This window comes from Pseudomonas costantinii (assembly GCF_001870435.1).
Classification (GTDB): domain Bacteria; phylum Pseudomonadota; class Gammaproteobacteria; order Pseudomonadales; family Pseudomonadaceae; genus Aquipseudomonas; species Aquipseudomonas costantinii.
Genome location: NZ_MDDR01000020.1, coordinates 1 through 115,343 on the forward strand (window position 1 = coordinate 1; position 115,343 = coordinate 115,343).

Annotated in this window: 94 protein-coding genes (1 of these 94 running past the window's edge); 49 read left to right on the forward strand and 45 right to left on the reverse strand. The window is 59.9% G+C overall.

Annotated features, from left to right (window positions below; all coding sequences use genetic code 11):
- Nucleotides 1-196 precede the first annotated feature (196 nt).
- Both BFL40_RS10485 and BFL40_RS10490 read left to right on the forward strand, forming a co-directional pair.
- On the forward strand, nucleotides 197-2,242 hold the full coding sequence (locus tag BFL40_RS10485; protein WP_071483899.1) for a DNA cytosine methyltransferase: 2,046 nt from the start codon (nucleotides 197-199) through the stop codon (nucleotides 2,240-2,242).
- Nucleotides 2,243-2,520: 278 nt separating this feature from the next.
- Entirely contained in the window at nucleotides 2,521-3,096 is a 576-nt protein-coding gene (locus BFL40_RS10490; protein ID WP_071483898.1) for a phiTE_072 family protein, read from the forward strand.
- A gap of 318 nt (nucleotides 3,097-3,414) precedes the next feature.
- Here the strand turns inward: BFL40_RS10490 and BFL40_RS10495 are convergent, their stop codons facing one another.
- Complete coding sequence (locus BFL40_RS10495; protein ID WP_071483896.1) at nucleotides 3,415-3,621, reverse strand: hypothetical protein; 207 nt, start codon at nucleotides 3,619-3,621, stop codon at nucleotides 3,415-3,417.
- Between the two features lie 192 nt (nucleotides 3,622-3,813).
- Between BFL40_RS10495 and BFL40_RS10500 the strand changes: the two genes are divergently transcribed.
- From BFL40_RS10500 to BFL40_RS10510, 3 genes are all read left to right on the forward strand, one after another.
- Nucleotides 3,814-4,035, forward strand: coding sequence for a hypothetical protein (locus tag BFL40_RS10500; RefSeq protein ID WP_071483914.1), 222 nt, complete (start codon nucleotides 3,814-3,816; stop codon nucleotides 4,033-4,035).
- A 187-nt stretch (nucleotides 4,036-4,222) separates the two neighbouring features.
- On the forward strand, nucleotides 4,223-5,416 hold the full coding sequence (locus BFL40_RS10505; protein ID WP_071483915.1) for a tyrosine-type recombinase/integrase: 1,194 nt from the start codon (nucleotides 4,223-4,225) through the stop codon (nucleotides 5,414-5,416).
- Nucleotides 5,417-5,436: 20 nt separating this feature from the next.
- Complete coding sequence (locus BFL40_RS10510) at nucleotides 5,437-7,023, forward strand: ABC-F family ATPase (RefSeq protein WP_074851754.1); 1,587 nt, start codon at nucleotides 5,437-5,439, stop codon at nucleotides 7,021-7,023.
- Between the two features lie 54 nt (nucleotides 7,024-7,077).
- Here the strand turns inward: BFL40_RS10510 and BFL40_RS34200 are convergent, their stop codons facing one another.
- Nucleotides 7,078-7,881, reverse strand: coding sequence for a carbohydrate binding domain-containing protein (locus BFL40_RS34200; RefSeq protein ID WP_218027744.1), 804 nt, complete (start codon nucleotides 7,879-7,881; stop codon nucleotides 7,078-7,080).
- An 80-nt stretch (nucleotides 7,882-7,961) separates the two neighbouring features.
- Nucleotides 7,962-8,414 (reverse strand): hypothetical protein, encoded by a 453-nt coding sequence (locus tag BFL40_RS34205; protein WP_218027743.1) that lies wholly within the window; start codon nucleotides 8,412-8,414, stop codon nucleotides 7,962-7,964.
- A gap of 183 nt (nucleotides 8,415-8,597) precedes the next feature.
- Here BFL40_RS34205 and BFL40_RS10520 point away from each other — a divergent pair, with 183 nt between their 5' ends.
- Nucleotides 8,598-10,271 (forward strand): DUF2599 domain-containing protein, encoded by a 1,674-nt coding sequence (locus tag BFL40_RS10520; RefSeq protein ID WP_071483916.1) that lies wholly within the window; start codon nucleotides 8,598-8,600, stop codon nucleotides 10,269-10,271.
- A 216-nt stretch (nucleotides 10,272-10,487) separates the two neighbouring features.
- Entirely contained in the window at nucleotides 10,488-11,663 is a 1,176-nt protein-coding gene (locus BFL40_RS10525) for an MFS transporter (protein WP_071483917.1), read from the forward strand.
- On the opposite strand, the gene BFL40_RS10530 is transcribed toward BFL40_RS10525, so the two are convergent.
- A complete protein-coding gene (locus BFL40_RS10530) occupies nucleotides 11,657-12,694 on the reverse strand; it encodes an alpha/beta hydrolase family protein (RefSeq protein ID WP_071483918.1) in 1,038 nt (345 codons plus the stop codon). The two genes, BFL40_RS10525 and BFL40_RS10530, sit on opposite strands and share 7 nt — an antisense overlap.
- 242 nt (nucleotides 12,695-12,936) lie before the next feature.
- Nucleotides 12,937-13,548 (reverse strand): FMN-dependent NADH-azoreductase, encoded by a 612-nt coding sequence (locus tag BFL40_RS10535; protein WP_071483919.1) that lies wholly within the window; start codon nucleotides 13,546-13,548, stop codon nucleotides 12,937-12,939.
- Between the two features lie 232 nt (nucleotides 13,549-13,780).
- Here BFL40_RS10535 and BFL40_RS10540 point away from each other — a divergent pair, with 232 nt between their 5' ends.
- On the forward strand, nucleotides 13,781-14,971 hold the full coding sequence (locus BFL40_RS10540) for an MFS transporter (protein WP_071483920.1): 1,191 nt from the start codon (nucleotides 13,781-13,783) through the stop codon (nucleotides 14,969-14,971).
- Here the strand turns inward: BFL40_RS10540 and BFL40_RS10545 are convergent.
- Nucleotides 14,937-15,833, reverse strand: coding sequence for an AraC family transcriptional regulator (locus BFL40_RS10545; protein ID WP_071483921.1), 897 nt, complete (start codon nucleotides 15,831-15,833; stop codon nucleotides 14,937-14,939). The two genes, BFL40_RS10540 and BFL40_RS10545, sit on opposite strands and share 35 nt — an antisense overlap.
- A 189-nt stretch (nucleotides 15,834-16,022) precedes the next feature.
- Between BFL40_RS10545 and BFL40_RS10550 the strand changes: the two genes are divergently transcribed.
- The 3 genes from BFL40_RS10550 to BFL40_RS10560 all read left to right on the forward strand — a co-directional run bounded on the left by BFL40_RS10550 (nucleotide 16,023) and on the right by BFL40_RS10560 (nucleotide 18,775).
- Nucleotides 16,023-17,402 carry an NAD-dependent succinate-semialdehyde dehydrogenase gene (locus tag BFL40_RS10550; protein ID WP_071483922.1) on the forward strand — a complete coding sequence of 460 codons (1,380 nt, stop codon included), beginning with the start codon at nucleotides 16,023-16,025 and terminating at the stop codon, nucleotides 17,400-17,402.
- Nucleotides 17,403-17,513: 111 nt separating this feature from the next.
- Nucleotides 17,514-18,422 carry a LysR substrate-binding domain-containing protein gene (locus tag BFL40_RS10555; protein ID WP_071483923.1) on the forward strand — a complete coding sequence of 303 codons (909 nt, stop codon included), beginning with the start codon at nucleotides 17,514-17,516 and terminating at the stop codon, nucleotides 18,420-18,422.
- Nucleotides 18,419-18,775, forward strand: coding sequence for an MmcQ/YjbR family DNA-binding protein (locus tag BFL40_RS10560; RefSeq protein WP_071483924.1), 357 nt, complete (start codon nucleotides 18,419-18,421; stop codon nucleotides 18,773-18,775). Before BFL40_RS10555 ends, BFL40_RS10560 begins: the two co-directional genes overlap by 4 nt.
- On the opposite strand, the gene BFL40_RS10565 is transcribed toward BFL40_RS10560, so the two are convergent.
- Nucleotides 18,764-19,147 carry a DUF1294 domain-containing protein gene (locus tag BFL40_RS10565; protein WP_071483925.1) on the reverse strand — a complete coding sequence of 128 codons (384 nt, stop codon included), beginning with the start codon at nucleotides 19,145-19,147 and terminating at the stop codon, nucleotides 18,764-18,766. The genes BFL40_RS10560 and BFL40_RS10565 overlap by 12 nt on opposite strands.
- Nucleotides 19,144-19,974 (reverse strand): undecaprenyl-diphosphate phosphatase, encoded by an 831-nt coding sequence (locus BFL40_RS10570; RefSeq protein ID WP_071483926.1) that lies wholly within the window; start codon nucleotides 19,972-19,974, stop codon nucleotides 19,144-19,146. The genes BFL40_RS10565 and BFL40_RS10570 overlap by 4 nt, the downstream gene beginning before the upstream one ends.
- A 230-nt stretch (nucleotides 19,975-20,204) precedes the next feature.
- On the opposite strand from BFL40_RS10570, the gene BFL40_RS10575 reads away from it, so the two are divergent.
- The 3 genes from BFL40_RS10575 (at nucleotide 20,205) to BFL40_RS10585 (ending at nucleotide 23,162) form a co-directional block, all read left to right on the forward strand.
- Nucleotides 20,205-21,839, forward strand: coding sequence for a methyl-accepting chemotaxis protein (locus tag BFL40_RS10575; RefSeq protein ID WP_071483927.1), 1,635 nt, complete (start codon nucleotides 20,205-20,207; stop codon nucleotides 21,837-21,839).
- A gap of 238 nt (nucleotides 21,840-22,077) precedes the next feature.
- Nucleotides 22,078-22,641: a nicotinamide riboside transporter PnuC gene (gene pnuC / locus BFL40_RS10580; RefSeq protein WP_071483928.1), complete on the forward strand. Its 564-nt coding sequence runs from the start codon at nucleotides 22,078-22,080 to the stop codon at nucleotides 22,639-22,641.
- Nucleotides 22,638-23,162 carry an AAA family ATPase gene (locus tag BFL40_RS10585; RefSeq protein ID WP_071483929.1) on the forward strand — a complete coding sequence of 175 codons (525 nt, stop codon included), beginning with the start codon at nucleotides 22,638-22,640 and terminating at the stop codon, nucleotides 23,160-23,162. Before pnuC ends, BFL40_RS10585 begins: the two co-directional genes overlap by 4 nt.
- A 30-nt stretch (nucleotides 23,163-23,192) precedes the next feature.
- Here BFL40_RS10585 and ggt read toward each other — a convergent pair whose 3' ends face one another.
- Nucleotides 23,193-24,917 (reverse strand): gamma-glutamyltransferase, encoded by a 1,725-nt coding sequence (gene ggt, locus BFL40_RS10590; protein WP_071483930.1) that lies wholly within the window; start codon nucleotides 24,915-24,917, stop codon nucleotides 23,193-23,195.
- Between the two features lie 159 nt (nucleotides 24,918-25,076).
- Between ggt and BFL40_RS10595 the strand changes: the two genes are divergently transcribed.
- The gene (locus tag BFL40_RS10595; protein WP_071483931.1) at nucleotides 25,077-25,721 is read left to right on the forward strand and encodes a TetR/AcrR family transcriptional regulator; all 645 of its coding nucleotides are present in this window, start codon (nucleotides 25,077-25,079) and stop codon (nucleotides 25,719-25,721) included.
- A 40-nt stretch (nucleotides 25,722-25,761) separates the two neighbouring features.
- Here the strand turns inward: BFL40_RS10595 and BFL40_RS10600 are convergent, their stop codons facing one another.
- The 4 genes from BFL40_RS10600 to BFL40_RS10615 all read right to left on the reverse strand — a co-directional run bounded on the left by BFL40_RS10600 (nucleotide 25,762) and on the right by BFL40_RS10615 (nucleotide 32,267).
- The gene (locus tag BFL40_RS10600; RefSeq protein WP_071483932.1) at nucleotides 25,762-29,289 is read right to left on the reverse strand and encodes a molybdopterin cofactor-binding domain-containing protein; all 3,528 of its coding nucleotides are present in this window, start codon (nucleotides 29,287-29,289) and stop codon (nucleotides 25,762-25,764) included.
- 2 nt (nucleotides 29,290-29,291) lie between these two features.
- A complete protein-coding gene (locus BFL40_RS10605) occupies nucleotides 29,292-29,777 on the reverse strand; it encodes a (2Fe-2S)-binding protein (protein ID WP_071483933.1) in 486 nt (161 codons plus the stop codon).
- 254 nt (nucleotides 29,778-30,031) lie between these two features.
- Nucleotides 30,032-30,469 carry a MarR family winged helix-turn-helix transcriptional regulator gene (locus BFL40_RS10610; protein WP_071483934.1) on the reverse strand — a complete coding sequence of 146 codons (438 nt, stop codon included), beginning with the start codon at nucleotides 30,467-30,469 and terminating at the stop codon, nucleotides 30,032-30,034.
- 745 nt (nucleotides 30,470-31,214) lie between these two features.
- Entirely contained in the window at nucleotides 31,215-32,267 is a 1,053-nt protein-coding gene (locus BFL40_RS10615; protein WP_071483935.1) for a 2,5-dihydroxypyridine 5,6-dioxygenase, read from the reverse strand.
- A gap of 305 nt (nucleotides 32,268-32,572) precedes the next feature.
- On the opposite strand from BFL40_RS10615, the gene BFL40_RS10620 reads away from it, so the two are divergent.
- The 6 genes from BFL40_RS10620 (at nucleotide 32,573) to BFL40_RS10645 (ending at nucleotide 38,517) form a co-directional block, all read left to right on the forward strand.
- Nucleotides 32,573-33,706: an FAD-dependent monooxygenase gene (locus BFL40_RS10620; protein WP_071483936.1), complete on the forward strand. Its 1,134-nt coding sequence runs from the start codon at nucleotides 32,573-32,575 to the stop codon at nucleotides 33,704-33,706.
- Nucleotides 33,703-34,506 carry an alpha/beta fold hydrolase gene (locus tag BFL40_RS10625; protein WP_071483937.1) on the forward strand — a complete coding sequence of 268 codons (804 nt, stop codon included), beginning with the start codon at nucleotides 33,703-33,705 and terminating at the stop codon, nucleotides 34,504-34,506. The genes BFL40_RS10620 and BFL40_RS10625 overlap by 4 nt, the downstream gene beginning before the upstream one ends.
- Before the next feature lie 11 nt (nucleotides 34,507-34,517).
- Entirely contained in the window at nucleotides 34,518-35,270 is a 753-nt protein-coding gene (locus BFL40_RS10630; RefSeq protein WP_071483938.1) for a maleate cis-trans isomerase family protein, read from the forward strand.
- An 11-nt stretch (nucleotides 35,271-35,281) separates the two neighbouring features.
- Nucleotides 35,282-35,914, forward strand: coding sequence for an N-carbamoylsarcosine amidohydrolase (locus tag BFL40_RS10635; protein ID WP_071483939.1), 633 nt, complete (start codon nucleotides 35,282-35,284; stop codon nucleotides 35,912-35,914).
- A gap of 188 nt (nucleotides 35,915-36,102) precedes the next feature.
- Nucleotides 36,103-37,413 (forward strand): MFS transporter, encoded by a 1,311-nt coding sequence (locus BFL40_RS10640; protein WP_071483940.1) that lies wholly within the window; start codon nucleotides 36,103-36,105, stop codon nucleotides 37,411-37,413.
- A 27-nt stretch (nucleotides 37,414-37,440) separates the two neighbouring features.
- The gene (locus tag BFL40_RS10645) at nucleotides 37,441-38,517 is read left to right on the forward strand and encodes a nucleoside hydrolase (RefSeq protein ID WP_071483941.1); all 1,077 of its coding nucleotides are present in this window, start codon (nucleotides 37,441-37,443) and stop codon (nucleotides 38,515-38,517) included.
- A gap of 40 nt (nucleotides 38,518-38,557) precedes the next feature.
- On the opposite strand, the gene metC is transcribed toward BFL40_RS10645, so the two are convergent.
- The 9 genes from metC to BFL40_RS10690 form a co-directional block, all read right to left on the reverse strand.
- Nucleotides 38,558-41,257: a cystathionine beta-lyase gene (gene metC / locus BFL40_RS10650; RefSeq protein ID WP_071483942.1), complete on the reverse strand. Its 2,700-nt coding sequence runs from the start codon at nucleotides 41,255-41,257 to the stop codon at nucleotides 38,558-38,560.
- Between the two features lie 69 nt (nucleotides 41,258-41,326).
- Nucleotides 41,327-41,923, reverse strand: a complete 597-nt coding sequence (locus BFL40_RS10655; protein WP_071483943.1) for a cysteine dioxygenase family protein — start codon at nucleotides 41,921-41,923, stop codon at nucleotides 41,327-41,329.
- Nucleotides 41,924-41,939: 16 nt separating this feature from the next.
- On the reverse strand, nucleotides 41,940-42,764 hold the full coding sequence (locus tag BFL40_RS10660) for an amino acid ABC transporter ATP-binding protein (protein ID WP_071483944.1): 825 nt from the start codon (nucleotides 42,762-42,764) through the stop codon (nucleotides 41,940-41,942).
- Nucleotides 42,751-43,434, reverse strand: a complete 684-nt coding sequence (locus tag BFL40_RS10665) for an amino acid ABC transporter permease (protein ID WP_071483945.1) — start codon at nucleotides 43,432-43,434, stop codon at nucleotides 42,751-42,753. Before BFL40_RS10665 ends, BFL40_RS10660 begins: the two co-directional genes overlap by 14 nt.
- Nucleotides 43,424-44,149 carry an amino acid ABC transporter permease gene (locus tag BFL40_RS10670; protein ID WP_071483946.1) on the reverse strand — a complete coding sequence of 242 codons (726 nt, stop codon included), beginning with the start codon at nucleotides 44,147-44,149 and terminating at the stop codon, nucleotides 43,424-43,426. The genes BFL40_RS10665 and BFL40_RS10670 overlap by 11 nt, the downstream gene beginning before the upstream one ends.
- Nucleotides 44,146-45,348, reverse strand: a complete 1,203-nt coding sequence (locus BFL40_RS10675; protein WP_071483947.1) for an aminotransferase class I/II-fold pyridoxal phosphate-dependent enzyme — start codon at nucleotides 45,346-45,348, stop codon at nucleotides 44,146-44,148. Before BFL40_RS10675 ends, BFL40_RS10670 begins: the two co-directional genes overlap by 4 nt.
- Nucleotides 45,345-46,766: an FAD-binding oxidoreductase gene (locus BFL40_RS10680; protein WP_071483948.1), complete on the reverse strand. Its 1,422-nt coding sequence runs from the start codon at nucleotides 46,764-46,766 to the stop codon at nucleotides 45,345-45,347. Before BFL40_RS10680 ends, BFL40_RS10675 begins: the two co-directional genes overlap by 4 nt.
- Nucleotides 46,759-47,565 carry a transporter substrate-binding domain-containing protein gene (locus BFL40_RS10685; protein WP_071483949.1) on the reverse strand — a complete coding sequence of 269 codons (807 nt, stop codon included), beginning with the start codon at nucleotides 47,563-47,565 and terminating at the stop codon, nucleotides 46,759-46,761. Before BFL40_RS10685 ends, BFL40_RS10680 begins: the two co-directional genes overlap by 8 nt.
- Nucleotides 47,566-47,567: 2 nt before the next feature.
- Entirely contained in the window at nucleotides 47,568-48,404 is an 837-nt protein-coding gene (locus tag BFL40_RS10690; RefSeq protein WP_071483950.1) for a transporter substrate-binding domain-containing protein, read from the reverse strand.
- Between the two features lie 241 nt (nucleotides 48,405-48,645).
- On the opposite strand from BFL40_RS10690, the gene BFL40_RS10695 reads away from it, so the two are divergent.
- Nucleotides 48,646-49,497 carry a LysR substrate-binding domain-containing protein gene (locus tag BFL40_RS10695; protein ID WP_408003966.1) on the forward strand — a complete coding sequence of 284 codons (852 nt, stop codon included), beginning with the start codon at nucleotides 48,646-48,648 and terminating at the stop codon, nucleotides 49,495-49,497.
- A gap of 56 nt (nucleotides 49,498-49,553) precedes the next feature.
- Here the strand turns inward: BFL40_RS10695 and BFL40_RS10700 are convergent, their stop codons facing one another.
- Nucleotides 49,554-50,024, reverse strand: coding sequence for a DUF1289 domain-containing protein (locus BFL40_RS10700; RefSeq protein WP_071483952.1), 471 nt, complete (start codon nucleotides 50,022-50,024; stop codon nucleotides 49,554-49,556).
- Between the two features lie 394 nt (nucleotides 50,025-50,418).
- On the opposite strand from BFL40_RS10700, the gene acnB reads away from it, so the two are divergent.
- Entirely contained in the window at nucleotides 50,419-53,028 is a 2,610-nt protein-coding gene (acnB, locus tag BFL40_RS10705; protein WP_071483953.1) for a bifunctional aconitate hydratase 2/2-methylisocitrate dehydratase, read from the forward strand.
- Nucleotides 53,029-53,128: 100 nt separating this feature from the next.
- On the opposite strand, the gene BFL40_RS10710 is transcribed toward acnB, so the two are convergent.
- From BFL40_RS10710 to BFL40_RS10720, 3 genes are all read right to left on the reverse strand, one after another.
- Nucleotides 53,129-54,775, reverse strand: coding sequence for a SulP family inorganic anion transporter (locus tag BFL40_RS10710; protein ID WP_071483954.1), 1,647 nt, complete (start codon nucleotides 54,773-54,775; stop codon nucleotides 53,129-53,131).
- On the reverse strand, nucleotides 54,765-55,382 hold the full coding sequence (locus tag BFL40_RS10715) for a ParB-like protein (RefSeq protein WP_083374602.1): 618 nt from the start codon (nucleotides 55,380-55,382) through the stop codon (nucleotides 54,765-54,767). Before BFL40_RS10715 ends, BFL40_RS10710 begins: the two co-directional genes overlap by 11 nt.
- Before the next feature lie 143 nt (nucleotides 55,383-55,525).
- Nucleotides 55,526-56,803 carry a serine/threonine transporter gene (locus BFL40_RS10720; RefSeq protein ID WP_071483956.1) on the reverse strand — a complete coding sequence of 426 codons (1,278 nt, stop codon included), beginning with the start codon at nucleotides 56,801-56,803 and terminating at the stop codon, nucleotides 55,526-55,528.
- Nucleotides 56,804-57,243: 440 nt separating this feature from the next.
- Between BFL40_RS10720 and BFL40_RS10725 the strand changes: the two genes are divergently transcribed.
- The 5 genes from BFL40_RS10725 to BFL40_RS10745 all read left to right on the forward strand — a co-directional run bounded on the left by BFL40_RS10725 (nucleotide 57,244) and on the right by BFL40_RS10745 (nucleotide 62,790).
- Nucleotides 57,244-57,768: a cysteine hydrolase family protein gene (locus tag BFL40_RS10725; protein WP_071483957.1), complete on the forward strand. Its 525-nt coding sequence runs from the start codon at nucleotides 57,244-57,246 to the stop codon at nucleotides 57,766-57,768.
- 96 nt (nucleotides 57,769-57,864) lie between these two features.
- Nucleotides 57,865-58,815 carry a 2-hydroxyacid dehydrogenase gene (locus BFL40_RS10730; RefSeq protein WP_071483958.1) on the forward strand — a complete coding sequence of 317 codons (951 nt, stop codon included), beginning with the start codon at nucleotides 57,865-57,867 and terminating at the stop codon, nucleotides 58,813-58,815.
- Between the two features lie 94 nt (nucleotides 58,816-58,909).
- Nucleotides 58,910-60,802: a pilus assembly protein TadG-related protein gene (locus BFL40_RS10735; protein WP_071483959.1), complete on the forward strand. Its 1,893-nt coding sequence runs from the start codon at nucleotides 58,910-58,912 to the stop codon at nucleotides 60,800-60,802.
- Between the two features lie 130 nt (nucleotides 60,803-60,932).
- Nucleotides 60,933-62,000: a phosphotransferase family protein gene (locus tag BFL40_RS10740; protein ID WP_071483960.1), complete on the forward strand. Its 1,068-nt coding sequence runs from the start codon at nucleotides 60,933-60,935 to the stop codon at nucleotides 61,998-62,000.
- Between the two features lie 22 nt (nucleotides 62,001-62,022).
- The gene (locus BFL40_RS10745; protein ID WP_071483961.1) at nucleotides 62,023-62,790 is read left to right on the forward strand and encodes an SDR family oxidoreductase; all 768 of its coding nucleotides are present in this window, start codon (nucleotides 62,023-62,025) and stop codon (nucleotides 62,788-62,790) included.
- On the opposite strand, the gene BFL40_RS10750 is transcribed toward BFL40_RS10745, so the two are convergent.
- Nucleotides 62,791-63,234 (reverse strand): carboxymuconolactone decarboxylase family protein, encoded by a 444-nt coding sequence (locus tag BFL40_RS10750; RefSeq protein ID WP_071483962.1) that lies wholly within the window; start codon nucleotides 63,232-63,234, stop codon nucleotides 62,791-62,793.
- Between the two features lie 153 nt (nucleotides 63,235-63,387).
- Between BFL40_RS10750 and pdxR the strand changes: the two genes are divergently transcribed.
- Entirely contained in the window at nucleotides 63,388-64,821 is a 1,434-nt protein-coding gene (pdxR, locus tag BFL40_RS10755) for a MocR-like pyridoxine biosynthesis transcription factor PdxR (RefSeq protein WP_071483963.1), read from the forward strand.
- 84 nt (nucleotides 64,822-64,905) lie between these two features.
- Nucleotides 64,906-65,307, forward strand: coding sequence for a cupin domain-containing protein (locus tag BFL40_RS10760; protein WP_071483964.1), 402 nt, complete (start codon nucleotides 64,906-64,908; stop codon nucleotides 65,305-65,307).
- Between the two features lie 31 nt (nucleotides 65,308-65,338).
- Here the strand turns inward: BFL40_RS10760 and BFL40_RS10765 are convergent, their stop codons facing one another.
- Nucleotides 65,339-65,968 carry a DNA-3-methyladenine glycosylase I gene (locus BFL40_RS10765; protein WP_071483965.1) on the reverse strand — a complete coding sequence of 210 codons (630 nt, stop codon included), beginning with the start codon at nucleotides 65,966-65,968 and terminating at the stop codon, nucleotides 65,339-65,341.
- Between the two features lie 217 nt (nucleotides 65,969-66,185).
- Between BFL40_RS10765 and BFL40_RS10770 the strand changes: the two genes are divergently transcribed.
- The 4 genes from BFL40_RS10770 (at nucleotide 66,186) to BFL40_RS10785 (ending at nucleotide 69,789) form a co-directional block, all read left to right on the forward strand.
- A complete protein-coding gene (locus BFL40_RS10770) occupies nucleotides 66,186-67,511 on the forward strand; it encodes a C4-dicarboxylate transporter DctA (protein ID WP_174555618.1) in 1,326 nt (441 codons plus the stop codon).
- 102 nt (nucleotides 67,512-67,613) lie between these two features.
- Entirely contained in the window at nucleotides 67,614-68,315 is a 702-nt protein-coding gene (locus BFL40_RS10775) for a FadR/GntR family transcriptional regulator (RefSeq protein ID WP_071483967.1), read from the forward strand.
- A gap of 17 nt (nucleotides 68,316-68,332) precedes the next feature.
- Entirely contained in the window at nucleotides 68,333-69,046 is a 714-nt protein-coding gene (locus BFL40_RS10780; RefSeq protein WP_071483968.1) for a GntR family transcriptional regulator, read from the forward strand.
- A 107-nt stretch (nucleotides 69,047-69,153) separates the two neighbouring features.
- Complete coding sequence (locus tag BFL40_RS10785; RefSeq protein WP_071483969.1) at nucleotides 69,154-69,789, forward strand: hypothetical protein; 636 nt, start codon at nucleotides 69,154-69,156, stop codon at nucleotides 69,787-69,789.
- A 143-nt stretch (nucleotides 69,790-69,932) separates the two neighbouring features.
- Here BFL40_RS10785 and BFL40_RS10790 read toward each other — a convergent pair whose 3' ends face one another.
- Nucleotides 69,933-74,801, reverse strand: coding sequence for an NAD-glutamate dehydrogenase (locus BFL40_RS10790; RefSeq protein ID WP_071483970.1), 4,869 nt, complete (start codon nucleotides 74,799-74,801; stop codon nucleotides 69,933-69,935).
- Between the two features lie 491 nt (nucleotides 74,802-75,292).
- Here BFL40_RS10790 and BFL40_RS10795 point away from each other — a divergent pair, with 491 nt between their 5' ends.
- From BFL40_RS10795 to BFL40_RS10845, 11 genes are all read left to right on the forward strand, one after another.
- Nucleotides 75,293-75,646 carry a hypothetical protein gene (locus BFL40_RS10795; RefSeq protein WP_071483971.1) on the forward strand — a complete coding sequence of 118 codons (354 nt, stop codon included), beginning with the start codon at nucleotides 75,293-75,295 and terminating at the stop codon, nucleotides 75,644-75,646.
- A gap of 198 nt (nucleotides 75,647-75,844) precedes the next feature.
- Nucleotides 75,845-76,804, forward strand: coding sequence for an AAA family ATPase (locus BFL40_RS10800; RefSeq protein WP_003174327.1), 960 nt, complete (start codon nucleotides 75,845-75,847; stop codon nucleotides 76,802-76,804).
- Between the two features lie 5 nt (nucleotides 76,805-76,809).
- Nucleotides 76,810-77,742, forward strand: a complete 933-nt coding sequence (locus BFL40_RS10805; RefSeq protein ID WP_049712996.1) for a DUF58 domain-containing protein — start codon at nucleotides 76,810-76,812, stop codon at nucleotides 77,740-77,742.
- A complete protein-coding gene (locus tag BFL40_RS10810) occupies nucleotides 77,739-78,233 on the forward strand; it encodes a DUF4381 domain-containing protein (protein ID WP_071483972.1) in 495 nt (164 codons plus the stop codon). Before BFL40_RS10805 ends, BFL40_RS10810 begins: the two co-directional genes overlap by 4 nt.
- On the forward strand, nucleotides 78,226-79,314 hold the full coding sequence (locus BFL40_RS10815; protein ID WP_071483973.1) for a vWA domain-containing protein: 1,089 nt from the start codon (nucleotides 78,226-78,228) through the stop codon (nucleotides 79,312-79,314). The genes BFL40_RS10810 and BFL40_RS10815 overlap by 8 nt, the downstream gene beginning before the upstream one ends.
- Nucleotides 79,311-81,050: a tetratricopeptide repeat protein gene (locus BFL40_RS10820; RefSeq protein ID WP_071483974.1), complete on the forward strand. Its 1,740-nt coding sequence runs from the start codon at nucleotides 79,311-79,313 to the stop codon at nucleotides 81,048-81,050. The genes BFL40_RS10815 and BFL40_RS10820 overlap by 4 nt, the downstream gene beginning before the upstream one ends.
- The gene (locus tag BFL40_RS10825) at nucleotides 81,047-82,687 is read left to right on the forward strand and encodes a BatD family protein (RefSeq protein ID WP_071483975.1); all 1,641 of its coding nucleotides are present in this window, start codon (nucleotides 81,047-81,049) and stop codon (nucleotides 82,685-82,687) included. Before BFL40_RS10820 ends, BFL40_RS10825 begins: the two co-directional genes overlap by 4 nt.
- Before the next feature lie 490 nt (nucleotides 82,688-83,177).
- Complete coding sequence (locus BFL40_RS10830; protein WP_174555587.1) at nucleotides 83,178-83,477, forward strand: DUF6124 family protein; 300 nt, start codon at nucleotides 83,178-83,180, stop codon at nucleotides 83,475-83,477.
- Between the two features lie 217 nt (nucleotides 83,478-83,694).
- On the forward strand, nucleotides 83,695-84,936 hold the full coding sequence (locus tag BFL40_RS10835) for an exonuclease SbcCD subunit D C-terminal domain-containing protein (RefSeq protein ID WP_071483976.1): 1,242 nt from the start codon (nucleotides 83,695-83,697) through the stop codon (nucleotides 84,934-84,936).
- Nucleotides 84,933-88,571, forward strand: coding sequence for an AAA family ATPase (locus tag BFL40_RS10840; RefSeq protein WP_071483977.1), 3,639 nt, complete (start codon nucleotides 84,933-84,935; stop codon nucleotides 88,569-88,571). Before BFL40_RS10835 ends, BFL40_RS10840 begins: the two co-directional genes overlap by 4 nt.
- Nucleotides 88,568-89,161 carry a glutathione S-transferase gene (locus tag BFL40_RS10845; protein ID WP_071483978.1) on the forward strand — a complete coding sequence of 198 codons (594 nt, stop codon included), beginning with the start codon at nucleotides 88,568-88,570 and terminating at the stop codon, nucleotides 89,159-89,161. Before BFL40_RS10840 ends, BFL40_RS10845 begins: the two co-directional genes overlap by 4 nt.
- Before the next feature lie 101 nt (nucleotides 89,162-89,262).
- Here BFL40_RS10845 and BFL40_RS10850 read toward each other — a convergent pair whose 3' ends face one another.
- From BFL40_RS10850 to BFL40_RS10870, 5 genes are all read right to left on the reverse strand, one after another.
- Nucleotides 89,263-89,442 (reverse strand): hypothetical protein, encoded by a 180-nt coding sequence (locus BFL40_RS10850; RefSeq protein ID WP_071483979.1) that lies wholly within the window; start codon nucleotides 89,440-89,442, stop codon nucleotides 89,263-89,265.
- 156 nt (nucleotides 89,443-89,598) lie between these two features.
- Nucleotides 89,599-90,774, reverse strand: a complete 1,176-nt coding sequence (locus BFL40_RS10855; RefSeq protein WP_071483980.1) for a lactonase family protein — start codon at nucleotides 90,772-90,774, stop codon at nucleotides 89,599-89,601.
- Nucleotides 90,761-91,057 (reverse strand): DUF5629 family protein, encoded by a 297-nt coding sequence (locus BFL40_RS10860; protein WP_071483981.1) that lies wholly within the window; start codon nucleotides 91,055-91,057, stop codon nucleotides 90,761-90,763. The genes BFL40_RS10855 and BFL40_RS10860 overlap by 14 nt, the downstream gene beginning before the upstream one ends.
- Nucleotides 91,058-91,173: 116 nt before the next feature.
- Nucleotides 91,174-93,549, reverse strand: coding sequence for an efflux RND transporter permease subunit (locus BFL40_RS10865; protein ID WP_071483982.1), 2,376 nt, complete (start codon nucleotides 93,547-93,549; stop codon nucleotides 91,174-91,176).
- 15 nt (nucleotides 93,550-93,564) lie between these two features.
- Nucleotides 93,565-94,605 (reverse strand): WD40/YVTN/BNR-like repeat-containing protein, encoded by a 1,041-nt coding sequence (locus tag BFL40_RS10870; RefSeq protein WP_174555617.1) that lies wholly within the window; start codon nucleotides 94,603-94,605, stop codon nucleotides 93,565-93,567.
- A gap of 310 nt (nucleotides 94,606-94,915) precedes the next feature.
- Here BFL40_RS10870 and BFL40_RS10875 point away from each other — a divergent pair, with 310 nt between their 5' ends.
- Nucleotides 94,916-96,031 carry a Gfo/Idh/MocA family protein gene (locus BFL40_RS10875; RefSeq protein WP_071483984.1) on the forward strand — a complete coding sequence of 372 codons (1,116 nt, stop codon included), beginning with the start codon at nucleotides 94,916-94,918 and terminating at the stop codon, nucleotides 96,029-96,031.
- A 428-nt stretch (nucleotides 96,032-96,459) separates the two neighbouring features.
- Here the strand turns inward: BFL40_RS10875 and BFL40_RS10880 are convergent, their stop codons facing one another.
- The 10 genes from BFL40_RS10880 to BFL40_RS10925 all read right to left on the reverse strand — a co-directional run bounded on the left by BFL40_RS10880 (nucleotide 96,460) and on the right by BFL40_RS10925 (nucleotide 110,068).
- On the reverse strand, nucleotides 96,460-98,163 hold the full coding sequence (locus tag BFL40_RS10880; protein WP_071483985.1) for an AMP-binding protein: 1,704 nt from the start codon (nucleotides 98,161-98,163) through the stop codon (nucleotides 96,460-96,462).
- A 31-nt stretch (nucleotides 98,164-98,194) separates the two neighbouring features.
- Nucleotides 98,195-99,493 (reverse strand): acetyl-CoA C-acetyltransferase, encoded by a 1,299-nt coding sequence (locus BFL40_RS10885; RefSeq protein ID WP_071483986.1) that lies wholly within the window; start codon nucleotides 99,491-99,493, stop codon nucleotides 98,195-98,197.
- Between the two features lie 9 nt (nucleotides 99,494-99,502).
- A complete protein-coding gene (locus tag BFL40_RS10890; protein ID WP_071483987.1) occupies nucleotides 99,503-100,393 on the reverse strand; it encodes a MaoC/PaaZ C-terminal domain-containing protein in 891 nt (296 codons plus the stop codon).
- Between the two features lie 3 nt (nucleotides 100,394-100,396).
- Nucleotides 100,397-101,740, reverse strand: a complete 1,344-nt coding sequence (locus BFL40_RS10895) for a 3-oxoacyl-ACP reductase (protein WP_071483988.1) — start codon at nucleotides 101,738-101,740, stop codon at nucleotides 100,397-100,399.
- Between the two features lie 134 nt (nucleotides 101,741-101,874).
- Nucleotides 101,875-104,403: an acyl-CoA dehydrogenase gene (locus BFL40_RS10900; protein ID WP_071483989.1), complete on the reverse strand. Its 2,529-nt coding sequence runs from the start codon at nucleotides 104,401-104,403 to the stop codon at nucleotides 101,875-101,877.
- 234 nt (nucleotides 104,404-104,637) lie between these two features.
- Nucleotides 104,638-106,089 (reverse strand): outer membrane protein transport protein, encoded by a 1,452-nt coding sequence (locus tag BFL40_RS10905; RefSeq protein WP_071483990.1) that lies wholly within the window; start codon nucleotides 106,087-106,089, stop codon nucleotides 104,638-104,640.
- Nucleotides 106,090-106,209: 120 nt separating this feature from the next.
- The gene (gene praB, locus BFL40_RS10910; protein WP_071483991.1) at nucleotides 106,210-106,713 is read right to left on the reverse strand and encodes an alkane oxidation protein activator PraB; all 504 of its coding nucleotides are present in this window, start codon (nucleotides 106,711-106,713) and stop codon (nucleotides 106,210-106,212) included.
- A gap of 131 nt (nucleotides 106,714-106,844) precedes the next feature.
- Nucleotides 106,845-107,339, reverse strand: coding sequence for an alkane oxidation protein activator PraA (praA, locus tag BFL40_RS10915; protein ID WP_071483992.1), 495 nt, complete (start codon nucleotides 107,337-107,339; stop codon nucleotides 106,845-106,847).
- A 132-nt stretch (nucleotides 107,340-107,471) separates the two neighbouring features.
- On the reverse strand, nucleotides 107,472-108,752 hold the full coding sequence (locus BFL40_RS10920) for an alkane 1-monooxygenase (RefSeq protein WP_071483993.1): 1,281 nt from the start codon (nucleotides 108,750-108,752) through the stop codon (nucleotides 107,472-107,474).
- A gap of 317 nt (nucleotides 108,753-109,069) precedes the next feature.
- Entirely contained in the window at nucleotides 109,070-110,068 is a 999-nt protein-coding gene (locus BFL40_RS10925; protein WP_071483994.1) for an alpha/beta fold hydrolase, read from the reverse strand.
- A 277-nt stretch (nucleotides 110,069-110,345) separates the two neighbouring features.
- On the opposite strand from BFL40_RS10925, the gene BFL40_RS10930 reads away from it, so the two are divergent.
- From BFL40_RS10930 to BFL40_RS10940, 3 genes are read left to right on the forward strand one after another with little or no spacing between them, the layout of a single operon-like run.
- The gene (locus tag BFL40_RS10930) at nucleotides 110,346-111,884 is read left to right on the forward strand and encodes a flavin-containing monooxygenase (protein WP_071483995.1); all 1,539 of its coding nucleotides are present in this window, start codon (nucleotides 110,346-110,348) and stop codon (nucleotides 111,882-111,884) included.
- The gene (locus BFL40_RS10935; protein WP_071483996.1) at nucleotides 111,881-112,771 is read left to right on the forward strand and encodes an SDR family NAD(P)-dependent oxidoreductase; all 891 of its coding nucleotides are present in this window, start codon (nucleotides 111,881-111,883) and stop codon (nucleotides 112,769-112,771) included. Before BFL40_RS10930 ends, BFL40_RS10935 begins: the two co-directional genes overlap by 4 nt.
- A 15-nt stretch (nucleotides 112,772-112,786) precedes the next feature.
- Entirely contained in the window at nucleotides 112,787-113,629 is an 843-nt protein-coding gene (locus tag BFL40_RS10940) for a metal-dependent hydrolase (RefSeq protein WP_071483997.1), read from the forward strand.
- Here BFL40_RS10940 and BFL40_RS10945 read toward each other — a convergent pair.
- On the reverse strand, nucleotides 113,626-115,343 hold the 3' portion of the coding sequence (locus BFL40_RS10945) for a PTS sugar transporter subunit IIC/EAL domain-containing protein (protein WP_071483998.1). It continues 358 nt past the right edge of the window; 1,718 of the gene's 2,076 nt are visible here — the last part of the coding sequence; its start codon lies off the right edge, out of view; the stop codon is at nucleotides 113,626-113,628. The genes BFL40_RS10940 and BFL40_RS10945 overlap by 4 nt on opposite strands.

Genomic DNA, 115,343 nt, shown 5'->3' on the forward strand with positions numbered 1-115,343 from the left:
TAAAGGCTTCCGCCTGCGCGGTACTCGCACAGCGATATCGAATGCCGTCGCGGTCGATAGCCTCACCATAAAACCTATCGCCTTTGGGACTAGTAAGCATAACTACCCAGGCCATATCAGTTCCCTCATCGGGCCGAATGTCCGAATACACCAATACCCCCTTTAAACGAATCACGCCAGCCGGCGAGGATCCCCTATGTCCGCACAACAGAAGAAACACCCCTTCGATTTCAAAACCCAATACGGACTCGGCTTCAACCCTCAGGACGATGAGATCGTTGTCGACTTCTTCTGTGGTGGCGGCGGCGCCGGCACCGGGCTGGAAATTGGCCTGGGCCGCACCGTGAACGTGGCGAAGAACCACAGCCCGCAAGCCATCAGCATGCACACCGTGAATCACCCAGGCGCCAAGCACTTCACCACCGACGTGTTCGATGGTGACCCGGACACCGAATGCGGCGGCAAGGCCGTGGGCTGGTTCCACATGTCGCCTGACTGCACGCACCACAGCCAGGCTGCCGGCGGCCAGCCGCGCAAGCGCGAGATCCGCAACCTGTCGTGGATCGGCCTCAAGTGGGGAGGCAAGAAGCGCCCCCGGGTGATCAGCCTGGAAAACGTGAAGCAGATCCTGCAGTGGGGCCGACTGATCGCCAAGCGTGACAAAGCTACCGGGCGCGTTGTGAAACTCTGCGGTGATATCGCCGCACCTGGTGAGGTTGTGCCGGTGGGCCAGCAGTTCCTGATTCCCGACCCGAAGCAACGCGGCCGCACCTGGCGCCGTTTCGTGGCCCTGCTGGAAGGAATGGGCTATGTCGTTGAGTGGAAAGTAATTAGGGCCTGCGACTTCGGCGCGCCAACCAGCCGGGAACGCCTGTTCATGATCGCCCGGCGCGACGGGCAGCCGATCGTGTGGCCGGAGCCAACCCACGCCAAGAACCCCACCAAGGGCCAGCAGAAATGGAAAACAGCCGCTGACTGCATCGACTTCAGCGACTTGGGCAAAAGCATCTTCGGACGCAAGAAGGACCTGGCCCCGGCCACCCTACGCCGCGTTGCCAAAGGCATGAAGAAGTTCGTCATCGATAGCGCGGCGCCGTTCATTGTGCCGATTGCCAACTGGTCGGGAGAGGCAGTGCAGTCGGCCGGCGAGCCACTGCGCACCATCACCTCCTATCCAAAGGGGGGCGCCTTCTCGGTGGTCAGTCCGGTCATCGCACCGGCAACCCACCAAGGCAGCGACCGAATCAACGACCCGCTCGACCCGTTGCCGACAGTGACCTGCGCGAACCGCGGTGAGCTGACACTGATCAGCCCGTTGATGGTTGGGGCCGGTGGCCCTGAGTACTCAGGCAAGCCGGTGAGCGTCGACCAGCCAACCGGTACGCTTATGACCCAGAACCACCGAGCGATCGCAGCGGCTCACCTGGTGAAGTTCCGCTTCAATGACGCTGGTAAAGCATTGGACGAACCACTGCCGACCATTACCAGCGGCGGAAACTATCAGCGCCCGGCAGGGGCTGCTCACGCCATGGGCATATCCACGGTGTTCATGGCCCAGATGAATGGCGGCTTCAACACCACCGTCGCCAAGGATATCAAAGACCCCATGACTACGGTCACCAACACCGGCAGCCAACAGCAACTGGTGGCGGCTAACCTGGTGCATATGCGCGGGAACTGCGATGCACGGGACGTAAATGACCCACTGCACACCATCAGCGCCGGCGGCCAGCACCACGGGTTGGCTACCGCATTCATGGAGCGAGCATTCGGCGCCAGCGTCGGCCAGGGCCTGGAAGAACCGGCGCCTACCATCACAGCCGGTGGCGGCGGCAAGAGTTCGCTGGTGTCGCTCACTCTCTCGCCTGAGCACGAAGCCGGTGCCCTTCGCGTCGCCGCCTTCCTGATCAGTTACTACGGCACCGAGAACATCAGCGCTTGCGACGCACCAGCGCCGACCATCACCACCAAGGACCGACTCGCCATGGTAACCGTGATGGTGAAAGGAACCCCCTATGTAATCGTCGATATCTGTCTGCGGATGCTGAAGCCGACCGAACTATACAAGGCCCAGGGCTTCCCCGCCGACTACATCATCAGCCACGGCGCCGACGGCAAGCCGTTCACCAAGACTCAGCAAGTGCACATGTGCGGGAACAGCGTCAGCCCGCCACCGATGGCAGCGCTGGCACGGGCCAACGACCCATGGCGAGTGGCTGAGCGCCAGGCGGAAGCAGCCTAACAACCGCATAACGATTGCCAAGGCAGCGACAAAAGCCAGCCCAGTAGCTGCTGAAGGACATCAAGTAACAGATTTCCGATGATTTGAAGGATGAGGTCTACGAGTAGTCGGTTCATGTGAGCGCCTTTTAATTTGGACGCTGCCTATGATCCTCTCGGTTCTGAGCCCGCTGTATACCGGAAACTTGTCGCAAGCCTTCCTACAAGTCGCAACTTTCTCTCACGCCCCCCCCATTGACAGCACTTCAACCCCCGGGCAAGGCCCGGCAAGGACTCCCCATGCCTACAGAAAACAAAGTCGCCGCGCCCCTGCTGGTGGAGCGCTCGACAGTAACGAAGCTGGTGATCACCGGCGCGCCGAGCCTAGACCCGATTACCGTCTTCCTTGAGGACTTGGCCCCATGCAAGGGCAAGATCACCGTCAGCTGCTGGGGCAAGAGCTGGACGGCCTACTGGGGTGGCATGTGGGACGGCCTGAACATCGGGCAGTTCTTTTGCGAGCTTAACACCGGCTACATCATCGGCTACTTCGACCCGGCTATGAACCCGCGCCGATTCAGTGGCGAGGCCCTTGCATGTGAAGCGCAGCGTCTGGTCCTGAAAGAGCGCCGCCAGGTTTGTTACGGCGCGGACGAGGCCCGCGAGCGGTTCGATGAGGCAGAGGATCTGCGCGACTCACCATCGATTGAACATCTCCACGGCGCACACAGCGAGCTGATGACGAAACTGTTCGGTGATGAGTGGTGGCACCTGACCAATGACGCTACCGAGCCAAACCCCGATTACGCCTACCTAGAGCGGATCATTCACGCGGTACAGCAGGCGCTGGGCCAGGAGCAGCAGGTAGCTGCATGACACTTGGTAACGAGTGAAGCTGTGGGGTGAATCAGAAGAGATGACCGGCAAGCCAAGGCATTGAGTTAGTAGCCCAGAGGAAGGGAGTTGTTTAACTCGCTGCTAAATGCGACGACCTACCGATCACTGCCCACATCAAAAGGGCGCGCTCCAACGACGTTAGGGAGCGCCTGCCGGCCATGCACGTCAACCACCAGTACCTGAAATGCATGCGCGACATGTCATTTCTAGCACAGCTCTTGAGCTCGTCTAGGACCGTTTTCAAATAAATCCACTCCCCCGTCCCAGTCAACCGCTATAGCTCCTCGTGGAATGAAGTCAGCGTTGATCGTTTGGAGGTAAATCCGAGGAATTAAGGAAAGAATTCCAAGCTTCGAAAGCGGCGTGATGCTTTTTGGTCGCCTCCTCCCAATCGGGCCCAGAAACCTGCTTGGAAACAACCATCATCATCATTTTGTTAGTGGCGGCATCAAGCTCAACCAGTAACTCGTGGGATCTAAATCTGAAATCGTCTAAGTCGGCCATAAAATCACCTTACGACAGGTCTAGCCGGAGATTCCGGGTTGTGCCCATTTCACTAATGACACGCCCCAAAAGGCGAAGGTTCATCGAGCAACTGGGTTTCTTTTCAGGCCGCTTTGAACACGCGCTGTAGGTAACTCTCTACCCTTCCCATCCCCCCTTCAAAGTCAGCCGCTATAGCGGCAAGGACGCTTCATGCCCCGAATTAAATCACTGCTCATCTTCGCGCTGTTCGCGCTCTACACAGGACTAACCGTCGCCTGGACATGGTGGCTTGCCCCTGAGCTGATGCGCATCAGCACCACAAAAACGCTGCTGCCGGCCCTGGCTGGCTCTGGATTTTTGGCCTTCGCCACGTACGGCCTGATCATTTACATCATTAAGACGGCGCGACCCACGGCGGGCGGCGGGAGGTAGCTATGGCAGCAGCAGAGCAACTCAACGACGGAATCACCGGCGACAAGATTCCCGAGGCGCAAATGGCCGAAATGCTCGGCACCACCCTCGCCGCCATGCGCTCGAAGCGCGCACGAAAAGAGATACCCCTTGGTGTCTGGAACAAGCAAGGCAGCAGGATCATCTACAGCATCAGGAGATACTACGAATGGCTAGAAAGCCGATGGGTTTGCCCGCAGGAATGGACCTCCACCACGGATCGATCCGCATCCGCTTCATGTGGAACGGCAGCAGGCGGAGTGAAACGCTCCCCTATCCCCCGACACAGAAAGGAATCAAATCAGCCTCACAGGTTGTTGATCAGGTAAAGGGGCTGATCAAGCTGGGGTTGCTCGACGACGACAAGTACGCCGAGATATTCCCCAGCTCAAACAATGTCGCTGGCGGGAAGATCAACTTTGGCGAATATGCCCAGCTCTGGCTGGACAGCCGGGAGGTGGTTAAGGGTACGAAGGGGAACTACAAAGGCGCACTAAACCGCTACTGGATGCCCGGCTTGGCCCTGGTGCGGATCGATCTAATCACCACCACCCTACTCCGCCGGGTAATGGCAGCCAGTGAGTGGAAGTCACCCGGGGTGAAGCGCAATGCCATCTCGAAGATTTCGACCATCTTAAATTCAGCAATGTCCGAGGAGCTGATCCCGAAGAACCCGGCGGCGATCTTGGAGCTGCCCAAGCGCAGCAAAAAGGAGATTGACCCGTTCACCCTGGATGAAGCGAACCAGATCATCGCCAAGATGTACCAGCACGACCACTGGCCCAGCACGATCTATGCGGCTTTTTTTGAGTTTGTGTTTTTTACAGGAATGCGTCTGTCCGAAGCCCTGGCTATGCGGTGGGATGCGGTAGACGTGGAGAAGAAGACGGCACACGTTTGTCGCGGGATCGCCTTGGGGGAAGTGGTGGAGCGTACGAAAACGGGCGCAGACCGCTTCGTTTTGTTGAATGATCGCGCCCTGCACGCGCTGGAATTCGCCAGGGAGTACGCAGAGCGTCGGAAAAAAGGGAAAGGAAAGGTGCTGGAGACGCCTTTCATTTTCCCGCCGTCGAAGAACTCGCAGTACGTGAAACAGACATCCGACCTGCACAAGCAGTGGATTCCGACACTGAAGGCACTGAATATCCGTCGTCGGCCGCCATACAACTGTCGTCACACCTATGCGACAATATGCATTATGTCTGGCATGAACCCCGCCTTCATCTCCCAGCAGCTCGGCCACAGTGTGCAGATGCTGCTCTCGACTTATGCGCGTTGGATCAACTCAAGCTCGGACTGGAGCGAAATGGAAAAGCTCCAGATTGGTCCCAAATTGGTCCCAGCTCAAATAAGCGCACCCTAAGCTATTGATAGGTAAAGTAATTGATCTCCACAGCTAACATCACCATGCAGTTCGGCGCCAAGCCGCTCTTCGAGAACGTCTCGGTCAAGTTCGGCGCAGGCAACCGTTATGGTTTGATCGGTGCCAACGGTTGCGGCAAGTCGACCTTCATGAAAATCCTCGGCGGCGACCTCGATCCGTCCGGCGGCCAGGTCATGCTGGAGCCAAACGTACGCCTGGGTAAACTGCGCCAGGACCAGTTCGCCTACGAAGAATTCACCGTGCTCGACACCGTGATCATGGGTCACGAGGAGCTGTGGAAGGTCAAGGCCGAGCGCGACCGCATCTACTCGCTGCCGGAAATGAGCGAAGACGACGGCATGGCCGTGGCCGAGCTGGAAACCGAGTTCGCCGAAATGGACGGCTACACCGCCGAATCCCGTGCCGGTGAACTGTTGCTGGGCCTGGGTATCCCCCTGGAACAACACTTCGGCCCGATGAGCGAAGTGTCCCCAGGCTGGAAACTGCGTGTATTGCTGGCCCAGGCGCTGTTCTCCGATCCAGAAGTGCTGTTGCTCGACGAACCGACCAACCACTTGGACATCAACACCATCCGCTGGCTGGAAAACATCCTGACCCAGCGTTCCAGCCTGATGATCATCATCTCTCACGACCGTCACTTCCTGAACAGCGTGTGCACCCACATGGCTGACCTGGACTACGGCGAGCTGCGCCTGTTCCCGGGCAACTACGACGAGTACATGACCGTGGCGACCCAGTCCCGCGAGCAATTGCTGTCGGACAACGCCAAGAAGAAAGCGCAGATCTCCGAGCTGCAATCCTTCGTCAGCCGCTTCTCGGCCAACGCCTCGAAAGCCAAGCAGGCGACTTCCCGTGCCAAGGCGATCGACAAGATCCAACTGGCCGAGGTCAAGCCTTCGAGCCGTGTGAGCCCGTTCATCCGTTTCGAACAAACCAAAAAGCTGCACCGCCAGGCGGTCATCGTCGATCGTATGGCAAAAGGCTTCGACGGCAAGCCGCTGTTCAAGGACTTCAGCTTCCAGGTTGAAGCTGGCGAGCGTGTGGCGATCATCGGCCCGAACGGTATCGGCAAAACCACCCTGCTGCGCACCCTGGTCAACGAACTGACGCCGGATGCCGGTAGCATCAAGTGGACCGACGCCGCAGAGCTGGGCTACTACGCTCAGGACCACGCGTCCGACTTCGAAGACGACATGAGCCTGTTCGACTGGATGGGCCAGTGGACCCAGGGCGAGCAAGTGATTCGCGGCACTTTGGGTCGCATGCTGTTCTCCAACGACGAGATCCTCAAGTCCGTCAAGGTGATCTCCGGTGGTGAGCAAGGCCGCATGCTGTTCGGCAAGCTGATCCTGCAAAAGCCGAACGTGCTGATCATGGACGAACCGACCAACCACTTGGACATGGAATCCATCGAAGCGCTGAACCTGGCGCTGGAAAACTACCCGGGCACGCTGATCTTCGTCAGCCATGACCGTGAGTTCGTATCGTCCCTGGCCACCCGCATCATCGAGTTGAGCCCTAGCGGCGTGATCGACTTCAGCGGCACCTATGACGACTACCTGCGTAGCCAAGGCGTAGTGTTCTAAGCACCGCCCATGAGAACCCGGTGACGACACCAGCCGTCACCGGGTTCTATCCTGCTATCCGACGATTTTTAGCTCACTGATGTGGAAGTCATTGCCTTTACTGTCGGCAGTGTGGCTCACCACCTCCAACTCAGCCTTATCACTACTGGCAGTAAATTTTCCGCTAATCGAGATCAATTCATCGGTTTTAGTAAGGTCGACCGGAGAAGCAATTTCTTTGCCGTCGACTTGCAGGGAGAGTCGGGGGACTGCGTACTTGCCGATAATACGTTTGGCCTGAGTAGTCCAGCTATATTCCCGGCCAGGCGTTAACCCAGTCAACGTTTTCTTCAAAATCACCCCGGCATGGTTTTTACCTGCATTAGTGATAAATTCCACTGCTGCTCCGCCGTCGACAGACTCCAGTACTTTCAGATCGTGTCCGGCAGGACCGGCAGTCCAATTATTCCAGTTACTTTGATCAAATGTAGTGACGTCCAAAAAGGGGACAACTTCAGGTTTAGGTGTGGGCGTCGTTCCAGTGCCCCCCGAGTCATGGCAATGGCAAGGGTGTTTATCGCCAGTGTTCCTCGGAGCACACGCTTCAACCAGGTTTTTTAGTACGTCCGCGAGTGTATTGACCGCTTTGACAATCTCGGGAAGTTGCTCGCAAAGATTACCGCCCCCGGGTTTACAAGTAGGCTTAACACCTTCCAGTTTATCGGCTTCATCTTTACGGTCTGCAATGCTTTCATCCTGAGGGACTTTCCCGGTGCAAATCGTGTCTTTCAGCACGGCCACAAAATCGGCGAGACCGTCAGTGTAGATGTAATGATTGCCCCCGGTTCTTAGGGCCAGGCGTTTGTATTCCTTAATCATCGCCTGCTTATCCTCTGCGGTTGGATAAGGCGCTGATTTATGCGGCGTCCCAAGATAGCTGAAGACTTTGACTTTATGACTCAGCGCAGCCGCAATGGCGTCATCACAGCCTGAATCCGTTCAGCATCCAGTACCATTTCGCCGCCGTACAAACTCTCATCACCGAGAACAAAAACATTACGCACTGCGCTATCGCGCCAGTCAAAGTGCGCACTGATATCCATCACGGCAAGAGCGACATCTTCCTGTGCCCCGGAATTTTTTACAGAATCGCGTTTACGGCCTTTCAGGCTCGACTCATTGGCGCCTGCCTGTCCGGTCAGATACTTACGAACGGTGTTATCGAATTTAGTACCGGGGAAAGTGCCTTCGATCCCCAGGAACTCAACACGTAAATCGGAGGGGCAGGAACTGCGGGCAGCTTCTATCGCGCGTTCAAGGTCTGCACTGAGCGCACTGGCTTCATCTGCCATCGAGTGACTGGTATCGATCACAATGACCAGGTCTACTTCCTTGTAGTTTGACGTACTCATAGATGTTTTTTACCTCGTAAAATCAATAGTTGTTATGGCGATGCCGAGGGGAGCATAGCAACGCTTTTAGCAAGCGCTAGTGCGTCTACTCCACGATTGAAAGTCCAATTGGACCATTGGCGGCTGCCTGTCTACGCTCTGACGTGAAACACCTGGAGACGTATTACGATAAGGAGTATCGGCATGTACCATGGAATACACTCGCTTGCTGTGGCGACGTTAACCCTTACCTTTACCGGGGCAGTCGTTGCCGCCGAACCGGTACTTGATCCGGTCGAAACCCTGAATCGAATCAACCGCAACTACAACACGCTGATCAACGACTGCAAGGAAGTCGGGACGGGTGTCCCGCGTGGTCTTTACTATTGCAGCGGCGTCACCCTGCGAATGGTCAATGACGGTCCTTTCAATCCCTGGGATTACAGCCCGTATGCCATCCGGCTCGGGGCCACCTCGTACACCTGGATCCGCAAGGACCTGAGCACCAACACCCTGGCCCACCCTGGCGGTTTCATCATGCGTAACCCAACGGATGCCGCCGCGCTGGGCCGGCCGGTGAAGGAACAGGGTTGGACCTGCATCTATGCCTACGACGGCGGCACAGGCCCGGAGCGCAAATGGTATGGCTGCGGCTTCTTCGACAGTAAGGAGCCCCCCAGAAATGCCCAGGAACCCATGAGCAACAGAAATGCTCAGTGGGCCTACGGCACTTGCGCCGAAGCCAAGGTCACGACGCCAGAGCAATGGGCCCAACAATACACCGGACTGTTCAAAAACCCGATCCAGTACAGCCAGTGCTCCTGGAACGCGGAGAAACCCAGTGACTGGAACGCAATGATCCGTGTGCATGAGTCTCGCAAAACCACCACGACCAAGGATCCGTTTTCGATCAATACCCAATTCAACGAATTCATGCTCAAGAACGCTTCCAGCACCAACGATGGCAGCGAGAACATGAAGTACATCGACGCTTTCATCTACAACGCCCACAGTACATTCAACTTCGCCACCCGTGGAGATCAGTCGCCGCCCAAGCCGGAAGACGGCTTGAACAGCGCCCGCAGCTTCCAGAAGAAACTGTATGACCAAGGCTATGCCGTACCCATTCTGCGCCTGGATTTCACCGCGCCGCCGCAACAGCGCTTCAGTTATGTGGCCGCCGATCAAGTGATTGCCTTGGGTGCCGGCGGCGGCACTGTGGCCCAGAAGTACATCGCCTCCGCCACCTGGTTGGAACGCCATGACCCCGGCACCGGGAAAAACGAGTGGACGCTGACCGTCACACCCACCGCCCAGGGCAAAGCGATCCAGGCCACTGATCAGCAAGCGTTGTACAACGAACTGTTCCAGTTGCGTGGGGCCGATGCGCAATGGCGCGACAACGAAAAATCCGCCGACAGCATGCGCTCGCAACTCAGTTGCCTGATCCAGAACTACCCGACCAAGACCGTGTGGAACCTGGAACCGTTCCGCCCCACAGTGACGCCGCAAGAAGCAGCGAAAGCCGGTTGCAATCCCGTCGCTGCACGCCCTCGCTATATCGCCTCGGCGGACTGGATCAAACGTTACGACCCCGGTAGCCGCAAGGACGAATGGACCTTGAGCATCGTCCCGACTGCAGAAGGCCGCGCGCTGCCCAATCAACAATTGGGCGCGTTGTACGACGAACTCTACGCCTTGAAAGGCAATGACCCGACCTGGCGCGAAGAAGAGAAGTCCGCCGGCAGCATGCGTCAGCAACTCAACTGTGTCGTGGTCAATTACCGCAGCAAGACGCCATGGAACCTGGAACCGTTCCGGCCCGCCGTCTCGGATACCGAAACCAAAGCGGCCGGCTGTAACCCACTGCCCAAATAGACCCGCAGGCCATGACGGCCTGTTAGGGCCACTTTGTGTGAACCAGCGGGAGGTATTTCCACGAAAGTAATGGCAAGCCCCATTGCCGTCGCCACTGACGGGGGCTTGCCCTGTTCGCCACAGAGTGCAATACGCGGTTAAAAGTAGTTAGCCTGCTTCCTTTTCCTCCAGCCCCTTGCCATGATGCCCTCACCGCCCGCCCGCGAACGAGTTCCCATGCCTGCCGCCGCCCCCACGTCAATCTCGATCACGTTGCAGATCGTCTCCATCGTTTTCTACACCTTCATCGCGTTTATCTGCATCGGCCTGCCGATCGCGGTGATCCCAGGCTATGTGCATGAGCAGTTGGGCTTCAGCGCGGTAGTGGCCGGGGTCACCATTGGTTCGCAATACCTGGCCACCCTGCTCAGCCGCCCCATGGCGGGGCGCATGTCGGACAATGTGGGCACCAAGCGTGCGATCGTGCTGGGCCTGGCCGGTATCCTCATCAGCGGCGTGCTCACATTCTTTGCGACACTGGTGCAGAGCATGCCCGCGCTAAGCCTGGGCATCCTTATCGCCGGCCGATTGTTGCTCGGCGTGGCCCAAGGGCTGATTGGCGTGGGCACCATCAGTTGGTGCATGGGCCAGGTGGGCGCCGAACACACAGCGCGTTCGATTTCCTGGAATGGCATCGCATCCTACGGAGCCATCGCGATTGGTGCGCCGCTGGGCGTGGTGATGGTGGCTGAATATGGCTACACCAGCCTCGGGATTGCCCTGTCGGTGCTGGCGGCGCTGGGTCTGGTGCTGATCCGCAATAAACCTTCGGTGCCGGTGGTGCGTGGTGAACGGCTACCGTTCTGGGCCGTGTTCGGGCGCATCGCGCCGTTTGGTGCCAGCCTGTGCCTGGCATCGATCGGCTACGGCACGCTCACCACCTTTATCACCTTGTATTACCTCAATCGCGGCTGGGCCGGCGCGGCGTATTGCCTGAGCGTATTTGGCGTGTGTTTTATCCTGTCGCGCCTGGTGTTTATCTCCGCCATCAGTCGCTTTGGCGGCTTCACCGCCGCGATTGGGTGCATGACCATCGAGACGCTGGGCCTGACACTGCTGTGGCTGGCGCCCTCCACAGGTGTCGCCCTGATCGGCGCCGGCTTGACCGGTTTTGGCTTATCGCTGGTGTACCCCGCGCTGGGCGTGGAGGCCATCAAGCAAGTGCCCAATAGCAGCCGAGGTGCAGGGCTGAGTGCTTACGCGGTGTTTTTTGATTTGGCCCTGGCGATTGCCGGGCCATTGATGGGCGCCGTGGCGTTGAACCTCGGCTATGGCTGGATCTTCTTCTGCGCGGCGCTGCTGTCAGTCACGGCACTGGGCCTGACCTTGCTGCTCAAGCGCCGCGCTTATTGATCAGCCGTCTGCAAACCGGCGCGGGTCGACTGGCCGAGGGTGTGGGTGAAAAAACGCCCAGCCTCTGAAATCAGATCGCGGTGGATGCCTTCGCGGTCAACACCATCGGCATCGGTGCAGATGGCCGGCATTGCCGCCAGTTGATTGCTGTCGCACGGTGCCATGAACACGAAATGCCCCGCCCCGGCCAACAGTTTGAAGTCCGGTGGTTCCGGCAGTTTGCGCGCCAGGGCGGCGGCGTTTTTGTCCACGGCCACCAGTTTGTCACCATCGCCGCTGTAGAGCAGTACCGGCACATGTACGTCGGCCAGGGTATGGCGACCGAACATCAGGCTTAATGGTGCCATCAACATCAACGCGTGGATGCGCGGGTCAGCCTGCGGCTGCAGGTCGTCACGGTCGACGACCAATTCGCCGTTGGTGGTGCAGGCATCACGGTCTTCCGGGCGCTCGTGGCAATAGCGGCGCAGGCGATCAAAATCAGGCTTGGCGCCTGCGAGAATCAATGCAGTTTCGCCGCCGGCCGAATAACCGATAACCCCCACCTGATCAACGTTGACGAACGGCGACATCATCGGATCGCCGAGGGTGGCGGTGATCGCTTCGGAAATCTGGATCGGCCGCCCATACAGGTTGCTCACGGTGCCCAGGCGGCTGTGATCCTTGTAGTTATCACCGGGGTGCAGCACCGCCACCACTACAAAGCCTTTTCGTGCCAGGGAGGTGGCCAAGTCGTGCAGCGCCAGCGGTGTGCCGGTGTTGCCATGGGACAGCATCAGCATCGGGAAACGCCCGATGGCGAATTTGGAGTCTTCAGAGGCCGCGACGTTATAAGGGCCCAACTGGGTGGAATGCTCGTCGTCGGTAGACGGGTAAAACGCAATGGCTTTCATCGGCTGCTGATCCAGCGGGTCGAGAAAGGTCATGCGATGGAAGCCCACACTCCAATGCGGGTGCGGCGCAGGGGCGGCGTGCACTGAAACCAGGCCGCCAAGCAGGGAAAGAACCAAAACAGCACAAAGACGCATCATGGGGATGTCCACCTTTGCTGCGCAGCTACGTTCAACATCCGCGGCATGCCTAATTGAAAAGTCCATGGTTCAAGGTACTCGCGCCGGGTGATATACCCATGCTTGCATAACCTGGGCCAAAAATAAGGACAGCGGGTAAACGAAAAAACTCCGTACTCCGATCGCTTTGAGGCGATCAGAATACAGAGTTTAGGCGCCCGGTTTCAGATTGGAACCGGGGAAAGGCAAAATTTACACAAGCCTTACGCGGCGGCGAACAATTGTTCGTTGATGAGTACGTTGGCGTCGCTCAAAGCCTTGCTGCGCACTTCATCACCGTAGGCCAGGCCTTGGGCACGGACGAATTCGATATCGGTGATGCCAAGGAAACCAAACACCAGTTTCAGATAGTCTTCGTGGCCGACGTTGCTCGCCTGGCCGGCGTGCAGGCCACCAGCGGTGGAGACGATGATCAGTTTTTTGCCGCCGCACAGGCCTTCAGGACCGGCTTCGGTATAACGGAACGTCTGGCCGGCCACGGCAATGCGGTCGATCCAGGCCTTGAGCTGGGAAGGCACAGAGAAGTTGTACATCGGCGCACCAATGACAACGGCATCAGCGGCGATGAATTCAGCCAGCGACGAAGCGCTGAGATCAGCCTCGTGCTTTTGTACGGCGTCACGCAACTCGGCAGCGGTGCCCAGAGCACCCAGGGTCAGGCCGGAAAAGTGGCTGATGCCTTCGCTCGCCAAGTCACGGTAAGTCACTTCCACACCCGGCTCAGCCGCTTGCCAGGCCTTGACCACACCAGCACTGAGCTGACGGGAAGCCGAGTTGTCGCCGAGGATGCTGGAATCGATATGCAACAGTTTCATGCGGGATCTCCAAGTGAGGATCGCGACTAGGCGATCGAGTGAGGTTAATCCTACAGGTGAAGCCAATAACCGATTAGATGGCTGAAATGTGATTATTTGTCCTGCCAGCAGGACAATCTATTTTCAACAAAAAACCAATCCTCCACGGTTATTGCCCAATCCTGCACAGCGCTGGATTTCAGCCGCGCTTCACTTCATTCTCGCCGCAGATCCGACAGCCACCGGGCACGCCATGCACGCACCTTCTCCCGCCCTTACCAAAGGGCTGACCCTTATCCTCGCCATTTGCTGCGGATTCTCGGTCGCCACGATTTACTACAACCAGGCCATGCTGCCGCTGATTGCCAACACGTTCGAGGTGTCCACCGCCCACGTCGGGCAAATCGCGATGCTCACCCAATTGGGTTACGCCAGCGGCCTGCTGTTGTTTGTGCCGCTGGGCGACCGGATCAGCCGTCGAACGCTGATCCTGGCCGTGTTGTGCCTCAACTTCATCAGCCTGCTAGCGTCAGCCACCGCCCCGTCATATTCGTGGTTACTGGTGGCGAGCGTACTGCTGGGGCTGTCGGGCATCAGCGCCCAGGTGATCATTCCTGCCGCGTCCGACCTTAGCGAACCGTCGCAAAAAGGCGCCGTACTGGGCCTGATGGTCAGCGGACTGTCTGCCGGCGGGCTGCTGGCCAGGACCGTCAGCGGCGTGGTCAGTGGCTGGCTGGGTTGGCGCGGCATGTTTGCCGTGGCGGCGACACTGGATGTATTGCTGTTCCTGGCGATCCTGACGCGCATGCCAGTGTCGATTTCCACCAGCAAATTGGCATACGGGGCCTTGCTCAAATCCCTATGGGGCCTGGCCAGGCAGCACCCTACCCTGCGCCGCTCGGCGATCAAGGGCGGCCTGGTATTCGGCGCATTAAACGTGTTCTGGGGGTCGATGGCCGCGTTGCTGGCCTTGCCACCGTATGGTTTCTCAAGCGCGCAGGCGGGCTTGTTGGGGTTGTCCGCCATCGTCGGCATCCTGTGCGCATCGACCATTGGCCAGCAAACCCGGCGCCATGGGCAATTGCTCGAATGGGTCGGCATCGGCACCGTGCTGGTGGCGTTTATCCTGATTTTCACCCTCGGCCCACACGGCTGGTGGTGGCCGATCCTGATCGCCGCGACCTTTCTTGACCTCGGTAACCGGATCAACCAGTTGGCCAACCAGACCCGCGTTCTGGCCCTGGAACCTTCCGCCACCAGCCGCCTGAACACGGTGTTCATGGTGGTCTACTTTATCGGTGGTGCCTTAGGCTCGGCAGCCGGGGCCTTTGCCTCGCAGCATTACGGTTGGCAAGGCCAGGCGCTGACCGGGGCGGCATTTGCCGGGGCTGCCCTGCTGTTGACGCTGCTCAATGGGACGACACGTAAATCGACGCCGACGTAGGCGCCGGCAACGCATAGGTGCGTTTCATCCACTGGATTTCTTCCTGGGACGTGCGCCCGAAAAAGCGCTTGAACTCACGGCTGAACTGCGAGGCGCTTTCGTAACCGACCTTGGCGCAGGCCGTGGCGGCGGTAATGTCGCTGCGCAGCATCAACAAGCGCGCCTGATGCAGGCGTGTGGACTTGAGGTATTGCATCGGGGAGGTGTCGGTGACCGTGCGAAAGTGCGCATGAAAACTCGGCACGCTCATCATCGCCTCCCCAGCCAGCGCTTCCACATCCAGATGCTGGTGATAACACGCGTGGATCTTGCGAATCGCCCGCGCAACCTTGCCAAACTGGCCCTGGCGATTGAGTGCCGCACGCATCGAGCCGCCCTGCTCCCCGGTGATAATCCGATAGTAGATCTCGCGCATCAGCGACGGGCCGAGGATTTGCGCGTCCATCGGCACGCTCATCACCTCGAGAAAACGCAGCAGCGACTCGCTGAGCTTGTCATCCATGGGCGATGAATACATGCCCCGAGGCCTGGCCTCGACCAGTTCCGGAAAGTCATCCAGCGCCACCATCAACTCGGCGGCCAGAGTGAAGTCCAACCGGAGGTACACCGCCAGCATCGGTTCCTCTTCACTGGCCTCGGTTTCCATGGTGAACGGCACCGGCACCGACACCACCAGATAGTGCTGGGCGTCATACAGGTAAATCTCTTCGCCCAGATAACCGCGCTTGCGCCCCTGGCAAACAATCACGATACCCGGGTCGTACAGCACCGGAACCCGATGCAATGGACGATTGGAACGCAGAAAACGCACGTCATCCAGGGCGGTCAGGTTATAGCCTTCGACAGGCGCCAGGCTGCCCATCAACTCGATGATTCTTTGGGTACAGCCCACGGTTTTCGGCCCCTGCGTAAAAACAGCACAGTACCTTGCGAAAGACGCTGATGGCTACGGACTCATAGGAATAGGCAATCAGCACATTGGAATGGATATTCGCTCCCCCCGCCCATTTCCGTAGCCTGAAACAGCCCTTTCGGCCCTCGGAGATTCCCCATGCTTATCGTCTACAACCCCGCCACCGGCGAAGAAATCGGCCGCGTTGCCAAGAACACTTCAGCTGAGGTCAAGGCTGCCATCGACCGCACCTGCGCCGCCTTCCCCGACTGGTCATCCAGGCTGGCCAAGGAGCGCAGCGAGATCCTGCGTCGCTGGCACGACAGCGTTAAAGCCGACAAGGAAGCCTTCGCCGAATTGCTGTGCCGCGAAAACGGCAAATGCCTGACCGAAGCCCGTGGCGAAATCGACTACGGCCTGGGCTTTATCGAGTGGTACGCCGAGGAAGCCAAGCGCGTCTACGGCGACACCATTCCCACCCACGACCGCAATGCCAATGTGCTGGTGACCAAGGAGGCCATCGGCCCGGTCGCCGCCATCACCCCGTGGAACTTCCCGTTCATGATGATCACCCGCAAAGTCGCCACGGCCTTGGCGGCGGGCTGCACCATGGTGATCAAGCCCGCCGAAGACACGCCACTCACGGCCCTCAAGCTGCTGGAATATGCACGCAAGGCCGGTATTGAAGAAGGCGTGCTGGAAGTGGTCGTCGGCGATCCCAAGGAGATCGGCCTGCTACTGACCGGTGACCCGCGCATCCGCAAGATCTCGTTTACCGGTTCCACCGGCGTCGGCAAATTGCTCGCGTCGCAATGCGCGGCGACCATCAAGAAGATGACCCTGGAACTGGGCGGCAACGCCCCCTTTATTGTGTTCCAGGATGCCAATCTGGATGAAGCGGTAACGGGGCTGGTCAGCGCCAAGCTGCGCAACTCCGGCCAGGTGTGTATTTCGCCGAACCGGATCTTTGTGCAGCACAGCATCCTTGAGGATTTCATCAAGCGCGTGAAGGTCGCCATTGCCAAAATCGAAGTGGGCCAAGGCTTGCGCGAAGACTTTGTGGTCGGGCCGCTGGTCAATCAACTGGGCTTCGACAAAGTCGTGCGTCTGGTTGAAGACGCCAAGGCTGGCGGTGCAAACGTGCTGATGGGCGGCAAACCCCACGCCATGGGCAGACTGTTCTATGAACCGACCGTATTGACCGGTTTGCAGGACGACTCACCACTGGCCACCGAGGAAATCTTCGGCCCGGTGTTCGCCATTTACTCGTTCAAGGACGAAGAGGAAGCGATCGCTCGTGCCAACCAGACCGAGTTCGGCCTGGTGGCCTACGCCTACACCAGCGCACTGGGCCGTTCGTTGCGCCTGTCACGTCAGTTGGAGGCTGGCATGGTGATCCTCAACTCCGGCTCGGTGGGCACTGCATCGATCCCGTTTGGCGGCATCAAGCAGTCCGGTTATGGCCGTGAAGGCAGCTATTACGGGATCGAAGAGTACGTACATGTGAAGTATGTGCTGATGGCCGGCGCGCAGTTCTGAGCCTTTCATCGGCACCAAAGCGAGCGCCCACAAGGCGCTCGTTGTTTTTTGGTGGATTTAGATGCATCAGGCGCGGATAGTTCGTCCCACTGACAGGACAATAGGTTGACCATGCAAGACCTCAACGACCTCTACTATTTCGCCAAAGTCGTGGAAGCCGGCGGCTTCGCGGCGGCCGGCCGGCAGTTGGGCATTCCCAAGTCGCGCCTGTCGCGACGCATTGCCGAGCTGGAAGAACGCTTGGGCGCACGTCTGCTGCAACGCACCACTCGGCAACTGACCCTCACGGCCGTCGGCGAACGCTACCTGCGCCATTGCCAGGCGATGTTGCTGGAAGCGGAGATGGCTGACGAGGCCGTGGCGAGTATGTCCAGTGAGCCCCGTGGGCGGCTGCGCGTCAGTTGCCCGGTGGGTATGGCCCAACACATTCTGCCGGAAATGGTCGCGGGCTTTCTCGCCGCCCACCCGCAGGTGCAACTGGAAATGACCCTGGTCAACCGCCGTGTCGACCTGGTGGCCGAAGGCATCGACGTCGCCCTGCGCGTGCGCGAGTTGGGTGATGAAGACCCGCTGCTGGTGACCAAACGCTTGCGCCCAGCCCAGACTGTGATGGTGGCCAGCCCCGAATTCATGCAAGGTCGACAGGTCAACACCCTGGCAGACCTCAAGCAACTCCCGGTACTCGGGGCGTTGGAGGCCGACCGTCTGGTCCACCTGCGCTTGCTCGATCCACAGGGCAACGCCGAGGACCTGGCCATGGAAGCACGCTTGGGCATTGAAGATTTCATCGTCCGCAAAGCCAGCGCGTTGAAAGGCCTGGGTTTTACCGTGCTACCGATGATGTATTGCGAAGAGGAATTGGCCAGCGGCCAGTTGGTGCAATTACTGCCGCAATGGTCGCTGCCGGGTGGGTGGTTGCAGGCGGTCTACCCGCACCGCCGTGGCGTACTGCCAGCCATTCGTGCCTGGATCGACTACCTGGAAGAAGCCTTCAAGAGCTGTGGAGACCGTCTGTTATGAAAATCACCGAGGAGCAGGTCGCGACCTTCTGCCTGAGCCTGCCCGGCGCGCGGGAAGACTACAAATGGGGCGGCGTGCGGGTGTTCTCGATTGCCGGCAACAAGATGTTCGCCCTGCAAAACCTGCGCGGCGAATCGCTGGCATTCAAGGTCGACAAGGAGTTGTTCCTGGGCCATGTGGATCGCCCGGGCATCCACCCGGCGCCCTACCTGGCGCGGGCGCAGTGGATCATCATGAATACGCCCTACCCGCTGGGCGCCGAAGAATTGCGCGGCCTGTTGCAGCGCTCTCACCAGTTAGTGGTGAGAAAACGGCCCAAGCGCACGCAGATCGGGTTGTTACTAGAGGACTGACAACAAGGTGCCGCCAAGGAACAGTTGATCGAGCCAGAACACTTGGTGCAGCAACACAATCACCCAGAACAGCACCTGATAGGACACTTTGCGCGTCTTGTGGCGCAGCACCTGCTGAGCGATCAACGCTCCCGGCCAACCACCCGCCAGCTCGACGGCGTGCAGGATGTTTTCCGGAATGCGCCGGCCTTCCGTTTGCGCCTTGCGCTTGTCGCTCCAATACAGGAAAAACGCCACGACGCTGACCACGCCATAGGCCACCAACGGAATCACCGTCTCGCCGCGAGACCACAGCAAAACCGAACCCAACAGTGGCGCGGCGCACAACAACACAAAGATCAGCGCCTTCAGGCGTGGGTGCTGAATGTTCATGGCTTGACCGCAGACCAGTCGATCCAGCCGAACTGCCAAGTCGCCAGAATCACCAGACCAAACGCGATCCGATACCAGGCAAAGGCCGCGTAACTGTGGCTGGCGATGAACTTAAGCAAGGCCTTGACCGCAATCATCGCGAAGACGAATGAGGTCACAAAACCGATGGCAAACACCGGCAGGTCATCGGGCTGGAACAGGTGACGGTACTTGTAGCCCGAATACACCGCGGCACCGACCATGGTCGGCATGGCCAGGAAGAACGAAAATTCAGTGGCGGTCTTGCGCGACAGGCCGAACAGCAGGCCGCCAATGATGGTAGCGCCGGAACGCGAAGTACCCGGAATCATCGCCAAGCACTGGGCCAGGCCGACCTTGAGCGCGTCCTTCCAGGTGATCTCGTCCACCGTTTCAGCGTGAACGGCATGTTGGCGACGCTCAGCCCACAACATGATCACGCCGCCAATCACCAAGGCGGTGGCCACCGTGATCGGGTTGAACAGGTAATGCTTGATCAGATCGGCAAAAATCACCCCCAGCACCACCGCCGGCAGCACGGCGATGATCAGGTTAACCGTGAAGCGCTGGGCATTGCGTTGGGTCGGCAAGCCGATAACCACGTCGAGGATCTTGCGCCGAAATTCCCAGACCACGGCCAGGATCGCGCCCAACTGAATAATGATGTTGAACGCTTCAAAGCGTTCGCCGCCGAAGCCGATCAAGTCGGCAACGATAATCTGGTGGCCGGTGCTGGAGATCGGCAAGAACTCCGTCAGGCCCTCCACTACGCCAAGAATCAATGCCTGTATGGCGGTCCAAAAATCCATATTCCCCCCAAAGGTCATGCACGCGGCATGCCCCGTTAGTCTTTTTTAGTGGTTCATTGACGATGAGTGCACTGAAGGCCAAGCGTTTTATCATCAACGCAGGACTGCGAAAATGCTGTGAAAAATCAGGCAGTACTCAGGTTTTCCGATGACAGGCCGAAAGCCTATCAGACACGCCGGAAATGTCGATGCAGCGCCCACAATTATAAAAAGCATGGAGTGACAGGACGATGAACAGTTTGCGCAGCATGTCGATCAGCCGCCGACTCTGGCTGATCCTGGTAGTCGCCGTGTTGATGCTGCTGACCCTAGGGCTTTTGATGCTCAAGCAGATTCACGGCGACCTTTACCAGGCCAAACGCCAACAGACCCAACACGTGGTGCAGACCGCCAGCGGCGTGCTCGCTTATTACCAGAACCTTGAAAAAACCGGTGTGCTGACCCGCGAAGCGGCGCAAAAACAAGCCCTCAGCGCAGTGCGTGGCCTACGTTACGACCACGATGATTATTTCTGGATCAACGACCTGACGCCCGTGATGATCATGCACGCGGCCAACCCCAAGCTGGACGGCCAGAACCTCTCGGCGATTCGCGACCCGGACGGGTTTGCGGTGTTCAACGAATTCGTGACCCTGGCCAAGGCCAAGGGCGCCGGCATCGTCAATTATCGCTGGCCGAAACCAGGCGCCGAGGCGCCGGTGGAGAAAACCTCGTATATCCAACTGTTCGAGCCGTGGGGCTGGATCATCGGCTCCGGCGTATACGTGGATGATGTGCAGGCCGAATTCAAAGGTCAGGTGTGGAATGCCTCGCTGATCGGCTTGGGAATTGCGCTGCTGATGGCTGTGCTGGTGATGTTGATCGCACGCAGCATCGTGCACCCATTGCAGGCGGCGGTGAATGCCATGGCCAATATCGCCAGTGGCGAAAGCGATCTGACCCGCAGCCTCGACACCCATGGGCGGGACGAAGTCACCCAACTGTCCCAGCATTTCAACAGCTTCACCGCCAAACTGCGCCAGGTGGTCAGCCAGTTGCAGGCGTGCGCCAACGCGTTGGGCCAGTCGTCCACTGAGTTGGGCAACAACGCCACTCAAGCCCATGACCGCAGCCAGCAACAATCACAGCAGATGGAACTGGTGGCCACGGCGATCAATGAAGTGACCTACGGCGTGCAGGATGTGGCGAAAAACGCCGAACACGCCGCCAGTGAAATGCGCGACGCCCAGGCTCAGGCGCAGCAGGGCCAGGTGAATATCGATGGCAGCTTGCAACAGATCGACCAGCTCTCCGGCACCATCAGCCAGGCTGTGGAAGTGATCCGTACCCTGTCCAGCGAAAGCACGCAGATTGGGGGCGTGTTGGAAGTGATCCGCTCCATCGCCGACCAGACCAACCTGCTGGCCCTGAACGCCGCTATCGAAGCCGCGCGCGCTGGTGAGCAAGGCCGTGGGTTTGCGGTGGTGGCCGATGAAGTAAGGTTGCTGGCCCAGCGCACGCAAAAATCCACCGCCGAAATCCAGGTGATGATCGAGCGGCTGCAAGGCCACTCGGAGGCTGCGGTCAAGGTGATCAGCGACAGCCATAGCGCTTCGCAATTAACCATCGAACAAGCAGGCCAGGCGGGTGAAAGCCTCAACGCCATCGGCCAGGCGCTGCGTAACCTCAATGGGTTGAATGCTTCGATTGCCAGTGCCACGTTGCAACAGGCGCATGTGGTGGAAGACATCAACCAGAACGTCACCCAGGCGGCCGGGTTGTCCCACAGCACGGCGCTGGCAGCGCAGCAATCCAGCGTGGCGAGTGCGCATTTGCGTGGGTTGAGTGAACAGCTTGATGGGTTGTTGCGCCAGTTCAAGGTCTAGCACCTAGGGTATTGGGTTCTATGGTTGTTGCAGGTCTGCTGAGTACATATCCGTTGTTTGGGTAACGGATATGTACTCAAAAATCCACCTAAAGAAAACGGCCAACCCGAAGGCCGCAGTTTGCCTGAATAACCGAAGCACCTACGTCACAGCCCCCCAGATTCAATCTTCAGCGGTTTGAAGATCGCTAACCTCTGGTTACAATCACCGCCCTCTTCAACTCTCCCAAGGAACCGCCATGTCCGGGCTTGAACTGTTCGCCGCCGCCCTGGGGGTGATCGCTGTCTGGCTGACGGTTAAACAAAACCCCTGGTGCTGGCCCATCGGCCTGGTGATGGTGTTGCTCTACACCTGGGTATTCTTCGACGTAAAACTCTATTCCGACATGCTGTTGCAGGTGGTCTACGCCGCCCTGCAACTCTACGGCTGGTGGCAATGGACCCGCGCCGGTGAGGTCAAGCAGGGGCGCCAAGTCACCAGCCTGGGCGTGCCGGCAATCATGACCAGCCTCGCCGTCGGCGCACTCGGCAGCCTGTTGCTCGGCGCCGCCATGGCCCACTGGACCGACGCCGCCCAACCCTGGCTGGATGCGGCCCTCACCGGTTTCAGCCTCGTGGCACAAATGTGGATGGCGCAAAAACGCGTGCAGTGCTGGCCACTGTGGATCGCCGTGGATGTGATCTTCGTCGGGCTGTTCCTCTATAAAGGCCTATACCTCACCGCCGCGCTCTACGCGCTGTTCACCGTGATCGCCGTACAAGGTTGGCGCGAATGGCGCGCCGACCCGGCGTTGCACGCATGAAGGTGGTGGTACTGGCAGGGCCCGAATCCAGCGGTAAAAGCTGGCTGGCGGCGCAACTGCAAGCGCACTTTGGCGGGGTGATGGTCGGCGAATACGTGCGGCACTTCATCGACCACCATCAGCGCGACACCACGCTGGCAGACATTCCCGCTATCGCCCGTGGGCAGTTGGCCTGGGAGGACGCCGCCCGCGCCGAACAGCCCCACCTGCTGATCCTCGATACCCACCTACTGACCAACAAATTGTGGAGCCAGACCCTGTTTGGCGACTACCCAGCCTGGCTCGACAGTGAACTGCTGGCCCGTCACTACGACCTGCACCTGCTGCTGTCGCCCGAGGACGTGGAATGGACCGCCGACGGCCAGCGCTGCCAGCCGGAACTGGCGGATCGCCAAGCGTTTTTCCAGGGCAGCCTGGACTGGATGCAGCAGCATCACCAACCAGTGGTGGTGATTGGGGGATATTGGGAGGAGCGCCGGGTGGCGGCGTTCGCTGCGGTAGAGCAACTGCTCACCCCTTGAGTTCAAGGGTGAGCAGCCACCCGTTTTGCCTTAGTAGCCCAACGACAGGCCGGTGTTACGACGCGGGTCGTTAGCCCCGTAGAAGCGGTTGTTGCCCACCGGTTTGCCACCCAGCGAAGGTGCGCCGACCAGGATCGCGGCCAAGTGGTTGGCATCCTGCGGACCTGCAAACTTGTGGCCCCAGCTTTCCAGGATCTTCTGGGTGTCGGGGCTGACCGCGAAGGTCTCAAGATTGGTGGTCTCAGGCATCCACTGCTGGTGGAAACGCGGCGCGTCAACGGCTTCCTGGATGTTCATCTTGTAGTCGATGACATTGAGGATGGTCAGCAAGGTGGCGGTAATGATGCGGCTGCCGCCTGGCGTACCGACGACCATCACGGCCTTGCCATCTTTGGTCACGATGGTCGGGCTCATCGACGACAGCGGCGCCTTGCCCGGTGCGATGGCGTTGGCTTCACCCTGGACCAGCCCGTACATGTTCGGTACGCCGACCTTGACGGTGAAGTCGTCCATTTCATCGTTGAGGATCACCCCGGTCTTGCTCGCCATCACGCCCGCACCGAACCAGTCGTTGAGGGTGTAGGTGACCGAGACCGCATTGCCCCACTTGTCGACAATGGAGTAATGCGTGGTGTTGTTACCTTCATGGGGCGACACACCTGGCTTGATTGCCTGGGAATCGCCGGCCTTTTGCGGTTCGATCGCGGCGCGCAGCTTGGCGGCGTAGTCCTTGTCCAGCAGATGGGCGATCGGGTTCTTCACGAAGTCCGGGTCACCGAGGTAGCTGTTACGGTCCACGTAGGCGTGGCGCATCGCTTCGATCTGGTAGTGCAAACCTTGGGCCGAGTGATAACCCAGGTCGGCCATCGGGTAGCCTTCAAGGATGTTCATGATCTGGCAGATCACTACACCGCCGGAGCTCGGTGGCGGTGCCGAAACCACGTGGTAGCCACGGTAGTCGCACTCGATGGGCGCCAGTTCACGGGTCTTGTATTTGTCGAGGTCAGCTTGGGTGATGATGCCTTTGCCGGCTTGGCTGGAGTCCACCAGGGCCTTGGCTACCCAACCTTTATAGAAACCGTCGGTGCCCTTGGCGGAGATTTCCTTGAGGGTCTTGGCCAGGTCTTTCTGCACCAATTTCTGGCCGACCTGCATGGGTTGGCCGTTGTGCAGGAAGATCCCGCGCAGGTCCTTGTCTTTTTCGAACTCGCCGGTGGCGGTGTGCAGCAGGTCGACATCACCCTGCTCCAGTTCAAAACCGTTTTCCGCCAGCTTGATCGCTGGGGCAATAACCTGGGCACGCTTGAGGGTGCCGTATTTGCTCAGGGCTGTTTCCATGCCGGACACGGTGCCGGGCACGCCGACGGCCAGGTGGCCTTTGGCGCTGAGGCCCTCGATGACGTTGCCGTCTTTATCGAGGTACATGTTGGCAGTGGCCGCCAACGGGGCTTTTTCGCGGAAGTCGAGGAAGGTCTTGCGTCCGTCGGCCAGTTGTACGGTCATGAAACCGCCGCCGCCCAGGTTACCCGCCGCCGGGTACACCACGGCCAGTGCATAGCCCACCGCTACAGCCGCATCGACCGCGTTGCCGCCGGCCTTGAGTACATCCACACCCACATGAGTTGCCAAATGCTGGGCGGTCACCACCATGCCATTTTCACCCGCCACCGGGGCTTGGGAAGCGGCTTGCACGCCACTGACCGTCAACACCAGGGCAGTGGCAATCAAGGTACGGCTGAAAGGTTGGTATTTCATCCATGGCTACTCTAGTTGTTAAGACGCACCAAAATAGCCCTTCCTGAACCCAACCCCCAGTGCGATGGCGTTTTTATTACAGAACTTGTCGGTCACAGAACGGCCGCAAAAATGCCCATGCTATATTTCGCGCCCTGACTGTCGTGAGAGACGCTCCCCATGGTGATCAAGAAGACCGGCATCCGCGCCCAACAGGCGGACCAGACGCGTGCGCGCATCCTTCAGGCGGCAGTCAAGGTGTTCACCCGCGATGGCTATTCCGGCGGGCGCGTCGACACCATCTCCAAGGAAGCCGACTCTAACGATCGCATGCTTTATTACTATTTTGGCAGCAAGGAACACTTGTTCATCTGCGTGCTGGAATACATCTACGAGCAATTCAATAAAGCCGAAAGCAAGCTCAAGCTGGACCTTGACACGCCGGTACAGGCCTTACGCGACTTAGTGGCGTTTATCTGGAACTACTACGTCAAGCACCCCGAATTTGTGGCGATCCTGAGCATCGAGAACCTGCACCAGGGCAAGCATGCCCAGCAGTCCGGCGAGATGCGGCGGTTGTCGGGCGAAGCCGTCGGCGTATTGCGCCCGATCATCGAGGCTGGCCAGGCCCGGGGCCTCTTTCGCCAGGACATCGACCTCAAGCACGTGTATTTGATGATCGCCTCGCTGTGCTACTTCTATAACTCCAACCGCCATACGCTTAGCTCGTTTCTGGGTGAAGACCTGTCGAGCAAGGGCCAACAGCAGGACTGGCTAGGGTTTATCAGTGATTTGGTGCTGCGCGGGGTCTCTCCATCAGTGTAAAAACCAGCGCCCACGGTTGATCTTCATAGGGTTTGAAATATCAGTGGGTGCCGGGGTTGGCGCGTAAATGCGCGACCTTCTGCTCCAATCCATTCCACTGCGGTGCATTCGGCGCAAACTGCCCGCGCAAGTACGCTGCCAGATCCGCCACCTGACTGTTCGACAGGCTGTCCTTGAACCCCGGCATATAGCCCAAGTCCTTGGTCGCCGGACTGCTGACGCCTTGCAAAATCACCTTGATCAAATTGTCCGGCTGGTCGCTGTGCACATTGGTATTGGTTGCAAGTTTAGGGCTGACACCAAACAGTTTCGGCCCCAGACCATCGGCATGACAGGCCTTGCACGAGCCCTCGAATACGCGCCGCCCATTAGGATTGGGCACGCTGGCCGCCGCCACGAGCGGGGCCTCTGCCGCCGCATCAGCATTCAGTGAGGCCAAGTACACCGCCATCGCGCGAATGTCTGCCTTGGGTAATTTCGACAGTTCACTCACCACGGGCCCCATCGGGCCTGCCGCTACGCCATGAGCGTCGGAATAGCCGGTGCTCAGGTAAGTGAACAGCTGATCTTCGGTCCACGGCGTCGGCGCCTTGGACAAACCATTCAGCGCCGGCGCCTCCCAACCGTCCACACTGCCGCCCGCGAGAAACGCCTTACCCCCCTTCTCTGCCCCCATCACATTGCGTGGCGAATGGCAGGCGGCGCAGTGCCCCAGGCCATTGACCAGATAATTCCCGCGATTCCATTGCTCACTGCGCTCAGGCTGCACGGTAATCTCGCCGCGCCTTAAAAACAGTGCATTCCAGCCCGCCATCAACGGCCGGATATTGAACGGGAAACCCATGGCATTCGGCGTTGGCGCTTGGCTTACCGGCACCTGGGACATCAAATACGCATACAGCGCCTGCATGTCCGCGTCGTTGATATTGCGAAACGCCGTATAGGGAAACGCCGGGTACAGGTTGCGCCCGTCGCGGCCAATGCCGTCGCGCATGGCACGCTCGAACGCTGGGTACGACCAGGCGCCGATGCCGGTCTTCACATCTGGGGTGATATTGCTGCTGTACAGCGTACCGAACGGCGTCTGCATCGCCAGCCCGCCGGCATTGGTAGCACCGCCCGGCGCGGTGTGGCACACCGCACAATCACCCACCGCTGCCAGCAAGCGCCCACGCTCCAGAGTGGCCTTCGACCACGTGCCCGCGCTGGGCGGGGCGATCGGCGCGATTTCGCCATGAAACGGCCAGGCCGTGGCCATTACCGCACCCAAGGTCGCGAACAGCGCACCGAACCACCATTTACGGCGCTTCTCAGGCGACTTGGCCGGCTCGCCGAGGGTACCGGCATTCAGCGCGGCGAGTACGCGTTCCGGCGTGATCGGCAACTCGCGAAAACGTATCCCGGTGGCGTCATAGATCGCATTGGCAATCGCTGCCGCGCTGGGCACCGACGCCGACTCTCCGGCGCCCATGGGGGGCTGATCCTGGCGCGGCATCATCAGCACATCAATTTGCGGCACTTCGGGGAAGGTCAGGATTGGGTAACCGCCCCACTCCTTGCTCGCCACCGTTGACTCTTCAAAAGTCACCCGTTCCTTCAACACGCGGCTGGTGGACTGGATGACATTGCCGTGGATCTGATGCTGCACCCCCGCCGGGTTGATCATCATCCCCGAATCATGGCCGATCACGACCCGCGTCACCGACACATCGCCGGTCTGCTTATCAATGGCCACATCCGCCACCCAGGCCGCCCATGCAGCGCCAAATCCCGGGAATTTGCTGTGGATGTAGCGCGCGTAGGCAAAGCCCCGACCGCGCAACAGGTGATCTTCATTGGCGGTTTGCATCGGCGCGGTACGCGGTGACCAGTTGGCGCGTTCGGCGGTGGATTTCACCAGGTCGATGGCGCGCTCGTCCTTGAGATAACGCAAGCGGTATTCCACTGGATCGACGCCCGCGGCAAACGCCAACTCATCGATATAGGATTCATGGGCGAAGGTGTTGGGCAAGGCCGACACGCCGCGCATCCACGAGGCACGCACGATGGGCGCCATGTCGTTAATGCTCACGCGCATATTGTCGATGTCATAGGGCGGGATCGAGGTGCGGTCGCCCATTTCAAACATCGCCGCCACCGGTTCCACACGCCCCGTCAGCAGCAAGGCAAGGGTCGGTGCGCCATTGGAGGGGTAGCTGGTTTCAAAGTCGTAGGCGGCGATGCTGCCGTCAGCGTTCAATCCGCCGTCCACATCCATCAATTGCGCGGTGCCTTTAGGCTCCCACAAATGTTCCTGCTCGCGACTCAACTGCACGCGTACCGGCTTGCCCACCGCACGGGATAACAACAGCGCATCCGCGCAGACGTCGTCAGCGCAATTGCGTCCATAACAGCCGGCGGCTTCCATGCGGATCACGTCGATCAGCGCTTCTTCGCACTCCAGCAACCAGGCAAGATCAGCGCGCAACAGATGCGGGTTCTGGCTGCCGGACCAGACCCGACTGCCCGCCGACGAGTAATCCGCCACGCCACAGGACGGGCCGATCGAGCCATGCATCTGGTACGGCCACAGATAACTGCGTGACATGCGCTGGCTCGCGCCCGCCAAGGCTTCGTCGACATTGCCCTGATCAAGCACCGTGCGCCGTACTCGGGGATTGTCGCGAATCGCCTGCTCGACATCACTCATGTCCGGCAGCGCGTTATTCCAGGGTTTCCAGTGCACTTGCAACTCATGAGCGGCCTTGATCGCCTGCTCTTCGCGCACTGCGACCACGCCGATAAAGTCCCGAATCACCACCACTGCGACAATCCCGGGAATATGCGCGATGGACGCCTCATCCACGCTGAGCAGGCTTTTGCCGACAAAATCGCCGCAATCCAACCCGGCATACGGTGGGCGAACCACTCGACCATGGAGCATGCCCGGCACACGCATATCGTGCACGTAGGTCAGTTCGCCGGTGGCCTTGCCGGGGATATCCACCCGCGCGGCGCCCTTGCCCACCAAACGGTAATCCTCGATGGCCTTCAACGGCGCATCACCGCTGATGCGCAGTTGGTCGCGTTGGCCGCTGACCAGTTCGCCATACGTGGTGGTGCGCCCGTCTGCCGCGTGAATCACACCCGCTTCAACGCTCAGGCTGGGCACGCTCACACCCCAGCGTCCCGCCGCCCGGGCCAGCAAAAAGCGCCGCGCTTCTGCTGCCGCATTACGCAGCGGAATCGCGGAAATCTGCAGCGTGGCGCTGGCAATCGTTGCCCCCTGGTTCGGCACGCGCTCGGTGTCGCCCAGCACCATTTTTATCTGGTCCAGCGTCAGGTCCAGTTCCTCGGCGACGATCTGTGCCAGCGACGTGCGAATGCCGGTGCCCAGGTCCACATGACCGTTAAATGCATACACCCATCCATCATCGTTCACGGCGATAAACAGCCCCAACTCCTTGGGTTTCACAGTGGGCATACCGCCCTTGGCCACCGGCCCTGAAGGCGGCAGCACATCATCGACGATCAACAGGACGCCGGCCTTGGCCAGCCACTGGTCACGGGAAAACGGAGTGTCGGTCATGGTCAGCAATCCACGGTCATGAGGCGGGCGGCACGTAGCACGGCGCGCAGGATTTCAATATGGGTGCCGCAGCGGCAGAGGTTGCCCGAGAGCTCGTTACGGATCTGGGCTTCGCTGGGGTTGGGGTTGCGGTCGAGCAAGGCCTTGGCGGTCATGATCATGCCGTTGAGGCAGTAGCCGCATTGCGCGGCCTGCTCATCGATAAAGGCTTGCTGCACCGGGTGCGGCGCCTGGCGTGTGCCCAGGCCTTCAAGGGTAATAATCTCGCGCCCCACCGCACCCGACAGCGGGAACACACAGGAGCGTGCGGCCGCCCCATCGATGATCACGGTGCACGCACCGCACTCCCCCAGGCCGCAACCGTACTTGGGGCCATTGAGTTCAAGGTCATTGCGCAACACCAGCAACAACGGCGTATCCGCCATGGCGCTGACTTCGCTTAGTTGGCCGTTGACCTCAAGCGCTACCGTGATGTGCTGGCTGATCATTCGCTTCGCCCGTATCAATTGATGAAGCAGTCACTACACGAAACAGTCAAAAAAAAGCGTCGCGGACCTGGGGTCTCGCGACACACTTGACTCGTGAAGTAGCTACTACATCAACACAGAGCAAAAACGGTGCCAGCCTCCAACACACAACTCTCGTAGCAGCTGCCGAGCCTTGGCGAGGCTGCGTCGGCGGCGCATCTGACACACCGTGACGCAGCCTCGCCAAGGCTCGGCAGCTGCTACGGATCAAAGGGCTAGGGTGCGATAGGATCGTCGATCATCTTACGCAGCAAAAACAGCACCGCTACCCGTTCGGCAGGGTTGAGATTGCTCATGGTCAGTTCGCTGATCTGCGCAGCGCGGGGCGCGGTTTGGTTGACCAGTTCGGCACCTGCGACAGACAGATCAACCACCACTTTGCGCTTGTCTTGCGGGTCCGGCTCCAGGGTAATCAGTTCCTTGGCCTTGAGCCGCTCGACAATACCGCGAATGGTCGCCTGGTCGACGGCAGTAGCCTTGACCAGCTCGGTGAGGGAACTTGCACCGTGATCGCGCAACGCGCACAAGGTGACAAACTGCACGGCGGTGAGCTGAGAGTCGCCGACATTCTGCTGAAAGATCGCCAAGTGGCGCTGGTAGGCCTTGCGCAGCAGGTGGCCGACTTGTTCAGAGAAAACGTAGGAATCAGGCACGGCGGGCTCGGTGGGTGGTTGGCGATGGGGGGCATGATGGCGGGGATATCGATATGACTCAAGCTCCTCACTGAAGGAACACAATCAAAAATGTGGGAGCTGGCTTGCCTGCGATGGCCATAGGTATCTACACATTTGTTTTATGGCTTGGGCTTTGTGGTTGTCGCTAGGCCGCTGGGTACATATCCGTTTTTTGGGTAACGGCGGCTTATGGTTTCGCTCTTACAGCCAGCCCTTTCAAGGTCTTTGAAAAACTGGCCATATCTGGCTGATACCAACCAGTGAAGTGCGAACACTGTCCCTGTGGCGAGCGGGCTTGCCCCGCGTTGGGTTGCGAAGCGACCCCAAAAGGAAGAATGCGGTGAGTCAGGCACCCTTCGGCTGTTGGTTTTGGGGCTGCTTCGCAGCCCAACGCGGGCGATGCGGCGACCCGACAAGCCCGCTCGCCACAGGTTACTTATTGCCTGTTCTACCTAAAGACCTTGAAAGGGCTGGCTGTAAGAGCGAAACCATAAGCCGCCGTTACCCAAACAACGGATATGTACTCAAAAACCCACCAAAAGAAAACACCCAACCCGAGGCCCCCACGCGAGCAAGCTTCCTCGCCACAGGCCTCACGCAACACTAAAAGTTGTGTAGATACCTATGCTGCGATAGCGGTACATCAGCCAATAAATTTACTGACTGACACACCCTCATCGCCGGCAAGTCGAAACGTCGAACCGCAGCTCCCACATTTGGATCTTCAGCGTGCCAGGGAGGCTATTGGCGCGACCACATCACCCGCAATCACCACCGCCTCATCATCCAGATACACATCACAATGACGCAGCGGAATGTCCATATGACACGGCGTCTTACGCGTCCCTCCCACCTCGGTATTCGGCCCGGTGGAGAACAGGAAGTTGCCGTAAAAAGCCCGCGCATCCATGCACATGCCGTCGTTCTTGTCGTGCAAACCCATGGCTGTCCATTGCGCCCGTGGCTGCAAGCCCCAGCCGATATGCGAGATGCCGTACACCTCAGGGTCGTTGAAGTACTTCATGTAATCACGCAGGTACTCGGCCTCGAACCCACCGTGGATCCTGGTGATAAAGCCCTTCTCGATCTCCAGGGTGATCTTCTCGCGGGTATAGGTCTTGAACGGCAGCAGGATGTCGCCAATGTCCAACACCAGCACGCCCTCGGCAGTCTCTTCGTTGGGCCAGGAGAACAGAAAACCGCTGGGCCAGTGGTCCCAACGCCCAGGCTCATCAGCAAAACCGTACTCGGTCACCGACGGGTATTGCCCCAATGCGGCGCAAAAGTCGCTGCCGGCGCGGGATTTGACGTGGATCGAGCGCGCCTTTTTCAGCAGTTGTTCGGCCGCCAATACACGCACCTTGTCCTCTTCGGTGGGCAACATGCGCGCCAGCACTTCCGGAGGCTCCACAGCCAGCAGGATGCGCGTACCGGTCTTGAGGATCTGCTCCTGTTCCGGTGAGTGCAGCAACATCATCGTGTCGACAATCAGGTCGGCGGCCTCCAGGGCGCGCTGCGCCGCGATATTGCCGGTGAGCGCGGTGTCGCCACAGTAGGCGGTCATGTCATTGCCCATGGCTGTCGGATGGTTGAAAGACGGCAACTCCACCGCATACACCTTGGCCCCCAGACGCTGCGCCGCATCCATCGCAGCGCGCACGGTGCGCGGGTCGGAGTAATGGCTCTTGAGCACGGCGACGCTCTGGGTCGGGTCGACCTTCGACAGCTTCAGCACGTGTTCAAACATCTGGGTCAGTTCGCAATCGCTTACCGGCATTTTCCTGTCTCCTCTAGGGCTGCACCAAGTTCAGGCGTCGCGCTTCACTCTAGTGCATTTATATAGCGTATACACCAATTACTAACGATAAGACCTGATTTGAGAGCGGACTGCAAGCGTCGAGCCAATACGTTACCATTCCACACAAACCCAACAAACAAAGGTTAAATTTCGTTACACGGGATAATCATGGCCAAAAAATAAAATTTCAAAAGCAGTCTTCCCATTTCAAAAAATGAGCGTATACACTTTAAAAACCTTGCGGACAGACGCCGCCAAAATCAAAAAAGAGAGGATCACGCCCCATGGGAAGCACTCAAAAAATCGCCATCGTCGGTGCCGGCCTTGGCGGCGCCGCCGCTGCTACCCTGTTGCAGCAGGCCGGTTTCGATGTCGACATCTACGAGCAGGCACCGGAGTTTTCCCGCTTGGGCGCGGGGATCCACATGGGGCCCAATATCATGAAAATCTTCCGTCGCATGGGCATCGAAAAGCAGCTGGACCTGATGGGCTCGCACCCCGAGCACTGGTTCAGCCGCTGCGGCGAAACCGGCGATTACCTGTCACGCATCCCGCTCACCGGCTATGGCGCGTCCTACATCACCGTGCACCGCGGCGACCTGCATGCCCTGCAAATGTCCACCCTCAAGCCGGGCACCCTGCACTTCAACAAACGCCTGGAAACTCTCGAAGAAACCGACACCCAGGTGCGCCTGACCTTTGCCGACGGCAACGTGACCTACGCCGATATCGTGATCGGCGCCGACGGCATCAATTCGAAGATTCGCGAAGAACTGCTGGGGGCGGAAAAACCGCTGTACAGCGGCTGGGTCGCGCACCGTGCGTTGATCCGTGGCGACCAACTGGCCAAGTACGACCTCAAGTTTGAAGACTGCATCAAGTGGTGGACCGAAGACCGTCACATGATGGTGTATTACACCACCGGCAAGCGCGACGAGTACTACTACGTGACCGGCGTGCCCCATGCCGAATGGGACTTCCAGGGCGCCTTCGTCGACAGCAGCCGCGAAGAGATGTTCGACGCCTTCAAGGGCTATCACCCCACCGTGCAGGCGCTGATCGAATCCACTGAAAGCGTGACCAAATGGCCGCTGCGCAATCGCAACCCCTTGCCGCTATGGAGCCGTGGACGCCTGGTGTTGCTGGGCGACGCCTGCCACCCAATGAAACCGCACATGGCCCAGGGCGCCGGCATGGCCATCGAAGACGCCGCCATGCTCACCCGCTGCCTGCAGGAAACCGGGATCAGCGACTACCGCACCGCGTTCCAACTCTACGAAGCCAACCGCAAGGAACGCGCCTCCCGTGTGCAAGCGGTGTCCAACGCCAACACTTGGCTGCGCACCCAGGAAGACCCGGCTTGGGTCTACGGCTATGACCTGTACGCCCAGGAACTGAAATCGGGGGTGGCCGCGTGAGCAGTTTTCTCTACGGCGGCAACGTACAGGCCAACGGCATTCGCCAGCATTACCTGCGCTACGGCGGAAAAGGCCCGGCGCTGATCCTGATTCCGGGCATCACCAGCCCGGCGATCACCTGGGGTTTCGTCGCCGAGCGTCTTGGCGCGCAGTTCGATACCTATGTGTTGGATGTGCGTGGGCGTGGCTTGTCATCCAGCGGCCCCGAACTGGATTACAGCGCGGACACCTGCGCCGATGATATTGGCGCATTTGCCGATGCGCTGAACCTGAACAGCTACCACCTGGTTGGCCATTCCATGGGCGCGCGTTTTGCCGTGCGCAGTGCAGTCAAACATCCTCAGGGCGTAAACCGCGTGGTGTTGATTGACCCACCTGTGTCCGGTCCCGGTCGGCGTGAGTACCCGAGCAAACTGCCGTGGTACGTCGACTCGATCCGCCAGTCTTTAGTCGGCATGGACGCGCAGGCGATGCGCACCTTCTGCGCCACCTGGACCGAGGAGCAACTGCAACTGCGCGCCGAATGGCTGCACACCTGCTACGAACCCGCCATCGTGCGCGCCTTCAATGACTTCCACGATGTCGATTTTCATAAAGACCTGCCCCACCTCAAGGCCCCTGCCCTGCTAATGGTGGCCGGACGGGGCGGCGTGATCCTCGACGAAGACATCGCCGAAATCCGGGACCTGCAACCGGCCATCCAGGTCGCCCGCGTCGCCGATGCCGGGCACATGATCCCGTGGGACGACCTCGAAGGCTTCTTCCACGCCCTCGGCGACTTCCTCCCCACACAACAATAACGGAGACCACCATGCACAAGCCTTACCGCATCGGCCAGATCGTGCCGAGCTCCAACACCACCATGGAAACCGAGATCCCGGCGATGCTCAGCGCACGCCAGGCGATCCGCCCTGAGCGCTTTACCTTTCACTCCAGCCGCATGCGCATGAAGCAAGTGCGCAAGGAAGAACTGGCAGCCATGGACGGTGAGTCCGACCGCTGCGCCGTCGAGCTGTCCGACGCCAAGGTGGATGTGCTGGGTTACGCGTGCCTGGTGGCGATCATGGCCATGGGGCTGGGCTATCACCGCAATTCCGAACAACGCCTACGCAAAGCCACCGCCGACAACGACGCTAACGCGCCCGTCATCACCAGCGCCGGTGCGCTGATCGAAGGCCTGAAAGTGATGGGCGCCAAGCGCATCGCCATCGTCGCGCCGTACATGAAGCCGCTGACCGAATTGGTGGTGAACTACATCCGCGAAGAAGGCTTTGAGGTGGTGGACTGGCGCGCCCTGGAGATCCCCGACAACCTCGAAGTGGCCCGCCACGACCCGGCCAATCTGCCGGCGATTGTCGCCGGGATGAACCTGGAAGGCGTCGACGTAATCGTGCTCTCAGCCTGCGTGCAAATGCAGTCGTTGCCGGTAGTGGCCAAGGTCGAAGCACAAACCGGCAAACCCGTACTCACTGCGGCTATCGCCACCACCTACGCCATGCTCAAGGCCCTGGACCTGGAGCCTATCGTGCCCGGTGCCGGTGCCCTGCTGTCCGGCGCTTACTGAGGAATTTTGCGATGAGCGAACAATCCGCCGACGCCAACTACCAGGGCGTATGGGGCAACCGCATCGGCTTCGGCAAAAAAGCCGCGCTGCTGATGGTCGATTTCATGCAGGGCTATACCACCCTCGGTGCGCCGCTGTTTGCGCCGGGCGTGGTCACGGCGGTGGCTGAAAGCGTCGAACTGTTAGCCACGGCACGCCAACATGGGATTGCGGTGGTGCACACCAATATCCGCTACCATCCCGGCCATTTCGTCGACGGTGGTATCTGGGTCAAGAAGGCCCCAGTGATGAAGGACATGGTCGAAGGCAATCCCCTCGCGGCGTTCTGCGCCGAGGTGTTACCTCAAGACGATGAAGTGGTGATCACCAAGCAGTACGCCAGTGCGTTTTTCGGCAGCAGCCTGGCCCCGATGCTGCACGCTCAGGGTATCGACACCGTGGTATTGGCAGGCTGCTCCACCAGCGGCTGCATCCGCGCTACCGCAGTGGATGCAGTGCAACACGGGTTTCGCACTATCGTCGTGCGCGAATGCGTCGGTGATCGACACCCGGGGCCCCATGAAGCCAACCTGTTCGATATCGATAGCAAGTACGGCGACGTGGTGAGCAAGCAGGAGGCGATGCGCAAATTCAGGGAGCAATAAAGTTTCATGAGAACCGTGCCATAGAGCACGGTCTTGAAAAACTGTGAGCCGCGCCCCGGTTAAAGGTCGGAGTTGGCGCAGCTCCCAGTCTTCTGACACTGCCTTTGGAAGTCGCTTCTACAGCACTCCGAAGTGCTGGAACAAAAGCGGCTGTATAAAAACCATAAGTCACCGCCAGGAGACACCCAATGCCCATTGCGAATGCAGCGCCCGCGACTACGGTCGCCGACCCCGTCAACACGCTCTACCACAAGATCACCTGGAAGCTGATTCCGTTCCTGTGTTTCTGCTATCTGGCCGCCTACCTCGACCGCATCAACATCGGCTTCGCCAAGCTGCAGATGCTCGACCAGCTGCACTTCAGCGAAACCGCCTTTGGCCTGGGCGCCGGCTTGTTTTTTGTCGGCTATATCCTCTTTGAAGTACCCAGCAACCTGGTGCTGGAGCGGGTCGGCGCGAAGATATGGATCGCACGCATCATGATCACCTGGGGCCTGCTTTCGGCTTGCACCATGCTGGTCACCTCCACCACGCAGTTCTACATCTTGCGTTTTTTGCTCGGCGCCGCCGAAGCGGGCTTTTTGCCGGGTGTGCTGTACTACCTGACCACCTGGTTCCCCACCCACCGGCGCGGGCGAATCATCGCGCTGTTCATGATCGGCCTGCCGCTGTCCAGCGTGATCGGCGGCCCGTTGTCCGGCTGGGTCATGAGCCACTTCGATAACATGGGCGGCCTACGCGGCTGGCAATGGCTGTTCCTGATCGAGGCAGTGCCCAGCGTATTGCTCGGCGTACTGACCTTCTGGGCACTGCCCAATAGCTTCCAGCAAGCCAAATGGCTGTCGGACGAAGAAAAGTCGTTATTGGAAAGCGAGCTGCGCAAGGACGAGGCCGGCGACTCCGGCAGCAAGCACAGCTTTCGCGACGGGTTCTTCAACCTCAAGGTGTGGATGCTCGGTGGTATCGACTTCTCGATCCTGCTCAGCGCCTACGCCATGGGCTTCTGGATGCCGACGTTCATCCGCAACGCCGGTATCACCGACACCTTCCATATCGGCATGCTCACCGCACTACCCAGCGTTGCCGCGCTTCTAGGTATGCTGCTGATCGGCGCCAGCTCCGACAAACACCGCGAACGCCGCTGGCACATTATCGTGCCGTTTCTGGTGGGTGCCGCCGCCATGGCCACCAGCACCTTCTTTACCCATAACGTAGTCGCCACCGTGCTGCTGTTCGCCATCGCTTCGGCCGCGATCATCGGCGCCGTGCCGGTGTTTTTCAGCCTGCCGGCGACCTTCCTCAAAGGCACCGCAGCGGCCACCGGCTTTGCCCTTGCCTGTTCGCTGGCGAATATCGCAGGCCTGGTCAGTAACTCGTTGATGGGGGTTGCGATCGACGTCACAGGCAGCAGCGCGGGTGCCTTGTGGTTCTTCGCCGGCTGCCTGATCCTCAGCAGTCTCCTGGTCATCGCCTTGCCGGCGAAACTGGTGAACCGCTAACAACACTCATTTTACGGATGAATCACCATGCAAGACTTCCTCAAGCGCTGTGCCCTGCTTGTCGCCGTCGGCCTGTGTGCCGGCACCGCGCAGGCCGCTGAAAAAATCATCTTCGACACCGATTTCAATGTGCTCAACGATGACGGCCAGGCCTTTATCATGCTCGCCCAGTTGCATGCGCAAAAACGTATCGACCTGCTCGGCATGACCCTGGTCAGCGGCAACGCCTGGGTCGATCAGGAGCAGGTCGACGCCCTCAAGGCCGTGGAACGCATGGGCGTGGAAAAACAGGTGGGCGTCTACTCCGGCGCCGCCTACCCGCTGCTGCATGACTACGCCACCTACGAGGCAGAAAAAGCCCTGTTCGGTTCAGGCTGGCCGGGCGCATTCAAGAGCCCGCGCCCTACCTCAGCGTCGCAATTGGTCCCGCCACCGGATGGCCTCGCGACCCATACCCAACTGCGCAGCGAAACCGCCGCGCAGTTCATCGTGCAAAGCGTGCGCGCCAACCCGCACCAAGTGACCATCCTCGCCGTCGGCCCGCTCACCAACATAGCCCTGGCGATTCGCTCGGCGCCGGACATCGTGCCGCTGATCAAGCGCATCGTGTACATGGGTGGCGCTCTGGAGATTCCGGGCAACACCACGCCGGCGGCGGAATTCAACTGGTGGTTCGACCCGGAGGCGGCCAAGATCGTGTTGCGCTCGCCGATCGAACACGTGATTTTCCCGAATGATGTCTGCGAGAAAGTCACCTTCGATAAGTCGGTGTACCAGCGTGTGATTGCGCAAAAAGGCGCGATTGCCGACCTGTACAAACATGAGTTCGGGCCACTGTTCGACAAAGACCCCAGCTATCACAGTTTTACGTGGGACAGCTTGCCGGCGCTGTTTCTGGTCAGCCCGGACATCGTCACGCAATCCCGTGATTTGTGGGTCGATGTAGATGCCACGTTTGGCGCGGATTACGGCCGAGCGCTGGGCTACAAGAAAGGAGCGCCCGTGGGCACGCAGAAGGCCAAAGTGGTCTTCGGCGTGGACCAGAAGAAATTCTGGGACGGGTACGTCAACCTCGTGACGCTGCCAACCCCGGTCAAACACTGACCGGTTGATCGCTCCCACAGGACGTGGGAGCGATCCTCACTCAGTCCGCCAAGGCAAACCCGCGCTGTAGATCTTCAATCAACGCCGCCACATCCTCCAGGCCAATATGCAGGCGCACCACCGGGTTCAGCGAGCGATCCGCTACGCTGTCACGGTCCCGAGTGTCAGCAACGGTGACCTGGCTTTCAAAGCCGCCCCACGAAGCACCCAATCCAAACAACTGCAAACCATCGATAAAGCGCTCGATATAAGCGGGGTCAAGGCTGCTCAATTCAAACGACAACAACCCATTACTGCCAGTGAAGTCGCGACGCCACAACGCATGCCCCGGATGCTCGGGCAACACCGGATGGAACACGCGCTTAACCTGCGGCTGCGCCTGCAACCACTGGGCGATTTCGACCGCCTGACGCTCATGCACATCCAACCTCGAGGCCAGGGTGCGCGCACCGCGCAGGATCAGGTACGCATCGTCGGCGCTCACCGCATTGCCAAAGGTGTCGCTCATCTTGCCCAGCGCAGGCCATGCGGCTTCGGTGGTGCACACGCTGCCCATCATCACGTCACTATGGCCGCCGAGGTATTTGGTCAGCGCCATGATCGAAATATCCGCGCCCAGTGCCAGCGGCCGGTACAAGTAGCCCGAACCCCAGGTGTTGTCGACGGCCAGCAGGATGCCGCGCGGTTTGCACAAGGCGGCAATGGCGGGCAGGTCGCACAACTCGTAGAGCAACGAGCCTGGTACTTCGGTGTAGACCAATTGGGTGTTGGCTTGCAGTTGCGCTTCCAGCCCCTTTCCGTCCGGGGCGAAGTAGCTGACTTCAATCCCAAACGGCTGGAGAAATTCGCGGGCCAGCTTGCGCACCGGGGAATACACCGCGTCGGTGATCAGCACATGATCGCCCGGGCGCAGGTAGGCCAGGAACACTTGTGCCGCAGCCGCAAGACCAGTGCCGTAGAGACGGGTGCGATAGCCACCCTCAAGCTCGGTAATCAGATCTTCAAGGGCATAGGCCGTCGGATTACCGCGTGCGCCGTAGGTCAACACGCGTTCGCTGTCCCGGCGTGCACGTGCGTCGCGCATCTGTGCCAGGTTGTCGAACAGTACGGTGCTGATGCGCGTGATCGGCACATTGACTGCGCGACCGCCACTGCCTTTTTCGGTACGTGCGGCGTGGATCAGCCGGGTGCGCACACGCGACGGTGGGGCCAACGGTTTGAGGCTGGCAATTTCTTCTTCGCTCATCTGCGCCAACAAACCGATTTCCCAGGCCAAATACTGGCGGGCGGCGTCCTTGTTGCCACTGTGGCGATCGTGGGTGAAGAACAGGAAGTCGATGCACTGCGCGTCAGGTGGCGTTTGCGGGTCTTCGCTCACCGCCAGGCCGGCAGCGGCCCAGGCGGAAAAACCACCGTCGAGCAATCTTGCGGGTAAGCCCTGGGCAGCAAAGGCTGCCAAGGCTGGCTCATCCGCCACCAGCACCAGCGGGCGGTGATCCGTTTTCAGCAAGGAACGAATCGACCACTGCGAGCCGGCAATAGCGCCTTTGCGATACACCATGCTCGGGCGCAGGTCGATCAAGTTAACGTCATTCAATTCCAGCGCCAGTGCCTGGGCGCTGATCAACGGCAGCGGTTCATACGCCACCGGCTGCAACACCGGCAAGGCCAGGCCGCTGGCGATACCGCCGTTCAACACATAGGCCTCGTGCCCCAATTGGCGCAGCCAACTGGCGATAATCGGCGCACGCACGCCATCGCTGTCCACCAGTACAACCCGCGCCTGGCGCACGCCGATATACAGGTCGGTGGACTGAATCAGCTGCCCGCCCGGTGTATGTTGCGAACCCGGCAAGCTGCCAACGGCGAACTCTTCAGCGGTGCGCACATCGCACAAAAACAGGCTGCGCTGCGTATCACCGGCCCACTCGCGAACCTGCTCCGCCGACACATTCACTACCCCTGCCCGCCCGGCCAATTGTTGCGCGGCCTGGCGCTGCTGAGCCAGGTCGGTGCTGACCTGCTCGGCATAACGTCGGGTGCTGCCATGCTCCAGTTTGAAATCTTCCAGGTACCAACCCTGTGTGCCGTTTTCCAAGGCATAGATCGGGTTCTTCAGCCCCAGGTTGATCAATGTCTGCGCGCCGATAATGCTTCGGGTTCGCCCAGCGCAGTTGACGACGATCGGTGTGCTGTCATCCGGCACCAGATCATGCACGCGGTAGCCCAGCTCACCATTCGGACAACAGATCGAGCCGGGGATGGTCATCTTGCGGTATTCGTCGAACGGCCGACCGTCGAGCACCACCAATGGCTCACCGCTTGCCTGCCAATCGGCCAATTGCCTAGCGGTGACGTGAGGCGTGTGGCTGGCCTCTTCCACCCTTTCCCCAAAGGCTTTCGAGGGCACATGCACACCGGCAAACAGCTGCAAACCAGCGGCTTGCCAACCATCCGCCCCCCCTTCCAGCACATGCACATGGCTGTAGCCCAGGGCCTGCAAACGCTCTGCGGTACGCGCCGCCACCTCACCACCGCTCTGGTCATAGATCACCAGGCGCACTTGCGGGTTGGGCGCCAGGCGTCGCACTTCCAACTCCAGGCGGCTATAGGGCAGGTTCACCCCATGAAACAGGTGGGCTTCGCCGTATTGCCCGTGTTCGCGCACATCGAATACGGCGATTTCCTGCCCGTCGAACAGCCATTGCTGCAGTTGACTTGGGGTGATGGTCTGGCTCATGGAAGTCCCAACAAATTAAGAAAAAGAGCTACTGCAACGCCAACAAACGCTCGCCCGGTACCACTTGTGTCAGGCGTAGGCCTTGATCGACGGGGCCATCTGCGAGGCGTTGTAGTTGAGGATGCGGCCATCAGCTTCCACGCCGTAACGGCCATTCAGCGATTCCAGCGGCAAACCGTAGAGATGGAAGTGCAAGGTAGCCTGCTCACCGTCGACACGAATCCCATGCAGGTCTTCACCGAGGAACGAAATCGACGTGCCCGGCTGCACAATTACTTCCTTCTCCAGGCTCAGGGTGGTGAACCCCGGCTCGCGGCCTTCGTCGTTGCGGGCATAGACGTAATTGATCTCCTGGCCCTCCACGGCGCTGATAATCGCCCAGGTCTCATGGTTGTGTGGGATCGTGCTTTTGCCCGGCAGCAAGGAGTTGAGGTACAGGGTCGGGGTGTCGCCATCGTCGTTCAGACGATAACGAAACGCGGTGCTGCCCTGCCCCGGCACCGGCGCGGGGAATTCGTCGAAGTTGAACAGGTCGCGACGCTCAGCCAGGGACTCCAGCAGGCTGACGATTTCCACCAGGGCCGCGCGGTCTACGCCACGCTGATTGATGACACGGATCTGCTGCAAAAACGCTTCGATAACGGCGGCACGGTTTACGGTACTCATGGCGGTTTTCCTCTTATCAGACAGACAGGCTGTAACGAGCCAAATTAGTCAACAGGTACGGATCGTGAGCGATAGGGCCACGGCGCCCCGAATCACCCAGTGCATGGCGCAGGAACGTCTGGGTGCGTTCGCTGCTGGGGTTCTGGAAGATTTGTTCGGCGCTGCCATGCTCGACAATCACGCCGTTTTCGGTGAAATACACGATGTCGCTGATCTCTTCGGCGAAGCGCATTTCATGGGTGACCAGCACGCAGGTCATGCCCTCTTCGGTCAGCTCGCGGATCACGGTCAACACTTCGCCGACGGTTTCGGGGTCGAGGGCCGAGGTCACTTCATCGAACAGGATCAGCTCCGGGCGCATCGCCAGGGCACGGGCAATCGCCACACGCTGCTGCTGGCCGCCGGACAGTTGGCCCGGATACGCATCGGCTTTGTGCTCCATGCGCACCTTGGCCAACAGCGCGCGTGCGTCCTTTTCAGCATCGGCACGCTTGCGTCCCAGCACTTTGCGCGGGGCGATTACCAGGTTTTCCAGCACCGACAAATGCGGGAACAGGTTGTATTGCTGGAACACAAACCCCACACGCTTGCGCAGCTCGATACGCTGGGCTTCCTGGGCCAGGGTCTCGACCTGGGTTTGGCCTACACGAATGCTGCCGCGCTGCGGCTGCAACAGCCCGGTAATACAACGCAGAATCGTGGATTTACCCGAGCCCGACGGGCCGATGATCGACACTGCCTGGCCGCGCAGCACGTCCAGATCGATGCCCTTGAGCACCGGATTGGCGCCAAACGACAGGTGTACATCCCGCAGGCTCACCAGGGGTTCAATAGAAGGCATAACGGCGCTCCAGGTGTTGGGTCAGGCGGGAAATCGGGTAGCAGTAGGCGAAGAACAGCACCAGCAGGCTCAGGTAGATCACCACGGTAAAACCGGTCATGTTTACGGTGTTGCTGGCGATCTGCGCGGTGTCGATCACGTCATGCACGCCCACCAGCGAGGCCAGCGCGGTGCCCATGGTGACCACCGCGTAGAGGTTCATCCACGGCGGCAACATGCGCTTGAAGCACTGCGGCAGGATGATCGAACGGAACAACTGACCCCGAGTGAATGCCAACGAACGCGCAGCTTCCCACTGGGTGCTGGGGATCGAGCCGATGGCACCACGAAAGATCTCCGCCACGTTGGCGCTCGCCGGCAAGGCCAAGCCGATGGTGACCTTGACCCAATCGGGGAACGACACGTAGCTGCTGCCGATGTGAATCTCGAACGGGAACACGTAGGTCGTGAAATAGATCAGCACCAACCACGGCGCATTGCGAAACACCTGCACCCACACCCGCGCAATCACCCCCACCGGCGACAATGCCAGTGCGCCAATCAACAGGCCCAGCACTGAGCCAATCGCAATCGCCACCAGGCTGATCAGGATGTTCTGGCCAAAACCGGCCACCAGTGCCGGCGACCATTGCAACAACGCCGACAGCACCGGGAATGAATCAATGGCCATAGCCGGGCATCCTCAGGCGCGCTTCCAACCAGCGCCCCACGCAATTGACGGTAAAACTCAGCAGGCCGAAAAAACTCAGGATCAGGATCATCAGCTCCAGCACGTTGTCGCTCTGGGTCCAGATCATGATCGCCGCGTAGGTGATGTCCCCCACAGCAATCGCGGAGGCCACGGCGGTCATCTTTACCAGGTCGATCAGGTTGTTGATCAGCGACGGCAAGGCAAAGCGCAACGCCAATGGCAACTGCACATTCCACAATAATTGGCGGCTGCTGAACGCCAGGGAGCTGGCGGCTTCCAGGGTGACGGCGGGCACCGCTTCGATGCCGGCGCGCAAGGCTTCGGCATGGAACGCCCCCTTGTGCAGGGAGATCACGATCACCACCCAGGCGAACGGCGTCAGCGGGTTGGCCGCGCCCACAGCCTGGGTCAGCAGCATGTTCAGCACCAGGAACGCGCAATACAGTTGCACCAGCGTCGGGGTGTTGCGGGTGACTTCGACAAACACCCGCGCCGGTTTGGCCAGCCAGGGGTTGCCCGAGGTCAGCATCGCGGCCAGGCTGATACCTGCCAGCAGGCTACCGATGATGGTGAACAGGCACAGCAGGCCGGTGGTCAACGCGCCCTGGACCAGCGTGCCGCGCTGGTAGGCATCCAGCAGGAAGTTGTAATTCAGACCGATACCGGCGGCCCAGTGGACGAACAGCTCCATCATTTCAATGTTCCACACGCTATCGCGATACGTCGCCCAGCCTCAGCCACGCTGTCGGTCGCGGTGGCGATGGACAGCCGGAACCACGGCGACAGGCCATAGGCACTGCCCGCCACACCAGCCACGCCCTCTTCCAGCAACCAGGCGACCACATCCCCGTCGTTGTCGATACGCTGGCCGTCCGGGCGATAACGTCCCAGCAGCCCGGCACAGCGTACGAAGACGAAGAAGCCGCCTTGGGGCACGAGCACTTCCAGGCCCTCGACAGTGTTGAGCGCCTCGACCAACACATCCCGGCGCAGTTGATAGGCCGCGACCTGCTCCGCGAGGAAACACAGCCCGCCGTTATAAGCCGCCAACGCAGCAGCCTGGCCCACCGATGAAGCACCGGAGGTGGATTGCGATTGCACCACGGCCATCGCGTCGGCCAGAGCTTTCGGCCCCGCGCCGAAGCCGATGCGCCAACCGGTCATGGCGTAAGTCTTGGACACGCCGCCGACCAGCAGGCAGCGGTCCTCCAGGTCCGGTGCGACATTCAACAGGCTTTGGGCCGGATGACCGTCGAAGCGGATGTGTTCGTACAGCTCATCCAGCAGGATCAGCACGTGGGGATGGCGGCGCAGCACCTCGGCCAACTCGCGCAACTCGGCTTCGCTGTACACCGCGCCGCTCGGGTTGCCCGGGCCATTGAGGATCAGCCAGCGGGTGCGCTCGGTGATGTGTTGCGCCAACTGCCTCGGCAGCAGTTTGCAGCCCTGCTCCAGCCCGCATTCGATAAAGACCGGTTCGCCGCCGTTGAAGCGCACGCTGTCGGGGAATGACGGCCAGTACGGCGTCGGCACCAGCACTTCATCAGCGTCATCCAGGGTGGCAGCGAAGGCATTGAAGATGATCTGTTTGGCACCGTTGGCGATCACGATGGATGACAGCGGATAGTCCAGGTGATTTTCTTCGGCCAGCTTGCGCTGTACCGCCACCCGCAGTGCCTTCACGCCTGGCGTCGGGGTGTATTTGGTCGCACCGGCAGCGATAGCGGCATAGGCCGCCTGCTTGATGTGTTCCGGCGTATCGAAATCCGGCTCGCCGGTGGTGAGGTCGAGGATATCGCGACCGGCTTCGCGCAATTGCGTTGCGCGGGACTTGGCCGCGGCATTGGCCGACAGCGACACCCGCTGCACGCGTTGGGACAGGCGTACGGTCATGGCTGCACCTCAAGGACTTTGCCGGGATTGAGCAGGTTGTTCGGGTCCAGCGCCTGTTTGATGCGGCGCATCAGGTCCAGCTCCACCGCGCTTTTATAGCGACCGAGCAGGCCGACCTTACGCTGGCCAATCCCGTGTTCGGCGCTGATGGAGCCACCATGGGCGTGGGCGCTGTCATGCACCAGCGCGCTCAATTGGGCGTAATGCGCCATGTGCGCCTGCACCGTCGAATCCAACGGATGGGCCACGTTGTAATGCAGGTTACCGTCGCCCAAATGGCCGAAGGTGAAGTGGCGCACGCCGGGGAAATGCTGCTGCAACAGCGCATCGGTGTGAGCAACGAACGCTACCACTTGGGAAATCGGCACCGAAATATCGTGCTTCATGTTTTGCCCGGCACGCTTCTGCGCCTCGCTCATGTTCTCGCGCAGCAGCCACAGGGCGTCGCTTTGCGCCAGGCTTTCGGCAATCAATGCATCACTCAGCAGTTGCTGCTCGAAGGCTTCGCCGAGCACGTGCTCGAAGGCCTCGCGCGCATGGTTTTCGCCATGGTTATCGGAGAGTTCGATCAACGCAAACCAGGGTTGGTTTGCCGTTTTGAATGGCTGTGGACCTTGCGGAAACTGATCGCGCAGCAACGCCAGGCAGTCGGCGCTGAGCAATTCGAAGGCCGTCAAGCTCGCACCAAAACCTGCGCGGGCATGGGACAGAAATGCAACAGCCTGGGCCAGTTCATCAAAGGCCAGCAGCGCCGTGGCCTGAGCCTTGGGCAGCGGAAAAAGCTTCAAGGTGGCGGCGGTGATAATGCCGAGGGTGCCTTCACTGCCGATGTACAGGTCCCGCAAGTCGTAGCCGGTATTGTCCTTGCGCAAACCGCGCAGGCCGTGCCAGATCTCACCTTCAGCGGTGACCACTTCCAGGCCCAGAGTCAGCTCTCGGGTGTTGCCATAACGCAGCACGCCGGTGCCGCCGGCATTGGTGCCGAGGTTACCGCCAAGGGTACAACTGCCCTCCGCGCCCAGGCTCAGGGGGAACAGGCGATCGGCGTCGCGGGCCACGTCCTGGACGTTTTGCAGGATGCAGCCGGCTTCTACCGTCAGAGTGTCGTTGTCGGTGTCGACATTGCGCACACGGTTCATCCGGTCGAGCAGTAACAGCACCGAACGCCCGCTGGCATCCGGCGTGGCGCCAGCCATCAAGCCGGTGTTGCCACCCTGCACGACAATGGGCGCGCTCAAGGCCGCGCAGGCACGTACCACCGCCGCCACTTCGTCGGTATTGGCCGGGTGCACGGCCGCGATTACGTGCCCGGTGTAACGCCCCTGTTTGTCAGTGAGGTAGTGCGCAGCCTGCGCACTGGTTTGCACATGGGCCGCGCCGAGCAGTTGTTGCAAGGTGGCGAAGAGCGTTTCACTCATGGCTGTACTGCTCATGCAGATCGCGCAGCGCCTGGGACGGCGCCATGCCCGTACGCTCACCCAGGGCGATCAGAAAACCGCTCTTATGCCAGTCGCGCACGATGGCATCGAGTTTGGCTTGAGTGTCGTGTTCACCTTTACGAATCCAGATCACCGATTTCGACGGAATCAGGTCACCCGGCAAAGGGATTTCATAACCGGCCCACTCGGCATCGCTGAGCAATGCGTGCAGGGTCGGGCTGACGTGCACCGCGGCCACGCAACCATTGCCACGCAAGGACAGCAGCGATTCGGACTGGCTGCGAAACGCCTTGATCTGCGCACCATAGGTCTCTTGCAGCGGCTTGATGAAATTGCTGCCCTGGGACACGCACACCGGCTTGTCCTTCAAGTCAGCCCACTGCTTGATCCCGGCGCCTTTGCGAATCAACGCCGCGCCGCCCACCTCTTCATAAGGTGTAGGCACGTAGTCGAGGATCTCGGCGCGCTCTTCGGTGAACTGCATATTGGCGATCAGGATGTCGACCTTGCCCTGTTGCAGGAACTGCACGCGGTTGGGTGCCAGCACCGAAACGGTCTTGGTCTCTACACCCAGCGCTTGGCCGATGCCCTTGGCCAACTCGACGTTGTAGCCCAGGTGTTCGCCGGTCTTGGGGTCGAGGGTGCCGAACGGCGGGCCGCTGAGAATCACGCCGACGCTGATAGCGTGACGTTGCTGAATCTTGTCCAGGGTTGCATCCGCGTGGGCGAAGCCCGCACACAGCGCCAGGCCGAGTGCGGTCAAGGTTTTCAGGCTCATGCTCAAGCGCCCTTGAACTGTTTCTGCAACTCCACCAGCGCCGGCGACGCCGGGCTGATGTGATTACGGGTCTGGGCGTCGATCAACCAGCCGTTGCGGTGCAGTTCCTTGACGATCGGGTCGAGCTTGGCCTGGGTGTCGCTTTCGCCGCGACGGGTCCAGATGACGGAGGGCGCCGGGTTGAGTTCCGGGCTGATGGCGCGGTAGTCCTTCCATTCGGCACTGTCATTGATCAACGGGTTGATCAGAGTGGCGTCATGCACCGCCGCTACGCAGTTATTGCCACGCAGGGCCAGCAGCGATTCGGACGAACTCTTGAACGCCTTGATCTGTGCGCCGAACTCGGTCAGCGGCTTCACGTAGCTGCTGCCTTGGGAGGTGCACACCGGTTGGTCCTTGAGGTCTTCCCAGCGCGTAATCTTGCTGTCTTTGAGCACCGCCGCGCTGCCGCCAACGCGGTAGAACGGCGTCGGCACAAAACCGAGGATTTCGCCGCGCTCGGCGGTCCATTCCATGTTAGCGATCAGCAGGTCGACCTTGCCTTGTTGCAGGAACTGCACGCGATTGGCGGGCAGTACCGGCACCAGTTGCACCTCGGCTTTAAGCTGACGGCCCAGCTCATTGGCCAGGTCGACGTTCAAGCCCTTGGGCTTCTGAGTGGCGGGGTCAATGCTGCCAAACGGGCCACCGGAAAGCAGCACGCCGACGACCAACACATGGCGCTGCTCAATTTTGTCCAGCGTCGCATCGGCCTGCACCACCACGCTGCCGCCCAAGGCAATCATCGCCCCCAAGGCCACTGGCAACCATTTTTTTACCGCCGCACGCTCGAACATCATGGAACTTCCCCTGGCTAATGATCGGCGTACCCCGATCTGATGGAGGGCATGCTAGGGAGAGTGCGAACGCAACGGAAATTCAAATATCTCATATCGTTATAACTTGCCGTATCAGGACGGCCTTTGATTCAGATATATCCCATATTTTATTGACCCTTAAAAAATGATTCTTCAAGAACACATAAAAATCTGTAATGTTTAACTTCACACCCTTGATGTAAAACCGCCTCTGGAAATGGCCATGTCGACCCTCGACCTTGAACTCCTGCGCACCTTTATTGCCGTGGTCGACCACCACAGCTTCGCCGAAGCCGGCACGCACCTGGCGCGCACTCAGTCGTCCGTGACCCAGCATATGCAGCGCCTGGAGCAGCAAGTAGGCGTGAGCCTGTTCGAAAAGCGTGGGCGGCAAAAACAGCTGACTGAGCCGGGCTTACAGCTGTTGCGTCATGCGCGGCAGATGCTCTCGTTGAATGACGACGCCTTGAATTCCCTGCGCGAAAGCAGCCTGAGTGGTGTGTTGCGCATCGGCTCGCCCCACGACATCGCCGACACCATCCTGCCGCCGATCCTTAGCCATATCGCCCGCTCGGCGCCGCGCCTGCGCCTGGAAATTGATGTGGGCCGCAGTCCTTTTCTGATGGACGACTTGCATCGAGGCAAGGTGGACATGGTGATTTCCACCCGCTCCGATCCGAATCTTGAAGGGTTCGCGTTGCGGACGTCGCCGGTGTGGTGGATTTGTTCGGCGCAGTACATGCACCAGCCCAGTGAGCCGTTACCGTTGATTCTGGTGGATGAGCCGAGCATTTATCGGCGTTATGCGCTGGAGGCGCTGGAGCGGGCAAATATTCCTTGGCGGCAGGCGTATTTGGCGTCGAATCTGATTGGGATCAAGGCTGCGACCCGCGCGGGGCTGGGGGTGACGCCACGGAGTATGGAGATGTTAGGGCCGGATATGCGGGTGTTGGGGGAGACGGATGGGCTGCCCCGTATGCCTGACGTTACTTATTATTTGTGGATACGACCGAATACGGCGAATCCAATTGCGCGCAAGGCTTATGACTTGATTCGGGGAAGCCAGGGGCTTTGAGGGTTTGTGTGTATTCGCTATCGCAAGCCAGCCGGCTCCCACATTGACCTCACCCGTCAGCGTCCCAGCGCATCCTTGAGAAACCCCGGCGCGATGTAGCGCTGGTAATGGGCTTCGGACAGGATAAAGAACTCCCGATCAATGGCATCGCGCAACTCCGGCAACGCCCAGTCGCGAAACTCCGGCAACAGCACCATGCCATAGGCTTCAAGGTTGGAAATCACCCGCGCGCCTCGGGCGATTAACTGGTAGGCCCAGCAATACTCGGACTGATGCGGTACAAAGCGGATCTTGCGTTGCTCCAGTTGCCCGCGCAGGGTCTTGGGGTCGAAGACTTCCAGTTTAGCGGCCATCACCTGTACCAACAGCTGCTCAAGCCTGAGCCATACGGCGCGCTTTTCTTCTTCGTTATAGCCATTCCACTGGATCACCTCATGGTGGAAGCGCTTGCAGCCACGGCACACGAGATCGCCGTAAACCGTGGAGCACAGGCCGACGCAGGGGGTCTTGATGGTTTGGTTGGACATGGGCAGCGACACGCAAATCAGCGAAACAGTGCGCCATGTTAGCCCTTTGTCTAAGGTTCATCACCCAGCAAACTTAGCGTGGCAACTTACCTTTAGAAATTTTTTGCCGTAGAATCATCCGGCCTTGTAAGGCGCCAATAATCCATTGGAAGCTGTTTTCAAAGCGTCACGAGCACAGTCGTTCCTTCAGAGCGGTGTTGGCGACGGTTATTTACCCGGTAAATAGCCAACGCCAACCCTCATCAGCTCCGCTCTGCAGGCGTAAAACTTTGAAAGCAGCTTCTGTGAGAAATGCCGGCAGCGCTGGCTTTGCGGCCCAAAAAGCCCCCGAGCGCATGCGTGTCGATCATTTCTGGATGAGCGTCCCGTGGGACCACTGATGAGGGTAATAACTGTGCTTGAAGCCTACCGCAAACATATCGAAGAGCGCGCAGCACTGGGTATCGTTCCCCAGCCGCTTAACGCCGAACAAACCGCAGGCCTGGTCGAGCTGCTGAAAAATCCCCCGGCTGGCGAAGAAGAATTCCTCGTTGACCTGATCACCAACCGCATTCCACCAGGCGTTGACGAAGCTGCCTACGTCAAGGCCGGTTTCCTGTCTGCCCTGGCCAAGGGCCAAGCGTCTTCCCCCCTGATCAGCAAGAAACGCGCTGTTGAACTGCTTGGCACCATGCAAGGCGGCTACAACATCGTGACCCTGGTCGAGCTGCTGGACGACGCCGAGCTGGCGCCTGTCGCCGCTGCCCAACTCAAGCACACCCTGCTGATGTTCGATGCGTTCCACGACGTGGCTGAAAAAGCCAAGAACGGCAACGAACACGCTAAAGCCGTGATCCAGTCCTGGGCCGACGGCGAGTGGTTCAAGAACCGCCCAACCCTGGCCGACAAGATCAGCCTGCGCGTGTTCAAGGTCACCGGCGAAACCAACACCGACGACCTGTCCCCTGCGCCTGATGCCTGGTCCCGTCCTGACATCCCGCTGCACGCCCTGGCCATGTTGAAAATGGCTCGCGAAGGCATCGTGCCGGACGAGCAAGGCAAGACCGGCCCGATGAAGCAGATCGAAGAGATGCGCGGCCAAGGCTTCCCTATCGCCTACGTCGGTGACGTAGTCGGTACCGGTTCGTCGCGTAAATCGGCAACCAACTCCGTACTGTGGTTCTTCGGCGACGACGTTCCTTACGTACCGAACAAGCGCGCCGGCGGCTTCTGCTTCGGCAGCAAGATCGCTCCAATCTTCTACAACACCATGGAAGATGCCGGCGCACTGCCAATCGAATTCGACGTCACCAACATGAACATGGGCGACGTGATCGACCTGTACCCGCATGCTGGCAAAGTCACCAAGCACAACAGCGATGAAGTCCTGACCACCTTCGAAATGAAGACCCCGGTCCTGTTGGACGAAGTCCGTGCCGGCGGTCGTATCCCGCTGATCATCGGCCGTGGCCTGACCGAGAAAGCTCGCGCCGAGCTGGGCCTGGGCCCTACCGATCTGTTCAAACTGCCTGAAGCACCTGTCGATACCGGCAAGGGCTACACCCTGGCACAGAAAATGGTCGGCAAAGCGTGCGGCCTGGCAGAAGGCAAAGGCGTTCGCCCTGGCACCTACTGCGAGCCGAAGATGACCACCGTGGGTTCCCAGGACACCACCGGTCCTATGACCCGTGACGAACTGAAAGACTTGGCGTGCCTGGGCTTCTCGACCGATCTGGTGATGCAGTCTTTCTGCCACACCGCGGCGTATCCAAAGCCGATCGACGTGACCACCCACCACACTCTGCCTGACTTCATCATGACCCGTGGCGGTGTATCGCTGCGTCCAGGCGACGGCATCATCCACAGCTGGCTGAACCGCATGCTGCTGCCGGACACCGTCGGTACTGGTGGTGACTCCCACACCCGTTTCCCGATGGGCATCTCGTTCCCGGCCGGTTCCGGTCTGGTCGCGTTCGCCGCAGCCACTGGCGTAATGCCACTGGATATGCCGGAATCGATCCTGGTGCGCTTCAAAGGCAAAATGAAACCTGGCATCACCCTGCGTGACCTGGTTCATGCCATTCCTTACTACGCGATCCAATCGGGTCTGCTGACTGTAGAGAAGAAGGGCAAGAAGAACGCCTTCTCTGGCCGCATCCTGGAAATCGAAGGCCTGAACGACCTGACGCTGGAACAAGCTTTCGAGCTGTCCGACGCCTCGGCTGAACGTTCGGCTGCCGGTTGCACCATCAAGCTGTCGGAAGCGTCGGTCACCGAGTATCTGAACTCCAACATCACCCTGCTGCGCTGGATGATCGGCGAAGGCTACGGCGATGCGCGTACCCTGGAACGTCGCGCCCAAGCGATGGAAGCCTGGGTCGCCAACCCGCAGCTGATGGTTGCCGATGCCGACGCGGAATACGCCGAAATCATCGAGATCGACCTGGCCGACATCAAGGAGCCTATCCTCTGCGCGCCAAACGACCCGGACGATGCTCGTCTGTTGTCCAGCGTTGCCGGCGAGAAGATCGACGAAGTGTTCATCGGCTCGTGCATGACCAACATCGGTCACTTCCGCGCTGCCGGTAAGCTGCTGGAGCAGGTCAAGGGTCAGCTGCCAACCCGTCTGTGGCTGTCGCCGCCGACCAAGATGGACGCTCACCAACTGACCGAAGAAGGCTACTACGGCATCTACGGCAAGGCTGGCGCGCGCATGGAAATGCCGGGCTGCTCGCTGTGCATGGGCAACCAGGCACGTGTAGAACCGAACTCGACCGTGGTGTCGACGTCGACCCGTAACTTCCCGAACCGTCTGGGTGATGGCGCGAACGTCTACCTGGCATCGGCTGAGCTGGCGGCAGTAGCCTCCACGCTGGGTCGCCTGCCGACCGTCGAAGAGTACATGGGTTACGCAGCGAAACTGGATACCATGGCCAGTGACGTCTACCGCTACCTGAACTTCGACCAGATCGCCGAGTTCCGCAAAATCGCAGCAAGCGCCAACATCCCGGTGATTCAAGCCTAAGGTGTGTTGACGTAAAAAACGCCGCGTATCGCAAGATACGCGGCGTTTTTTTTGATCGTTCCCACGCTCCGCGTGGGAATACCGCCAGTGACGCTCTGCGTCACGCCTTACCCTGCAGCGCCAGCTGCACCGCGCCGTCAACGCTCAAGGCGCTGAGCAACACCCTTGGCGCAACCGCTTCCGGCAGGGCTTGCAACACTTCCAGGGCCTCATGGCGCACGCGAGCCAGCACCAGACGCTTGCCCTCCCCCTGTACTTGCGCGAAAAACGCCGCCAGCGCTTCGATACTGGTGCCATCCAGATCAGGCGACTCTTCCAGGCTCAGCACCACCGCCTCTACCGGCGACTGGCGCATCAGGCGCAAGGCCGCGCCCAGAATGCGTTCGGCATTCGCGAAAAACAGCGCTTCACTGGGCCGCACGATCAGCAGGCCCGGCACGTCCACCGCATCGGCATGATGCTGACGATCAACAAAGTCATGACCGCTGCCCAAGCGTCCAAGCACCTGGATATCTGCCGACGACATTTGGCGCAACATCAACACCACACTGATTGCCACCGCTACCAGCAAACCATCCAGCACACCGAGCACCAGCACCGCCGCCACCGCACAAATCACCAGCAAACGGTCGCGTCGCCAAAGGAAATAGCGCCCCAGCGGTTGCAAACTCAAGCCACGCGCCAACGCATAGATCACGATGGCCGCGAGCACCGGTTCCGGGGTCAGCGCGACATACGGCAGCACCGTCAATACGATCAGCAACACCACCAGCGCGGCGACAACCCCAGCCAAACGCGAACCTGCACCCGCCGCCTCATTGGCTGAAGTCGCCGAATACCCTGCACCGGCGGGCATTCCGTGAAACAACCCGGACACCAGGTTGGCCGCACCCAACGCCAGCAAGTCGCGATTGGATGACACGCGGTCGCCGTGCTTAAGCGCGAATGAACTGATAGAACCATAGGACTCCGCGTACAGGATCATGACCAAAGCAAACGCCAGCTCGCCCAAGCGCAGCCAATCGGCGAACGGCAGGTCTGGAAAATGTCCCAGCTCCAGGCGCAAGTCGATCAGACCGATCAGCGCCACACCGTGCGCCTGTAAATCCAGATACTGCCCGGCAACGATGCCCAGGATCACCACCAGCAGCCCGCCTGGAAGCCTTGGAATACGCGCGCACAGCCACAACACCATCAAGGCCGTCGCAGCCACCATGGCTGCCGGCCAGTTCCAACGCGGCAACTGCTCCAGCAACTGCGGCAGGAAGCGGATCAGGTTGTTGTCGGTCAGGTGCACACCGACCACGCCGGCCAGTTGCTTGAGAATGATGGTCAGCGCCAGACCGAAGGCGAAACCGCGCAACACCGGTTTGGCGATAAACGAGGTGACGCCCCCGAGCTTGAACAGCCCGGCCAACAGGAACAGCACCCCAGTGATCAGCACCAGCCCGAACGCCAGGGACAGCCTCAGCGCCGGGTCACCGCCCGCCAGGCTGGCGGTGGCAGCGGCCAGTACCGCCGCCGAAGACGATGTGGCCGAAACAATCGCAAAACGGCTGGTGCCGAACAGGCCGTAGCACACCAGCCCCGCAAATAATGCAATCACCCCGGCCTGGGGTGGCAAAGCGGCGATGCTGGAATACGCCACCGCTTCGGGCAGCAACAAGCCTGCAATCGCCAGCCCGGCGAGTACATCCTGCAAGCGATTGGGGGGTATAGCCGCCGGTGTATCGGTTTCAGTTTTCAATCGGCCCAACCCATCCCGGCAAATAACGCGCTTCCTGGCTGCGCGCCAGGCCCATGGCCTTGCTCAATAGCTTGGCATTCGGCTGGTTGACCACGTCGCTGCCGATGCGGCTACGGAAGAAGTCCGCCCAGAGAAACTCACTGAACGGCGTGGCGTCCTTGGCGTAACCACCGGCTGTACGCAACATGCCCGCCAGGCTGCGATAAGGGTCGTCCTGCAAGTCGGTAATCCGTCGGGGGATGGCTTCATAGGTACGACGCAAACCGCGCGCATCGTAGGGATGCACCCACTGGTTGAACGCCATGACATTCCAGAAGGTGCTGCGCTCCACGAATGACAGGTCCTTGAGCATCAACAGTGAAACGTTCTTGACCTCCTCCAGCAGCAGCGCCAGGCCGAAATGGTGATGATCCGTAATGTAATAGCGCTCGTCCGGCCCCAGCACGCAAGGAAACCAGTGCTTGTCGAGCGCGGCGTCGCGCTCCTTACGCTTGAGCTTGGTCCAGGCTTCACGCTTGACGGCGACCTCAGCCATGCCGACGGTCAATTGTGTGGGATGCAGTTTTTCCAGCTTGCTGGTGATCAGTTGCGGACGGGGCCGGGCCATGGACATCTCCAAATAAGGAAACCAGTAAGCCGACAGCTTAGCCCTCATTGCGGACCCTGGGGTTGAGTCCGGACAGGTTTTACGGACACAAAAAAGCCGATTCGCGGTGTGCGCGAATCGGCTTTAGAGGGTGCAGCCCGCTATCAGGACATCAGCGAGTAAATCAATGCGGTAATCGCGACCAGGCCTACCGCGGTGACGAACACGTTGGACGCCTGCCCACGGTATTTAGCCATGGCCGGCACCTTACGGATGGCGTACATCGGCATCAGGAACAAGATCGACGCAATCACCGGGCCGCCCAGGGTCTCGATCATGCCCAGAATGCTTGGGTTAAGCGTGGCGACGAGCCAGCACACCACCAACATGAACGCGGCGGTCATGCGGTCCAGGGACTTGGCTGCCGGGCGGCGCCCCGTCTTGAGCACCAGGCCCTTGAGGCCTTCGCTGGCGCCGATGTAATGGCCCAGGAACGACTTGGCAATCGCCACGAATGCAATCAACGGCGCAGCGAAGGCGATGGTCGGGTTGTCGAAGTGGTTGGCCAGGTACGACAGGATCGACAGGTTCTGCGCTTTCGCCTCGGCCAACTGCGCCGGCGACAGGGTCAGTACGCAACTGAACACGAAGAACAGCACCATCACCACCATCAACAGGTGCGCGCGGGACAGGATCTGCGAGCTGCGCTCATCGGCGTTTGCGCCGTACTGGCGTTTCTGGTCAACCGCGAAGGCCGAGATGATCGGCGAATGGTTGAACGAGAACACCATCACCGGAATCGCCAGCCACAGCGTGCTGAGCAACGCCGAAGGTGCCGGGACCTCACGGGCGGTGCTGAGGATGCCACCGTTCCAGTGCGGGATCAGGTAAACGGCCAGGAACAGCAAGGCGACGATAAACGGATACACCATCAGGCTCATGGCCTTGACGATCACCTGCTCACCGCAGCGCACCACGGCCAACAGGCCGAGGATCAGCACAAATGCCAGGATCGCCCGTGGCGGCGGCATGATGTGCAACTGGTGCTCCATGAAGCTGCTGACGGTGTTGGTCAGCGCCACGCTGTAGATCAGCAGGATCGGGAAGATCGCGAAGAAGTACAACAATGTGATCAGTGCACCGGCCTTAAGGCCGAAGTGTTCTTCAACCACGTCGGTGATGTCGGAGCCGTCACGGCCAGACAGTACGAAACGGGTCAGGCCACGGTGGGCAAAGAACGTCATCGGGAATGCCAGTACGGCCAGGATCACCAGCGGCCAGAAGCCCCCGAGGCCCGCGTTGATTGGCAAGAACAAAGTACCGGCGCCAATGGCGGTGCCGAACAGGCCGAGCATCCAGGTGGTGTCCTGGCGGCTCCAGCTTGTGAGGGTTGCAGGTGTCGTCTCATAGCGTTCGTCGACGCTATTGGCCTGATCATTCATCCGGTCGGATCTCCGCATTCACACGGCCAGGACGAGTCAGAAAAACCTGACAGGCAGCGCCCCAGCCATAACAAGCGCGCGATTCTCCGGGATTCTTTCGAATAAGCAAAGACTTAGCTGAGGAACGGTTATGCGGTGCAGTGGCTCAAGAGCGGCTATAGCGGCGTTTTTCGCAGGCTCCAGCGTCGGACGAATATACATTCTTACCCGAGCAGAAACCGGACACATCCGTTGACAACCTCGCGCCTGCCCCAGCATGATCAGGCCATGAACCTTATTCAGCTGTTCCTCACCCGCACCACCACGACCGCTTACGGCGGGTCGTGCGGTTGCTGTGGGTGCTTGAACTAGAGACACCCAGGAATCAACCGAAGGCCCCGCCAGCAATGGACGGGGCCTTTTTATTGCTCCGCCATCCGGCAATCACAAGGAGCAACACCATGAGCGCAGCCCTGCTGATCATCGATATGCAAAATGGCCTGTACGATGGCCCCGACAAGCCATTCGAACGTGAACGTGTGCTGGACACCATTAACCGGCTTATCCACCGCGCCCGCAAAGCCAACGCACCGATCTTTGTCGCCCGCCACACCGGCCCGGCAGGTTCACCGATCGAAGCAGGCAGCCCACTGTGGCAGCTCTGGCCCGGCCTTGAGGTCGACGATGCCTGCGACCACCTGTTCAACAAAACGCGCCCCAGTTGCTTCCTGGGCACTGATCTGGCGCAGCAACTGGCGGCAGCGCAGGTCAATGAACTGGTGGTTGTGGGGATGAAAACCCAGTTCTGCGTCGACACCACCTGCCGAGTCGCTGTGGAACTGGGTTTTTCGGTGACCTTGCCGGAGGACGGCCATACTTGTATGGACACACCGGCGTTGTCGGCCGAGGCAATCATCGAGCATCACAATGCGACGTTGGCAGGGGCGTTTGTGAAGCGGGTGAAAGCGCAGAATATTGAGTTCTAGGGGTACTTGGGCGGGATTTTTTCTGACTGAACAAAACGTTCTGTCTTACAAATCCCGCATACTCATCCTCTCAAACCCTTCAGGAAGAGCCTTCCGATGTCCACCACTGTTCTGGTCCTGGTTGAAACCATCAATGAATACCTGCAAATCATCGAGGGCAACGACTTTCATTTGATTCTGGCGCCGACGCCGGCTGAACGCGCCCAGGCGATCAAGGCCCATGGCGGGCAAATCAAGGCGGTGCTGACCCGTGGGCCGCTGGGGTTGTATGCCGAGGAGATCGCAGCGCTGCCGCTGCTGGAGATTATCTGCGTGATCGGCGCCGGCTATGAGCATGTGGACCTGCAGGCAGCCAGCAATCGCGGAATCGTCGTGACTAACGGCGCCGGGGTGAATGCGCCGTCGGTGGCCGATCACGCCATGGCGTTGTTGCTGTCGCTGGTAAGGGGTATTCCTCAGACGGACGCGGCGGTACGACGCAACGAATGGCCGAAGGTGATGCGCCCTTCCCTGGGCGGCAAGCAGTTGGGCATTCTCGGGCTCGGCGCGGTGGGCATGGAGATCGCCAAGCGCGCTGCCTTGGGGTTCGGCATGGAGGTGAGTTACCACAACCGCCAGCCCCGTGATGATGTGGACTACACCTACTGCGCGACGGCTGTGGAGCTGGCGCGCACGTCGGACTTCCTGATCCTGGCCACCCCCGGCGGTGCGAGCACCCGCCACTTGATCGATCGCCATGCCCTCGATGCCTTGGGGCCGAACGGCTATCTGGTGAACATCGGCCGCGGCAGCGTAGTGGTCACCGCCGACCTGGTGGCCGCGCTTGAACAACGGCGTATCGGCGGCGCGGCCCTGGACGTGTTCGACGACGAGCCCAAAGTGCCCGACACCCTCAAGCGCCTGAGCAATACCGTGCTGACCTCTCATGTGGCGGGCTTGTCGCCGGAAGCGGCCCACGACACCGTGCAACGCGTGGCTGACAATCTGGTGGAATACTTCGCCGGCCGGCCGGTGCTGACGCCGGTCACGTTGCCGCCGCGCAACTAACCAGTAGCGAATAGCCATCACCATTCTAAAACCTGACTACACTGCTTGCGGGGATGCTCAGGACGTCGGTACATGACCGGCGAAGGAACGCGCAATGTTTGGCCATGGACGCGGCCCAGCCCGCCAACGCGGTGTCATCGGTTTGATGGGCGCCGGGACTCTTGGGCTCGCGTTGTTGTTTTTGTTGCTGGTGGTCGACAGCGGTCGCTTGTACCTGGAGAAGCGCAAACTGCAGCGCGTCGTCGACACGGCGGCGTTGGAAGCGGTAAGCCGAGGTGGCAAGTGCGCGGCGCCGAGTATCAACGCCGCGCAGTTCGCGGTTGAAAGCGCTACACGCAATAATTTCACGGTCGATGCAAATCGCACCCTGGCCGTCGCGTGCGGCACCTTGACCACCGGCGCTGATTTTATGCGCACCTTCAGCGCCAACCCCGCCAAAGCCGACGCCATCCAGGTCATCGCCACCCATCGCGTCGCCACCAGCATTGCCCATGCCTTGCTCACCCTGTTTTCGGCACAACCCGTCAGCCTGACGACACTCCTGAGTGCCACCGCCGTGGCCGCCGCCCCTGCTCCGCCGGTTGCGTCACTCACGGTTCGCAGCACCTTGTTGACCGTCGACAGCACTAAGTCTGCGGTACTCAACGGCTTGATCGGCGGCTTGCTGGGCGGCAAGTTGCAACTCGACGCGGTGGGCTGGAATGGCTTGATCAACACCGATATCAGCTTGCTCAACTACCTGGATGCCTTGGCCATCCGCCTGAACGTCAGTGCCGGCAACTACGATCAGTTGCTCAAGACCGACGCCACCGTCGGCCAGTTGATTCAGGCCGCAATCGATGTGCTCAAGGTGGGCGGCGATGCGGTCAAGGTGGTGATCAATAACCTCGAAGCGATCAAACTGATTGCGCCAGGCACGCAGATCCTGCACCTGGGCGATCTGGTCAATATTCAAAATGGCACAGACAAAAGTGCCCTGGACGTCAACCTGCAACTGTTCAACCTGATCCAGGGGTTTGTACAGCTCTCGAACAAAGCCAACGCAGTGGCGGTCGATTTGCCGGTGGATGTGTTGGGCCTGCTGAATATCACGGTGATGACCCGGGTCATTGAGCCCGCCCAGATCTCTGCTATTGGTAACCCGCAGTTGATCGCTACCCAGCCGATCTTCGTGAGGACGGCGCAGGTCAGGACCTTGATTTCCGTGAAGTTGCCGATCGTAACGGTAGTCAATAATGTACTCGGCGGCCTGGTACAACTACTGAACGATGTACTGGGCGGCCTTTTGGGACTGCTCGACCCCAATTGCTGCCTGGTAACCAGCCTTGAAATCGGCGACAAACTCGACATCGCGCTGGAAGCCGCAGGTGGCAGTGCGCAGGTCACTGGCTACAGTTGCGACAGCAATAACACGTCATTGTCGACGCTCGGAGAAACCTCTGCATTACGCGTAATGATTGGCCAGGTTGATCCCAAGAATCTGTTCTCGTCCAAAGAAAAACTCCAAGTCAATGAGTACCCGGTGGTGGATATCGGCACCAAAACCTGCAAGCGCGGTACTGGCGTCTGTAGCGACAGGGAAGCATTTGCGGCAGGCGGGCTGGGTATCCGCATCGACAGCAGTGTCGCCAGGACCGAGCTCGCGCACACCTACCTCAAGCCGCCCGCCATTAATCAGAAACCTGACTATTTTCAGTTTGCTGCCTCAAATGTGGTCGGCAGCCTCAAAGACACGCTGACCGGCATCCAATTTATCAACCACACGCCGACAATGGCCAGCCTCCTGGGCGCCGTACTGGGTATTGTCACTGGCCTGCTCAACGGCCTGCTCTCCACCCTGAGCGGACTGATTGCCGGGGTGCTCTCCCCCCTTCTCGACCCCATCGTCAATAACCTGCTCGCTGGCCTGGGCGTCGACCTGGCGAAAGTCGAAATCGGTGCCAACCTGTCTTGCACCCCGGGTGGCCGTGCCGTGCTGGTGATTTGAGCACATCAAGCCCGCTGATCATCATCCAACACGCTAACCTATTAAGCCGCCCCGACCTTGTCCGTGGGCGGCTGTGCGCATTAGATTAGCCAATAGTCCAAGGCCTTTAGAATAAGCAGAAGGGATAAGCATGGCGCTTAACGACCAATCGACCCAGATTCGCCCAGGCGAAGAACTTGATGCCAGCCTGATCGATCCCTACCTCAAGGCCCATATTCCAGGCTTGAGCGGCAACGTAAAAATCAGCCAGTTTCCCGGCGGCGCGTCTAACTTGACGTACCTGCTGGAGTACCCGAACCAGGAGTTTGTGCTGCGTCGCCCACCGTTTGGCCACAAAGCCAAGTCCGCCCACGACATGGGCCGCGAATACCGCATTCTCAACCAACTCAAAGACGGCTTTCCCTATTGCCCAAAAGCCTATGTGCACTGCACCGATGAATCGGTGATCGGCGCCGAGTTCTATGTGATGGAACGGGTCAACGGCATCATTTTGCGCTCCGACCTGCCGCCCGAACTAGGCCTGGACGCGCCCAAGACCGAAGCCCTGTGCAAAAGCTTTATCGACAAGCTCGTTGAACTGCACCAAGTCGACTACACCGCCTGCGGCCTGGCTGACCTCGGCAAGCCCGAAGGCTATGTGGCACGCCAGATTCGCGGCTGGAGCGATCGCTACGAAAAAGCCCTGACCCCTGACGCCCCAAGCTGGGAGGTCGTACGCACCTGGCTCAATGACAAGATGCCGGCTGACCACCCGACCTCAAGCATCGTGCACAACGACTACCGCTTCGACAACGTGATCCTCGACCCGCACAACCCGATGCAGATCATCGGCGTGCTGGACTGGGAACTGACCACGTTGGGCGACCCGCTGATGGACTTGGGCAACACCCTCGCCTACTGGATCGAAGCCACTGACCCTGCGCCGGTGCAAATGACGCGCCGACAACCGAGCAACGCCCCCGGCATGCTCACCCGTCGCCAGTTCGTCGACTATTACGCCGAGCGCTCCGGCATCCAGATCGACAATTTCGACTTCTACTACACCTACGGCCTGTTCCGCCTGGCCGGCATCGTGCAGCAGATCTACTACCGTTTCTTCCACGGCCAGACCCAGGACAAACGCTTTGCGCAGTTCATCCAGATGAACAAGCTGCTGGAGCAGATGAGCCTGAATGTCATCGGCAAATCCGCGCTCTGATCGCACACAACAAGGAACCCCTATGTCCAAGACAGACCTGTTTGATCTCGATGGCAAAATCGCTTTTGTCTCCGGCGCCAGCCGTGGTATCGGCGAAGCCATCGCCAAATTGCTGGCCCAGCAAGGCGCCCATGTGATCGTTTCCAGCCGCAAGCTGGAAGGCTGCCAACACGTAGCCGACGCGATCATCGCCGACGGCGGTAAAGCCACCGCCGTTGCGTGCCATATCGGTGAAATGGAGCAGATCACTCAAGTGTTCTCCGGTATCCGCGAGCAGTTCGGCCGCCTGGATATCCTGGTCAACAATGCCGCGACTAATCCACAGTTCTGCAACGTACTGGATACCGACCTCGGTGCATTCCAGAAGACCGTCGATGTGAACATTCGCGGCTACTTCTTCATGTCGGTGGAAGCCGGCAAGCTAATGCGCGAGAACGGCGGCGGCAGCATCATCAACGTGGCGTCGATCAATGGCATTTCCCCCGGCGTATTCCAGGGTATCTACTCGGTGACCAAGGCCGCCGTGATCAACATGACCAAGGTGTTCGCCAAGGAATGTGCGGCGTTCGGTATTCGTTGCAACGCCTTGCTGCCGGGCCTGACCGACACCAAGTTTGCCTCGGCGCTGGTGAAGAACGATTCGATCCTGAAAATGGCCCTGGCACAGATCCCGCTCAAGCGTGTGGCTGACCCCAGCGAAATGGCCGGCGCGGTGTTGTACCTGGCCAGTGACGCATCGAGCTATACCACCGGTATATCGCTGAATGTGGACGGCGGTTTCCTGTCCTGATCAAGGGTTCGGCGGTTGCTGGCGAAAGCTCACCGCCAGGCGGTTCCAGCCACTGATGCTGGACACCGCCATGGTCAGGTCCACCAGTTCCTGCTCGCTGAACTCCACGCGCACCGCAGCAAAGAGTTCATCCGAAACGCTTGAAGTCGGCAGCGTCGCCACCGACTCACTCCAGGCCAATGCGGCCTTCTCCCGCGTGCTGAAAAATGGCGAATCACGCCATACGCACAGCGCAAACAAACGTCGCTCCGTCTCTCCCCGTTGCCGGGCCGCCATCGAGTGCATATCGGTACAAAACCCGCAGTGGTTGAGTTGCGAGACGCGGATTTTGATCAACTCCAGCAATGGCTTTTCGATGGACAAGTCAAAGGTGCTCGCCTCCAGCATCAACATGCCTTTTAGCGCTTGTGGTGAGGCAGTGTGGTAATCCAGGCGGGGTTCCATGGGCAGTTCTCGGGCAACGGATACAATGGCAACCCAGCCTAGAGCCCGCGAGACATCAGCCCTATAGCCAATCGGACGGTTTATCGAGAGACCATTTTGAGCGAATCACGCGAGCGAGTAATCTTGGCGCAGATCGAAGCCTTGGGATGAAATATGGAACTGCACGTGGTGATCAACGGCCGCAAGGACCTGGCCGACCAACTGTACCGGCAGTTGCGCGAAGCTATCGCGTCCGGGCGCCTGACCGCCGGTGCGCAACTGCCTCCCAGCCGTTTGCTGGCCGAGCAGTTGGGGGTGTCACGCAAGACCGTGTCCGACACCTACGCCACCCTGACCTACGAAGGCCTGCTGGTGGGCAAGACCGGCCGCGGCACCTTCGTCAACGCCCACGCGCCGCAGGCCGAACGCCTGCAAACCGCCACCGACCTGGCCTGCGCCTCCAACCTGGCTAAATGGGCGGCACTGCCCTCGCCCATGCGCCACCCTACACGCGACAGCACCTTGCGCTACGAATTTATCGGCGGCGCCACCTCACGCAATCAATTTCCCCAAGATGAATGGCGGCGCTGCACCCAGGACGCCTTGCGCCGTATCGCGCAGAACAGCGGCTTTTACAGCCAGCCTGAAGGGCTGCCGGCGCTGCGCGAGGCCATCGCCGGGCATATCGCATTTTCCCGTGGGGTGAAATGCCGCGCCGACAGCATCGTGGTCACCAATGGCGCGCAACAGGCGCTGGACTTGATCGCCCGTGTGGTGCTGGAACCGGGCAGCATTGTCGCCATGGAAGACCCCGGCTACAGCCCGGCGCGCCAGTTGTTCATGGCGATGGGGGCCAAGGTTGCCGGTATACCCGTCGACGAACAGGGCATCCAGGTCGATAGAATCCCCGATGGCACCCGGCTGATCTATGTGACGCCGTCCCACCAATTCCCGCTCGGCATGCCCATGAGCCTGTCGCGGCGCGAAGCCTTGCTGGCGCGGGCTTTCGAGCTGGGGGCGATCATCATTGAAGATGACTACGACAGCGAGTTCCGCTACGAAGGCCGCCCCACCGACTCCCTGCAAAGCATGGACACGCGGGGCGTAGTCACCTACGTCGGGACTTTCTCGAAAACCCTGCTGCCCGAACTACGCCTGGGTTACACCGTACTGCCGCCAGCCATTTACGGCGCGGTGCTCAAGGCCAAGCAACTGACCGATCAGCACAGCTCCACGCTGGCGCAATGGGCACTGGCCAAGTTCATCAACGAAGGTTATCTGCTCAAGCATATCCGCCGCTGCCATGCGGTGTACGCCGGGCGCCGCGAGCGTATTTTGCAGCGGCTGGCGGGTGACTTGTCACCCTGGTTCGAAGCAGTGCCCACCGTGGCCGGGTTCCATATGGCGGCGCTGTGCAAGGTGCCGGTGAATATCCCATTGCTGATGGCGTTGGCACGCCAGGTGGAAGTGGGGTTGTACCCGGTGGATGTGTTCTTTCATGACGCGCCGGTAAGGTCCGGCCTGATCATTGGTTTTGGTGCAATCGAGTTGCTCGACATCGACCCTGCCTTGGACAGGGTGCGCGAGATTCTCCAGCAGATTGGCTAGGTGGTTTTCCGCAGGATTGGTCATTGGTCACCTACACCCTGCGGCGTAGGGTGAAGCGGTCTCGAACCAAACGGAACCCGCATCATGAAACGACTGCTCGCTACCACGCTGATGCTCGCCTCACTCAGCGCCTTCGCCCATGAACCGGTCTACAACCAGGAATCGATCAAGGTGCTGCAAGAGCACGCCTTGACCAATGTGCCCGGCAAAAAAACCATCATGCTCACGGTGGACTACGCCCCCGGCCAGGCCACTGTGCCCCACAGCCACACTGGCACCGCCGTAGCGTATGTGCTGGAAGGTGAAATCACTTCACGGGTCAACGATGAAAAAGCGATTACCTACAAGGTGGGTGAGTCGTTCTACGAACCGGCCGGTTCGCGGCACTTTGAATCGAGCAATGCCAGCCAGACCAAGCCCGCCAAGCTGCTGGTGGTAATGGTGCTGGATGACAAGGCTGAGGTGCTGACGCCTCTGCCACAGTAATCAGCCACACCACAAAATCAATCTCAGAGAGTCAGGGGCGTTTGAACTGGCGGCGCAAGTCTTCGATCTGTGATCGGCACACGCAGCCTTCCAAGTGATCATTAACCATCCCCATCGCCTGCATCAGCGCATACATCGTGGTCGGGCCGACATAGGTCCAGCCGCGTTTCTTCAAGGCTTTCGACAAGCGCACCGAAGCCGGTGATGTTGGGTTGGCTGTCCAATAAGCCATATCCAGCACCGCCGGGCGTTCCTCATCACTCGGTTCAAACGCCCATAACCAACGCGCCAACGAACCGGTTTCATCCACCAATTCGCAGGCCCTGCGCGCATTGTTAATGGTGGACACGATCTTCGCGCGATTGCGCACGATGCCCGGGTCATTCATCAACCGTTCGATATCCGCCTCGCCGTACTGCGCCACCCTTCGAAAATCAAAGCCCTCAAACGCCACTCGGAACTGCTCGCGCTTGCGCAAGATAGTGATCCACGCCATGCCCGCCTGAAAACCTTCCAGGCAGATCTTCTCGTACAACTGGATATCGTCGGCCACCGGCACGCCCCACTCGTGGTCGTGGTAGCGCGGGTATTCGGCCGCGGCCGTGCGCCAAGTGCAGTGGGTTTGCCCTGTTTCATCGGTGGTCAGTCCTGCAGTGTCCATCCATCACCTCACGTATCAAGCGGCGGATGATAAGCGAAAAAAATTCCACCCCGTCAACCGCTCAAGCACCGCACTTGGCGAGCAACTGGTCAGACCGGAACCTGTCAACCAACGAATAATGACTTGTGATTTCAAAAAAACCCGGCGTAGACTGGCCCCGCACTGGACTTACCGGTAAGACCACAACAATTAAGCCCTGGAACCACCAGGGCACCGAATAGAGATCCCTCCCATGCTCAGATGGTGCTCGCGTTCGATTTTCCTGCAAGTCGTGATTGGCCTGATGCTCGGCATCATCTGCGGCCTGGCCCTTCCCGAATTCTCCTCGCAACTCAAACCCCTGGGTGACGGCTTCATCAAGCTGATCAAGATGCTGATTGGCCTGATCGTATTCTGCGTGGTGGTCAGCGGTATTTCAGGCGCCGGTGACTTGAAGAAAGTCGGGCGTATCGGCCTCAAGTCGGTGATCTACTTTGAAGTACTGACCACCGTTGCCCTGGTGATCGGCCTGGTCATGGCCTTCAGCACGGGCATCGGCACCGGCGCCAATATCCATCTTGAGCAGTTGTCCTCAGCCGGCCTGAATGAATTGGCCGACAAGGGCCAACACATCAGGGGCACCAGCCAGTTCCTGATGGACCTGATTCCCAACTCGGTGATCGGCGCCTTCGCTGACAACAATGTGCTGCAAGTGCTGCTGTTCTCGGTGCTGTTCGGCAGCGCGCTGAATCTGGTAGGTGAAGCGGCGTCGGGTATCTCGCGGCTGATCAACGAACTGAGCCATGTCATCTTCCGCATCATGGGCATGATCGTGCGCCTGGCGCCGATCGGCGTGTTTGGCGCGATCGCCTTTACCACCAGCACTTACGGCCTGGACTCACTGCAACACCTGGGCAGCCTGGTGGGTTTGTTCTACCTGACCTGCTTTGTTTTTGTCGGATTGGTTCTCGGACTGGTGATGCGCCTGTCCGGTCTGCGTATGCTGCCGCTGCTCAAGTACCTGCGCGAAGAGCTGTTGATCGTGATGGGCACCGCCTCATCCGACGCGGTGCTGCCACAGATCATGCGCAAACTTGAGCACCTGGGCATCGGCAGCTCCACCGTGGGCCTGGTGATTCCGACGGGGTATTCGTTCAACCTCGACGGCTTCTCGATCTACCTGACCTTGGCCATCGTGTTTATCGCCAACGCCACCGGTACTCCGCTGTCGATGACGGACTTGCTGACCATCCTGCTGGTGTCGCTGATCACCTCCAAAGGTGCCCACGGCATTCCCGGCTCGGCGCTGGTGATTCTGGCGGCGACACTCACCGCAATCCCGGCGATTCCGGTGGTCGGCCTGGTGCTGGTGTTGGCGGTGGACTGGTTCATGGGCATCGGCCGCGCGTTGACTAACCTGATCGGCAACTGCGTCGCCACCGTGGCCATCGCGCGCTGGGAAAAAGACATCGATATCCAGCGCGCCAACAAAGTACTCGACGGCCAGCAAGGTTATGCCTTCCAGGCCAAGAAGCCGGTGTTGCCTGCACATCAGGACTTTTGATTCGCTCCTGAGGACAACACAAATCCAATGTGGGAGCTGGCTTGCCTGCTCCCACATTGATTGAGATTGAATATGTACTCGAAACTTAAAGGAGGCGTAGACGTGATCAGCACCTCAACCGTCGTCAATTCAGTGGTAGAAAAACTGCGCGCCGCCCTGGCGCGGGGCCAGTGGCGCCGTGGCGAAATGCTGCCCGGCCAGCGTGAACTGGCCGAACAGATGGGCATCAGCCGCCCCAGCCTGCGCGAAGCGGTGATTGTGCTGGAAACCCTCGGTCTGGTGCGCTCCATGCCCGGCAAAGGCGTGGTGGTGTTGGAAACCAGCGTCAGCGAACCGCAATCCAGCGACGCCGTGGCCGACGCCAGCCTCGAAGATATCCTGCAACTGCGCTACACCCTCGAGCCGTTCATTGTTGGCCTGGTGGCCCAATCGATCAGCAGCAAAGAGGTCGGCCAATTGCGCCTGACCCTGATGGACATGCGCGAAGCCCTGGATGCCGAGGACGCCGAAGCGGGAATGAACGCCTACATCGGCTTCCATGAAGAGCTGTTCGCCCTCACCTCCAACCCGATCTTTCAGAACGTGGTGCAACAAACCAGCAACGCCCTCAAGCAAAGTGCCCAAGTGCTGCGCAACTCGCCCGAACACCTGGCGGAACGCTTGCAGGAAAACGAAGCCGTGGTGCGCGCCATCCGCAGCAAAAACAGCGCGCTGGCCAGTGCAGAAATGCGTCGGCACATCCTTCAGGAAGGCCTGCGTGTGGGTATTCGCTTGAACATCCCGGACGACCATCTGGGCAGCTGATTTATTGGAGACAGGCCATGACCGCCCACGCGCTGCAACGCAACTCACCCGCCACCACCCTGCCCGCCATGCGCCTGGTGGCCGGTAAAAAGCCGTCGGTGGACGATATCTACCCACGGCTGTTCGACGCCATTCTTGAACAACGCATCGCGCCCGCCAGCCGCTTTACCGAAGAAAGCCTGGGCGAAACCTTTGGTGTGAGCCGCAGCGTGATTCGCCGCGTATTGGCCAAGCTGTCCCATCAACAAGTGATTATCCTGCGGCCCAACCAGCGCGCCCAGGTGGCTGCGCCGGATGCGCAGCAGACGCAACAGATTCTCGAAGCCCGTCGGATGACGGAGATTACTGTTGTGCAACTGGCCTGTGCGCAGGCCACACCGACGCAGGTTCGCCAATTGCGCGAGCTGATTGCGCGGGAACGCGAGTGCATCGAGCGGGATCAACGTGGGCCTGCAATTCGGCTGTCCGGGGAGTTCCATCTGCAATTGGCAGCGATTGCCGGCAATGCGCCGCTGGCGCAGTTTCTGAATAGTTTGGTGCCGTTGACGTCGTTGGTCATTGCCCAATATGAAGCAAAGGCGTGTACCTACTGCGCGTGGCAGGAGCATATGGCGATTGTTGAGGCAGTCGAACAAAGGAACGTAATCAGCGCAGTCAACCTGATGACTCAGCACTTGGATCATCTGGAGGCCAAACTCCTGAGGCGCGACACGCGGTATTGCACGTCCTGAGGTGTTGCGATTGCACAGGTATTTTGCGAAACGACTGACAGTAAAGGTGGCCGCTTAGCAGCACAATGACCTCCTCCTGAAAGCCTTACACACGGATAAATACCTCCATGAAAGCCTTCGCCCTTACATTGTTCGCTGCCACGCTCATTGCACATTTCGATGCCTATGCACAGACAGGTAACGAGTCAGCGACAGACACTCATGTCATCACTACAGCGCATCCTATGTGGTTGATTGAGCGGCCCTTCCCAGATGGGCAGATGTTGGTCGCACGTACCTTAGGTGATAGCACTTACGGTGACGGTGACCACCACGTGAAGGCTAACCTTGTGATCAGCTGTCACCCCCGGAACCCGGAAGCCGGCCTGACGCTAGAGATCAGCCCGCAATCGCTGGGTTTGAACAGCGATCCATTTGAAGGCAAGGATGCCAGCGCAAATGGGCCACTGCGGATCACGATGGGAACACGCCCAGCCGTCGATCACTTGGTAAATGGCTTCTGGTATTACGGCGGGCCTTTCCAGATCGGTCTGGTTTTTGCGCTCAGCACCTCCGTCCCGCGAGATGAATTAACCTATTGGGCCAGCGATGCCTCACGGGGGCAAACACTGGCACTTTCGTTAGCACCCGCCACCGAGGGCGGCAAGCCGCTGACGGCATCGTTCACATTGCCGGCAAACAACAACGGGCTGAAAAAAGCCATCCTGCCTTGCCTGGGTCCTGACGGCGCAGCTACACGCTAACGTTTGAGATCGCACACCCTGCCTGAACCGCCGCTATCGCAGGCAAGTCAGCTCCCACAGTTGTAATGCAGTGTTTGATAAATAGCGTGCCAACAAAAAGCCCCCGTATCTCACGATACGGGGGCTTTTGTTTTACCGAGGGATCAAGCCGGTTGCAGCACCGACTGACCGCTCAACGCCAAGTCCAGCAACTCACGGTTGGCGACCGCATACATGGCGTAGTCCGTGCCGACCGCAGCACGGATTTCCACCATCATTGCGCGCCAGCGATCGGCCATGTCCTGATGCTGCTCAAGCCACAGGGCTACGCGAGCTTCCATGTCTTGCGGCGCGTCGGCCATTTGCAGGACAGAGATGGTGATCGCGCGTTGCTGCCAGTCCACGTCGTCGCGGAAGGCTTCGCGAGCCTGGGCCTGCCAGTTGTTGGCAACCGGCAGATCGCTGATCCGCTGCAGGTACCACGGCAAGTCCAGGGCACTGCCGACGGCGAAGTAGGCCTTGGCCACTTCGGCGGCGTCATGCCCGGTCACGTCGGCGGCTTCGATGATCGGCAGCAAGGTGTACAGGTGAGTCGTACCTGCAACCATGCGCGCCAACAACTCCGGTACGCCTGCTTCGGTGTAGGCCTGGTAGCGGGTCTGCCAACCTTCGCGGGTCGGGCCTTCCAGCAGTTCGTCGAGCTTGAGGCCCAGCGCCGCCAGGTGTGGACCGAAGTGCGCGGTGTCACGCCCAGCATCCTGCTCGTTGCGACGGCTGCGCAGAAACCAGCGTGTAGCGCGGCGGCCCAGACGCATCAGTTCGTCCATCAGCTCCAGTTGCACGTCGGCGGAAACCTGGTGGTCCAGAGATTCGATCTGACGGAACCAGTGCGGGAGATGGAAGATGTCACGCACGATCACATAAGCGCCGGCCACGTTCGCCGGGGTCATGCCGGTCGACTCTTTGAGTCGTTGAACGAAGGTGATGCCCATGTGGTTGACCAGGTCGTTGGCGATCTGGGTGCTGACAATCTCGCGCTTCAGGCGGTGGCGACGCATCGCTTCGCCGAACTTGGCCACCAGGCTCGGAGGGAACGCGGTCTCCATGTCACGGGTCAGGTAGTCGTCATCCGGCACCAAGGACTTGAGCAACGCTTCCTTGAGGTCGATCTTGCTGTACGAGATCAGCACCGACAGCTCCGGACGGGTCAGGCCCTTACCGGTCGCGGCACGCTCAGTGAGCTGCTCCTCGGTCGGCAGGTACTCGATGGCACGGTCAAGCTTGCCACGGCTTTCCAGGTCGCTCATCAGGCGCTTGTACTCGGCGGCACGCTCGTAAGCCTTGCGTGCGGCCAGGGACAGAGCCTGGGTCTGCTTGTAGTTGTTGCCCAACACCAGGCTGCCGACTTCGTCGGTCATGCTCGCCAGCAACTGGTTACGTTGCTTGTCGGTCATGTCACCGGCCTGCACCACTTCGTTGAGCAGGATCTTGATGTTTACTTCGTGGTCGGAGCAGTCCACACCACCGGCGTTGTCGATGAAGTCGGTGTTGGAGCCGCCGCCATTGAGGCCGAATTCCACACGACCCAATTGGGTCATGCCGAGGTTACCGCCCTCACCCACCACCTTGCAGCGCAGCTCGTTGCCGTTCACGCGCAGTGCGTCGTTGGCCTTGTCGCCCACGTCGGCGTGGCTTTCGGTGCTGGCCTTGACGTACGTACCGATGCCGCCGTTCCACAACAGGTCCACCGGCGCCTTGAGCAAGGCGTTCAGCAGTTCGGTCGGGGTCAGCTTGTCGGCCTGGATGTCGAAGCGCTCTTTCATCTGTGGCGAGATGGCAATGCTCTTCGCGCTACGCGAGAAGATACCGCCGCCTTCAGACATGATGCTGGTGTCGTAGTCGGTCCAGGCCGAACGCGGCAGATCGAACAGGCGCTGACGCTCAGCGAAGCTGTTTGCCGGGGTCGGGTTCGGATCGATAAAGATGTGCAGGTGGTTGAAGGCTGCGACCAGTTGCAGCTTGTCGGACATCAACAGGCCATTACCGAACACGTCACCGGCCATGTCGCCGACGCCGACCACAGTGATGCTGTCTTCCTGCACATTGATGCCGCGCTCACGGAAGTGACGCTGCACACCGACCCACGCGCCCTTGGCGGTGATGCCCATTTTCTTGTGGTCGTAACCGGCGGAACCACCGGAAGCGAACGCATCGCCCAGCCAGAAGCCGTAGTCGATGGCGATGCCGTTGGCGATGTCGGAGAAGGTCGCAGTGCCCTTGTCCGCTGCTACTACCAGGTACGGGTCATCGTCGTCATGACGCACGACGTTGGCCGGTGGCACCAGGGCGCCGTCTTTCAGGTTGTCGGTGATGTCCAACAGGCCGGAAATGAAGATGCGGTAGCAGGCGATGCCCTCGGCCGCGATCTCGTCACGGCTGCCGCCCAATGGCAGGCGACGCGGCAGGAAGCCGCCCTTGGCGCCCACTGGCACGATCACCGAGTTCTTCACTTGCTGGGCTTTTACCAGGCCCAGCACTTCAGTACGGAAGTCTTCTTCACGGTCGGACCAGCGCAGGCCACCGCGAGCGACGTTACCAAAGCGCAGGTGCACACCTTCGACGCGTGGCGAGTACACAAAGATTTCAAACTTCGGCACCGGCTTCGGCAGCTCAGGAATCGCGCGCGGGTCGAACTTGAAGCTGAAGTACGACTTGTTCTGGCCGTTGGCGTCGGTCTGGTAGAAGTTGGTCCGCAGCGTGGCCTTGATCAGGTCCAGATAGCGACGCAGGATGCGGTCTTCGTTGAGCACCTGAACATCGTCAAGGGCCGTCAGAATCGCTTGTTCCAGGCGTTGCTGCTTGTCTTCCAGATCATCGGCGGTGAGTTTGCGCGCCAAGTAGAAGCGGGTCTTGAACAACCGGGTCAACTCGCGGGCGATGTCGGTGTGGTTGTTCAGGGTGCTGGCGATGTAACCCAGGTCGAAGCCCAGGCGGATCTGCTTCAGGTAACGGGCGTAGGCACGCAACAGTGCCACGTCGCGCCATGGCAGGCCGGCAGTGAGTACCAGACGGTTGAACGCATCGTTTTCGGCATCGCCGTTAACGATGTGCACGAACGCGTCCTGCAGGGTGTCGTTGAGCTGCTGGATATCCAGGTTCAGGCCTTCGGCAGCCGTGAACGCGAAGTCATGGATCCAGAACTCGCGGCCATTGGCGTGACGCAGGCGGTACGGGAATTCACCCAGCACACGCAGGCCAAGGTTTTCCAAAATCGGCAGCACGTCCGACAGCGCCAGCGGGGTATCGGCGTGATAGAGCTTGCAATGCAGCTCACGCTGGCCGGAGACCTGACCCAGTGGCTGATAGAAGCTCATGACCAGTGGGTTGGCTTCGGTGAGGCTGTTCAGGTGCTGCATGTCGACCACAGCCGAATGCGCCGCGAAACGCTCGCGGTAGCCCGCGGGGAAGCCTTTCGGGAAGTCCGCCAGCACGTTGGTGCCGTGGGCTTCGCCGAAGCTTTCCACGACCAGGCTTGCGTAGTCGTCCTGCCAGCTGCGACAGGCCTGCACCACTTCTTTTTCCAGTTGCAGCGGGTCGATGTCCAGGCGATTCTTCGGGTCGACCCGCAGAATCAGTTGCACACGGGCCAACACGGATTCGGAGAAGAAGGTCCAGAATTCGCAGTCCGAGGCCTTCAGGCGATCCATCAGCACTTGCTGGATTTTCTGACGCACTTCGGTGGAATAGATGTCGCGCGGTACGTAAGCCAGGCAGTAGCAGAAACGACCATAGGGGTCTTTGCGCAGGAACACGCGGATCTTGTTGCGCTCCTGGATTTGCACGATCGACATCACCGTGCTGAACAGCTCATCCACCGGGGTCTGGAACAGGTCGTCACGCGGCAGCACTTCAACCACTTGAGCAAGCTCTTTGCCCAGGTGAGCCTTGGCCTGGAAACCCGAACGGCGTTCGATTTCCGCAACCTTGCGACGGATGTAAGGAATCACCCGCACGCTTTCGCCGTACACCGAAGAGGTGTAGAGGCCCATGAAGCGGTGTTCCTTGATGACCTTGCCGTCGGCGCTGATCTCACGGATCGACACGTAGTCAGGGTAAGCCGGACGGTGTACGCGGCTTGGGTGCGCGGCCTTGGCGAACGACAGCACGCTCGGTTCACGCAGGTAGGCCACGGCGTAGTCTTCGATGCGCGTGTCTTCGGCAGTGAGGCCGGCACGCAGCAACTTGGTCAGGCCGAGGAACGAATTGGCGTCATATTCGATATGACCGCCATCCGCCTCGTCACGTACCACAAATTCTTCATAGCCGAGGAAGGTGAAGTGGTTGCCCACCAGCCATTCCAGGAAGCTTTTGATCTCAGCCTTTTCTTCGCCGTCGATAGCGAACTGGCTGGCATCGATTCCGGCCAACAGGTCCTGGACCTTGGCTTTCATCGGTTCGAAATCGGCCACGGCCACACGGACCTCGCCCAGTACCTGCTCAAGCTCTTTGCTCAGCACGTTCAGTTCGGCGGCGTTGGCACAGCGGTCGATTTCCAGGTACATCAGCGATTCTTGCTGGATGCCTTCGCCCTGGGTGCCTTTTGGCAGAATTTCCAGCAGCTCGCCTTTCTTGCCACGACGCACACTGAGTACGGTGGTTTGCAGGGTGTGGATGCTGTAGCCACGGCGGTTCAGTTCGGTACGTACCGAGTCCACCAAAAATGGCAGGTCGTGGTGCAGCACTTCGACCGCGGTGTGGGTCGACTGCCAGCCATGGCGTTCGTAATCGGGGTTGTAGACCCGCACTTGCGGTTGGGTGTGATCAAAGCGCTCAAGCAGGCGCCAGGCAGACAGGGTGCAACCGGCCAGGTCGGAAAGGCGACGCTGGGTCAGTTCGTCCAGGGAAATGATGCCGAAAAATTGTTCAGCGAACAGCGCCACTTGTGGCAGTGCCTGTTCACTGATGTGCTGCGCCAGTGCCGCTTGCAGTTGATGCTGGAAGTCGGCCTTGCTGGCTGCGGTGAAGAACGCCATCTGTGGTACTCCGCTTGGGCTTGTTATTGATGGAAGCGTCGCGTGTTATCCCCTTGCGGGGAGACCGTCAGCTCTGTTCGCTGGTAATGATAGAAGCACCATAAACGAATCAGGATGACAGGTGGGTGAAGCTGGACAAGACAGTCAGGTCACATACAACTTCCATAAGATGCACACCATGCCAGGTGACGGTACGACGGGCAGGTCAGGCGCCTGGCTCATGCACATCCGTTGCGCAGCTTAACGAGTGTAGGAAGTCAGCTGCTTGCGACGCTGCGACATATTCGGTCATCGGTACGCAAGCTGTGGGTTGCGACTTGGGTAACCCGGATTTTTCGAAAGAAAAATCGACTATTTTCGCGTCCGCGAGTACCGAAAATGACTGATACAGCCCGTCAGGTCATGCACTGGGTCTGACACAGGATGCAGCACAAAATTCGCCGCAATGGCACAATTGCCCGCATTACGCCCTACCCCAGACAGGATTCCCCATGCTGCAACTGCAAACCGACGCCCTGATGGTCACCCCGTGCGACGACGAAGAAGACAACATGGCCATGCTTTGCTGCCACGGCAAGGGCGGTGAGATGTTTATGCTGACCCGCTACCCGGATGAAGACGAGGTTGAACTGACCTGGGATTACGAGCCGTCGACCCTGGATGGGCTGAAGGTCACCCTGAGCGACACGACCCTGTTGGTGGAGCTGGCTGCCGGGGATGCGGATGCGCTGGGCGGCAAGGATCAATTGCAGATCACCCACGCCACCGCTGCCTCGGATTTGGCTGAAGTAGAAGAAACCTTGCAGAACATTCTCAAAGGGACAGGTACGTTCACTCGGATATAGGGCCATTTCCTGTGCTAAGCGGACTTATTGTGGTCCGCGGGCTTGCCCCGCTCGCCACAAACACAGTTTTCCTACAAGTTTTCCTAAAAATACCCCCTGGGCCGTTAGTCGCCACCCCCCGCGATGCATTAAAGTAAGCCTCCCAAGCCCGGCGTTTTTTCTCGACGCACAGGCTCACCTCTCCAGGAACCGTCATCGATGGAACATCGTGAAGCGCTGCTCGCGCTGCGAACCTTTCTTTCTACGCAGATTCTCGGCCAGGAAAAACTCATCGATCGCCTGCTGATCGCCTTGCTTGCCGACGGCCATATGCTGGTAGAAGGCGCGCCGGGCCTGGCCAAGACCAAGGCCATCAAAGAGTTGGCCGAAGGCATCGAAGCGCAGTTCCATCGTATCCAGTTCACCCCCGACTTGTTGCCCGCCGACATCACCGGCACCGAAATCTATCGCCCGGAAACCGGCAGCTTCGTGTTCCAACAGGGGCCGATTTTCCACAACCTGGTGCTGGCGGACGAAATCAACCGCGCCCCGGCCAAGGTGCAGTCGGCGTTGCTGGAAGCCATGGCCGAGCGCCAGGTCAGCGTTGGGCGTAGCACTTACGACCTGTCGCCGCTGTTTCTGGTGATGGCCACGCAAAACCCCATCGAGCAGGAAGGCACCTACCCGCTGCCCGAAGCTCAGCTCGACCGTTTCCTGATGCACGTCAAGATCGGTTTCCCGGACGCCGCCGTCGAACGCCGCATCCTGCAACAAGCCCGAGGCGAAGCCCTCAATGGCGAAACCAAGCCCGAGCGCCGGGTCAGCCAGCAAGCGATCTTTGCTGCGCGTAAAGAAATCCTCGGTTTGTACATGGCCGACGCCGTAGAGGAATACCTGGTGCAACTGGTCATGGCCACACGCACCCCGGCCAAATTCGACCCGGAAATGGCCGAGTGGATCGCCTACGGCGCCAGCCCCCGTGGCTCCATCGCCCTCGACCGCTGCGCCCGCGCCCACGCGTGGCTGGCCGGTCGCGACTTCGTCAGCCCGGAAGATATCCAGGCAGTGCTGTTCGACGTGCTGCGCCACCGCATCATTCTGTCGTTTGAGGCCGAAGCGGCCGGCATTGACCAGGACCGCGTGGTGCAACGCATTCTCGACGTCGTTGCCGTCGCTTGAAACCCATGAACGCAAGCGATGGAATCCGCGTCACGCTCAGCGAACTGATTGAGATGCGTCACCGCGTGCGCGAAGTGCAGCTGTTTTCCACGCCAAGCCAGCGCAGCCCACTGATCGGCCTGCACCATTCCAAGCTGCGCGGGCGGGGTGTGGATTTCGACCAGGTGCGCGTGTACCAGGCCGGAGACGATGTGCGCACCATCGACTGGCGTGTGACGGCGCGCACTCAAGAGCCGCACACCAAGCTGTTCCATGAAGAACGCGAACGCCCGATCTTCATCATGGTTGAACAAAGCTGCCGGCTGTTTTTCGGCTCGGGGCAGATGTTCAAATCGGTGCTCGCCGCCCAAGCGGCCAGCCTGATCGGCTGGGCCGCGCTGGGGCATAACGACCGCGTCGGTGGGCTGGTGTTCGGCGACAGCGAGCACTACGAAATCAAACCCCGACGCAGCAAGCAAAGCCTGCTGCAATTGCTTAACCGCCTGGTGCGGGTCAACCAGAGCCTGAACACCGAAAGCCGCCCTGAAGCCGACGCTTTGGGCATGGCCCTGCGCCGAGGCCGCGAAGTACTGCGCCCGGGCAGCCTGGTAATCGTGATCTGCGATGAACGCGCCCTCACTGAAGGTGCCGAGCAACAGCTGAGCCTGCTGTCGCGCCATTGCGACTTGCTGCTGTTGCCGATCTCCGACCCGCTGGACCACGCCCTGCCCGCCGCCGGGTTGCTGCGTTTTGCCGAACGCGGTGCGCAACTGGAATTGGATACGCTGAATTTCGATCTGCGCCAAGCCTACAAGGCTCAGGCTGAGGCGCGCATTGCCCGCTGGGAACTGCTCGCACAAAAACTGCGGATTCTGCTGATGCCATTGAGCACTCAAAGCGAAATGGTCGAGCAACTGCGCGAATACCTCAACCCGCAACGCCCGGTTAAAAAGCAATGAGCAGCCTGGACCAACTGCAACCACTGATCGCCCCGCCGGCCATTGGTTTCTGGCCGCCTGCGCCGGGCTGGTGGCTATTGCTGTTGGTGATTCCGCTGGTCGGTTGGGGAATTTGGTCGCTGCGCCGCTTCCTGCCCAAACGACAACCTGTGGCCCGCGCCGAACAGCCGCTGGACCCGCTGCGCATCGCCGCCCTCGCAGAACTGGCCCTGATGCCCAAACCTTACGATGGCGCGCCCGCCGGTGCCTGGCTGCAACAGCTCAATGGCCTGCTCAAGCGCCTGTGCCGCAACGACTACCCCTACAGCCAGAGCCACACCCTCAACGGGCGCAAATGGCTGGCGTTCCTCGACAACCGTTGCCCTGCCGCCGGCCTGACCCGCTGGATGGTGCTGGTGGAAGGCGCCTACAAGCCCGAATGCAAGCTCGACGACAAAGCCATTGCCGGGCTGACCCAAGCCGTCGACACCTGGATTCGCAAACATGTTTGAGTTCGCCTGGCCGTGGATCTTCGCCCTGTTGCCATTGCCCTGGTTGATGCGGTTCATCCTGCCGGTGGCCGACAGCGGCGAGCCCGCGTTGAAAGTCAGCTACCTCGCCGACCTCGAGAGCCTGGCACGCCGCCGAGCGCGCGCCAACCTGCCGGGCTGGCGCCAACAAGCACCTTTCGTGGTGCTATGGCTGCTGCTGTTGACCGCTGCCGCACGCCCCGAATGGCTCGGCGAACCCCTGCCGATTGCCGCCAGTGGCCGCGATTTGCTGGTGGCGGTGGACGTGTCCGGTTCCATGGAGTTTCCCGACATGCACTGGCAGGACGATGACGTCAGCCGCCTGAGCCTGGTGCAACACTTGCTCGGGGACTTCCTTGAAAGCCGTGAAGGTGACCGCGTGGGCCTGATCCTGTTCGGCAGCCAGGCCTACCTGCAAGCACCGTTGACCTTCGACCGACGCACCGTGCGCACCTGGCTGGATGAAGCGCGCATCGGCATCGCCGGCAAGAACACCGCCATCGGCGATGCAATCGGCCTGGCACTCAAACGCCTGCGCCAACGCCCGGCGCAAAGCCGCGTGCTGATTTTGGTCACCGACGGCGCCAACAACGCGGGCCAGATCGACCCGCTGACCGCCGCGCGCCTGGCTGCCGAAGAAGGCGTGAAAATTTACCCGATCGGTATCGGTGCCGACCCCGAACAAACCGGTTCTTTGGGTATTCTCGGCGTCAACCCGAGCCTGGACCTCGACGAGCCGGCGCTCAAGGCCATCGCCGACGCCACCGGTGGGCGCTACTTCCGCGCCCGCGACGGTAACGAGTTGCAAAAAATCAAGAAAACCCTCGACCAGCTTGAGCCCGTGGCGCAACAGCCGACCCAGGCCCGCCCGGCCCAGGCGCTGTACAGCGGACCGCTGGCGTTGGCGCTGATCCTGAGCATGTTGCTGGTGATTCAAGAACGCTGGCCCAACAACGCGCTGCAACGTGCGTTCAACAAGCTGTCGACCAAGAGCCTGTTCCTGCAACAGCACCCCGAATGGCACCAACGCCTCAAACGCCTGCGTTTGCGGAGGCGTCGATGATCGACCTGTGGCCGCATTGGTTCCGTCCCTGGTGGCTGTTGCTGTTGCCGCTGCTCGGCTGGCTGCTGTGGCAGTTATGGCACCGGCAAAAGCGCGCCGGGCGTTGGCAGATGATCCTGCCGCCGGCCTTTCATGCGGTGCTGCTCAGTGGGGGCAACGGGCGCGAGAGTAAATCGCCGTGGGTGGTGCTCGGCATCGCCTGGTTGCTGGCGCTATTGGCGTTGCTCGGCCCCAGTTGGCAAAGAGTTGAACAGTCCAGCCAGAAACCCTCTGACCCGTTGGTGGTGCTGCTGGAACTGACCCCGGAAATGCTCGCCACCGACAGCCCGCCCAACCGTCTGGAGCAAGCACGACGCAAGCTCTATGACTTGCTGCAAGCGCGAGACAATGCGCCGACCGCCATCATTGTGTATGCAGGCAGTGCCCACACCCTGGTGCCGCTGTCGGATGACCTGGCCACCAGTCGTAACCTGCTGGAGGCTCTGCGCCCCTCGATCATGCCCGAACCCGGCCATCGCGCCGATCTGGCGGTAGATAAAGCCCTGGGCTTGCTCAAACAAGGTGGCCTCGGCCAGGGGCGCCTGTTGCTGGTCGGTTCCTCACTGTCGAAACAGGAGCGCCAAGGCATTCGCCTGCTGCTGGACGCGGCCCAGGCCCCGAGCTTATCGATCCTCGGCATCGGCAGCCGCGAAGGCACGCCGGTGACCCAGGAAAGCGGCGAGTTCCTCAAGGATGACCAGGGCGCAATCCTGGTGCCGCGCCTCGACAGCCCGACCCTCAAGGCCTTCGCCAGCGAAATGGGGGGCCGCTACCGCGCCGCCCGCCTGGATGACAAAGACCTGCGCCAACTCGGCCTGCTCGACGGCCCGCAAACCCTGCGCAACGACGGCCAACTGCTGCACCTGGACACCTGGGCCGACCAAGGCTACTGGTTGCTCCTGCCGCTGTTACTGCTCGCCGCCTGCGCCGGGCGCCGGGGCTGGCTGTTCTGCCTGCCCCTGCTGCTGTTGGGCGCGCCGCAACCCAGCTATGCCTTTGAACTCCAGGACCTGTGGTTGCGCCCCGACCAGCAAGGCCAATACCTGCTCAAACAAAAGCGCCCGGCCGAAGCGGCTGAGCGCTTCGAAGATTCGCAATGGCAAGGCGTGGCGCTGTACGAAGCCGGCAACTATGCCGAGGCCATCAAGCGGTTTGCCGAGGGCAGCGACGCCTATTCCCACTACAATCGCGGTAACGCCTTGGCCAAGGCCGGTGAACTGGACGCCGCTGTGGACGCCTACGAACAGGCCCTGGAAGCTCAGCCCGACCTGCAACCGGCCTTGAAAAACAAGGCGCTGGTGGAAAAGTTGATACAGGAACAAGCGCAACCCGAGCCCGCCAAGCCGGCCAAAAACGAAGATGACGAAACCACCCAACCCGGCCAAACTGCGCAACCGGGTGCCAGTGGGCAAAGCAACACAGGCGGCGAACCGTCCGCCCAAGGCCAGGGCGAAGCCGCCGCCGGCGAAACCCAGGCCGGTGCCACGCAGCAAGCGGGCGGTAACGAAGTGCCGGGCAGCGAGTTGGGGGATGAGCAAACCACTACCCCGCCCCTGCGCCCCGCCGACGCCAGCCTAGACGGCGAACACCGCCAGGCCCTGGAGCAATGGCTGCGGGAGATCCCGGACAACCCCGGTGAGCTGCTGCGCCGTAAATTCTGGTACGAACAGCAACAACATCAGGACAAGACTCGATGAGCCGCCGCACCACCCTTCTGCTCCTGCTCGCGTTATCGGCAGGCCACGCCCAGGCGGCGAACCTGGTCGCGAGTGTCGACCGCAGCCGCGTCAATTCCGGGGAAACCGTGGAACTGACGGTGGAGTCCAGCGACGTCACTCAGTTCGGCAAACCCGACCTGTCGCCCCTGGATGCGCAGTTCGAAGTCAGCGGCACGCGCCAGATCAACCAACTCACCACCCTGGGCGGCGATAACCACGCCACCACGCGCTGGATCATCACGCTGCTGCCCAAGGAAAACGGCACGGTGGTGATTCCACCGCTGCACGTGGGTGAACTCAAGACCCAGCCGATCAATCTGCAAGTGGTGGAGACTGCGAGCCAGAACACCAGCGCTGAACTGGCCCCGGTGTTTGTCGAAACCAACCTCGACCAAAACACCGTGTACGTCCAGGCCCAGGCGCTGTTGACCGTGCGGGTGTATCACTCGGTGTCGCTGTACGACGACAGCAGCCTGACCCCCTTGCAGATTCCCGATGCCCGCATCGAGCAGTTGGGCGAGTCGCGCACCTACGAAAAAGTCATCAACAGCATCCGCCATGGCGTGATCGAAACACGCTATGCGATCTACCCGCAGCACAGCGGTGCCTTGGTGATTCCGGTGCAGACCTTCAGTGCCACGCTGGTGGAATCGCGCCCGCCTCAAGAGAACACGCTACAAGGCACCAAGCCGGGCAAGCTGATTCACGTCAGCTCGACCGAGCTTGCGCTGACGGTCAAGCCCAAACCTGCGCTGTACCCAGCCGACGCGCCCTGGATACCGGCGCGCAGCCTGACCTTGAGCGAAAGCTGGAACCCCGAGCCGGACCACGTACAGGTCGGCGACTCGCTGACCCGCAGCCTGACGGTCAAGGCCGAGGGCCTGTCCAGCGCGCAACTGCCGGCCCTGCCCAGCACCGAGATCAACGGCCTGCGCCGCTACCCCGACCAACCGGTGCTCGGCAACCAAAACAACGACCGTGGCTTGATCGGCAGCCGTGAGGACCGCGAAGCACTGGTGCCCACCCGCGCCGGGGCCCTGGAACTGCCTGAAGTGGAAGTGGTGTGGTGGAACACCCACGAGGACCACCTCGAACGCACCACCTTGCCCGCCCGAACCCTGCAAGTGGCCACCAACCCAAGCCTGGTGGTGGACACGCCCGCCACGCCGACCGTGATTACCGCCCCAGACGATGACAGCCTGTGGCTGTGGCAACTCAGCACGCTGATCCTCGCCTGCACCACCCTGCTGGGCTTTGGCCTGTGGTGGCGTGCGCGCCGGCAACCCGCCGTGCAACGCGCCGCGCAAACCGGCCCGAGCCCACGCACGCTGCTCGACGACCTCAAGCGCGCCACCCAAGCCAACGACCCCCAGGCCACTCGCCAAGCGCTTGATGCCTGGGCGCGGCAGCAACCGGAAACGTTGGCGGAGATGGCGGCGCGGTTTGTACCGTTGTCCGATGCCTTGGATGGGCTCAACGGCGCGCTCTACAGCGAAAGCGGGCAATATTGGTTGGGCGAAGAGCTGTGGCGTGCAGTCAAAGCCATCCCGATGGCCGAGCGAGAGGTAGACCCGGCGACCGACATCACCAGCTTGCCGCCGCTCTACCCCAAATAACCCCCGGCAGACGATCGTTCCCACGCTCCGCGTGGGAATGCATCCCGTGACGCTCAGCGTCACCCTTGCGCAAAGCTTGAGCCTTGTATACGCAGCCAGGACGCAGAGCGTCCGGGGCGGCATTCCCACGCAGAGCGTGGGAACGATCATCGGTGTTGATTGCTGGACATGGGTTGTTAAAGGCCAGCAATCCATATCCCTTTAATTTGCAGGACGTTTCCTAGACAATCCCACGGCCTTGCGCCTGCTCACTTCACTGGCTAGCCTTCGCTCCGTCGCTGCATATCAGCGATCGGGTGTGAGAACCTGTGAACCAGTAGGCGCCAAGCGCCGCAACCACGAGCAACACGCTCTATGGCGGCTGTGTGCAGGCAGACTTCGGTCTGGCTGGAGTCCTACTGTCCGGTATTCTCACCCTGCACATAGCTGCCACCCTTTTGTCGAGTGAGACCGACATTCGGACGGCTCCTTTTTCAGTAGGAATTTGCGAATGAACAAAATCGTCCCCGACCCACCCCGTTTCACCCCCGACCGTAAAATTTTCGAACGCGCCCTGAGCCACTACCTGCAACCCGCCTCGCCACCGCCCTTCGCCGTGCACCACGACCTCAGCTTCGAAGACGCCCTCGCCCAAATCTGCGACCTGCTGCGCTGCGCAGCCGCCACCGCTGCCGGCACCACTCAAGCACTGGCCGGCGATCAGCGGCATATGGCAGGCGCCACCGAACACCTCATCGACACCGCCAAAACTCTGGCCGACCGCGCACTGAACTGCCTGCACGCCGCGTAACCCCTGACCTGATCGTTCCCACGCTCCGCGTGGGAATGCATCCCGTGACGCTCCGCGTCACCCTTGCGCAAAGCTTGAGCCTTGTGTACCTGGACGCAGAGCATCCGGGGCGGCATTCCCACGCAGAGCGTGGGAACGATCAAGGTCAACTGTGGCCGCCCTCGCACATTTTTACAGGTAAACTCCCCTCCTTTTCATCTTCTCCACGGAGTTCGCCTTGCGTCTGTTTCACACCTCCGACTGGCACCTCGGCCAAAACCTGCATGGCCAGGAACGCGACTTCGAACACGCCTGTTTTCTCGAGTGGCTACTGGGCCAATTAAAAACCGAGCAGCCGGATGCATTGCTGATCGCGGGCGATATCTTCGACACGGTCAACCCGCCGCTCAAAGCTCAAGAGCGCCTGTACGATTTCATCATCAGCGCCCACGAACAAAACCCGAAACTCACGATTGTGATGATCGCCGGTAACCACGACTCCGGCTCCCGTATCGAGCTGCCGGCGCCGTTGATGCGCCGCTTGCGCACCCATGCATTGGGCCGTGTGCTGTGGCTGGATGACGGGCAACTGGACGCAGAACGCTTACTGATCCCGCTGCCCGACGCCAAAGGCAAGATTGCCGCCTGGTGCCTGGCGCTGCCGTTTTTGCGCCCGGCGGAAGTCACCGGCGCGCACGTGGGCGATGATTACCTGCGCGGCATCGGCCAGGTGCATGAATGGCTGATCGCTGCCGCCAATGCCAAGCGCAAAAAAGGCCAGGCACTGATTGCCATCAGCCACGCGCACATGGCCGGTGGTTCGGTGTCGGAAGACTCCGAGCGCAGCCTGATCATCGGTAATGCCGAGGCGCTGCCCGCCAGCTTGTTCGACGCCAGCGTGAGCTATGTCGCCCTCGGCCATTTACACAAGCCGCAGCAGGTCAATGGTGAAGAGCGCATTCGCTACAGTGGCTCGCCGATTCCATTGTCGTTTTCCGAAATCGGCTACAAGCATCAGATTCTCGATGTGACCTTCCAGGGCCAATGCTTGGTGGGCGTCGAGCCGCGCCTGATCCCGCGCTCGGTCAACCTGCAGCGCCTGGAGGCCGCGCCGCTGGCAGATATCCTCAAACAGTTGGCGGACCTGCCCGACATCGACCTGCTCGCCGAAACCCAACGCCACCCCTGGCTGGAAGTTCGCGTGCTTCTCGACGAGCCGCAGCCGGACCTGCGCCAGCAAATCGAAACCGCGCTGCAAGGCAAGGCCGTGCGCCTGGTGCGCATCGCCGCCGAATATGCCGGCAAACGTGGCAGCGAAGGCAGTGACGAAGACCGCCTGATCGAACTCGACCAGCTAACCCCCCAGGAACTCTTCAGCCGCGCCTGGCAGGACAGCTATGGCAGTGAGGTGGATGAACAGACGCTGAAGGATTTCGCCGTGCTGCTCCAGGAAGTGCAACAGGAGGGTGAACAGCCATGAAGATCCTCGCCATCCGCCTGAAAAACCTCGCCTCACTCGCAGGCCCGTTTGAAATCGACTTTACCGCCGAGCCCCTGGCCAGCGCCGGGTTGTTCGCGATTACCGGGCCGACCGGCGCCGGTAAAAGTACCTTGCTCGATGCGCTGTGCCTGGCGTTGTTTGGCGCTGTGCCGCGCCTGGGCGATACCGGCCAGGCCAAGATGCAGGACGCCGACGGCGATATTTCCATCGGCGACCCGCGCACGTTGCTGCGCCGTGGCACCGGCGGCGGGTATGCCGAAGTGGATTTTGTTGGCGTCAGCGGCCGTCGCTACCGTGCACGTTGGGAAGCCAACCGCGCCCGTGACAAAGCCAGCGGCAAGTTGCAGAACAGCCGGCAAAGTCTGATCGACCTCGACAGCGACCAACTGCTGGCCAGCCAGAAAACCGAATACAAGACCCAGCTGGAACTGGCCCTGGGCCTGAACTTCGAGCAGTTCACCCGTGCGGTGTTGCTGGCGCAAAGCGAGTTCAGTGCGTTCCTCAAAGCCAACGACAACGAGCGCAGCGAACTGCTGGAAAAGCTCACGGACACTGCGCTCTATACCAAACTTGGCCGCCGCGCGTTCGACAAGGCCAAAGACGCCAAAGACGCCCATAAACAGCTGCAAGACCAAGCCACTGGCGTCGTGCCCCTGGCACCCGAGGCTCGCGCCGAACTGGATCAACAGCTGGCCGAGGCCCAACAGCACTTCAAGACCCAACAGGCCCAACTCAAACAGCTGGAGTTGCAGCACACCTGGCTCAAAGAACTGCGTGAATGGCAGGAGCGCCAGCTCAGCGCGACTGAACAACTACAGCGGGCGCAGGCGGACTGGGATCACCAAAGCCAGCAACGCGAGGACCTGAGCCGCCTGGACCAATTGGCGCCGCAACGGCATCAGTTCGCGCGCCAGGCTGAAGTCGGTACGTTACTGACGCCACTCGCGGCACAGATTCAGCAGCACATCGGGCAGCAAACCGCGCTGCATACCCGTCAGGATCAGGCGCTGCAACAGCAAGCAGCAGCCCAGTTGGCATTGGCCGACGCCTTGAAAAACCAGGCCGATGCCGTGCCATTGCTGCGCCAGGCCGTCGAGGAACAGAACACCCTCGCCCACCTGACCAAGGACCTGGCCAAGCGCACCGAGGACAAACAGCAGCAGGAAACCGCCTGCACCGAAGGCCAGGCCTTGCTCAACGCTGTACTGGAGAAGCAGGCCCTCGTCGCCGAACGCCTGCAACGCCTGGCGGCCGAGCTTGAGCACAGTGCCGCTCTCGCGCCGCTGAGCGATGCCTGGACAGCCTACCGCGACCGCCTGCAACAGTTGATGCTGATCGGCAATCGCCTGAACAAAGGCCAGGCCGAACTGCCACAACTGGAAGCACGCGCCACCCGCGCCGCCGAACAATTTACCCAGCAGCGCGACGCTCTCGACGTGCTGTATCAGGAAGCTGGTGCCGAGCCGCATGCCGTGGCCGAGCAGATCCAATTGCTCGCCAGCCTGCTGCAAGACAATCGCAAGCAACAACGTGCCTTCGAAGACCTGACGCGCCTGTGGGACAGCCAGCAGCAGCTTGATCAACAGGCTAGCGTACTGACTCACAAGCTCGCAGAAGCCCACCAGCAACGCGAAAGTCTTATTCAATCAGGCAAGCAAGCAAAGCTTGAACTGACGACTGTCGAACATACATTGACCGTCACAAAGCAACTGCTGGAGCGTCAACGTGTAGCACGAAGTGAAAGCGTTGAAGAGTTACGGGCAAAACTTCAAAACGATCATCCCTGCCCCGTTTGCGGGAGCCACGAACACCCCTATCACCAACCTGAAGCGTTGCTGCAAAGCCTCGGACGCCATGATGAGAATGAGGAGGAAACCGCGCAAAAGGTAGTCGATACGCTCAATCAAAAATTGATAGAGCTACGCGGCGAGCTTGGCGGAACCAATGGGCAAATAAAGGAATTCCTGAGTCAGCAAGAAGATCTGGCCACGTTACTGACAACCTCCACAACCAACCTGCAAGCTCACGTGCTCGGCACTTCGCTGCTAAATCAGGACACTGCCAAACGCAGCGCCTGGCTGGCCCAGCAACTGAACCAGCTGACACAAAACATTACCCAGGACGAACAACGCCAAGGCGCCCTGCTCAACCTGCAACAAAACGCCGGGCGCCTGCAGCAACAGCTGCAAGCCGCTCAAGAAGCCAGTCAGCAAGCCCGGCAATTGCTGGTGGACCAGCAGCGCGAACTGGCCAACGACCGTGAACGCCTCGATGAAGAACTCAACACCTTCACCAGCCTGTTGCCGGCCGAGACGCTGGAAGGTTTGCGCAGCGATCCAGCCAACACTTTCATGCAGCTTGATCAGCAGGTCAGCCAGCGCCGCGAGCAGTTGGATCGCCAACGCGACGAGCTGGAAGAACAGCAACAGCGCCAGCAAACCCTCGATAAAGAACAGACCAATCAGCAGCATCGCCAGCAACAACTGGAGGCCGCGCAACTCGCCGTCACCGAACTGACGACACAGCAACACGCGGTACAGGAAAAGCTCGGCGCCCTGCTCGGCCAACACACCAGCGCCGAACACTGGCAGCTACAGCTCGACGCGGCCGTGACGCAATCACGCCAGAGTGAAACCGACGCCAACCAGCAGTTGCAGGAAATCCGCAACACGCTGATCCAATTGGCTGCCGACCTCAAGGCCCAGCAGGAACGCCAACAGGCGCTGTATGCCGAGCAACAGACCCTCGACACGCGTATCAGCGAATGGCGCGCCCAGCATCCGGAACTGGATAACGATGGGCTCAACCGCTTGCTGGCCGTCGATGACAACCAGGTCACCGAACTGCGCCAGCAGGTGCAAGGCAGCGAGAAAGCCGTTGAACAAGCCAAGGTGTTGCTGCAAGAGCGCGAACAGCGCCTGGCCGAACACCAAGCCCAGCACAATGGCGGGCTGGAAGCCGAACAACTGGACAGCGCCCTCGCGGTGCTCAATCAGCAACTGGCCGAAAGCGAGAAACACGTCGTCGAGTTGCGGGCCCGCCAATCCGAAGACCAGCGCCGTCAGGACGCCAACCATGCGCTGGCTGAGCAGATCACCAAGGCCTATGAGGAATGGCAGCGCTGGGCGCGGCTCAATGCGCTGATCGGCTCGGCGTCTGGCGACACCTTCCGCAAGATCGCCCAGGCCTACAACCTCGACCTGCTGGTGCACCACGCCAACGTGCAGCTGCGCCAACTGGTGCGCCGTTATCGCCTGAAACGCGGCGGCAGCATGTTGGGGCTATTGGTGATGGACACGGAAATGGGCGATGAACTGCGCTCGGTGCATTCGTTGTCCGGCGGTGAGACGTTCCTGGTGTCGTTGGCGCTGGCCTTGGGCCTGGCATCGATGGCCTCCAGCACCTTGAAGATCGAGTCGCTGTTTATCGACGAAGGTTTTGGCAGCCTGGACCCGGAATCGCTGCAATTGGCCATGGATGCCCTGGACGGCTTGCAGGCCCAGGGCCGCAAGGTGGCGGTGATCTCCCACGTACAGGAAATGCACGAGCGCATCCCGGTGCAGATCCAGGTCAAGCGCCAGGGCAATGGTTTGAGCACGCTGGAGGTCAAGTGAGCGAGGCGCTGCTGTATTCGTTTCGCCGCTGCCCGTATGCGATGCGGGCGCGCTTGGCCTTACGCTATTGCGGGGTGCCGGTAAACATCGTCGAGGTAAGCCTCAAGGCCAAGCCGGCCGAGATGCTGGCGCTGTCGCCCAAGGGCACGGTGCCGGTGTTGAGCGTCGATGGCCGAGTGATCGATGAAAGCCTGGCAATCATGCAATGGGCGTTGGCGCAAAACGACCCTGATGACTGGTTGCTACAGGATGACCCGAGGGTGCTGGAACTGATCGCCGAGAACGATCAGGTGTTCAAACATCACTTGAATCGATACAAGTACGCCGAACGCTACCCCGAGCAGCCGATGGAACATTATCGGGCTGAGGGCGAAGTGTTTTTGCAAAAGCTGGAAGGGTTGCTTGCGGGGCGGGATTACTTGCTGGCCGATCACTTGAGCCTGGCAGATGTGGCACTGGCGCCGTTTGTGCGCCAGTTTGCGCATGTCGATCGGGAGTGGTTTGCAGGGACGCCGTATCAGCGGTTACAGGCTTGGCTACAGCGTTTTCTGGAGTCGCCGCTGTTTATCGCGGTAATGGCAAAACCCTGAGTTCAACACAATCAAATGTGGGAGCTGGCTTGCCTTCGATGCCGATAACTCGGTATCGCAGGCAAGCCAGCTCCCACATTTGACCGTCGCTCAATTCAAGCTCATTGCTGGGTTTTGTGATCCAGTGCAGCGTAGAAGTTGGCGCTTTGTTGCAGGTATTTCTGGGTGTAGGCGCTGGTGCTGGATTTTTTGCCGGTGACTTCCACGCTGGCGGCGGCTGGCAATGCCACGGTGGCGGAAACAGCGGAAGCAGCGATGATCGAGAAGAGATTGAAGTTCATGTCGGTAGCCCTTGTGTTCGTTTGGTTAGGTGGCCTGGGAAGGCCTTGGAACCAAACTTACGCCCGAGGGCTGAACCTTAGAAATGCTTTGAAACAGTAGCCGCTATTAATGGAATTAATAGAAAGGCTCAGGCCCCGCATTGCGGGGCCTGTGGCTTATTGACGCACCAGGAACTTGAGGTCGCTGGGTGCATCGATCGGCAATTTCTGCACGGTTTTACCCAGCAGGCCGGTCTTGGGGTCACGTTCAACCACCACGATTTCATTGCTTTTCTGGTTGGCGATCAGCAAAAACTTGCCGCTCGGGTCCAGGCTGAACTCGCGCGGGTGGTCGCCTTCCACGGAACGGCGCTGCAGTTCCTTGAGGTGCGCGGTGGCCGGGTCGATGCTGAACACCAGCATCTGGTTGGCGGTACCGCGATTGCTCACATACAAGAACTTGCCATCGCTTGACGCATGCAGCGCCGCGCCGGCCTTGTCGGACACCGGTTGGCCGGCGGCGAAATCCACCAGTTGGGTTTGGCTGAGCTTACCGTCGTTGTAGTCATACACGGCAACCTGGGCACTCATCTCAGTGGTCAGCCAGGCATGCTTGCCGTCTGCGCTGAACAACAAGTGACGCGGGCCGCTGCCGGGCGGCAACTGCACGGACGCCGGGTTGGCCGGAGTCAATGGCAGCTCGTGATTGGCCTTGGGGTCATAGTGATAGACAAACACCTTGTCTGCCCCCAGGTCCTGAACAAACACGTATTTGCCGTCCGGCGACGACACCACCGAATGCACATGGTTGGACGCCTGGCGCTCAGGGTTCACACGGCTGGCCGGGTGGGCGCTCAGTTGCACTGGCGCCGACAACTTGCCAGCGGCGTCGACGGGCAGGACCGCCAGGCTTCCGCCCGGATCTTCCAGCACCGAATAGTTAGCGACGAACAGATAACGCCCATCAGCAGCCAGGCTGGAATGGGTCGGCTCGTTGCCCAGACTCTGCACTTGGTTGATCAGGGTGAGCTGGTGGTTCTGCGGATCAATGCTGTAGCTGCTCACGCGGCCGACCGGGTCTTTCTGGCCCGGGCCGTTTTCATTGACCACAAACAGATGTTTCTGGTCTTTAGAGATCGTCAGCCAGGACGGGTTGGCCGTCTTGGCTGCGAGTACCGGTTTACCGCTGAATTGCCCGGTGCGGCTGTCGAACTGCAGGCGGTAGATGCCTTCACTGGTGCCGGCGGTGTAGCTGCCGACCAACAGTTCATAAGTATCGACGGGCGCTGCCTGTACCGACATTGCACCCACACTGCCCGCCATCAGCAGGGGCCAGAATTTACGCATTATCATCCGCTTCATCCTCGTCGTTATTGTTGCCGGTGAAGGCGCTCAAGCAGATCAAGCGGTGCTCGCCCGATTCACCGGTAAGGGTCCAGCTTTGCAACGTGTCGTCGAAGGTGGCTGCTTGAACCTGTTCCAGGCTGAAGCTCCAACGTTTTTCAGCACGGCCGTCCATGGCGATGATCAGCAGCTTCTGCTCATCGAGGCTGAACTCAAAAGCGTGCAGCCCATCGATTTCCAGCATATCGCTGGTGGCAAGGGTGTTGAGCAAGGTTGCAGATTCGGCAGTCATAACTATCAGTCGTTCAGAGGAAAGCACTCATGATAGGTCAAATTGTTTCATCGGCCTAAACCCGCTAACGCAAAACGCCGCGGCACAGGCCACGGCGTTTTGCATTTCAGCAGGGTTTAGTGAGCAAACAACGAATTGCCCTTCTGCCCCGCCAGTTTCTCAGGCTTGATCAGAAACCGTGCCAGCGCCGGCAGCAGCCACAGCGCGCCGAACATGTTCCACAGCAGCATGAAGGTCAGCATCAGGCCCATGTCGGCCTGGAATTTGATGGCCGAGAAGATCCAGGTGCACACGCCGATCGCCAGGCACAGGCCGGTGAACAGCACGGCTTTACCCGTGGACTTGAGCGTCTGGTAGTAAGCCTCTTGCAACGGCAGGCCGGCGCGCAAGAAGCTTTCCAGGCGGCTGTAGATGTAGATGCCGTAGTCCACGCCAATCCCCACACCCAACGCCACCACCGGCAAGGTCGCGACCTTGACGCCGATGCCCATGAACGCCATCAACGCGTTGCCCAGCACCGAGGTCAGTACCAGCGGCAGCACGATGCACAGGGTCGCCGCCCAGGAGCGGAAGGTGATCATGCACATGGTGGCCACACACAGGTAAACCAGGATCAGGATAGTCAGCTCAGACTCCTTGATCACCTCGTTGGTGGCGGCTTCGATCCCGGCGTTACCGGCAGCGAGGATGAATTCCAGGCCGTCCTTGTTGTTCTCCTTGGCAAAGTCCTGCACCGCATGCACGGCGCGGTCGAGGGTTTCGGCCTTGTGGTCGTTGAGGAACACCAGCACCGGCGCCAGGGAGCAGTTGTTGTTGTACAGGCCATCGGCACGGGCGATGGAGTTATTCAGCACATCGGGGTTACGCGACAGGGTTTCCCATTTCAGGTTGCCCTCGTTCATGCCCTTGATCATCTGCTTGGACACGGTGACCAACGAAATCGCCGACTGCACGCCCTCAGTGTTCTGCATCTTCCACATCAGTTGGTCGATGGGCGCCATGGCTTCATAGCGCGAGCAACCTTCAGCCTTGGTCTTGACCATCACCACCAGCACGTCGGAACTGGTGGAATAGTTGCTGATGATGAAGTTGTTGTCTTTGTTGTAGCGCGAGTCCGGGCGCAGTTCCGGTGCGCCTTGGTCAAGGTCACCGATTTTCAGGTTCTGGCTGTACCAGAGGCCACCGCCGAACGCGACCAGCGCCAGGGCGATGGAGATCGGCGCGACTTTCGGGCTGGCAAAATTCGACAATAGGCGCCAGAACGAGTGTTCGCGGTTTGCATCTTTCTTGCTCTTGGCAATGGCGCGCTTGCTGATGCCGACATAGGAGATTGCCACCGGCAGCAGGATCAGGTTGGTGAACACGATCACCGCCACGCCTATGGAGGCGCCGATGGCCAGCTCACGGATCACACCGATGTCGATGATCAACAGCGTGATGAAGCCCACCGCATCCGCCAGAATCGCGATCATCCCCGGCAGGAACAGTTGTCGGAAAGTACGTCGTGCGGCCGTCAGCGCGTTGTCTGCCTCACTCGATTGCAAGGCGATACCGTTAATCTTCTGCACGCCATGGGAAATACCAATGGCAAAGATCAGAAACGGCACCAGCATCGAATACGGATCGAGACCGAACCCGAAAAAGTGCATCAGCCCAAGCTGCCAGACCACCGCCACCAAGGTCGTGCTCAACACCGCGATGGTGCTGCGCAGGCAGTTGGTGAACCACAGCAACAGAATCAGGGTGATGACGAACGCAATGCCGAAGAACATCACCACCATCACCAAGCCGTCGATCAGGTCGCCGACCTTCTTGGCAAAGCCGACGATGTGGATTTTGACGTTGGGGTTTTGCGCTTCGAATTTGTCGCGGATCTTGTCTTCGAGTTCATGGGAGAACTTGCGGTAGTCCAAGGCCAGCAACTTGCCCTGGTCTTGCGGGTCCGGGTAGGACTCCAGCAGCGGGATATCGACGATGCTCGACTTGAAGTCGTTGGATACCAGGCGTCCGACCTGGCCGGACTTGAGCACGTTGTTGCGCAATTGATCGAGGCTTTCCGGCGAACCGTTGTAGCTTTGCGGGATCACTTCACCGCCGGCAAAGCCTTCTTCGGTCACTTCGGTCCAGCGTACGCTGGGGCTCCACAACGACTTGAGGCCAGAACGATCGACGCCGGAGATGTAGAACACCTCGTCGTTGATCTGCCGCAGGGTTTCCATGTACTCCTTGGTGAAGATGTCACCGTCTTTGGCCTCCACCGAGATGCGCACCGTGTTGCCCAGGTTGGCCAAGTCGTTACGGTGTTCCATCATCTTTTCGATGAAGGGGTGCTTGAGGGGGATCATCTTTTCAAAGCTGGTGGATGGGCGAATCAACGTCGCCTGCCAGAACAGGAAAATACTCACCAGCAGGCAGATCACGATCACTGCCGGGCGGTTGTTGAAGATCAGGCGCTCAAGAAAGGTCGCTTTATCGTTGTGATGACTGCTCATTCTTTCCCCGCCTTCTTATTGTTTTTCGAGTTCAGCGCCGGTCGGTTTGGCGACACGCACGCCACCCTGCCCCGCGAGGATCAAGTTGCCATTGCCCGACGATGTAACCGCCGAAAGTGAAATACGGTCCGGACGGTTGAAAACACTGAACGTCTGGCCATCGTCATGGCTGACCACCACGCTGCCGCCGTTGCCGACGACGACGATGGAGCCGTCATCGAGCAAGGTCGCGCCCGACAAGCCAAACTCCAGCGCACCCCGCGCCGCGTTCAACTCGACTTGCTCCCAAGTTGTCCCAAAATCCGTGGAGCGGTAAAGATTGCCACGCAAGCCGAAGGCCAGCAGGGTTTGCGGTTTGGCGGTGCTGATCACACCAAACAACGAGCCCTCGTAGGGGCCTTCAAGTTTTTCCCAGGTCTGGCCGTCGTCGCTGGAGCGGAACATGCTGCCCTGCTCGCCGACGATAAACAGGCCGGCATCCTTGATTTTGGCGATGGCGTTGAGGTGGAACTGGTCTTCGTTGTCGAGGCGGTCGCTGACGTCTTCCCAGGTTTTGCCGCCGTCGGTGGTTTCGATCAGCGCGCCGTAGGCGCCCACGGCCAGGCCATGGTTGGCGTCGTTGAACCAGATATCGAGTAAGGGGGCTTCGCGCTTGAGGTCCTGGTACTGCTGGGTCCAGGTGGCGCCGCCGTCGGAGCTGGCAAGTATTTGCGCATCATGGCCCACGGCCCAGCCCTGTTTGTCGTCAACGAAAAATACCGCCGTGAGCAACTGGCGGGTGGGGACTTTGGCTTGGGTCCAGGTGCTGCCCTGGTCATCGGAATAGAGGATGTGCCCACGATCACCGACCGCCACCAGGCGCTTGCCTGCATGGACCACATCGATCATCAGGCCTTTGGCGGCTTTGGGGGACTCAATCGCAAACGCAGGCGTTGCGACGGTATCGCTGGCTGCCAACACAGGTGTCGACAACGCGACACCCGCAAGCAGCGAGAGCGCTGTGGCCAGCAACGCAACCTTGCGTGCGGCGCGTGGGCGGCAAACAACCCAACCCATGACAGGCTCACTCATAGACCTTTCTCCCATTTATTATTGTTAGGTCGTCACGCCTTCCCGGGCTCTGAAACCTGCAATCTAGAGCGCCTGGAGGAAGCAGGAGCCATCCTATCGGGCTTTCGAATCGTCTGACAATCGGTGCTACGTTATCTTTTGTTAACTGATGGCCTTTCGTCAGCGTCTGAATGTAGCTGCATTCGTCAGGGTGATTGTCGGCACATAAATGAATTTTTGTTCCATCTATTGAGTTTTGGGAATATTTATTCCATTAATAGCACTCTTGAAAACAATAATTCAAAGGACCACGGCTATGCGTGAACTCGGAATCGGCTTGATTGGCACGGGCTTCATGGGGCGCGCCCATGCGCTGGCATTCAACAACGCCCGCGCGGTATTCGAACTACCGGTAACCCTCAAGCTGGCCGCCCTGGCCGATGCCGACACTGAACGCGCCCAGCGCTGCGCCACCGCCTGGGGGTTTGCCCAGGCCCATGGCGACTGGCAAGCGTTGATAGACGACCCCAAGGTCGACGTCGTGGCCATCACCACCCCCAACCATTTGCATTACCCCATGGCCATGGCCGCGATTGCGGCGGGCAAGGCGGTGTATTGCGAAAAACCCCTGGCGGTCAGCCTGGAACAGGCCGATGCCATGCGCCAAGCCGCCAGTGCGGCGGGTGTGGTGACACGGGTTGGCTACAACTATCAGCACAACCCAATGATCGCGTTGGCACGCCAGATGATCGCCAATGGCGACCTCGGCGAAATCATCAGTTTCCAGGGCGAGTTCAGCGAAGACTTTATGGCCGACCCCGCCTCACCCTGGTCGTGGCGCTGCGAAGTGGAACATGCCGGTGGCGCGCTGGCAGACCTGGGCAGCCATCTACTGTCGATGGCACGCTATCTGGTGGGTGATGTGGTCAGTGTGTGTGCCGATACGCAGACCGTCCACGCCCAGCGCCCTGCGGTCAAAGGCAGCGGCAACTTGAAACCGATCGCCGTGGATGATCAGGTGCATGCCCTGCTGCGCTTTGCCAATGGTGCGCGCGGCACGGTGAGCAGCAGTTGGCTCAAGCATGGCTACAAAAACCACCTGAGCTTTGAAATCAGCGGGACCCAGGGCACCCTGGCGTTCGATCAGGAGCGCTTGAATGAATTGCGCGTGTGTCGAGTTGGTCAGGATGGCTTCCAGCGCCTGCTGGCGGGTCCGGCCTTGCCTGGTTATGCGGCGTTCAGCCCGGCTGCGGGGCATCAATTGGGTTACAACGAGTTGAAGACGTTGGAGGTGCAGGAGTTGATCATGGCTTTGGCTGGCCAAGGCGCGGATGGCACTGACTTCGAGGCGGCGTGGGAGGTGGAGCGGTTGGCGACGGCGATTCGCGTGGCTGCTCGCGAAGAGCGCTGGGTCAATGTGAACTTGGTTTAAAATTTACCCCTGCCCTTTGTGGGAGCTGGTTTGCCTGTGATCTGAGTACATATCCGTTGTTTGGGTCACGGCTGAGTATGGTTCCGCCCTTACGGCCAGCCCTTTCAAGGTCTTTAGGTAGAACAGGCAATAAGTAACCTGTGGCGAGCGGGCTTGTCCCGCGTTGGGCTGCGAAGCAGCCCCAAAACCAACAGCCGAAGAGTGCCTGACTCACCGCATTCTTCCTTTTGGGGTCGCTTCGCAACCCAACGCGGGCGATGCGGCGACCCGACAAGCCCGCTCGCCACAGGGACAGTGTTCGCACTTCACTGGTTGGTATCAGCCAGATATGGCCAGTTTTTCAAAGACCTTGAAAGAGCTGGCTGTAAAAGCGGAACCAATAGAGGCCGTTACCGCAGCAACGGATATGTACCCAACCTACCTAGCACTCAGCGCAACGCCCGCCGCAGCACCTTACCCACGGTGGTCTTGGGCAACTCAGTAGTCCGAAATTCCACATACTTGGGCATCTTGTACCCCGTCAGATATTCCCGACAATGCGCAAGAATCTGCTCCTGGGTCAGGTTCGGATCCTTGCGCACCACGATGATCTTCACCTTCTCCCCGGTAACGCTGTCTTCCACACCGATCGCCGCGACTTCCCCCACGCCTGGGTGCAACGCCACCACATCTTCGATTTCATTGGGGTACACGTTAAAACCCGAGACCAGGATCATGTCCTTCTTGCGGTCCACCAGACGGATATAACCGCGCTCATCCATCACCCCAATGTCACCGGTCGACAACCACCCTTCGCCATCCAGCACCTCGGCGGTTTCCTTGGGCCGCTTCCAATACCCCTGCATCACCTGCGGGCCGCGCACTTGCAGCTCGCCCTGTTCACCAATGTCGGCCAACCCGCCGTCTTCGCGAATAAAACGCACCCAGGTCGACGGCAATGGCACGCCGATGCTACCGGTGAACTCCATCTCACGCATGCGTGCGATATCGATGGGGCTAATGCTCACCACCGGTGAACATTCCGTCAGCCCGTAACCCTCGATAATCGGCAGCCCAGTGACTTCTTTCCAACGCTTGGCCACCGCCGTGTGCGTGGCCATACCACCTGCGATCACCATGCGCAGGTCGGAAAAGTCCCGCGCGCAAAACTCCTTGTTCTCCAACAAACCATTGAACAGCGTATTAACCCCGGCAATCCCGTTGAAGCGCTCTTTGCGCAGGATCATCTGCACGCGTTTCACGTCACGCGGGTTGGCGATCAGGATGTTGCGCCCGCCCAGGCACATGAACATCAGGCAATTCACCGTCAGGGAAAAGATGTGGTAAAGCGGCAGCAGGGTGACGTTGGTTTCCTGTTTGTCCTGGTCCAGTTGATCACCGACCCAGGCCTTGGCTTGCAGCAGGTTGGCGATGATATTGCGGTGGCTGAGCATCACGCCCTTGGCGTCACCCGTGGTGCCGCCGGTGTATTGCAGGAAGGCCAGGTCGTCGAGGCCCATGGCCACGGGGAAGTGATTCAGCGCCCGCCCCTGTTTCAATACCTGGTTGAAACGCACCGAGCCAGGCAGATTAAATTTGGGCACCTGCTTTTGCACGCTGCGCAGGATGAAGTTCATCGCAGCGCCCTTAAGGGTGCCAAGTAAATCGCCGATGGCCGCCACCACCACGCGTTTGACACTGCTGCCAGCCACGACTTTTTCCAGGGTGTGGGCGAAGTTTTCGAAGATCACGACGGTTTCGGCTTCGCTGTCCTTGAGCAGATGCTTGAGCTCATGGGAGGTGTACAGCGGGTTGACGTTGACCACCACCGCTCCGGCCAGGATTGTGCCCAGCAGGCAGATCGGGTACTGCAAGCAGTTAGGCATCATCAGCGCCACGCGATCGCCCTGCTTCACACCCTGGCCCTGCAACCACGCGGCGAACGCGAAGCCTTGCACCTGCCAGTCGGCGTAGGTCATTTCGGTGCCGATGCTGACGTAGGCGACGCGCTCGCGGAATTTCTCCAGGTGCTCCAGGAATACTTCGCGCAGCGACGGGTAATCCTCGATACCGGCGTCGATGTCCGCCGGGACGCCAGGCAGGTAAGCGTTCAACCAGATCCGCTCGGTTTGTTCCAGGCTTACAGCGTTCATGGCAGTCTCCTTATTGTTGTTTTTGATAGCGCTACTTCTCGACGATGGCAGTAATGCCCAGCCCACCTGCCGCACAGATCGAAATCAGCCCGCGCCCGCCACCACGCTCATGGATCGCCTTGGCCAACGCCGCCAATTGCCGGCCACCGGTGGCGGCAAACGGGTGACCGCAACCGAGGGAGCCGCCGTTGACGTTCATCTTGCTGCGGTCGATAGCGCCCAGCGGTGCGTCCAAGCCTAGACGGTCGCGGCAGTAATCGGGGTCTTCCCAGGCCTTGAGCGTGCACAGCACTTGGGCCGCGAACGCCTCATGGATCTCGAAGAAGTCAAAGTCGGCAAAGTTCAGGCCCTCGCGCTTGAGCATGCGTGGCACCGCATAGGCCGGGGCCATCAGCAGGCCTTCGGAGCCGTCGACAAAATTCACCGCCGCCGTCTCACCGGTCCGCAAGTAGGCCAACACCGGCAAATTGTGTTCGGTAGCCCAGGCTTCGCTGGCCAACAGCACCACGGAGGCGCCATCGGTCAGTGGCGTGGAGTTGCCCGCTGTGAGGGTGCCGTTTTGCCGGTCGTAGGCGGGAGACAATCCGGCAAGCTTTTCCAGGCTGGCATCAGCACGCAGGTTGTTATCCCGCGCCAGGCCGCGATGCGGGCTGATCAGGTCATCAAAAAAACCACGCTTGTACGCCGCATCCAGACGCTGATGACTGGTGAGGGTCAGCTCATCCTGGGCCAGCCGTTTGATCTGCCAGCGCTTGGCCATTTCCTCGCAGTGTTCGCCCATGGACAAACCGGTGCGCGGTTCACCGTTGCGTGGCAGCAGCGGTTTAAAGAACATTGAGGGCCGCACTTTAAGCAACGCTTTCAACTTGTCGCCCATGCCTTTGGCGCGATTGGCCGCGAGCAAGGTATGGCGCAGCGATTCATTAATGCCGATGGGCGCATCGGAGGTGGTATCGGAACCACCGGCAATACCGACTTCGATCTGGCCGAGGGCGATTTTATTCGCCACCAACAAAGCGGCTTCCAGCCCAGTGCCGCAGGCTTGCTGCACGTCGTAGGCAGGCGTTTGCGGGGACAACGTGGTGGACAACAGCGACTCACGCGCCAGGTTGAAGTCCCGCGAATGCTTGATCACCGCTCCCGCGGCAAACTCCCCCAGGCGCTGGCCGTGCAGGTTGTAACGGTCCACCAGGCCTTGCAACGCGGCCACCAGCAAATCCTGGTTGCTGTCGTGGGCGTACACCGTGTTGGAGCGAGCAAAAGGAATGCGGTTGCCGCCGATGATCGCCACGCGGCGAGTCGGGGCCGGGTTGAAGCTGTAGTCACTCATCGACGGTTCTCACTCCAGACTCTCTTTCCAAATAAATAAGCCACGCATATGCGGTTTGTCCCCGGCGAAATTGCGCACCTCAAACTCCCGTCGCGGGCCAGTCGCCGGGCGATTCCACAGGGCGACTTGGCCGGGCAGGAAGATCGGCAGTTTGAAGTCGCAATGGGCTTGCGCCTGGTCCAACCCTCCGGGCGGTTGCTGGGCTGCGAGCGCGCGGCCCAGCGTCCACATGCCGTGGGCGATGGCGCGGCGAAAGCCAAAGATTTTTGCGCCGATCACCGAGGTGTGAATCGGGTTGAAGTCGCCCGACACCTTGGCAAATCGTCGGCCCAGGTCGGCCGGTAATACCCAGCGTTGGGTGCGCAACAAGCCGTCTTCCTGCAACGCCAGCACGTCATCCCACGGCTCACCGACCGGGCTTTTCACGTCGCGGCGCAGGTACAGGCTGTCGCTTTCCCATACCAGGGTCCCCGCGCTGTAGGCCCGAGTCGCGATGCTCAGCGCCTGCCCCTTGGGGTGGGCCACCCAGCGCTCGCAATACACTTCCAGGCGCAGGGCCTGGCCCTCCTCCAGCCGCTGATGCTGGCGAATGCGATTGGCCAAATGCACCATGCCACTGGCCGGGTACGGGAAGCTGGGCCGGGTCAGCAGCATCAGGTGCAACGGGAACGCCAGCACATGGGGATAGGACAGCGGCACACCCTGCTCGCGACGAAATCCGCAGGCGCGGCCGTATGCAGCGATGCCAGTGGGTGACAGTTCCACGGCTGGGCGCACCAGGCAGTCCTGGGGTAGCGCCGGTGTACCGTCGAGCTTGGGTTTGCGCAAGGCGCGTACACCGTCCAGCAACAGCTTGGTGCGCGACGGTGGCGGGTCGATAATCTGCGTCACATAGTCCATGGCTCAGGCTCCCAGCAAACTTTGGCCACACACACGCACGACTTGGCCGTTGACCCCGCCCGACGCCGGATGCGCCAACCAGGCGATGGTCTCGGCCACGTCGATCGGCTGGCCGCCCTGGGACAGCGAGTTCATGCGCCGCCCCGCTTCGCGAATCATCAGTGGGATTTTCGCGGTCATCTGGGTTTCGATAAACCCAGGCGCCACCGCATTGACCGTGACCTGTTGCGCGGCCGCACGCGGTGCCAAGCCCTGTACCAGGCCAATCACCCCGGCTTTGGACGTGGCGTAGTTGCTTTGCCCAAGGTTGCCGGCGATGCCGGAAATCGACGACACGCACACGATCCGCCCACCCGGGTTCAGCCCCTGGCTTTCCAGCAGCGCGCTGCTCAGTTGCAACGGCGCTTCGAGGTTGACCGCCAGTACGCTGCGCCAGGCCGCTTCGGTCATCTTGGCGATGGTCTTGTCGCGGGTGATTCCGGCGTTGTGCACCACCACGTCAAAGGCGCCGTATTGGCTGACATGGGCTTGCAACAGCGAGGCCGCATCCGCTGCGGTGATATCCAACGGCAACGCTGAGCCGCCCACGCCTGTCGCGGCTTGCTGCAGCGCGTCCTGGGCTTGAGGCACGTCCACGCACACCACATGGGCGCCGTCCCGCGCCAACACTTGGGCGATCGCCAAGCCGATACCACGGGACGCGCCGGTGACCAGCGCACGCTGACCGGCGAAGGGTTTTTCCCAGTTGATTGCTTTGTTGTCATCCACCGGTTTTTCCAGACGCACCACTTGCCCCGACACATAAGCCGAACGGCGCGACAGGAAGAACCGCAGGCTGCTGTCCAGTGCGTCTTCGGCACCCGGCGCCACGTAGATCAATTGCACGGTGATCGCCCGGCGCAACTCCTTGGCCAGCGAACGCACCAGGCCTTCAAGCGCGCGTTGGGCGATGGCTTGGGGCAGGTCTTTGCAATGTTCCGGCGCCGTGCCGAGCACCACCACGCGGCCATGGTGGGCGAGGCGCTTGGCATTGGCGTGGAAGAATACGTAAATCTCGTCGAGCTGCTGCAAATCGACCACGCCACTGGCGTCGTACACCGCGCCCTGCACCTTGACCGTGGAAGGCGCCTTGAGGGTCGCTGGAGTAGCGACGACCGTGTCGGTGGCGCTGAAGATCTGTTGCACCTGCGTAGTAAGGCGCCCTGACCCAGCGACAATCACCGGGTTGGCCAGCCCCGGTTGGCCGCTGCGATGACGTTGCAGCGACAAGGGTTGCGGCAAACCGATGGCCTGGGCCAGACGACGGCCCCAGGGGGAATTGACGAACGATAGGTAGCTGTCACTCATAAAGACATTCACTCACAACACAATCCGGACGTGTAAACCCGATCACATGGGGGAGCTGGCTTACCTGCGATAGCGGTGTGTCATTCACCACCGTCATCGCAGGCAGGTCGGTTCCCACACTGACTGGGTTTCTTCTAATTGACCGAGGCGTTTTCGCCTTGGCTACTACGGCGCTTTGCCGCTGGCTTGGCCAACGCCTGCTGACGCTGCTGCAGCGCCTCCAGCAAACCGAAGTCCTGCGGGAAATCGTCGACCTGGATGCCGTGATCGGCGTATTCCACATAGCGCGCCAGCAAGGCCTCTTCGTCATCACTGATCAGGTCCAGTGCTCGTGCCTTGACGCGCCAGCCGGTGAACGCTGTGGCGGAAATCGGCATGGGTTCGATCAGGCCTTGTTTGACGGCAGACTTGAGGCGAGCGTCGATAAGCTCCACTTGCGGCAACAAACGGAAACCCAACTCGCCGTAAGCCAACTTGTCGATTTCCGGACGTGGGATGTAGGAATTGGCCAGCAAGCGGTCGCGCGTTTCGCCGGGGGTTTGCACCACTTCAGCCACTTGGGCCAACAGTCGATCCGACGGTTTACGCAGCGGGATACCAAACGGGAAACTCAAGCCTCGCACCACTGCTGCTGCGACTTTCGAGGGGTAGTTGTCGAGCACTTCGGCGAGGGCTTCATGGGCGCGCAGCAATGCGTCCTGGGCCGACCAGTGCACCAGAGGCAGGTCCGCTTGTGGCCTGCCGTCGTCCTCGAAACGCTTGAGCACGCAAGACAAGATGTACAGCTGCGACAGAATATCGCCCAAGCGCCCAGTGATACTTTCCTTGCGCTTGAGGGCGCCGCCCAACACGCCCATGGAGACATCCGAGATCAGCGCCAACACCACCGACAGACGATTGGCCTGGCGGTAGTAGGACGCCAGCGCCGGGTCGGTCTTGGCCGGTGCGGAAAGCAAGCGGCCGGCGGTCAGCGAATGCACAGCCGCGCGTACGGTATTGGCCAGCACAAAGCTCACATGGCCGAACATTGCGCTGTCGAACGCTGCCAACGCCTTGCGCCGGTCAGGGTTGCGCGCCGCTTCCATCTCGCGGAAAACATAGGGATGGCAGCGGATCAGCCCCTGGCCAAAGATGATCAGGCAGCGGGTCATGATGTTCGCACCCTCTACCGTGATCGCGATGGGGCTTTGCTGATAAGCGCGTGCCAGGAAATTATTCGGGCCCATGCAGATGCCCTTGCCCGCGACGATGTCCATGCCGTCATTGACAATAATCCGCGCGCGCTCAGTGACGTGGTACTTGGCAATGGCCGAAATCACCGACGGTTTCTCCCCCGCATCCAGGGACGCCACCGACACTTTGCGCACCGCATCGCAGGCATATAGATGCCCGGCCATACGCGCCAATGGCGCCTGCACCCCTTCGAACTTGCCGATGGGCAGGCCGAACTGTTTACGCATCGCCGCATAGGCGGTGGTGCCGCGTACCGCGACCTTGCCCAGACCGACGTTGGCCGATGGCAGGGAAATCGCCCGGCCAGCCGCCAAGCATTCCATCAACATGCGCCAGCCGTTGCCGACTTGTTCGCGTCCGCCGATCACCCATTCCAACGGAATGAACACATCCTTGCCGGTGGTTGGGCCGTTCTGGAACACCGCGTTCAACGGCCAGTGACGCCGACCGCTGTTGACACCGGGGTGAGAGGTTGGGATCAACGCGCAAGTGATCCCCAAGGAACCGGGAGCGCCCAACAAACCTTCAGGGTCTTCTGCGCGAAACGCCAGGCCGAGCACCGTGGCGATCGGGCCAAGCGTGATGTAGCGCTTGTCCCAAGTCACCTTGAAGCCCAGCACTTCCTCGCCTTCGTGCAGGCCTTTGCAGACGATGCCCAGGTCCGGAATCGCACCCGCATCAGAACCTGCATAGGGGCTGGTCAGCGCAAAGCACGGGATATCTTCACCACGGGCCAATCGCGGTAAGTAGTAATTGCGCTGGGCATCCGTGCCGTAGTGCAAGAGCAGCTCGGCCGGGCCCAGCGAGTTGGGCACCATCACCGAAATCGCCGCCGCCGAGCAGCGTGTCGACAGCTTCATCACCACCTGGGAATGCGCATAGTGGGAGAAGCCTTTGCCACCGTACTGCTTGGGAATGATCATGCCGAGGAACCCGGCATCCTTGGTGTACTGCCAGCCTTCGGGGGACATGTCTTGCCAGACCTGGGTGGTTTCCCAGTCGTTGGCGATGTCACAAAGGGTTTCGACTTCGTTGTCGAGAAAGGCTTGCTCTTCCGCGCTCAGGCTGGCCGGTGCGGCTTGCAGCAGACGCTTCCAGTCTGGTTTGCCGCTGAACAACTCGGCGTCCCACCACACGGTGCCGGACTCGATGGCGGCGCGTTCGGTGTCGGACATCGCCGGCATGATCGTGCGAAACAGCGCCAGCGCCTTACTGGTCAACAGCGTGCGGCGCAGCGGTTTGATCGTCAGCAGCAGCGCCGGCAATACCACCAGCACCGCCGCGATTGTGGTGCCAAGACCGGCCACCACGTTGAACAGGTAACCAACCGCCAGCCATATCAGGCCAACACCCAGCCAAAGGGTGGCAGCGGCTTGTCGATACGCCAGGGCAATCGCTGCTGCGAGTCCCGCCAATAACCAGATAACCATGGGGATACCTCTACTCAATTCAGGGTACGGCCAGCGCCCAGCCAGATCGGAATGACCTGCGGCGTAAAGCCACACTACAAACTTGAAAAGATAAATTCAAATTTTGTTTTGAAATTTTTATTTAATGCATTGGCAAAAAAATAAGGCCTGAACGAGTCAGCCTGTTTGATCAACAATCAAGAGGGTTTATGCAGCGAACACCAAGATGCGCTGGGTGCTCGCTGCAAAGCTTGCTTAGAACTTGTAAGTGGCGGACACGCTGACGATGTCGCCTGAGGACTCGGCCGTACCGTCGAGTCGGCCACCACCAAGACGATCGATGTTCTGGGTCCTGATATTGACCTTCTCGACAAACTGGTGCGAATACGCGGCATCCAACGTCAAGCCGGGAATGGCCTTGATGTCGTAACCGGCGCCCAGCGACGCAAAATAGCGGTTGCCGTCAGGGATACGTGGGTCGCGCGTCGAGTTACGGGTCGGGGTCTGGTCATACGCCACACCGGCCCGCAAGGTCAGCTCATCCGTGGCCCTGAAGTCGCCACCCAGGGAGTACATCCAGGCGTCCTTGTAGTTATAGGGAATGGCGACGATCGTCGACCCATCGGATTTGAGTGTCAGGTCCTTGAAGGATGACCATTGGGTCCACATGGCGCTGACGCCCAAGGTCCAACGGTCGTTGAACTGGTGCACCCAGTCAAACGCGGCAGTGGCGGGAATATCCAACTGAGTGCTGGCGTTGGCACCATTGGGATACAACTTCAGCCCAGGGTAAGCCGTTTCGACCAGTGTTTTACCGTTACCGAAGATCGTGTCATCCGTCATCAAGCCGTTATTCAATGCATCAGCCCGGATGTTGTACTTACCGGTCATCTTGTTTTTGATTTTGGCGTGGTAGTTAACGCCCAGCGAATCCTGATCAGTCGGCTTCCAGACAATGCCGGTAAACCAGCCGACAGAGACATTGTCGACTTTGACGCGCATCAGTGCGGTACCGACGCCTGGCGGAAACGCCCCGTTACCCAAGCCTGGAGAGACCGAGGCTGCCGAAAACAGGTCGACGTTCTGGCTGACGAAACCTTGGCTACGCTGGACGATCAAGCCACCACCGATGGAGAAATCGTCGCGCACTTTGAAGGATAAGGAACCCGTCAGGCCGACGGTTTCAATTTTGGTGTCCACGGCGAAGTCGCGGAACTTGGAGTTTTCATCCCATGTGGTACGCATACCTTGCGGCACGACCTGACTGAGGCCGAATGCAAAGCGGTCACCGATCGGGATAACCAGAAAACCGGTGGGCAGCCATGCGGTGAAACCGCCTTGGCCACCATCATTATGGTTAACCGTTGCAGTACTCGGATCAAAGCTGCCATCCGGCATCACCGCAGTATTGGTGACTGGATTACCTTGGTAATCGTAAGCCTGGCCGCTGTATTTGATCTTGACCCGGGCATAGTCGACGGTCTGTTGCACGACGGCTTGGTCGACAAACGCCATGGCCGCTGGGTTGTTGTACGCAGAACTTGGGTCGTTCTTGAACAGAGAACCGCCGCCGAACGCCCGACCCCAGCCAGGGGCACCGTAAGTCGGCGTAGAGAAACCACCTGCCTGTACGGGCGCGGTGCTCATCAGCCCCCCCAGTATTGCCAGCCCCAGCAGTGTTTTAGCCTGTTGTTTCTTAGTGATCATGCGGCACTCCTTATTATTATGCGCGTCCGGCATTGCCGGCTTTCCACGTCAGCCGGCACCTCTGGCGAGGCGCCGGCCTTTCAACGGGTGATCAACCCTTTGTTCTGCAACGCGGGGGCGTTATGGGTTAACAGTCAGACCGCTGGCAGTCGTGGTCAGCGACACAATGTTGCAGCCGCCACTCAGTGCCTGGTTGGACGCTGTCAGAGTGTGAGCCGCAGCGTCCCAAACCACGTTGATTGAGGTTGGGCCGCAATCAGTGCCAGGAATGATGATGGTCTTTTTGATGGTGTAACCAACGTTATCCACTTGGCCTGTGGTGCCCGACAATGCGGTCAGCTTCCAGCCCGGCGACGGGATGCTTTTCAGGGTTGGCAGACTGCACAGACCACCACCGGTCAGCGCCGCGTTGTTGATGGTGGCAATGCCGCCACTGACGTTACCGCTGAAAGTAATGCCACACGTCACAGAGCCCCCGAATGAAGACGGTGACTGCACCACGATGGAGCCTGCGGTGGTGGTGAAAGGACCTTCAGGGCTGATCGAAGCCGCACTGGCCATCGAAGCCGCACCAACGCACAGAGCAAACGAAGTTACACAAACGAGGGTTTTCAAGCTTTTCATTATTGTTCCTCACATGTAATGGCGAGTCATTCGCCGGGGTAATGGCCATGAACGAGAGGTCACGGTGAATCTGCAGAACTTCCCTTTCCAGCCAAATTTCAATTCATTTACCGCTACACATTCTGGGGGTATTACTCAACGACCTTGAAAGTCGGCGGCATCTTGATCGACACCGTTTTTATGGTGCAGTCTTCGCCAATCGGTACATTCGCGGCTTCCAACTTACCGGTGGCGTTATCCCACGTACCGTCGGCGGTAGAGGGACCGCACTTACCGCCCAGGCCGAACGCGTGAACATCTACGCTGATCTTCGACATGGAACCGCTTTTTGTATCTTTGGCAACTAATACCCACGGCAAGTTAATCGCTTCGACACGGCTGCACTTGAGACCGCCATCGAACTCAACTTTGTCGACATTCACCGAGGCACCATCGGCCGCCACCTTGCCGGCGACCTTGATGGTGCAGTCGGCGCTGATCAGCGCGCCTTTGGAAAAACTGATGGGACCTTGGGCAGTAAAGGCACTGCCGGCGGGTTCGATACGTGCAGCCTGGGCTTGGTGATAAACAATCAGGCCCAGGGCGGCCAATACGATATGCGTGGTGAACTTGGCAGGGCTATGCATGGTGTACGTCCTTCCCTTGAAATTATTGTTGTAGGGTCAAACAACTTTCTTGCCACGAAATCGGTAAACCTTAGGCGATATAAACCTGCGCGATACACAGATCCCGAGTACGCCCACTCACTTCAATTCACATCAGAACGGTCTGGCGCTGTTACTGTATTTTTCCAAGTACTTCAAACGTTGTGACGGTTGAAGATTGGTCAGGGTAATGTCCCCCGAATAATGATTCAGTACCCGATGGTCCATGCGACGTCGCCATAAGTAAGGCACGTAGGCCCAGACAATCATGCTCGCGTAACCGTAAGGCAGTTGCGGCGACTCATCAAAGTGGCGCAACGACTGATAACTACGCGTGGGGTTGGCATGGTGATCGGAGTGCCGCTGTAATTGAAACAGAAAGATATTGGTGACAATCCTATTACTGTTCCAAGAGTGCCGAGGCGAGCAACGCTCATAACGGCCATTGGGTAACTTCTGACGTTTAAGGCCGTAGTGCTCGACGTAGTTCACCACTTCCAGCAACGAAAAACCGTAGATGCCTTGAATGATCAGGAACGGAATCACCGCCACCCCCAGCCAGGCAATCATCGCGCCCCACAACACCACGCTGTACATCCAGGCACTGAGCACGGCGTTCTTCCAGTGCAAGGCCGGCAGGCCAAGTTTGCTCAGGCGCTCACGTTCCAGGTTCCAGGCCGAATACGCACTGAACCACACCGAGCGCGGCAGGAAGGCCCAGAAACTCTCACCCAGGCGCGAGCTGGCCGGATCTTCCGGGGTGGCGACACGCACGTGATGACCACGGTTGTGTTCGGTGTAGAAGTGCCCGTAGAACGTCGGTGCCAGGGTGACTTTGGCCAGGAACACTTCCAGCGGCTTGGGCTTGTGCCCCAGCTCATGCGCAGTATTGATCGCGATCCCGGTGGCGGCGCCGGTAGACATCGCCATGCCCAGGTAAGTGAACCAGCTGACCTCGCCGTGCAACTCGGTGCGCGCAGTGATAAATGCAGCGGTTTGCGCAATCCAGCTCGAAGGATCGAGTGTTGCGGTGGCGTGCAGCAGGCCGCCATTGATGATCCAGTCGATACCGCCTGCGGCCAGCCAGCCGGTAATCACCAGGGATGAGATGACGAACAGCACACCGGTGTAGACGATCCAGCGGTAGTAGCTTTGGGATTCGAGGTTGCTGACAGCGGACTCGGGTGGGTTGCTGACGTCCTCACCGAGCAGACCGTCGATCAAGGGGATCAGGCCAAAGATCACCAATACACCGACCCACCACAGCTGTTGTACACCGGTAGTGATGGCTAGGGCGCCGGAGAGCAATGGGGTTGCCAAAGGCATAATGCCAAGCCACCACAGATGGCGTTTGCCGTCGGTCCAAACGTGCGGGGTTGCCAGGGTCTGATTCATGGCAGCCTCCGGACAAGGCGGATTGGCAGGGCAGTACATTGAGTCATAAACAGGTCCACGGAGCGCTGACTGCCCCGAGAAATCAACCATGCGATAAAAGACGTTTTTTTCATTATTTTATTCGCTCTTAGGCATTTCAAAAATTGTTTCAAATTAGACATTGAAATAATTTTTTAAATAAATAGCGCGGAATCGTTAGGTCGTCAACTATTTTCTCGGAGCCTTTTTTACGTGACCGGGCAGTCTCTTTTTCAGCCGTTTGGTCAGGTGTCTAAAGCAGGCATCGACGCCGTTGAACCGCGAATTGGATGGCACAATTATTTGCTCGCCAGGGCAAAGGGCGGATGCAAGACCATGGCGCTTTCCGGTTGCCGGACGCGCTTCGCAACCTGCTCCACCACCGCAGCCACGCGCTCTGTGGCGGTGATCGGCAACATATGGCCACGCCCTTCCACCACCTGCAACTTCAGCCCTGGCACCTTGCTCGCCAATGCCTGGCCATGCTTTTGGAAGTCCAGCACCTTGTCTTGCGCGCCATAAATCAGCCCGATCGGCAGGGTCAGTTGCGCGTAGCGCTTGACCATATCCGGCAGGTCATCATTGACGAGGTTGATCTCGCTGGAGGCGGCATAGAAGTTGTCAGGACGCATACCGAGCAGCCCGCCACCGCGCGTGGCGAAGTCTGGCGGCGCGGTGTCGGGCGCGAACACGCCCTTGACCACCGCACCTTTTGTCAGCAGGCCGATCGGCATGGTCAGGGTGCGCGACATCCACCGCCGCAACCAGGCCGGGCGCACCGCCAATGACAAGAACACCATCGGCAGCATGCGTTGGGGGTGGGTCAGCGGCGCCACCAGGATCAACCCCGACACTGCATGGGGATGGTCAAGCGCCAGCGCCAAGGAAATTGCACCACCCAGGGAATGCCCCAATACCAGCGGTTTATCCAGGTCCAGTGTCTTGATAAAGCCAGCAATTTGTCGGGCCTGGGCCGGCAGGTCTGCCGCCGTGCCGGTGTGCCGGGTGGAATAGCCTGAACCTGGACGATCAACCGTGATCACCCGAAAGCGTTCACGCAACTGACCGGACAAGGCATAGGTCAGGTTGCGACTGCTGCCCATCAGCCCATGAATCATCAGCAGCGGTGGGCCTTTACCCTCCTCTACATAGTGGAAACGCTCACCGTCGATTTCCACGAAGCGCCCGTTGATCGGAACGGCCGCTTCAATGCGCCGTGTCATCCAGGCGCTGAAACCCCACAACACTGCGCTCGCACCTACTAACACAGCCGCAGCGACAACCCATTCGACAGCCATAGCTCGGTCCTCTGCTTCCCTGCCGCTGGCGACCCGACCGGAATTGATCAAGGCCTCAGCCATCGTCCACACCCTGGACCTAAACTTGATGCATACCGTGCTCGTCCGTCGGACAAGTCGCATATGCGGAACAAGGTCCTAGCGTAGGCGATATTTTCAGGTAGATTATTTAAAATCTTTTTTAAAATAATTAATTCAATTTTTCTTTGCAATGGTGTTCTATCTAAAAAGACAAAACAAAAACAGGAGCACATCTGATGCCCATGAAGGACAGCCTATGAATGCCCAGAGTGATTCAATCGACATCGCCATCATCGGTTCAGGCTTTGCCGGCCTGTGCATGGCGATCAAACTCAAGGAAGCCGGGCTCACCGACTTCTTTATCGCCGAGCAAGCCGCCACACTCGGTGGCACATGGCGCGACAACCATTACCCAGGTTGTGCCTGCGACGTGCAGTCCCACGTGTATTCTTTTTCGTTTGCGCCCAACCCCGACTGGACGCGGCAATTTGCGCAGCAAGCGCAGATCCGCGCCTACCTTGAGCAATGCGCACAGCGATTTGAGCTGGCGCCTTATCTGCGCTTCGGCATGGGCCTTGAGCGCGCGGTATTTGATGACCAACAGCAACGCTGGCAACTGACGTTCAGCAATGGCCGCCAAGTCAGCGCGCGGGTGCTGGTGTCCGGCATGGGCGGGTTATCGCGCCCGGCGCTGCCGGATATTCCGGGGCTCGACAGTTTCAAGGGCAAGCGCTTTCACTCCCAACAGTGGGACCATGACTATTCACTGAAGGGCAAACGCGTGGCGGTCATCGGCACCGGCGCCAGTGCCATCCAGTTCGTACCGCAGATCGCACCGCAGGTGGCCCATCTGGACCTGTTCCAGCGCACTCCGCCCTGGATCATGCCCAAGCCGGATCGGGCGATTTCGCGCTTCGAGCGCTGGGTTTTCAAGCACCTGCCCTTCACACAACGCCTGGCGCGCAGTGCCTTGTACTGGTCACTGGAAGTACGCGTGGTCGGCTTTGCCCGGCATCCGCGACTGATGCAAATGGTGCAGAAAATCGCCCAGCGTCACCTGCACAAGCAAGTGGCCCGCCCTTCCCTGCGCAAGGCCCTGACGCCGGACTACACCATCGGCTGCAAGCGCGTGTTGATCTCCAATGACTATTACCCGGCGCTCTCGCGCAGCAATGTCGAGGTGGTCACCGACAAGGTGCTGCGCATCGAAGCCGACGGCGTGATCACGGCCGACGGCATCAAGCATCCGGCCGACTGCCTGATCTTCGGCACCGGTTTCCAGGCCACCGACCCTTTGCCCCGCGATTGCATCATCGGCGAAGGCGGTATCGACCTGATGGACGCCTGGCACGATGGCGCCCATGCCTACAAAGGCACCACGGTGCCGGGCTATCCGAACCTGTTCCTGATCGTCGGGCCCAACACGGGACTGGGGCACAATTCGATGATTCTGATGATCGAGGCCCAAGTCACCTACATCCTTGATGCACTCCAGCAAATGCAGCGCCAACGCATCGCCACGGTGGACGTCAAACCCGCCGTCGAACGGGCCTACAACCAGCAACTGCAGGACCAACTCAAGCGCACCATCTGGAACACCGGCGGTTGCCAGAGCTGGTACCTGGACCCACGCACCGGCAAGAACACCACCCTGTGGCCCGGTTCGACCTGGCGCTTCAAACAGGTCACCCGCCATTTCGCGCTCAAGGACTATGTCGCCGTTGCGCTCCCTGTCACCCCAGTTCCCCGCGCCGTTGCGACGCCCCAGCCCACCGCAGAAGGCAGCCTGTCATGAAGTCATTCAACGGCCGCGTGGCGGCGATTACGGGGGCGGCTTCCGGGATGGGCCGCGCATTGGCCTTGGCCCTGGCACGGGAAGGTTGCCACTTGGCCCTGGCGGACAAAAACAGCCAAGGGCTGGAACAGACCCTGGCGCTGATCAAGTCCTCAACCCTGTCCCCGGTCACGATCACCACCCAGGTGCTGGATGTATCCGACCGCCAGGCCATGGAGGACTGGGCCGCGCGTTGCATGGCCGACCACGGTCAGGTCAACCTGATTTTCAACAACGCCGGCGTGGCGCTGTCGAGCACCGTCGAAGGCGTGGACTACGCCGATCTGGAATGGATCGTCGGCATCAATTTCTGGGGAGTGGTGCATGGCACCAAGGCGTTTCTGCCGCTACTAAAAGCTTGCGGCGAGGGCCATGTGATCAACACCTCCAGTGTGTTCGGCCTGTTTGCCCAACCCGGTATGAGCGGCTACAACGCCACCAAGTTTGCCGTGCGCGGCTTTACCGAATCCCTGCGCCAGGAACTCGACCTGCAACGCTGTGGCGTGTCCGCCACCTGCGTACACCCCGGTGGCATTCGTACCGATATCTGTCGCAGCAGCCGTATCGACGCCAACATGACCGGCTTTTTGATCCACAGCGAGCAACAGGCCCGCGCCGATTTCGAAAAACTGTTCATTACCGATGCCGACCAGGCCGCCAAGGTGATCCTGCATGGCGTACGCAAGAACAAACGCCGCGTGCTGATCGGCCGCGATGCATATTTTCTCGACCTGCTCGCCCGTTGCCTGCCGGCGGCCTATCAGGCGCTGGTGGTATTCGCCAGCAAACGCATGGCCCCCAAACAACGCACGCCGGTGTTTGAAACCAACGACGAAACCCGTCTCTGAACAGGAGCACGCAGCATGCTGCCGATCCGTCGCGATATCCGTTTTGCCTTGCCTGCCGAACGCATCAAAAACTGGCATGAACAAGGTCCGTTCATCACGCATTTCTTCAATGCGTTGTCGCTGCTGTTTCCCCAAGGTGAGTTGTTTTTCATGGACAGCGTGCGCCACTACCGCTCGCACATAGACGACCCGGAACTGAAAAAACAGATCCAGGGTTTTATCGGCCAGGAAGCCATGCATAGCCGAGAGCACGTGGCCTACAACGATCTGCTGCAAGCCGCTGGCCTGCCGGCACACACCCTGGATCGCCGCCTCAAATTCATCCTCGACCTGCAGAAAAAATACCTGCCACCGTCCTTCAACCTGGCCGTGACCATCGCCCTTGAACACTACACGGCGATGCTCGCGGAAATCCTGCTCAGTGACCCCTCGCGCTTTGGCGACTCACTCAAGGGCTACCAGCAAATGTGGTACTGGCACGCCCTTGAAGAGACCGAACACAAAGCCGTGGCGTTCGATGTATGGAACACTGCGATCAAGCCCGGGCCCAAGCGCTACCTGCTGCGCACCGGCACCATGTTGACCACCACCGTGTTCTTCTGGCTGGTGGTGCTGGACTTCCACCTGCGCCTGCTGATTGCCGATCGCAAGTCAGGGGGACACTTGAAGGGGTTCTGGCGGATGCTCAAGTTTCTGTACGGTCCCAAAGGCGTGTTCCCGCGCATGCTGCGACCCTGGCTGCACTACTTCAAGCCGGGCTTTCATCCCTGGGACCACGACAACCGCGCACGCCTGGCGGGAATCGATCAGTTGGTCGAAGAGATCGAACAGACCCAGCGTAGCTACACGTCGACCTAGACGTCGGCCAAGGCTGCGCGCTCGCGCACAAAACGCTGCAACTGATCACCGGGCAGCGCCTTGCTGAAATACCAGCCCTGAATGAACAGCTCGGTGCCGGTATTCAAGAAGGCCAACTGCTCGGCGGTCTCCACGCCCTCGACCACCACGCCCAGGTTCAGCGCCTCACAGAAGCGCAGCATGCCGGTCAGCACTTGGGCACCTTTAGGGTCGCGCTGGGCCACCACAAAACTGCGGTCGATTTTGATGAAGTCCACCGGGAATTGGTGCAAATAGCTCAACGCGGAAAACCCAGTGCCAAAGTCATCGATATAAACTTTGGCACCGATTGCCTGCAGTTTCTGGATAGTCTGGCGAGTGGCCTGGATATCACCGACCAGCGCGTCTTCGGTGATTTCTACCGACACCTGCCCGTGCGCCTGGGCGAGGATTTCTACCAGACGATCACCATAGGCTGCATCCGTCAGGGTGGCGCTGGAAATATTGATGGTCATTGGCAAGGCAAAGCCACTCTTCTTCCACTTCTGATATTGGCGTACCGCCTGGGACGCCACCCACACGTCCACGTCCGGCATCAGCCGCGCCTGCGCCAGCCATTGCAGGAACTCCCACGGGGAGTGCACCGTGCCTTGGTTGTCCCGAGCGCGCATCAACGCTTCGCAACCGGTGCACAGGCCGGTGCGGGTAGAGATTTGGGGTTGGAATTCAAGGTAGAACTCATAGTCGCTGATCTGCTGGATGCGGCTCAGCTCGACGGCCTGACGCGCCAGGGCCTTGTGGGACGCCAGCACCGGGTCCAACTCCAACAGCCGGCCTTTCTCTTCGAGGCCGCGAAAGGTCATATCCAGCGACTTGAGATACACCGTGCCGCCGTCGATGGACTGGCGATGAATCGCCCGCACATACGGCGCATACACCAGGGTCCCCAACCCTAATAGCACCACCTGCAACGCCACGGCCGCCACGTCCCCATGGGTGCTGAGGTAGGCATTAAGCAATACCGGTGCAGTAAACGGCACGCTGGCCACCGCAGGTGACACCCACCCCAGCTGTACCACCGTCAACGCCACCATCGCGTTGAATGCCGGTACCAGCAGAAAGGGTATGAACAGGCGCGGGTTGAGGATGATCGGCAAGCCAAACAGCAGCACCTCGCTGACGTTGAATAACGACAGCGGCAAACTGGCCATCGCCAGCAGGCGCATGGACTGGCTTTTGGAAAACAGCAGGATCGCCAGCAGCAGGCACAGCGTACCGCCTGAACCACCGATAAATGCGAAACAGCCCAACAAGCCACTGTTGAGCATGTACTTGATGGGTTCACCCGCCGCGAATGAGGCGCCATTCAAGATCACAGCCTGGTCCAATACATCGAACAACGGCTGCATGGCATACACACCGTGGATGCCGAAAAACCACAGCAGTGAATTCATCAAGGTCACAAACAACCCACTGCCATAGGGCGATTGCAGCGCATCAAGCACCTGCGGCCCCTGGAGCTGCGCCACATAGGGAATCTGCAACAACAACGACAACAGCACCACCAGCGACAGCGCAGTGATGGCGCCAGGCACCACCATATTGATGGTGCCTCGCAGGTTGTGCCCGACCAGGTTTTCGTTGACCAGGCGAGTCCAACGATAGCGGTGTAACCAAGCAATTGCCGGGACATTGAGCAGCGGCGAGGCGATGGCGATAAACAACACGAAGGTGG

Bases quoted from the DNA above. Each gene is read 5' to 3' on its own strand.
- BFL40_RS10485 (WP_071483899.1), top strand. From the start codon at position 197: ATGTCCGCACAACAGAAGAAACACCCCTTCGATTTCAAAACCCAATAC.
- BFL40_RS10490 (WP_071483898.1), top strand. From the start codon at position 2,521: ATGCCTACAGAAAACAAAGTCGCCGCGCCCCTGCTGGTGGAGCGCTCG.
- BFL40_RS10495 (WP_071483896.1), bottom strand. From the start codon at position 3,621: ATGGCCGACTTAGACGATTTCAGATTTAGATCCCACGAGTTACTGGTT.
- BFL40_RS10500 (WP_071483914.1), top strand. From the start codon at position 3,814: ATGCCCCGAATTAAATCACTGCTCATCTTCGCGCTGTTCGCGCTCTAC.
- BFL40_RS10505 (WP_071483915.1), top strand. From the start codon at position 4,223: ATGGCTAGAAAGCCGATGGGTTTGCCCGCAGGAATGGACCTCCACCAC.
- BFL40_RS34200 (WP_218027744.1), bottom strand. From the start codon at position 7,881: ATGATTAAGGAATACAAACGCCTGGCCCTAAGAACCGGGGGCAATCAT.
- BFL40_RS34205 (WP_218027743.1), bottom strand. From the start codon at position 8,414: ATGAGTACGTCAAACTACAAGGAAGTAGACCTGGTCATTGTGATCGAT.
- BFL40_RS10520 (WP_071483916.1), top strand. From the start codon at position 8,598: ATGTACCATGGAATACACTCGCTTGCTGTGGCGACGTTAACCCTTACC.
- BFL40_RS10525 (WP_071483917.1), top strand. From the start codon at position 10,488: ATGCCTGCCGCCGCCCCCACGTCAATCTCGATCACGTTGCAGATCGTC.
- BFL40_RS10530 (WP_071483918.1), bottom strand. From the start codon at position 12,694: ATGATGCGTCTTTGTGCTGTTTTGGTTCTTTCCCTGCTTGGCGGCCTG.
- BFL40_RS10535 (WP_071483919.1), bottom strand. From the start codon at position 13,548: ATGAAACTGTTGCATATCGATTCCAGCATCCTCGGCGACAACTCGGCT.
- BFL40_RS10540 (WP_071483920.1), top strand. From the start codon at position 13,781: ATGCACGCACCTTCTCCCGCCCTTACCAAAGGGCTGACCCTTATCCTC.
- BFL40_RS10545 (WP_071483921.1), bottom strand. From the start codon at position 15,833: ATGGGCAGCCTGGCGCCTGTCGAAGGCTATAACCTGACCGCCCTGGAT.
- BFL40_RS10550 (WP_071483922.1), top strand. From the start codon at position 16,023: ATGCTTATCGTCTACAACCCCGCCACCGGCGAAGAAATCGGCCGCGTT.
- BFL40_RS10555 (WP_071483923.1), top strand. From the start codon at position 17,514: ATGCAAGACCTCAACGACCTCTACTATTTCGCCAAAGTCGTGGAAGCC.
- BFL40_RS10560 (WP_071483924.1), top strand. From the start codon at position 18,419: ATGAAAATCACCGAGGAGCAGGTCGCGACCTTCTGCCTGAGCCTGCCC.
- BFL40_RS10565 (WP_071483925.1), bottom strand. From the start codon at position 19,147: ATGAACATTCAGCACCCACGCCTGAAGGCGCTGATCTTTGTGTTGTTG.
- BFL40_RS10570 (WP_071483926.1), bottom strand. From the start codon at position 19,974: ATGGATTTTTGGACCGCCATACAGGCATTGATTCTTGGCGTAGTGGAG.
- BFL40_RS10575 (WP_071483927.1), top strand. From the start codon at position 20,205: ATGAACAGTTTGCGCAGCATGTCGATCAGCCGCCGACTCTGGCTGATC.
- pnuC (WP_071483928.1), top strand. From the start codon at position 22,078: ATGTCCGGGCTTGAACTGTTCGCCGCCGCCCTGGGGGTGATCGCTGTC.
- BFL40_RS10585 (WP_071483929.1), top strand. From the start codon at position 22,638: ATGAAGGTGGTGGTACTGGCAGGGCCCGAATCCAGCGGTAAAAGCTGG.
- ggt (WP_071483930.1), bottom strand. From the start codon at position 24,917: ATGAAATACCAACCTTTCAGCCGTACCTTGATTGCCACTGCCCTGGTG.
- BFL40_RS10595 (WP_071483931.1), top strand. From the start codon at position 25,077: ATGGTGATCAAGAAGACCGGCATCCGCGCCCAACAGGCGGACCAGACG.
- BFL40_RS10600 (WP_071483932.1), bottom strand. From the start codon at position 29,289: ATGACCGACACTCCGTTTTCCCGTGACCAGTGGCTGGCCAAGGCCGGC.
- BFL40_RS10605 (WP_071483933.1), bottom strand. From the start codon at position 29,777: ATGATCAGCCAGCACATCACGGTAGCGCTTGAGGTCAACGGCCAACTA.
- BFL40_RS10615 (WP_071483935.1), bottom strand. From the start codon at position 32,267: ATGCCGGTAAGCGATTGCGAACTGACCCAGATGTTTGAACACGTGCTG.
- BFL40_RS10620 (WP_071483936.1), top strand. From the start codon at position 32,573: ATGGGAAGCACTCAAAAAATCGCCATCGTCGGTGCCGGCCTTGGCGGC.
- BFL40_RS10630 (WP_071483938.1), top strand. From the start codon at position 34,518: ATGCACAAGCCTTACCGCATCGGCCAGATCGTGCCGAGCTCCAACACC.
- BFL40_RS10635 (WP_071483939.1), top strand. From the start codon at position 35,282: ATGAGCGAACAATCCGCCGACGCCAACTACCAGGGCGTATGGGGCAAC.
- BFL40_RS10640 (WP_071483940.1), top strand. From the start codon at position 36,103: ATGCCCATTGCGAATGCAGCGCCCGCGACTACGGTCGCCGACCCCGTC.
- BFL40_RS10645 (WP_071483941.1), top strand. From the start codon at position 37,441: ATGCAAGACTTCCTCAAGCGCTGTGCCCTGCTTGTCGCCGTCGGCCTG.
- metC (WP_071483942.1), bottom strand. From the start codon at position 41,257: ATGAGCCAGACCATCACCCCAAGTCAACTGCAGCAATGGCTGTTCGAC.
- BFL40_RS10655 (WP_071483943.1), bottom strand. From the start codon at position 41,923: ATGAGTACCGTAAACCGTGCCGCCGTTATCGAAGCGTTTTTGCAGCAG.
- BFL40_RS10660 (WP_071483944.1), bottom strand. From the start codon at position 42,764: ATGCCTTCTATTGAACCCCTGGTGAGCCTGCGGGATGTACACCTGTCG.
- BFL40_RS10665 (WP_071483945.1), bottom strand. From the start codon at position 43,434: ATGGCCATTGATTCATTCCCGGTGCTGTCGGCGTTGTTGCAATGGTCG.
- BFL40_RS10670 (WP_071483946.1), bottom strand. From the start codon at position 44,149: ATGATGGAGCTGTTCGTCCACTGGGCCGCCGGTATCGGTCTGAATTAC.
- BFL40_RS10675 (WP_071483947.1), bottom strand. From the start codon at position 45,348: ATGACCGTACGCCTGTCCCAACGCGTGCAGCGGGTGTCGCTGTCGGCC.
- BFL40_RS10680 (WP_071483948.1), bottom strand. From the start codon at position 46,766: ATGAGTGAAACGCTCTTCGCCACCTTGCAACAACTGCTCGGCGCGGCC.
- BFL40_RS10685 (WP_071483949.1), bottom strand. From the start codon at position 47,565: ATGAGCCTGAAAACCTTGACCGCACTCGGCCTGGCGCTGTGTGCGGGC.
- BFL40_RS10690 (WP_071483950.1), bottom strand. From the start codon at position 48,404: ATGATGTTCGAGCGTGCGGCGGTAAAAAAATGGTTGCCAGTGGCCTTG.
- BFL40_RS10695 (WP_408003966.1), top strand. From the start codon at position 48,646: ATGTCGACCCTCGACCTTGAACTCCTGCGCACCTTTATTGCCGTGGTC.
- BFL40_RS10700 (WP_071483952.1), bottom strand. From the start codon at position 50,024: ATGTCCAACCAAACCATCAAGACCCCCTGCGTCGGCCTGTGCTCCACG.
- BFL40_RS10715 (WP_083374602.1), bottom strand. From the start codon at position 55,382: ATGGCCCGGCCCCGTCCGCAACTGATCACCAGCAAGCTGGAAAAACTG.
- BFL40_RS10720 (WP_071483956.1), bottom strand. From the start codon at position 56,803: ATGAATGATCAGGCCAATAGCGTCGACGAACGCTATGAGACGACACCT.
- BFL40_RS10725 (WP_071483957.1), top strand. From the start codon at position 57,244: ATGAGCGCAGCCCTGCTGATCATCGATATGCAAAATGGCCTGTACGAT.
- BFL40_RS10730 (WP_071483958.1), top strand. From the start codon at position 57,865: ATGTCCACCACTGTTCTGGTCCTGGTTGAAACCATCAATGAATACCTG.
- BFL40_RS10735 (WP_071483959.1), top strand. From the start codon at position 58,910: ATGTTTGGCCATGGACGCGGCCCAGCCCGCCAACGCGGTGTCATCGGT.
- BFL40_RS10740 (WP_071483960.1), top strand. From the start codon at position 60,933: ATGGCGCTTAACGACCAATCGACCCAGATTCGCCCAGGCGAAGAACTT.
- BFL40_RS10745 (WP_071483961.1), top strand. From the start codon at position 62,023: ATGTCCAAGACAGACCTGTTTGATCTCGATGGCAAAATCGCTTTTGTC.
- BFL40_RS10750 (WP_071483962.1), bottom strand. From the start codon at position 63,234: ATGGAACCCCGCCTGGATTACCACACTGCCTCACCACAAGCGCTAAAA.
- pdxR (WP_071483963.1), top strand. From the start codon at position 63,388: ATGGAACTGCACGTGGTGATCAACGGCCGCAAGGACCTGGCCGACCAA.
- BFL40_RS10760 (WP_071483964.1), top strand. From the start codon at position 64,906: ATGAAACGACTGCTCGCTACCACGCTGATGCTCGCCTCACTCAGCGCC.
- BFL40_RS10765 (WP_071483965.1), bottom strand. From the start codon at position 65,968: ATGGACACTGCAGGACTGACCACCGATGAAACAGGGCAAACCCACTGC.
- BFL40_RS10780 (WP_071483968.1), top strand. From the start codon at position 68,333: ATGACCGCCCACGCGCTGCAACGCAACTCACCCGCCACCACCCTGCCC.
- BFL40_RS10785 (WP_071483969.1), top strand. From the start codon at position 69,154: ATGAAAGCCTTCGCCCTTACATTGTTCGCTGCCACGCTCATTGCACAT.
- BFL40_RS10790 (WP_071483970.1), bottom strand. From the start codon at position 74,801: ATGGCGTTCTTCACCGCAGCCAGCAAGGCCGACTTCCAGCATCAACTG.
- BFL40_RS10795 (WP_071483971.1), top strand. From the start codon at position 75,293: ATGCTGCAACTGCAAACCGACGCCCTGATGGTCACCCCGTGCGACGAC.
- BFL40_RS10800 (WP_003174327.1), top strand. From the start codon at position 75,845: ATGGAACATCGTGAAGCGCTGCTCGCGCTGCGAACCTTTCTTTCTACG.
- BFL40_RS10805 (WP_049712996.1), top strand. From the start codon at position 76,810: ATGAACGCAAGCGATGGAATCCGCGTCACGCTCAGCGAACTGATTGAG.
- BFL40_RS10810 (WP_071483972.1), top strand. From the start codon at position 77,739: ATGAGCAGCCTGGACCAACTGCAACCACTGATCGCCCCGCCGGCCATT.
- BFL40_RS10815 (WP_071483973.1), top strand. From the start codon at position 78,226: ATGTTTGAGTTCGCCTGGCCGTGGATCTTCGCCCTGTTGCCATTGCCC.
- BFL40_RS10820 (WP_071483974.1), top strand. From the start codon at position 79,311: ATGATCGACCTGTGGCCGCATTGGTTCCGTCCCTGGTGGCTGTTGCTG.
- BFL40_RS10825 (WP_071483975.1), top strand. From the start codon at position 81,047: ATGAGCCGCCGCACCACCCTTCTGCTCCTGCTCGCGTTATCGGCAGGC.
- BFL40_RS10830 (WP_174555587.1), top strand. From the start codon at position 83,178: ATGAACAAAATCGTCCCCGACCCACCCCGTTTCACCCCCGACCGTAAA.
- BFL40_RS10840 (WP_071483977.1), top strand. From the start codon at position 84,933: ATGAAGATCCTCGCCATCCGCCTGAAAAACCTCGCCTCACTCGCAGGC.
- BFL40_RS10850 (WP_071483979.1), bottom strand. From the start codon at position 89,442: ATGAACTTCAATCTCTTCTCGATCATCGCTGCTTCCGCTGTTTCCGCC.
- BFL40_RS10855 (WP_071483980.1), bottom strand. From the start codon at position 90,774: ATGATAATGCGTAAATTCTGGCCCCTGCTGATGGCGGGCAGTGTGGGT.
- BFL40_RS10860 (WP_071483981.1), bottom strand. From the start codon at position 91,057: ATGACTGCCGAATCTGCAACCTTGCTCAACACCCTTGCCACCAGCGAT.
- BFL40_RS10865 (WP_071483982.1), bottom strand. From the start codon at position 93,549: ATGAGCAGTCATCACAACGATAAAGCGACCTTTCTTGAGCGCCTGATC.
- BFL40_RS10870 (WP_174555617.1), bottom strand. From the start codon at position 94,605: ATGGGTTGGGTTGTTTGCCGCCCACGCGCCGCACGCAAGGTTGCGTTG.
- BFL40_RS10875 (WP_071483984.1), top strand. From the start codon at position 94,916: ATGCGTGAACTCGGAATCGGCTTGATTGGCACGGGCTTCATGGGGCGC.
- BFL40_RS10880 (WP_071483985.1), bottom strand. From the start codon at position 98,163: ATGAACGCTGTAAGCCTGGAACAAACCGAGCGGATCTGGTTGAACGCT.
- BFL40_RS10885 (WP_071483986.1), bottom strand. From the start codon at position 99,493: ATGAGTGACTACAGCTTCAACCCGGCCCCGACTCGCCGCGTGGCGATC.
- BFL40_RS10890 (WP_071483987.1), bottom strand. From the start codon at position 100,393: ATGGACTATGTGACGCAGATTATCGACCCGCCACCGTCGCGCACCAAG.
- BFL40_RS10895 (WP_071483988.1), bottom strand. From the start codon at position 101,740: ATGAGTGACAGCTACCTATCGTTCGTCAATTCCCCCTGGGGCCGTCGT.
- BFL40_RS10900 (WP_071483989.1), bottom strand. From the start codon at position 104,403: ATGGTTATCTGGTTATTGGCGGGACTCGCAGCAGCGATTGCCCTGGCG.
- BFL40_RS10905 (WP_071483990.1), bottom strand. From the start codon at position 106,089: ATGATCACTAAGAAACAACAGGCTAAAACACTGCTGGGGCTGGCAATA.
- praB (WP_071483991.1), bottom strand. From the start codon at position 106,713: ATGAAAAGCTTGAAAACCCTCGTTTGTGTAACTTCGTTTGCTCTGTGC.
- praA (WP_071483992.1), bottom strand. From the start codon at position 107,339: ATGCATAGCCCTGCCAAGTTCACCACGCATATCGTATTGGCCGCCCTG.
- BFL40_RS10920 (WP_071483993.1), bottom strand. From the start codon at position 108,752: ATGAATCAGACCCTGGCAACCCCGCACGTTTGGACCGACGGCAAACGC.
- BFL40_RS10925 (WP_071483994.1), bottom strand. From the start codon at position 110,068: ATGGCTGTCGAATGGGTTGTCGCTGCGGCTGTGTTAGTAGGTGCGAGC.
- BFL40_RS10930 (WP_071483995.1), top strand. From the start codon at position 110,346: ATGAATGCCCAGAGTGATTCAATCGACATCGCCATCATCGGTTCAGGC.
- BFL40_RS10935 (WP_071483996.1), top strand. From the start codon at position 111,881: ATGAAGTCATTCAACGGCCGCGTGGCGGCGATTACGGGGGCGGCTTCC.
- BFL40_RS10940 (WP_071483997.1), top strand. From the start codon at position 112,787: ATGCTGCCGATCCGTCGCGATATCCGTTTTGCCTTGCCTGCCGAACGC.